This is a genomic window from Micromonospora pallida, from assembly GCF_900090325.1.
Taxonomy (GTDB): domain Bacteria; phylum Actinomycetota; class Actinomycetes; order Mycobacteriales; family Micromonosporaceae; genus Micromonospora; species Micromonospora pallida.
The window spans coordinates 6455625-6569572 of the sequence record NZ_FMHW01000002.1 but is presented as its reverse complement, the minus strand read 5'-3'; the positions used below and the strand labels follow the sequence as shown (position 1 = coordinate 6569572).

Here is a 113948-nt window from a genome sequence, read left to right as displayed (position 1 = left end):
AACCCATTGCCGCTGCGCAACGGACGGTGGACCGGCAACGGCGCGACCGTCCTGCTGGAGAAGCCCTGCGCGACCGGTGACCTGGACGGCGACGGCGCGGTCGACGCGGTCGGCTCCGTCGTGCTCGACTCGGGCGGCTCGGGGCGCTTCTGGAGCCTCGTGGTCTGGCGCAACGTCAACGGCGAACCGCACTACGTCACCGCCACCGACGTGGGCGACCGCACTCCGGTGCAGTCGATCCGCATCGCCGACCAGAAGGCCACCGTCGTCTACCTCACCCGCTCGCCGGGGGCGGCAATGGCCGAGTTGGACCTCCGCCGTACCGCCGTGCACCAGCTCTCCGGCACCCGATTTGCGGAGGTCAGTCACACCGATGTGCCGCACACCTCCTGACCAGCACGGGCCGACGCGGCCGGGCACCTTCTGACCAACGGGCCGACCGGGCTGGCCGACCCGGCCGGGCACCGCTGACGAGGTACCCGGCCGGTAACCGGACCGCCGACGAGAGATGCCCCGACGGAGTGCCCGGACGGCCGACGAACTGCCCGGCCGGTATCCGGACGGCCGACGAGGTGGCGGCCGGTGTGGCGGCCCGCCGGGCGGGAACGGGGGCGGGCCGCCGGCCCGGTCAGGCGGCCAGCCGCCGGGCGAGTTCGTCGGCGACCTGCTCGGCCAGTTCGGCGGGGATCGCGGCGGCGATGGCCTCCGGGGTGAGCGTGGCCAGTACGCCACTCACCACCTCCGCGCTGATGGTGCCGCTCTGGAGGTTCTGGACGCCCTCGTAGATCTGGTTCAGCACGTTCAGGGTGGACAGGCCAGTCGGGATGCCCCCACCGACGTACTGCCACGGCAGCGCGCGCATCAGCCTTGCCACGGCCGGATCCTGCAGGATGGCCAGGAACTGTGCAGGGGTCATGTCGTCCTCATTCTGGTCGATGGCCTGCTCGACCTTGGTCAGCAGTTGGTCCCAGGGGAAGTTGGCGCCGGGATCGGTGTGGGTGGTGCCACCCCAGGCCAACCGCATGTCGTTGTGCCCGTAGAAGGCCCGGACCTGGGGGTTGGCCTGCATCTCGGCGACGGTGGCCCGGCGGGGCGCGATGTCGTAGTACCGGCAGACCACCGCCAGCACCTCGGCAAGCCGGTCCCAGGCGACGTTGTCCAGCCACCACTGGCGGCTGCTGGTCGAGCGGCCGGTGATCTCGACCGAGATGCCGTTCTCGTTGCCGTTGGTCGATCCGGCGTGGCCGGCGCGGGAATCGGTGTCCAGCGACTGGACGATCGAGTCCGCGTCGACGTAGAAGTGCGAGCTGACCCCGTCGGTGCGTCTGGTGGCGTAGGACGCCTCCGCCTCGGCCGTGGCGGTGTTGTCGGTGGCGTGGATCGCGATGCCGAACTTCTGACCGTCGCGGTCGTCGTAGGCATTGCGCCCCTGAACGAAGGGAACTCCGGGGACTTTCACGATGACTCCGTCTCCGGTCGGGGAGAAACCGCCGGTCGGCATCGGTGGCGACCGAGCCGGTTGTCCCAGGGAACCATCTCCACCGTAACGAAGACATCAACACTGATTAATCAGTTGTGATTACCGGTTGACACCCGTCCGGCTCCATTGGGGGCATGAAAGCTCTCCGCGCCTCCGCGCTCGTCCTCACGGTCCTGGCGGGAATACTCGCCGTGCCGACCCCCGCAACGGCCGTGACGACCTCGGTCTTCCCCGCCACCCTGGACACGTACGTCAACGCAGCCTTCCCGGACACCAACTTCAACGACCAACAGCAGCTCGTGGTGGCTGGCGACCCCAACCGGGTCAGCTACCTCGCCTTCGCGGTCAGCGGCCTGACCGCGCCCGTCCTGCGCGCCTGGCTACGACTGCACACCCGGGACGTCTCGCACGCCGGCAGCCCCAACGGCGGACAGGTGTACCGGGTCGCTTCCACCTGGTCCGAGAGCACCATGACCTACACCAACCGCCCGGGAGCGACCGGGACCGAACTCGGCCGCTTCGGCCGGGTACGCGCCAACGGCGTCTACGAGGTCGACGTCACCGCCGCAGTGGCCGGAGACGGCGTGCTCAGTCTGGGGATCTACTCGATCAGCCCGGACGGCGCCTACTACGACAGCCGGGAGACCGGGGCCACGGGACCGCAGCTCGTCGTCTACACCGGCGTCCCCGGCACCGACGACACGGTGCTGCTCGCAGCCGGGGACATCGCCAGTTGCAGCACCGAACGGGACGAACAGACCGCCCGCATCCTCGACGTCGAGCTGGGGGTCGTCGCCCCCTCGGCGACGTGGTCTACGACAAGGGCACGCCCGAGGAGTTCGCCAACTGCTACCACCCGACCTGGGGCCGACACAAGGCGCGGACCCGGCCAGCGGTGGGCAACCACGAGTACCTCACCCCGGACGCGGCCGGCTACTACGCGTACTTCGGGGCGGCGGCGGGACCGGCCGGGCAGGGCTGGTACTCGTACGACCTGGCGGACGGCGGGTGGCACGTGGTGGTGCTCAACTCCAACTGCTCCCACATCGGTGGCTGCCACGCCGGCTCCGCCCAGGAGCAGTGGCTCCGCGCCGACCTCGCCGCCAACCAGGCCCGCTGCACGGTGGCGTACTGGCACCACCCGCTGTTCACCTCCGGCGGCCGGGCCCGGGAGGAGGTCCGGCCGTTGTTCCAGGCGCTCTACGACGGCGGCGCGGAGATCGTGCTGACCGGGCACAACCACCAGTACGAGCGGTTCGCCCCGCAGAGCCCGACCGGGGTGGCCGACCCGGCGCGGGGCATCCGGCAGTTCGTGGTCGGCACCGGCGGCCGGTCACTCCAGCCCGACTTCCCCGACGTCGTGCCGAACAGCGAGGTGCGCAACGGCAGCGTGCACGGCGTGCTCAAGCTGACCCTGCTCCCCGACCAGTATCGCTGGCGGTTCCTGCCCATCGCCGGCCAGACCTTCACCGAGGTCGGCACCGGCACCTGCCACTAACCGCTCCCCCACCCCCACCCCCACCCCCGCTCCCGCCCCCGCCCCCGCCCCCCGCTCCCGCTCCCGCTCCTGCTCCGTCGATCATGGAGTTGTGGCGCCTGATCAGTGACGAATGCGAGCTTTGGGCGGTGCCACAACTCCATGATCGACGGGGCCGTTCGGATCGACGGGGCCGTTCGGATCGACGCGGCCGTTCGGATCGACGCGGCCGTTCGGCGGGCGGCGGCGGAGGAGGGCTGTCAGGGCGTGGACGAGCAGGAGCAGGGCGGTGCCGATGCCGACCACCAGGGCCACCGACTCGGACGAGGCCAGCCCGACGACCAGGCCGGCGAGTGCGACGAGGCAGACCGCCAGCCCGAGCAGACGTAGCAGCGGATCGCCCAGCACCGGGGCCAGCGGCAGGAAGTGCAGTCCGACGACGGCGCTGACCAGGGCGGGGATGAACGCCGACCAGCCGACGAGCCCGAGCAGCGCCGCGCCCAGCCCGGCGGCGGCGAACTCGGCGACGACGATGAGCAGGTAGCGCCGGTCGGCGACCCGGTCGCGGGGCGGCGCGTCGCCGACCCGGGCCCGGGCGGTGACGACGCCGCCGGCGACCGCCGTCAGCAAGGCCACCACGCTCGCCACCACGAGCACCGTGTCCAGCGGCGGATCCGCCTTCGGCACGCTGAACCAGAGAGTCGCGAAGACCCCCAGGTAGAGCGCGGTCAGGCCGGCCTGCCGCCGGCTGGGTGTTCGTCCCGTCATCGCTGTCGTCACTTTCCGTCCGAGTGTTCGCGGTGATGCCCCGAGGGGCGGCCTGGCGATCCTACGGACGGCCGATCCGGTGACGCGGGGTCGGCTGGGTCAGCTCGTGACGTCCTTGCGGGTGAAGCGCCAGAAGGCGAGACCCCAGAAGATGGTGGCGTAGCTGATCGCCGAGACGCAGCCACGGACCACGTCGTCGGTCTGCACGGGCGTGGAGAGCAGGCCCAGCCAGGCGGTGCTGTAGTGGGTGGGCAGGAAGTCGCGCAGCACGCCGAGGGCGGTGATCTGGTCGAGGATGCTGGAGAGGATCCAGAGCAGCACCGCGCCGCCGACCGCGCCGAGCGCCGCGTCCGTGGTCACCGACAGCAGGAACGCCAGTCCGGCGACGACCAGCATGATCACCGCCAGGTAGCCGAGGACGGCCAGCAGCCGCAGCAGCCCCTCGCCCGGGGTCAGTTCGGCCGAGACCAGGCTGCGCAGCGGCGACCAGCCGTACCGGAGGGTCCCGGCGAGCAGGGCGGTGCCGGCGAGCAGGAGCAGGGCAATCGCCGAGTAGGTGAGCGCCACCAGCAGTTTCACCGCCAGCAGCCGGGCCCGGGGCACCGGGATGGCCAGCAGGTAGCGCAGACTTCCCCAGCTCGCCTCGCTGGCCACGGTGTCCCCGCAGAACAGCGCCACCACCACGACCAGCAGGAACGACGCCGACACGAAGATCGTGAAGAGGGTGAAGTTCAGCCCGCCGGTGGTGGCGAACTCGACCAGGCTGGCGAACTCGCCCCTGCCGTTGTCGTCGTCGCCACCCGAGTCGAACTGGAAGGCGATCAGGATGATCAACGGCAGCAGCACCATGAACCCCAGCGCGAGCTGGGTACGCCGCCGCGACGCCTGCCGGTGGAACTCGGCCCAGAACGGCAGGGTGGCCGACGGGCGGTAGCCGGGGGCCGCGCCCACCATGGCGGTCGTCTTCGTCATCAGCGATCCACGCTCCCCGGCAGAATCCGTCACCGGTCCCGGCTTTTCCGCAGCGTCCATCACCGGTCTCCGCTTCCCCGTGAGTTCTCGCCGACCAGGGCGAGGAAGGCGTCCTCCAGGCGGCGCCGGGGCACCACCCGGTCCACCCCGACCCCGGCCCGGACCAGCTCGGCCACCACCTCGCTGCGGGCCGTGCCGTTGGTGTCCACGACGAGCTGGCCGTCGGTGTCGGGCAGCACCCGTACGCCGTCCAGCCGGTCCAGCACGGTCCGCGCGGCGTCGGGGTCGGTGACCTCGAACAGCACACTCGGCGACTCGCCGACGATCTCCTCGACCGGCCCGGAGGCGACGATCCGTCCCTTGTTGACCACCACCGCGTGGGTGCAGGTCTGCTCCACCTCGGCGAGCAGGTGGCTGGAGACCAGCACCGCCCGTCCGTCGGTGGCGTACCGCTGGAGCACCCGGCGCATCTCGGCGATCTGCGGCGGGTCGAGGCCGTCGGTGGGCTCGTCGAGCACCAGCAGCTCGGGCAGGCCGAGCATGGCCTGGGCGATGGCGAGCCGCTGCCGCATGCCGTGGCTGTAGTTCCTGGTCCGGCGGTGCACCGACGCGCCGAGGCCGGCGATCTCCAGCGCCGCCTCGAAGTGCGCCTCCGCCGCCGGGCGTCCGGTGGCCCGCCAGTACGCCTTCAGGTTCTCCAGGCCGCTCAGGTGCGGCAGGAAGCCGGGCCCCTCGACCAGCGCGCCGATCCGGGAGAGCACCGGCGAGCCGGGCACCAGCCGGTGCCCGAAGACGTAGATCTCGCCAGCGGTGGGCTGGGTCAGCCCCATCAGCACCCGCAGGGTGGTGGTCTTGCCGGCGCCGTTCGGCCCGAGCAGCCCGACCACCTGGCCGGGGTGCACCTCGAAGTCGACGTTCGACACGGCGACGAAGCCGTCCGCGTACTCCTTGCGGAGCTGCCGGACGGCCAGCGGCGTGCCCGCGTACGCCGGGTGGACGGAGCTGTCCTGGCGGCGGTGCCGGCGGCGGACCACGGCGACGACCACGACGAGCCCGACCACGATGGTGGCGAGCAGCCCGGCGAGCACCCAGCGCCAGACCATCTCCGTGGTGGGGATCGCCTCCCCGGTCACCGTGGGCAGTACGACCGGCGCGTCCCCCATGGCAACGGTGTGGACGGTCGGTTCGGCCGGCGTGGCGTACGCCTGGTCGCTGGTGGCGACGACGACCCGCAGCCGGTGGCCGGACTCGATCCGCCGGACGATCGCCGGCAGGGTGACGGTGACCGGCTGGGCCTGCTCGATCCGCTCCGGCAGTCCGCTCAGCCGGACCGGGGCGACCAGCCCGTTCGGCAGGGTGGCGGTGCCGTCCGGTGCGACGTCGTAGAGCTTGACGAAGAGGACGGCCTCGCCGGTCGGCGAGGCGGCCCGGATGCTGACGGTGGGCGCGCCGACCACGTCGACCGCGCCGGTCAGCGGTGCGGACTCGAACCGGGCGTGCTGGCCGGGCAGGTCGCCGGCGACCCCGTCGAGCAGCGACGAGAACGACCCGGCGAGGGGCAGCGACGAGATCGCCGCCGGGTTGCCGCCGGGCGGGTTGGCGATCTGCTGCGCCGGGCCGGTCACCGGCACCTCGCGGCGCTCGTCGCCGCCGACGCCGGGGTAGTCGGTGGTGTGGTAGCCGGTGGCGACCAGGCCCCGGTCGAGGGCGTCGAACCCGGCGATCCTGGACCAGGTGAAGTCGTCGCCCGGGGCGGCACCGGTGCCGGCGACGTAGTGGTCGAGCCACTGCACGGTCAGGTACTTCACCCGGTCCGAGTCGGTCTGCGGGCCGTCGCCGCCGTCGTGTCCGCCGGTGAACCAGGCGACCCGGACCGGGGTGCCGGTGGCGGCGATGCCCCGGGCGTTGGCGTCGGCCTCGGCGATCGGGAAGAGGCTGTCCGCGGTGCCCTGCACCAGCAGGGTGGGGGCCTTGATCCGGTCCAGCACGGTGGCCGGGCTGGACCGGCGGAGCAGGTCGACGGCGGCCTGGTCGCCCCGGCCGGTGGCGGCGATGCGCAGGTACGCGGCACAGACGTCGGCGGCGAACCGGCCGCAGGCGGGGTCCCCGGCGCCCGGCGGCGGGGCGGACACGGTCGGAGTGTTCGCGGCCGGCTCGCCGGCCGGATCCTCCGCACTGCTGTCGCCGTCGGGGCGGCCGACGGGCCCGCTGGTGGCCGCGCCCGCCCCACCGAAGAAGATGCCCGCCCAGCCCTTCTTGAAGACCCCCTCGGCCGCCGGGCGGCCGGTGCTCTCCGGCAGGAACGCCCGGGGCAGGTCGTTCCAGGTGATCATGGGGACGATCGCGTCGACCCGCTGGTCCTGGGCGGCGAGGAGCAGCGCCAGGCCGCCGCCGTACGAGCCGCCGACCACGCCGACCCTGGGGTCACCGGCGGCGTCGGTACGCACCTGCGGGCGGGCGGCCAGCCAGTCCAGCAGCCGCTGCGCGTCGCGTACCTCATGGTCCGGGCTGTTCAGGTGGATCTGGCCGCCGCTGCGGCCGAAGCCACGCGCGGTCCAGGTCAGCACCGCGTAGCCACGGCCGGCGATCTCCTCGGCGTCGGCGCGGACCGTCTCCTTCGTGCCGCCGAAGCCGTGCGCCAGCAGCACCGCCGGCACCCGGTGGTCGGCCGAGGCCCCCTCGGGCAGGTAGAAGGTGGTGTCGAGGGCGACCAGCTCGTCCCCGGACGGCCCGGAACGGACGGTCAGCAGCGCGGAATCAGCCGTGTAGGCGGGTCGCTCCGGCCACACCGCCCAGCCGACGGCGGCGACGACCAGCGCGGTCGCCACCGAGGCGGCGACGAGACGGCGTCCGCGGGGGAGGGCACGCCGGAACCGCGCGACCGACAGGGTTGGCATGGGGGACACGGTACGGCGTCGTTCCTGGACGTTGGCTGAGATCCTCCGTACGGCCGTCTGGCTCGTCCGATCAGCCGGCGGCAATGGTCGACCGCGCACGCCTCGGCGAAATCCGGCGTATTGAATTCGCATCACGTGAATTCGGAATCTTCCCCTGAAACCCGTGAGACGTCGTCATGTCACCCCACGCTTCTGACGTTCCGCTCTTGCCTCGTCACAATGAGTCAATCGACCGGGTTGCCGGAGGGCGAACGGCCTGTTGGGGGCGGTGGCTCGGCCGACCCTGCGGGTAAATTTCCGGTACTGGTGCACCGGACCGGATCGGGCGCGTGCCCGACCCACCCGCCGTGCCTCCTCGGGCCGGTCGCCGGGTCGGTGGTCCGCACCACCACCGGCTCGGCGACCCCGAGCAACCCCGTCCCCGGCGACCGCGCCCCGCCGGACGGAGGGCGACCCGCTGGCACCGTGACCGGGACACCCGGCACCGTGACCGGGACACGCGGCACCGCCTGGACTGCCCCGACCTGGGCACCGGCGGCTACTCTCGGGCGGGTGGCGGAACCCGAACTCACCCTGATCGCCAGCCTGCGCCCGGCGGCCCTGGACGCCCGTCGGGGCGTCGTCCGGCTGCACCCGGAGGTGCTCACCGCGCTCGACCTGCGGCCCGGCGACCCGGTTCGGTTGACCGGTCGACGGCAGACCGCCGGAATCGTGGCGTTGGCCGAGGCGGGCTCCGGCACCGGCCTGCTCCACGCCGACGACCTCGTGCTCGGCAACCTCGGCATCCGGGACGGTGGGCAGGTCACGCTCAGCCCGATGCCGCTGACCGCAGCCCGCCGGGTCACGCTGCGCGGGCCGGTGGAGATCGTCGCCGCCGTCTCACCGGAGATGCTCCGGCTCGCCCTGCTGGGCAAGGTGGTCACCGCCGGGGACGACGTCTCGCTGCTGCCCCAGGACGTCCGACCGGACGCCCCGGTCCGCGCGCTGGTCGAGGCCGCCCGCCGCAGCCTCGCCAACACCGTCGGGTACGCCTGGACCAGCGCCCTGCTCACCGTGGTCGCCGTCGAGCCGGAGCCCGGGTCGCTGGTCACCATGGACACCCTCGTCGGTTGGGAGCACGGTCAGGTCACCCACGGCGCTCCGAACGGTTCCCGGGCTGCTGTCCCTGGCTCCCACCTCGCGGGTGGTCCCGGCTCCCATCCGGCGATTCGACGACCGGAACCGGGCCGCCACGACGACAGCACGGTCGGAGTCAGCGGCGAAGCCGACCCGGCGGAGGCGCCGGACATCGACGAGCTGCCCGGCCTGCGCGCCCAGGCCAAGCAGCTCACCGAACTGCTCGACCTCGGTTTCCACCACCGTGAGGTGCTCGGCAAACTGAACACCACGGTGTCCCTCGGGGTGCTGCTCAGCGGACCGGCCGGCTCCGGGAAGTCGGCGCTGGTCCGCGCGGTCGCCGCCGCCGTCCGGGCACGTGTGCACCCGGTCTGGGCGCCCGAGCTGGCGGCGCTGACCAACCAGGCCGCCGCCGAGCGGTTGCGCGCCGCGGCCAGCGCGGCCCGCGCCGAGGGGCCGGCGGTGCTCCTGGTCACCGACGTGGAGGCGCTCGCCCCGGCCGACCAGCCCGGACCGCTGGCCACCGTCTTCCGGCAGGTGGTCGCCGAGACCGTACGGGCCGGGGCCGCCGTGGTCTGCACCACGAGCCGTACGGAGGCGGTCGATCCGGCGCTGCGCGCCCCCGACCTGCTCTCCCTGCCGATCACCGTGCCGCTGCCCGACGCGGCGCTGCGCCGCGAACAGTTGACCGTGCTGACCCGACGGATGCCGCTCGCCGGGGACGTACGGCTGGACGAGGTCGCCGGTCGTACGCCGGGTTTCGTCGCCGCCGACCTGGCCGCGCTGGTCCGGGAGGCGGGGGTACGGGCCGCGCTGCGGCAGAAGACGACCGACACGCCAACCGTGGCGATGGCCGACTTCACCGCCGCGCTGGAGGTGGTCCGCCCCACCTCGATGGCTTCCGCCACGCTCGAACTGGCCAGTGTCACCCTGGAGGACGTCGGCGACCTGGTCGAGGTGAAGGAGACGTTGACCGAGTCGGTGCTCTGGCCGCTGACCTACCCGGACACCTTCGCCCGGCTCGGCGTACAGCCGCCCCGCGGGGTGCTGCTCTACGGGCCACCGGGCTGCGGCAAGACGTACCTGGTCACCGCGCTGGCCGGCTCGGGCCGGGCGAACGTGCTCTCGGTCAAGGGCGCCGAACTGCTCTCCAAGTGGGTCGGGGAGAGCGAACGCGCCGTCCGGGAACTGTTCCGCCGGGCCCGCGAGGCCGCCCCCACGCTGATCTTCCTGGACGAGGTGGACGCGCTCGCGCCCGTCCGCGGCCAGGCCACCGACGGCGGGACCACCGACCGGGTGGTCGCCGCGCTGCTGACCGAACTGGACGGGGTGGAGTCCCTGCGCAACGTGGTCGTGGTCGGCGCGACGAACCGTCCCGACCTGGTCGACCCGGCGCTGCTGCGGCCCGGACGGCTGGAGCGGCTGGTCTACGTCCCGCCACCGGACGCGGCGGCGCGGGTGGAGATCCTGAAGGCCTCCGCCCGGAACGTGCCGCTCGCCGACGACGTGGACCTCGGCCCGTTGGCCGAGTCGCTGGACGGCTTCTCGGCGGCGGACTGCGCCGCCCTGGTCCGGGAGGCGGCGCTCGCCGCGATGCGGGAGTCGCTGACCGCCTCCACGGTCACCGCCGCGCACGTCGACCGGGCCCGGACCCGGGTCCGGCCCTCCCTGGACCCGGCGCAGGTCGCCTGGCTCGCCGCGTACGCCGCCGAACGACAGGGCTGATCGGTCCGACCCCGGCCCCGGCCTCGCCCCCGAGTCAGGCCGGGCCGGAGTCAGGCCGACCCGGTGTCAGAGCGGGCCGGAGTCAGGCCGGGCCGAGGTCAGGCCGGGCCGAGGTCCTCGGTGGGCAGGAGTGGGCCAAGCGGCCCGAGGTCCAGGTTCAGGTCCTCGGGGGCCAGGCCGAAGTGCTCGCGCAGCCCGGTCATCTGCTCCTCCAGCGCCATCAGGGTCACCCCGATCCGCTCGACCTGCTCGTCGGTCAGGTCGCCCACCTCGACCCGCCGCAGCGCCTGCCGTTCCATGAGCTGACGCAGCAGCTCGATCACGGTCAGCACCAGGCTGGCGAGGCCCTTCTCCACCGAGTCCCGGTCCACCGCGAGTCGCCGGTCCAGGGGGGTCACCCGGGGGGCCTGCCACTGCGGCTCGCCGAGCGCGGCCGCCAGCGCGGCCGCCTCGTCCCGGGGCGCCGGCGCAGCGGCCTCGGTCGGCGCGGCGGTTTCATGCGTTGAGGTCGGCGCGGCGGCTTCGTGCCCTGCGGTCGGCGCGGCGGGTTGTGGCTGTGCGGTCGGCGCGGCGGCCTCCTCCCGTGGGGTCGGCACGGCGGCGTCGTCCTGCCCGGTCATCCGGCACCGCCGGGAGGCTCGGGCGGGGTGAGCGCGCCGACCGAGGAGATCAGCGCCCGCAGCGAGAGGTACACCAGGTCGACGTCGGCGATGGAGATGGTGATGTCACCGGTGACCACCACTCCGGTCCCGAGGACCCGGTCGAGCAGGTCCACCAGGGCGATCGGACGGTAGGCCAGTGGGTCGTCGGCGCTGCTCGGGACGAGCGAGGTGGTGGCCACGTCAGCTCCCCGGCTGGCCGGCGATGAAGGAGTACGGCGGCCAGGGGCCGGTCAGTTCCAGCCGCAGCGTCGGGTGCCGCGCGGCGAGCGCCGCGACCGTCGTACGGAATCCGGCGAGCCGGTCGAGCGGTACCAGGTACGCGCCGTTGAGCACCATCGGCCGGGAGTCGCCGGAGAGCCGCTGGTCCTGGGGCGCGTGCCGGCGGGCCTCGGCCGCGTGACCGGCCAGTTCCTCGTGCACCGCCGCCGCGCTCTGCGCCGCAACCTGCTGACCGGTCTCCCGGGCCTGCAACTGGGCCCGACGGCGGCGCAGGTACGCCGCTCCCGCCCCGGTCCCGCCGGCCGCCGACGGCGCGCCCCCGCCACCGGCCGGCCGTGCGGCGGCGTTCCCGGCACCGGCCGACGGTGGGGCGGCGTTCCCGTCCCCGACCAGCCCCGTACCGGCTGGCCGTGGCGTGCTGCTCCCGGCCTCGGCTGGCCGGGCGGTGGCATCCCCGGGGGCCGGCTCTGCGGCCGGAGCGGCGGGCACGAGGTACCCCTTGACCCCCCACTCCTGGTGACCGGCGAGGCGGGCGAGGGTGGCGACGAGGTCGGCCTGCCGCTCGTGCAGCAGCGCGGCCAGCCGGCGTTCGTCGGTGTGCACGGTCGCCAGCCGGGCCGGCACCACCGGACCGGTACGGGCCAGCGCGTCCACCACCCGGTGATGTGCCCGGGCGGTGCGCTCCAGCCACCCCAGGTCCTCCAGGTTCCGGCGCAGCGGCTGCTCGCCGTACTCGTCGAGCGGGACGGCACTGAACACGGCGGCCAGGCCGGCCCCGTGGACCGTCCGGACCGGGGTGTCCGTCAGGCCGGTGACCGCGGACAGCGTCCCGGCGACGGACGCCGGGACGATGCCGTGCAGCCAGGTGCCGGTGCCGACGGGTGTGGTCGGTACGACCGGATCAGCGCTCATCCCGCTCCTCCTGACGTTCGGCACGGGCGGCGATCCGGGGCCGTCGCTCGGCCTCGACCTCCTCCGGGTCACGCGGGCCCGGCTCGACCGGTGGGCGGGCCCGCGAACTCAGCCACGGATCGTGCTCCCACCAGTCGATGCCGATCTGCCGGGCGGTGTCGACCGAGGCGATCACCAGGCGCAGCTTCAAGGTCAGCAGCTCGATGTCGAGCAGGCTGACCCGGATGTCACCGGCGATCACGATGCCCCGGTCGAGCACCCGTTCCAGGATGTCGCCGAGGTTCGCCGGGTCGTGTCCGGCCGGCAGCACCTGGCCGGAGTTCTGCACCACCGGGGGCACCTGTCCCATGGTCATCTCAGCCCACCTCGCCCTTGCCACGCTGGTAGCGACGCAGCCGCCGGAACGAGAGCACCTCGCCGTCGGCGTCGAGGTCGACCTCGTAGAGGCCGAGCAGGTCGGTCGACGCCGGGATGCGGTGGTCCTCCACCAGCTCCACCCCGATCCGCCAGCCGTCCTCGGTGGGTTGCACCGAGGTCACCCCGGACGGGTCCCGACCGGTGAGCTGGGCGGCCTGCCGCAGCCCCATCTGGGCCGCCTGGCCGGCCGGGATCGGCTCGAACTCCTCGTCCTCGTACGACTCGTCGTCCTCGTCCGCGTACCGGTCCTCCGGTCCCTGTCGGGTCGGGTCCGCGCGGCGGCCCTCTGGTCGGTTCCGGTACGCCGTCACCTCGTTCGCCTCCCTTGCGGCCGGGGCCGGTTCCCGGCGCCCGTGCCCTCGCGTCGGCGGGCCACCGGTGCCTTCCGCCGGCGCCGGGGAGCTCCGGCACCGGCGGTCTCCGGCTGGTCGGGGCGGGGTTCGGGCACCGGGCCGCCCGGACTGACGAGCCGCGCCAGGACCTGCTGCTCCGCCGTGTCCCGCTCCTCGGCGGTCAGCTCGCCCGCCGCCGCGGCGGCCTCGATCTGCTCCAGTTCACGGCGGACGTGGACCGGGTCGCGCTGCCGGGCCTCCGCCTCCCGGGCCACCACCTTCAGCACCGCGGTCAGCCCGCGCACCGGCGCGTACGGGAGGGTCAGCAACGACCACAGGATCTCCACCGCTCACCCCGCCAGTTGGTGCGCGTCGACGAAGTCGTACGGTGCGACCGGGCCGAGCAGCTTCATCCCCATCAGCTCCCGGCGCTGGCAGGCGAACTCCTCCACCACCGCCCCGAACTCGTCCGCCCGGTCGACGTCGACCAGGAACGCCACATGCAGCGCGTCCAGCTCGTGTCCGGGCGGGCGGACCGTGCTACTCACCGCCACCGGGCCGAGCACGTCGAGCAGCTCCCGGGTCTCCGCCTCGCGACGCAGCTCCACGGCCTGGCTGATCATCTCGCCGAGTCGGATGCGCTGTTCCCGGCTGACCGCCTCCGGCTGCCCGCGTACCTGCTCGGCGAGTTGCGCCGCGTCCGGGTTCCCGGCCAGCAGCGCGCCGATCAGCTCCGGCTCGTGGAACCGGCCACGCACCATGTACTGCGCCCGGCCCTCGAACTCGTCGAGGGCGGCCCGGAACTGGTCCCGGTGGGCGTCCAGCAGGTCGTGCACCGCGTCGGTGCCGGTGACCACCGTGCCGAACCGCACCGGCACGACCGGGGCCACCGCCGCCGTCCCGTCCAGCAGTTCCTGGTACGCGGTAAGATCCGCGGGGAGGCCCACCGGCCGTTCCAGGTCCACCTCGCTGACCAGCGCGGCCAGCTCGTCGTGGACGACGACGGTCACCTCGCCCGGCGGGTCGCCGACGCCCAGCGCGTCCTCGGTCGGCTCCACGTCGGCCGGAACGATGCCGTAGACGAACATCCCGCTCTGCCCGGCCATCAGCGTTCCCCGTCCCGGCGGGCGGCCCGGCGGCCACCGGAGACCCGTTCCCGGTCCCGGCCCCGATCAGCGTCCGCCCGCTCGTCGTCGGCCTCGTAGTCGGCCTCGTCCTCGTCCTCGGCACCACCCAGTTCCCCGGCCGCTCCGCCGAGCCCTCCGGCGGCTCCGCCGAGTTCCTTGGCCGTGCCACCGAGTCCCCCGGTGATCCCGCCGACGGTTTCGCCGAGCCCGGACGTGACCCCCTTGGTGGCGTCGGTGACGTTCTCCACCAGTCCGCCGAGGCCGCCCTTCCCGCTGGGCGTGATGTCCAGGCGGTCGACCGCCTCGGCGAAGCGCAGGTACGTCTCGACGCTCGCCACCACCACGCGTGCGTTGATCTCCACCAGCGGGATGCCGATCACGCCGATGACGACCTGGGCGTCGATCACCACACCCTTGTCGAGAACCATCTCGACCACGTCCGCCAGGCTCGACGTGGTACCCCGATCAAGGACGGCGCCTCCGCCCGGTCCTGTACTCATTCGCTCTGCTCCTCACGTCGACGCCGGACCACGGGCCGGCGGGCTCCCTGCGCGGTACGCCGGACGGCCGGCCGGGGACGCCCCTCCGCACGGGGCTGACGTCCCTCCTCACGGGGTTCCTCGCGGGGCTGACGTCCGGCCTCGCGGGGCTGACGTCCTTCCTCGCGGGGCTGTGGACGCCCCGCCCGCTCCGGACGGCGGCGGCGCGGCGGTTCCTCCTCCTCCGGCTCCTCCTCCGGTTCCTCGTCGTACTCGTCGTACTCGTCCTCGTACTCCTCCTCGGCCGGGCGACGACGCGGCGCCGGACGCCGGACGCGGCCGGCGGGACGGCCCCGCCTCCGGGGGGCCTCCTCCGGCTCCTCGCCCTCCTCGGGCTCTTCCTCCGGCTCCTCGGGCTCCCGGCCCTGCGGTTCGGTCTCGGCCCGCTCCCGTTCCTCGTGTTCCTCCTGCTCCTCCCGCAGGGCGGTGTCGTGGTCCTTGACCACCTGCGAGTCGCGGATCTCGCCGCGCCAGCCCTCGACCTGGTCGGGGTCCAGGAGGGTCCGGGTCATCACGTGCCGGACGAAGTGCTTCAGTTCCAGGCGCACCCGGCGGCCCTGGGCACGCCAGAGGTTGCCGGTGTGTTCGAAGAGGCCCTGCGGGTGGTACTCGAGCACGACCAGGATCCGGGTGAGGTCCGGGGTCACCTCGTGGAAGCTGACCGTTCCGTCGACCGAGCCCTTCTCCCCCTTGGAGCGCCAGTGGATGTGCTGGTCCGGCACCTGCTGGACGATGGTCGACTCCCACGTCCGGTGCGACCAGAAGACCTGCGCCTTCCAGGTGAGCTTCTGCTCGGACCCCTGCTCGACGGTCTCGACCTTTTTCATGAAGCTCGGGAAGTCGGCGAACTGCGTCCACTGGTTGTAGGCGACCCGCACCGGGACGCCCACCTCGATCGTCTCGACGATGTTGGTGACCTTCAGCTTCTTCCGTCCGGCCTGGTTCTTCCCACCCCGGGCCCCGACCGCCGCCATCAACTTCTCCTTACCGCCGGCCAGCCCGGCACCGACCATCGCCCGGAGCGGCGACTTGCCCTCGGCGAGCGCCTGCGCGCCGGTCGCTGCCGCGACCAGCCCCGGTCCGCCCCCCTGTTTCGCGTACTCGCTGAGTCGGCCGGTCGCGCCGGTGATCCGCTCGGTCACCACGGCCACGGCCCGCTCACCGATCGCGCCGGCCAGGTCCCGGACGTCGTGGAGCAACTGGTCGCGCACTTTTCCGCGAAGGTTCAGGCCCGGGTTCGTGGGGATCGACACGCTCACCACCCCCGCTGCTCGGCCGGGCTGTCGTCGTCGGCCTGCGCGGCCAGGCTGTCGTCGTCGGCGCCCCGGCCGCCCTTCCGACCGGACCGTTCGCCGCCCTTCCCACCGGACCGTTCGCCGCCCTTCCGGCCGGACCGTTCACCGCTCTTCCCACTGGACCGGTCACCGCTCCTCCGGCTGGACCGTTCGTCGTCGGAGGCCTCGTCCTGCTGCTCCACGTCGTCGTCGCTCCCGCCCCTGGTCTTCCCGCGCAGCGCGTCGGCCCGGCTCCGGAGTCGATCGCTGACCGAGTCGATCCCGCTGCCCACGGCGGCGGCCGCCGCCGCCCGACCGGCACCGACCAGTGGCGCGCCAAGGCGGCTCAGGCTGTGCAAGTGCGGGGAGCCCGGCAGCAGTTCACCAAGCTTGCTCAGGCCGGCCGGGTCGCGGCTCATCCGGCCAGCCGCCACGGCGGCGGCCAGCGTGAGGGCGGTGCGCAACCGGCGACGCCGGCCGAGAACGTAGCCAAGACCGACCGCGAGCCCGATTCGTGTCCCGCTCTTCATGGTCCACTCCTTAACTCCCCGGTCTGCGGGAAAGCCCGATACGCGCGGTCGTGACAATTACCGGGGGTCCGAACACGACAAGGGCATTCACTCGGGCAGTCCGTTAATCGGACTGGTCCGCAGTACCCGGGCCCCTGTCGGCAAAACCTGGTGACACCATTACCGGGAGCAGATTCAGAAAGGGAGGCAGGTCCATCTCAGAGGGGCAAGAAATGGACATACGGCTGGCGCAGAAACGGACATGCGGGCAGCACGAGACAGATTCCAGACAGCCCGCGAAAAGGAGCGAATACGAATTACGGCGCGGGCGGTGCGGTGTCGAGACAGATTGCCGCGTGCACGGTGTGGCCGTCCTCACGCAGCTTCGCGCCGCAGCGGGCGAGTACGCCGATCGCCCCGGTGTTGTCGGGCGTCGTCTCGGCGACCACGGTCCGCATACCGTGTGCGGCGGCGACGTTGAGCAGTTCCCGCAGGGCTGCCGCGCCGACCCCTGGCCTCGGGCCGAGCGTCCCAGCCACAGGCCGGTCTCGACGGTGCCGGGCTCCGGTCGACGGGCCATCCGGATCATGCCGACGACCTCGCCACCGAGCAGGATCGCGTACATGACCGTCCCGGTCGGGCCGTCGAAGCCGCCGAAGTGGGCACGGTGGAACTCGCGGAAGGCGTCCCGGCGGGCCAGCGACCAGCCGGCCGGCGCCTCCACCGGCGGCATCACGTCACTCGGCTCCGCTTCGGCAGCGGCCACCGAAAGCAGCGGTTCCAGATTCCGCTCGTCCACCGGCTCCAGCCGTACCGCACCTGCCACGTGCCGCAGTCTGCCGGCCCCACCCGACCGGCGTCCACTCTTCCGCCGGGCACCACCGGTCCGGCGGGCCGGTACCAGCCGGTCGGCGGGGGTGACGTGTTCCTGCTCACGCTCCGGGGTCGGACCGTCCCGGAAACTCACACAGCACGACCGACGCGTCGTCGGAACGCTTGGTCCGCCGCAGCCGGTCGGGGTGCTCCCGCTCGGCCGTCCGGACCTGCTCGATCAGCGCCCCCGGCCCCTCGGTGGCGACCAGTTCCAGCAGGCCGTCCCAGCCGAACAGGTCGAACTGCTCGACCGCGCAGGACGCGCCGTCGCTGAGCAGCACCGCCCGGCGCAGCGCGCCCGGCCCGCGTAGCGGCACCGACCCGGTAACGGCGTGATAGGCCGCGTCCGGGTCGCTGGCGGCCACCCAGTAGCCATGCGTACGGTTCATCCGCTCCCGCTGCACGGTGACCGCCCGGCGGAATCGGGTGGCCGGATCGTCGACGCTGGTCGGGACGGTCTGCGCCACCGCGTGCAGGTCGGCCAGGGCGGAGTCCAGCCGGTCGTCGGAGACCACCGCGATCCGACCGCCGGTGTCGAGCAGCAGCGGGCTGTCGCAGAGCACCAGGTAGTCGGCCCGGTCCCCGCCGTCGCGGAGCAGGCAGACGGTGGCCGACGGGGTGCCGGGATGGTCGAGGTCGCACTGGCCGCCGTGGTCGGCGCGGACCGCCAGGATCGCCGCCGCCAGGTTGCTCATCAGGGTGGCGGCGGGCCGGGTCGCCTCGGCGAAGCCGATCCGGGCGGCGAGATGCCGGACGTACCAGGCCGGGTCGTGGACGCACCCGGTGTCGAAGCCGTCCGGTACGGTCGCGCCGTCGAGCACCCCGGCCAGGGGCCCGAACCGGAAGACCAGGTCCTCGTTCTCCAGCCGGCCGGGTGCTGCCGTGGAAGCGGAGTTGACCTGCATCATCGAACGTCCTCCCCGTCGCGGGCCGGGTCCTGGGCCGGTCATGGCGGCGTGCCGCCGGGGACGTCGGTCCCCCGGCGGGAGGTCGCCGGTGCGTACCGGGGCCGCCCGGTGTAGGGCTCCTCGTCGGTGTACGGCGCGTCGACCGCCGTCCCCTCGGACAATGGCACAGGCCCCGGCAGCGGGGAAGGCCCCCTCGTCGTCGCCGTCGGCCCGCTCGGCACCGCCGGCGACGGCCCGCTCGTGGCTGGGCGCCGGGACCGGGCGAGCCAGCCCGCCACCGCCCCGGCCAGCCCGGCGGCGGTCAACAGCAGCACCAGGCGGTGGGCGTACCAGCCGGCGGCCATGTGCGCTCCCCTCGTCGCCCCTGGTCCCATCCGGGTCTCCGGTTCGGATGGCTCCCGTACCGGTCGGCTCCCGTCCGGGTGGCTCCCGTAACCGGTCGGGAGCAGAGACCGCCTACCCGTCCCGTCCACCGGCATGCCTCGGCTGCCGAGGCGACGAACGCGGCAGCGTCCGCCCCGGTCCCGATCCCGGTCAGCGGCGGCGGTTGCGGGTCCGGGAGAAGCGCAGCCGGCGGAGCCGGCCGACCAGCAGCGGCTCGGCGGCGAGCGCGGCCGGATTGTCCAGCAGCGCGTTGAGGAGCTGGTAGTACCGGGTCGCGGAGAGGCCGAAGGTGTCCCGGATGGCCTGTTCCTTGGCTCCGGCGTGCCGCCACCAGTTGCGCTCGAAGGCGAGGATCTGCCGCTCGCGCTCGGTCAGCCCGTCCGCCCCGCCTGAAGCCTCCCCAGTTCCGGCGGCCTCCGCCGCCGACTCGGCCTCCGCGTCGGGCTCGGCCGGCACCTCGGGTTCGGCGGACGGCGGCATGGCGCTCCTCGGGCAGGCGGCCGGCCGGGCGGCGCCGTACCGGGAATTCCCAGGGTAGCCAGGCTGGGCCAGCCCCGCATCGTAGGTCCGGTCGGAGTGCCCCTCCCGGAATCCGGCGTCCGGAAGGGGCACACCGTCACGTCAGGCGATGTCGCGGCGACGCATGGCCCACAGGGCCGCACCGAGCGCGAGCACCAGCCCGACGGCGAGCAGCGCCGACGAGTGCTGCCACGTGATGGTGAGCGTGTCGGGCGCGCACTCCGACATCCCGGACATCCCGGAGTAGTTGCACGCCTCGAAGTTCCGTAGTTCTACTTCCTTGCCCATCCAGGCCAGCCCGTACGTGGGGAGCAGCCACGCCTCGGGGAACTTCACGTCGGCCAGGGCCAGCACCACGCCGAGGCCAAACTGGCCGACGACGGCGATCGCGAGCACCCCGCCGAGGGCGAAGGCGGTGTGCCGACCCAGCGACGCCAGCGCGAAGCCGACCACTGCCGCCACCACCACCAGGGCGAAGCCGCGCAGCCCGGTGAGGGCGAAGGACTGCCAGACGCCGCCGGTCATCCCAGCGGTGCTGCCCCGGTAGCTGCCGACCGCCCAGAACGCGGCCGTCCAGGCTGCCGCGCCGAGCAGGGTCACCACGGTCACCCCGGTGAGCAGCGCCGCCAGCTTGGTCAGCAGTACGTTGAGCCGCCTCGGCCGCCACAGCAGCAGGTTCATCATGCCGCCGGTGCTCCATTCGGCGCCGACGAAGGAGGCGCCGACCACGAAGGCGATCAGCGCCAGGATCGCCGCGTACGGGATCAGCGTCGCCCCGAAGCTCTCCCGGAAGTCGAAGGTCGACGGGAGGAACCAGCGGGCCTCGACGGCTTCCCGGGGTGGCGGGGTGATGGTCGAGCAGTCGTCGGGGAAACGGCCGTCGGCCGGCTCGCCGGCTGCCTTGAGCCGTTCGCACTCCGCCCGGTCCCGCTCCACGTAGCGGACCTGTTCCTCGTACTGCGCCTGGGCCTGACGCTCGGCGGAGGCCCGCTGTTCCGGCCCGATCTTCTGGTTGGTGAGGAACGTGCCGACCGCCACGGCGGCCAGCACCAGCAGACCGATCAGGGTCATGTACCGGGTGAAGCGGCGCTTGCCGAGGCGGCGCAGCTCGGTGACGTACAGGCTCATGCTCCCCAACCTCCGGTGCTGGTGCCGCCGACCTTGCGGGACTGGTCGACCTGGCGGTGCTGGCCGGGAACCGGCGCGGTGGCGGTCAGCTCCAGGAAGACGCTCTCCAGGTCGGCCGTGACCGGGGCCAACTCGCTGACGTAGAGGCCGTGCTCGGCGAGCAGCCGGGTCACCGTGGCCGGCTTGTCGACGCCGGCCAGCATCAGGTGGTCGTCGTGTCCGGTGACCCGGACACCGGACCGGCGCAGCGTCTCGGCGGCGAGCGGCAGGTCGGTGGCCGCCTCCAACCGGACCCGGACCGCACCGCCCGAGTAGCGGGCGAGCACCTCGTCGACCGGTCCAAAGGCGACCCGGCGGCCCAACGAGATGATGGTGACCGAGTCACAGATGAGCTGGATCTCGCCGAGGATGTGGCTGGAGAGCACCACGGTCATCCCGGAGGCGGCCAGGTCGCGCATGAGCGTGCGCATCTCCCGGATGCCGCCCGGGTCGAGGCCGTTGGCCGGCTCGTCGAGGATCAGCAGCTTCGGCTCCTTGAGCAGCGCGGACGCGACCGCGAGGCGCTGCTTCATGCCCAGCGAGTACGTCTTGACCCGCTCGCCGGCCCGGTCGCGGAGCCCGACCAGTTCCAGCACCTCGTCGACCCGGCCGCGCGGGACCGCCCCGGCCCCGGCGAGCAGCGAGAGGGTGTCCCGCGCGGAGAAGTGCGGGAAGAACTGCGGGCTCTCCACGATCGCGCCGACCTGGCCGGCCACCTCGGGCAACGCGGCCGGCACCTCCCGGCCCAGCAGCGCCATCCGGCCGGCGTTCGGCCGGATCAGGCCGAGCAGCGTACGGAGGGTGGTGGTCTTGCCGGATCCGTTCGGGCCGAGGAAGCCGTGCACCTGCCCGGCCTCGACCCGCATGTCGAAGCCGTCCAGCGCGTGCCGCTCGCCGCGCCGCCGGCTCTTGTACGTCTTACGTAGACCTTCGATCTCCAGGACGGCGGGCACGTCGACCTCCCCCGCTCGGTTTTATGACGGGAGAGACAATACTGTGCTATCCGCAGTAGTGGGGCCGGAATCGCCGATCCGAACGGACGAAGCCCGTTCCGCCGTTCAGGCACAGATGACGTTGACCCCGGCGGCCCGGAACTCCTCGACCACACCGGGATCCGCCCCGGAGTCGGTGACCAGCGTCTCCACCCGGTCCACCGGGCAGATCCGGGCGAAGGCGTGGCCGCCCAGCTTGGACGAGTCCGCGATGATCACGACCCGCCGCGCCCGGGCCACCATCAGGTTGTTCATCGCCGCCTCGCCCTCGTGGTGGGCGGCGGCCCCGAGCTGCGGGTCGATCGCGTCCACCCCGAGCAGGGCGACGTCCAGGGTGACCTCGCGCAGCAGCGCCCCGCCCAGCGGGCCGACCAGCTCGAACGACTTCGGGCGGACCACCCCGCCGGCCACCACGATCTTCATCCGGGACCGGACCAGCAGTTCGTTGGCGATGTTCAGGGCGTTGGTGACCACGGTGAGCTGGGCACCCTCGGCGTTGGTGTTCAGGTCGGGCCGGACGGCGAGGGCCCGGGCAACCTCGGTGCTGGTGGTGCCGCCGTTGAGGCCGACCACGGTGCCGGGCGAGACCAGCGCGGCGGCGGCCGCCCCGATCCGCTGCTTCTCGGCCGAGTGCTTGGCGGTCTTGTACCGCAGCGGCAGGTCGTACGAGACTCCGTTGGCGACCGCCCCGCCCCGGGTACGGGTGATCATCTGCTGCTGAGCGAGCTGGTCGAAGTCGCGGCGGATCGTGGCCTGGGAGACGTCCAGCCGTTCGGCCGCCTCCTCGACGCTGACTCGACCGTCGTCAGTCAACATCTCCAGCAGGGCGTTCCATCGGGCGTACCGGTCCACCGCGGGAACCTCCACTGACTGCACGGAACGTGATTGGTTTCGTGCACAGTAGTGCGCGAAACGCGGGTGCGCAAAGCAATGCGCTGCTCGATCGCGCAAGCGGTTGCCAGGACCGTTCGCGTTCGCGCAGAATGACGCTCGAAACATACCCGTAACGAGCCGTATTGCGCACAGTCTCCCCTGTGAGGAGTTCCCATGGCGTACGTGGACATGGAGATCGCCAGCCAGCCGGACTGCTGGCGGGAGGCGGCGGAGCTGGCCCCGACCGTCGCCGCCCGACTCCCCCGCCCCGGCGAGCGGGTGGCCGTCGTCGGCTGCGGCACCTCCTGGTTCATGGGCAGCGCCTACGCGGCCCGCCGCGAGGCCGCCGGGCTGGGCGAGACCGACGCCTTCCAGGCCTCCGAGTTCCCCACCGCCCGCCGCTACGACCGGCTCGTCGCGATCACCCGGTCCGGCACCACCACCGAGGTCACCGAGCTGCTCGCCGCGGTACGCGGCCACCTGCCGACCACGGTGATCGTCGGTGACCCGGACTCCCCCGCGACCGGCCTCGCCGACGCCGTGGTCAGCCTGCCCTTCGCCGACGAGCGCTCGGTGGTGCAGACCCGGTTCGCCACCACCGCCCTGGCCCTGCTCCGCGCCCACCTCGGCGACAACGTGGCCGCGCTGGTCGCCGACGCCGAGGTGGCCGTCCGGGCGCCCCTGCCGCTCGACCCGACCCGGATCGAGCAGGCCACCTTCCTCGGTCGGGGCTGGACGATCGGCCTGGCCCGGGAAGCCGCGCTGAAGTGCCGGGAGGCGGCCACCTTCTGGGCCGAGGCGTACCCGGCGATGGACTACCGGCACGGACCGATCTCGATCGCCGCCCCCGGCCGGCTGGTCTGGGCGTTCGGCGAGATCCCAGACGGGCTCGCCGAGGACGTCGCCGCCACCGGCGCGGCCTTCGTGCACAGCCGCACCAACGGCTGCCGGACCGTGCTCGGCCGGTGGGCCGCCGGACGCAACCCGGTGGACCCGATGGCCGACCTGATCCTGGCCCAGCGCTTCGCGGTCGCGCTCGCCACCTGCCGGGGTCTCGACCCCGACGCACCCCGGCACCTGTCCCGCTCCGTGGTGCTCGCGTGACCCCAGCACCGCCTGTCGCCGGCCGGACCGGCGATCCGGTGGTCGTCGCCCTCGACGTCGGCGGGACGGGGGCGAAGTGCGCCCTGGTCCGCCCGGACGGCACCGTCGTGCACGCCGAACGGCACCCGACCGGGGCCGAACGCGGCCCGGACGCGGTGGTCGGCACCATCCTGGACGTCGCCGAGGGACTCGCCGACCGGGCCCGCGCCGACGGGCTCACTCCCCGGGCACTCGGCGTCGTCGTACCCGGGGTCATCGACGAGGCCGCCGGGGTGGCGGTCTGGTCGGCGAACGTGGGCTTCCGGGACGTACCGCTGCGGAAGCTGGCGGTGGAGCGGCTCGGCCTGCCCACGGCGCTCGGCCACGACGTGCGCGCCGGAGGCCTGGCCGAGGCGCGGCTCGGCGCCGGACGCGGCACCCGGCACGTCCTCTTCGTCGCGGTCGGCACGGGTATCGCCGCCGCCCACGTGGTCGACGGTTCTGCCGCCGTCGGCGCGCACGGCGCCGCCGGGGAGATCGGCCACATCCTGGTACGCCCCTGCGGGCCGCGCTGCGGCTGCGGGCGGGTCGGTTGCCTGGAGGCGGTGGCCTCGGCCGCGGCGATCGGCCGTCGCTACGCGGAACTGTCCGGCACACCGGGAAGCACCGCCGCCGAGGTGGTCGAGCGGGCGGTGGCCGGCGAGGAGCTGGCCCGGGAGGTCTGGAGCAGCGCCGTCGAGGCCCTCGCCGACGGGCTCGCCACCGGCCAGGCGCTCTTCGACGTGCAGACCATCGTGCTCGGCGGCGGCCTGGTCCGGGCCGGCCGGCACCTGTTCGACCCGCTGCGTACCGCCCTGCGGGAGCGGATGACGTTCCACCGGGAACCGCGGCTGGTCGCCGCCACCCTCGGTGACGAGGCCGGCTGTCTCGGCGCGGCCCTACTCGCCCTCGACTCCGTGGAGGACCGATGACCCAACGGGTGACCGGCCAGGTCGTGACCCCGACCGGCGTGATCCGCCAGGGTTGCGTGGAGGTCGGCGACGGCCGGATCCGAGCGGTCGCCGAGTACCCGACGGTGCGCGACGGCCACTGGATCCTCCCCGGCTTCGTGGACATGCACACCCACGGCGGCGGCGGGCACACCTTCACCACCGGTGACCCGGACGCCGCCCGTCAGGCCGCCGCGTTCCACCTGCGGCACGGCACCACCACCCTGCTGGCCAGCCTGGTCAGCTCCCCGTTCGAGCTGATGCGTACGGCCACCACGGCGTTCGCCCCGCTGGTGCGGGAGGGGGTGCTCGCCGGAATCCACTTCGAGGGGCCGTACCTCTCCACGGCCCGGTGTGGGGCCCAGAACCCGGAGTTCCTCCGCGATCCCTCGGTCGAGGAGCTGACCGAGCTGATCCGGCTCGGCGAGGGCGCGGTCCGCATGGTCACCCTGGCCCCGGAACGCGACGGCGCGCTGGACGCGATCAGGCTGCTCACCGCCGAACGGGTGGTCGCGGCAGTCGGGCACACCGACGCCAGCCACGACCAGACCCGGGCGGCGATCGCCGCCGGAGCCAGCGTCGGCACCCACCTGTTCAACGGGATGCGCCCGGTGCACCACCGCGAGCCCGGCCCGGTGGTGGCCCTGCTCTCCGCGCCGAACGTGGTCTGCGAACTGGTCGCCGACGGGGTGCACCTGCACGACGGCATGCTCACCTTCGCCACCTCGGTCGCCGGCCCCGAGCGGACCGCCCTGATCACCGACGCGATGGCCGCCGCCGGAATGACCGACGGCGAGTACGAACTGGGCGGCCAGGCGGTCACCGTGACCGACGGGGTGGCCCGGCTGACCCGGGACGGCTCGATCGCCGGCAGCACCCTCACCATGGACGCGGCGCTGCGGCACGCGGTGGCCGCCGGCATCGCCATGTCCGACGCCACCCGGATGGTCGCCACCACCCCCGCCCGTGCGCTCGGCCTGGGCGACCGGCTCGGCGCGTTGCAGACCGGCCTACGCGCCGACCTGGTCGTCCTCGACGAGGACCTCACCGTGCTCCGGGTGATGCGCAACGGCGAGTGGCTCGACTGATCAGGTGGTAGCAGGGGTCCCCTGTTACCGCATTTTGATGAGGAGGGGACCCTTGCTACCACCCAAGCGCTGTGGGGCTACCCCGGCCGCACGGGTGGTGGGCCCGGAGGTCAGACGTCAGCGACGTCGACGCCGAGCACGGCCTGCTCGTCTGGGCGGTGCACCAGCACGTCGTTGAGGAACGACTGGACCGCCGGCCCCATGCCGACGTCCCGCCCGGCTCGCTCGGAGAGCAGCCACTTGTGCTCGATGATCTGGGCGAACAGCTCCTGCGGCTCCAGCTTGCGCCGCAGGTGGCCGGGGACCGCCCGGACGACCGGCTCGAACACCTCGGTCACCCAGCGGTGCGCGGCCTGCTGCTCGTCGATCAGGTCGCTCTCCGCCCGGTACGCGTCCAGGTCGTTGAGGAGCCGGCGGGCCTGGTTCTCCTCGGCGTCCAGGCCGGTCAGCCGGAGCAGCCGCCGGGTGTGGTAGCCGGCGTCGACCACCTTCGGACGGATCAGGTAGCGCCCGCCGTCGAGCGTGGACAGCGCCACCTCGGCGACGTCGAAGCCCAGCTCGTTGAGGCGGCGGATGCGCCGCTCGACGTCGTGCCGGGCGTCCCGCTCGACCTGCTGCTCGTAGGTGATCTCGTGCCAGAGGCGTTCGTACCGCTGCACGACCTCCTCGCAGACCATCTCCGGGTCGATCGACTCGTGCAGCAGGCCGGCGGCCTGGAGGTCCAGCGCCTCGCCGAAGATGTTCACCCGGGCGATCTCCAGGTCCTCGCCCCGCTGGCCGTTGGAGAGGGAACTGCGCAGGGCCCCGGTCTCGGCGTCGACGAGGTACGCGGCGAACGCGCCGGCGTCCCGCCGGAACAGCGTGTTCGACAGCGAGCAGTCGCCCCAGAAGAACCCGGTCAGGTGCATCCGGACGATCAGCGCGGCGAGCGCGTCGAGAAGCCGTTCCAGGGTCTCCGGACGGAGGGTGTTCGAGAACAGCGCCCGGTACGGCAGGGAGAACTGGAGGTGCCGGGTGATCAGCACCGGGTCGAGCGGCTCTCCGTCCGGGGTCTGCCGGTCGGCGACGATCGCCACCGCCTCCACCGCCGGGAAATCGATCCGCTCCAACGCCCGGAGCAGGTCGTACTCGCGTTCGGCGACCCGCTCACCGGTCTCCTTGACCGCGTAGACGTAGCCGCCCATCCGGACGAAACGGACAATGTGCCGGGAGATTCCCTGGGGGAGGGCCACCAGGTGCTCGGCAGGCCACTCCTCCAGCGGAGTCGACCAGGGCAGGTCGAGCAGCGCCGGGTCGACGAGAGCCGAAGTGATCCGCACGGACCAAGCATGCCGGGTCCGCCCGCACAGCGCCTCTCTTCGTGGCTGGGCCCACAGCCGCGGACGGGCCCACCGCCGCCGGCACCGGGTCCGCTGGCCCGCCGATCCACGGAGGCCCGCACCGGTCCGGGCCCCGGCCCACGGTGGCCCACGGTGGCCCACACCGGTCCGCGCCCCGCCCACGCCCGGCTCACACCGCCCCACGCCCGGCCCGCGCCGGTCCGGCGTCAACGGGGACCGGTAGCGTGGTCGCCGTGCGGGAGCAGACCACGACGGTACGGCGGATGCCGCAGCTCCGGCCGGTCCGCCCCGCTGGCTGGTGGTTCGACGTCCTGCTGCTGGCCGGGCTGGTGGCGATCACCGCCGCGCTCGCCGCCGGCCACCTCTTCGGCCTCGACCGGGCGGTCGCCGACTGGGCCGCCGCGCACCGGCCGCCGGTCGCGCACTGGACCGCGGTGGTCTTCAACTACCTCGGCCAGGGCTTGCCGTTGACACTGCTCACGGCCGGGATGGGTGTCCTGATCGCGGTCCGGCTCCGGTCGGTGCGCGCGGTGCTGCCGACCGTGCTGGCCTTCGGGCTGACGTACGTCACCATCGGCCCGCTGAAGGTGTGGACTGCCCGGCCCGCGCCGAGCGCCAGCGTCAAGGATCCGTTCCTGCCGCCCGAGCAGACGCTCCCCCTCTTCCAGGACGAACTGCTGCTGAAGTATGCCCAGTCGTACCCGTCGGGCCACGTGGCCAACGCGATCGTCTGGTACGGCGTACTGGCGTTGCTGCTCGCCCCGCTGCTGCGCAGCTTCGGCCGGAACGTGCCGCCCCGGGTGGTCACCGCGGTCCGGGTGGTACCGCCGGTCGTGGTCATTTTCACCACGACCTACCTGGGTTGGCACTGGTTGACGGATTCGGTGGCCGGGCTGCTGCTCGGGCTGCTGCTGGACCGCATCCTGCACCGGATCCCCTGGGACGACGTACCGCTGCCGAAACGCCTGCGGACCTGGGACCGTCCGTTCCTCCCGCACCCCCGGTAGGCACCTGCGAGCGCCGTCCGGTATCGGGCCGCCAGAATCCGCGAGATTCGGCGATTGGATCCGAGCCCGCCGGGAAGGCGTGGTCCGAACCGGCTGGAGCGCCACCACGTGAGTACCGCCTGGCGCCCGTTACGCGGTTCGGCAAGGAATGGAAGCTAGGGGAGGAGAAACGATGCCTGTCTCGACGACGGTGCAGATGGTGGATCCCACCAACGCGACCAACAAGGAAACCATCGAGTCGGCCGTGGTGGAGGGCCGCACGCTCGAACTCCGGTGCGGCTTCATCAACAACACGCAGTACTTCTGGGCGCGCCTGACCGACGCGCAGAACAATGACGAGATCTGGCTCAACATGACCACCGACGGCGGCCAGAGCTGGCAGAAGAACCTGGGTCGGCGCAAGATCCAGGCGGGGGGTCGCAACTACACCGACGCCCTGAAGACAGACTCGAGCGACCGGGTACTGATGCAGGCCTGGACACGGCTCGCGAACGGCCACGAGCACAACCTCCGCGCACGCTAGTCAGCTGACCAGTCGGACGCCCCGTCGCCAGCCGACGGGGCGTCCGGCCTGTCCGGACACTCGCGGACAGGTCGCCGCCGGGACGGTGTCGTCACGGCACTAGGGTCGTCCCCGTGGAGCGACTGGCGCGACGACTGGGCGTGGCCGACGCCGTGGTCATCGGTCTGGGGTCGATGCTCGGCGCAGGCGTCTTCGTCGTCTTCGCGCCAGCCGCAGCCGCAGCCGGTGGCGCGGGCCTGCTGCTCGCGGTGGCCCTGGCCGGCTTCGTCGCGTTCTGCAACGCGACCAGCTCGGCCCGGCTCGCCGCCCGCTACCCCGAATCCGGCGGCACCTACGTGTACGGGCGGGAACGGCTCGGACCGTACGCCGGGTTCCTCGCCGGCTGGGGGTTCGTGGTCGGCAAGACGGCAAGCTGCGCGGCGATGGCGCTGACCATCGGGGCGTACCTCTGGCCGGAGCAGGCGCGGCTCGTCGCGGTCGTCGCGGTCGTGGCGGTGACCGGGGTGAACCTGCGCGGCATCGGCAAGACCGCCACCGCGACGAAGATCCTGCTCGGTGTGGTGCTGGCGGTGCTGGCCCTGGTCGCGGCGACCGGCCTCGGCGCGGTCTCGCCACCCCGCCTGGACGGCCTGGACGGTTCGGCTCGGGGCGTACTCACCGCCGCCGGGCTGCTCTTCTTCGCGTTCGCCGGGTACGCCCGGATCGCCACCCTCGGTGAGGAGGTGCGCGACCCGGAGCGCACCATCCCCCGCGCGGTGCCGCTGGCGCTGGGCATCGTGCTGGCGATCTACCTGATCCTGGCGACGGTGACGCTCGGCGTGCTCGGGACCGAGGCGCTGGCCGGATCCGCCGCGCCACTGGTCGACGTGGTCACCGCCGCCGGGCTGCCCGGCCTGGCCTGGGTGGTCCGCGCCGGGGCGACCGTCGCGGTAACCGGGGTGCTGCTCTCCCTGGTGGCCGGGGTCGGCCGGACCACGCTGGCGATGGCCCGCCACCGCGACCTGCCCGCCGCGCTGGCCGCCGTACACCCCCGGTTCCGGGTGCCGCACCGCGCCGAGTTGGCCGTCGCCGCCGTGGTGATCCTGGTGGTGCTGCTCTTCGACGTACGGGGGGCGATCGGTTTCTCCTCCTGCACGGTGCTGGTCTACTACGCGATCACGAACGCCTCGGCGTTGACGTTGGGCCGCGAGCCCGGCCGCCGACTGCCGCTCCGGACGCTGGCGGTGGCGGGGCTGGCCGGTTGCCTGGTGCTCGCGGTCAACCTGCCGCTCTCCAGCGTGCTCGCCGGATTCGGCGTCCTTGCCCTCGGCACCCTCTGGTACGCCCTCCGCCCCCGCCGCCCCGCCTGACCGTCCCCACGCCTGACCGTCCCCACCGGCCCGACCGACTCCACGCCAGACCGTCCCCACCGGCCCGACCGCCCCCACGCCTGACCGTCCCCACGGGCCCGACCGACTCCGGCGCCGCCCCGTCCTGATCGCCTCCGCGCCCCCACCGGCTTGATCGACTCGACATGCGGCATGTCGGGCTCTCCACCCTGACGGACGCCCCCACATGCCGCATGTCGTGTTCGGCGACCGCTCGCCTCCAGTAATGTCGATCCCCGCCGATCCCTTGCCCGACCTCCGTAGCCGATATCGGGTATCTAGCACCTCGGGGCACCCCCGTATCGCCAAAATGGTGGCCGGTCAAGCAGATCGATCAGGCCGGAGGGCGGGCCGTTGACGGCTCCCCGCCCTCGTCCAGGTCCTTGTCGGCGACGGACCGGCGTGGTGGTGGAACAGCACCCGGAGCCGGCGGAATGGCCCGGTCGGCTGCGGGTGAACCCGACGGCGGGGTGGCAGCGGCCTGACCGGCGAGCTGGCCCGAGACCGGAGAGGTCGACGCGGTGGCCTCGCGGAGCAGGGCGTTCAGGCCGGCGCGGCGGGCGAGCACGGTCAACCGGTCCCCCGCCGTGATCACCATGCGCGGGTCGGGTGTCCACTCGGTACGCTGCCCGGCGCGGGCGTACGCGAGCAGCCGTACGCTGCCGGTGCGGCTGACCGCCGCGAGCGCGCGACCGTCCAGCGGCGACCCGGCGGCCACGGAGATCTCGGTGACCAGCAGCGCGTGCCGGCCGACCGGAATGGTGGCGATCATCGCGCGGTCCAGCAGCGCGGCGGTGAACGACGGCGCCGCCAGGTACGACACGCTGCGCGAGATGCCCATGCCGAAGGCGCGCTGGACGCGTTCGGCGAAGTCCCCGTCGAACAGGCGTAGCACCACCCGCAGTTCGTCGTTGAGCGCGCGGCCGTTCAACGCGGCCTGGAGGTTCGCGCCGTCGTCGGTGGAGACCACCACCAGCGCCTGGCAGGTGCCGACCGAGGCCGCCCGCAGCGTCTCCTCCAACGCCGCGTCGCCCACGATCAGCGGTACGCCGAACCGTCGGGCCAGTGCCGCGCCGCGCGGTTCCGGACGCTTGTCGATCGCCACCACCTCGATGCCGAAGTCGTGGAGTTGGGCCATCACCCGGGTGCCGAGGTTGCCGAGGCCGACGACCACCACATGCCCGGAGCGTTCGGGCTGGATGCGCCCGGAGTGCAGGGCCAGCCGGGCCTTGACGACCCCGTCGACCACCACGGCGGTGATCAGCGGGATCAGGGCCAGCCCCGCGACGCTCAGCACCACCTGCATGACCTGCTCGGCGAGCGGCTTGTTCGGGTCCGGATCCTGGCCGCTGAGCGTGGTGACCAGGGTCAGGTAGAGCGCGTCCGCCCAGTTGAGGTGGGCGGCCCGGGCGTTGAGCCAGCCGAGCACCCCGATCACCGCCAGCAGCACCAGCACCGCGACGCCGATCTTGCGGGTGGCGAAGCTGCGCAGCGCACGGAACAGCACCGCGACCGGCCGTCGGCGCTGGCGGTTACGCCGGGCGCGGGCCAGCCGGCGGGCGGCCAGCTCGGTGCCGGGCGGCCGGCCGGTCGCCTCGGCGAGCACGACGTCCGCCTCGGTCTCGTCGGCGGGGAGCACCCGCACCTCGCCCGGGTCGCGGGTGTCGGCCACCGCGCAGAAAACGTCCTCCGGGCGGACGTCGTCGCGACGCGCCAGGTAGAGGGTGCGGCCCTTGTGCCGAAAATGGGTGGGGGCGACCTCGCCCAACGCGGCGGCCACGAACGCCGGGGCGGCCATGGTGGCGTCGGAGAGGACCGCCGAGTCGGGGAAGATCTGCCGTACGCCGTTGGCCAGTCCGGTGTTGAACATCCGGACCACCAGGCGCAGCCTCGGCTCCACCTCCTGGGCGCAGAGCGCGGCGTGCATGTTGCCCACGTCGTCCTGGTGCAGCAGGGCGAGCCCGTCCGCCCCGGCCAGCCCGGCCCGGCGGAAGGCCGCCTCGTCGAGCCGGTCGGCCAGGACCACGTCGATGCCGTGGATGTCGCGGCCGTCCGGCCCGTCGGAACGACGACGCCGCTCGGGCACGATCAGGGTGACCCGGATCCGGCCGGTGGACACCTCCCCGGCCAGCAATGCGCGCACCACCCAGTAAGCCAGCGGGTCGTGCCCGCACACCACGTAGTGGGGGCGGGACCCCGCGTTGGCCCGTAACCGCCGGCTGGCTCGCCACGCACGGTCGAGGAGGGGCTCCGCCATGTGCGGCATGGTAGCCAGTGCCGGCGACACGACGGTGTCCGCAGGATCGTGGCGGGGTCCGCAGGATCGCGACGGTGTCCGCAGGATCGTGGCGGGGTACGCAGCATCGCGGCAGGGTACGCAGCATCGCGGCAGGGTACGCAGCATCGCGGCGGGGTCCGCAGCATCGTGAAGAGGCATGCGCCGCCCTGGGCCGGGTAGAGCGGGACCGTGCAGACCTTCCTGCCGTACCCGGACTTCGCGGCCAGCGCGCGGGTGCTCGACCAGCGGCGGCTGGGCAAGCAGCGGGTGGAGGCGATCCAGGTGTTGCGCGGGCTGACCTGGCCCGGGTACGGCTGGCGCAACCACCCGGCGGTACGGATGTGGGCCGGGTACGAGGAGGCGCTGGTCCGGTACGGGCTGGACGTCTGCGTGGTGTGGTGCGCGCCGGGACGGGCGGACACCTGCGCGGCCACGCTCACCGCGGACCTCGCCGCCGCCTGCGGCATCACCCAGGTTCGCGACCAGGACGAACTGGCCCGGGCCGGCGAACTGCCACCCTGGTTGGGCCGGACGGACCTGCACCGCAGCCACCGGTCCTCTCTCCTGCGCAAGGATCCCGACCACTATCGCCCGATCTTCGACGACGTCCCGCCGGACCTGGAGTACGTCTGGCCCGACTCCGACCGCCCACGTCGCTGCCTGCCACCCGCCTGAGGTGGTTGCAGGGGACCCCTGCTCGGCAAAAAGCGGTAGCAGGGGTCCCCTGCTACCACCCCAGCCGGCGCGACGCGCCCACGCCGGGCAACAGGTGACAGGCGGCGCGCAGCAGGCAGCAGGCAGCAGGCGACATGCTGGGGCAAACTGAGCATATGGCGCTGTCGCGGTGGGTCGGCCGGTTGATCGGCGTACGGGAGCACCTGGTCGACCCTGGCGGTGGCGGCGCGGCCCGCGTGCCGCACCCGGTCGACGTGGTGGTGGTCGGTGGTGGGATCGCCGGCGTGTCGGCGGCCGTGGTCCTCGCCGAACGGGGCGTCCGGGTGACGGTGCTGGAGGCTGCGCCCGTCCTGGGCGGACGGCTCGCCGCCTGGCCGGAAACCCTCAAAGACGGCAGCCGGCAGGTCGTCGGGCACGGCTTCCACGCGTTCTTTCGGCAGTACCACAACTGGCGGTCGGTGCTGCGCCGGGCCGATCCGACGCTGGCGTTCCTCCGGCCGGTCCCCGGTTATCCGGTCCTCAGTGCCCGGTGGCCGGCCGAGGAGTTCGGTAACCTGCCGGCCGCCCCGCCGGCGAACCTGCTCGCCCTGCTGCTGCGCAGTCCCAGCCTGCGCCTGCGTGACCTGCGCGGGATGAACCGGGCGGCGGCGCTCCCGCTGCTGGCGTACGACCCGGAGCGCACCTACGCCGAACTGGACGGTCGCACCGCCGAGGAACTACTCGACTCGCTGCGGCTGCCGGACCGGGCGCGGGCGATGCTCTTCGAGGTCTTCGCGCACTCGTTCTTCAACCACGAGGCGGAGATGTCCGCCGCCGAACTGGTCGCGCAGTTCCACTTCTATCTGCTCGGCAACGCCGAGGGGTTGGCGTTCGACGCCCCGGACGACGACCACGCGACGACGGTGTGGGAGCCGTTGGCCCGCCACCTGCGGCGGCACGGCGGTCGGGTGCTGACCGGGGTGACCGCCACGAGGCTGGACCGCGAGCCGGGCGGCTGGCGGGTGACGAGCGGGGACGGGACGACCTACCGGGGCGGGCACCTGGTGCTGGCCGTCGACCCGCCGGCGCTCGCCACGCTGGTCGGGAACTCACCCGGCCTGGTGGCGGCCGCTCCGCACCTGGTGGCGCGGGCGTCCGCGTTCGGCACGCCCGGCCCGCCGTACGCGGTCGCGCGGTACTGGCTGGACGGGGACGTGGCCGCTCGGCGGGCGGTGTTCAGCGGGGTGTCCGGGCAGCCGACCCTCGACTCGGTGACCCTCTACCACCGGCTGGAGCACGGCGCCCGCCGCTGGGCGGAGCACACCGGCGGTTCGGTGGTGGAGCTGCACGCGTACGCCTGCGCGCCGGGGGTGGCCGCCGACGTACTGGCCGAGCGGATGCGCGGCGAGCTGGTGACGCTCTGGCCGGAGGTGGCCGGGCTGCGGGTGCGCGACCTGCGCGCCCGGGTCGAGGCGCGGGCCCCGGCGTTCGCCCCGGGCGGGCAGGCGACCCGCCCGACGGTACGCACCGACGCGGCCGGGCTCTACCTGGCCGGCGACGGGATCCGGGTGGACTTCCCGTGTGCGTTGATGGAACGGGCGGCGGCCACCGGCATCATCGCCGCGAACCACGTGCTGCGGGCCGAGGGCGCGGCCGCCGAGCCGGTCCGGTCGGTCCGTCCCCGGGGTCTGCTGACGCGACGGCGCGGCGGACGCGGCCGTGTACCCGGGGAAAACAACCGTTTCACAAAACTAGAACAGACGTACGAATAGGCTGGGCGTCAGCACCGGGGCGAGGCGACCCCGGTGGCGACGAGCGTCAGCGGAGGGACACGGTGCAGCCACGACAGCAGCTCCAGACGGAGCCGGTCAGCCGGGTCGAGATGCCCGGACCCGGGGAGGGCTCACCCACCGACGAACGGGCGTGCGTGGTCACCGCGCTGCGGCTCGGCTGGTGGATGGCGGACGCATACCACCACGCCCGGACCGTCGAGCTGGGCGAGGACACCGCCGCCCGGCCGGTCGCGCCCCGATCCAAGCTGTCCAACCTGACCGAGATGTCGGGCCGGCAGCGGATGCGGATGTACCTCGACGGGGTGGAGGTGGCGCTCGACCGGATCGCCGCGCTGACCGGCCAGGACGGGACCGGCGCGCTGAGCCGCCAGGACGGGGCCGGTCGCCTGACCAGCCAGGACGGGAGCCGCCAGGACGGGGCCGGTCAGGATGAGACCGGCCCGCTGGCCCGCCGGGACGGGGCCGGCCCGTGCACTGCCGCCGTCCGGGCCCGGATCCGGGAGGTCGCGCCCGGCCGCCCCGCCGACGTCGACGCGCTGCTGGTCGCGCTCGACGAGTTGAACGTGGACGTGCTGCGCTGGGCGATGGCCCGCGACCACCGGATCGGTCTCGCGTACCGGCTCGGGCGTTCCCTCGCCGACACCGTCCGGCGGTGCGACGCCGAGCAGTTGGCGTACCGCTTCGGTGGCCGGCAGCACGAGCTGCGCCGCTGGCTGGACGAGCTGGCCGGCGTGCTGCCGCCGTACTCGGCTCCGGTGGTGCGCCACTCACTGGCCAGGTGGACGACCGCGGTCCGGGCGGCGACGGCCGGCGACCCGGCCGAGGCGGAGCTGGGCGATCTCGCCGAGGAACTGCGCGACCAGGGCGACGTGTGGCGCAGCGTGCTCACCGGCGGGCTGCACCCCCGGGACCTGCTCGACGAGGGGCACTACGCGGTCGTCGCCCGCAACCTGATCATCCGGGACCGGCGACTGGTGGTGCAGGCCGCGCGGGGGATCTGCGGCCCGGTGCTCGTACCGCTGCTGGTGATCCTGCTGGCGGTGGTCGGGGTGAGCGTCGCCGCGGCCGCCGGCTCTCCGGCCGCCCGGGTGGGGGTCGCCCTGCTCGGCCTCGGCGCGGGGCTCGCCGCCGGCTGGCGGGCGATCTCCGGTCCGGCGCTCCAGGTGGCCGGTGAGGTCAACCGGCCGCTGCTGCACAGCGAACTGGTCGTGCAGATGGCCGACTGCGTCAGCCGGCCGCTCGACGCGGCCCGCACCGCCAGCCACACCCGCCGCACCGGGGCCACGCTGCGGTAACGCACTACGGTGACACCCTGCGGGGACGGCGCCACCATCGGACGAAACAGGCCATTCCGGTCTGACTACCTGCCAGACTGGCCCGGTGACGGAGGACCGACCGACGGGCGGAGGTGACAGCGGGAAGGCCACCGGACACAAGCCGGTACGCGTGTACCTGCGCGACGCCGTGGGCAGCCTGTTCGGCAGACGGCCGGTACGCGAGGGCACCCGCACGGCCACCGAGGAACTCTTCTTCGACCTGGTCTTCGTGTTCGCCTTCGTCCAGCTCGGCACGCTGATCAAGAGCGACTACACCCTTCAGGGCGTGCTTCGCGGGATGCTCGTGCTGGCCCTGCTCTGGTGGTCCTGGGGCGCCTTCGCGTGGCTGACCAACAACCTCCAGGCCAGCTTCGGGGTGATGCGGTTCGGGTTGTTCGTGGTCACCGGGATCGCCTTCGTGATGGCGCTGTCGACCCTCGTCGCATTCGTCGACCGGCCCGGCGGGGTGTACGGCCCGCTCGTCTTCCCCACGTGCTACTTCCTCATCCGGTCGCTGCACCTGGTGCTCTACGCGTACGCGGTCTCGGCCCACGACCTGGTCCGGCACATCCTGGTGCCCGCGGTGCCGATGGTTGCCAGCGCCGCCCTGCTCGTCTGCGCCGCGCTCGTACCGCACCGGGTCCTCACCGACCAGCGACAGGTCGCCATCACCGTGACCCTCCTCTGGGCACTGGCCGTGCTCGTGGACTACCTGGGTAGTTTCACGCTTCCCGTCTGGGAGATCGGCATCTTCTCCGCCCGGCTCTGGTGCGACCGGTACGGGCTGATCCTGATCGTGGCCATCGGCGAGACGATCATCTCGATCGGCACGGCCAGCTCCGACGTGTCGATCAGTTGGCGGCTCCTGTTCGCCGTCCTGCTGGCCATGACCGTCACCGGAGCGCTGCTGTGGACCTACTTCGACGTGGTGGCGCTCGTCGGTGAGCAGGTCCTTGAACGCGCTGACCCGAAAACCAGATTCGCCCTGGCCCGGGACGCCTACAGCTACCTGCACCTCCCGATGGTCGCCGGCATCCTTCTGCCGGCCCTCGGGATACGCGAGCTGGTCAAGAACGTCGGCCATCTGGAGGGACGCTACCCGGGCGCATCACTGTCCGCCATCGGCCTCTTCGGCCTCTACGGAGGGATCATTCTCTTCCTCCTGGCCAACGTCGCCTATCAGCTGCGGATCGCCCGCACGATCAGGACGATCATCTGGACCCGGGTGGCCACCGTGCTGGTGCTGGTCGCTCTCGTCCCCGTCGCTCGACAGTTGTCGGCGATCGGCGCGCTGGGCCTGCTGGCGGCCGTCTCCTTCGTCCTGATCGTCGTGGAGGTCATCGTGGCCGACGGGCAGCGCCGTGAGCTGCGCGAGTCGGGCCTGGCCGCAAGGATGGAGATCTGAGGGCGGTGCCGAGCGCTGCCCGGCGGAACCGACACCGCACGACCAGAAATCATCCGTCCGACGAAGCCGTCCAGGTGAAACGCGGTGGACGGCGCTCGTGGAACGCGGCCACCCCCTCCCGGGCCTCGCCGCTGGCCCGGGACTGCCCGTGCCACCAGGCGGCCCGCGCCGCGTCGGCCCGACCGTCCACGATCTCCTTGGCCGCGATGACGCTGAGCTGGGAACGGGCGGCGATCGCGCCGGTCAGCTCGGCGATCCGGTCGGTGAACCGGTCGGCCGGCAGCACCTCGTCGACCAGACCGACCCGGGCCGCCCGGTCGGCGTCCACCAGCTCACCTGTGAAGATCAGGTACTTGGCGGTGGCCGGCCCGACCAGGGCCGCCAGCCGGCGGGTGGTCGGCGTCGGGTAGACCACCCCGAGCCGGGCCGGCGGGACACCGAACCGGGCGTCGGTGGCCGCGATCCGCAGGTCGCAGGCGACGGCGAGCTGACAGCCGCCACCCACACAGGCACCGCGTACGGCGGCGACGGTCGGTTTGGCGAACGCGGCCAGCCGTTCCTCGGCGGCCACTGCCACGCTGTGGTCCCCGGCCGCCAGCAGTTCGTCCACGTCCCCCAGGTCGGCTCCGGCGCAGAACGTCTCCCCCGCCCCGGTGAGCACCAGCACCCGGACCGCCGGATCCGCCTCCAACCTGTCGAGCAGTGGCGGAAGCTGCCGCCACATGTCCGGGGTCATCGCGTTCCGACGGGTCGGATTGCTGATCACCACGGTCGCCACCGGACCGGTCACCTCGGCCCGCAACCCCACCTCCGTCACGGGCCCACCCTACGGCGCGGTCAGAACATCTGGCCGATCCGGATCCGGTTACCGAACGGGTCGCGGATGCCGAAATCGATGCCGTACGGCCGCTCCTCCGGCTCGTCGGTGATGTCCACGCCCTTGGCCACCAGGTCCTCGTGCGTCTTGTACGCGTCGTCGGTGGTCATGAAGAGGTAACCGCCCAACGCCCCCTTGGTGAGCAACTCCCGCACCTGCTCGGCGGTGGCCGGGTCCAGGGCCGGCGGGCCGGGCTTCTCCAGCAGGATCTCCCGCTGGCGGTCCCCGGGGATGTTCACCGTGAGCCAGCGCATGAAGCCGAGGTCGGCGTCGGTGTGGATCTCCAGGCCGAGCTTGCCGACGTAGAAGTCGAGGGCCTCGTCCTGGTCGAGGACGTAGATCTGGGAGCGGCTGATCGCGTTCATCGTCATGCCGACCACGCTACGACCCGGCCCTGACCTGCTGCTTATCCAAAACTGCTGGGCCGGGTCCAGGCTTTGGTGAAGCAGCTCGGCACGGCCCCGGCCGGGCTCCGTCGCTTCCGGAAGGCGGTCGGCGACTCACCGACGATCTCCCGGAAGGTACGGCTGAAGGTGCCCAGGCTGCTGAAGCCGACCGCGAAGCAGATCTCGGTGACGTCCCGTTCCGACTCGAGCAGCAGGGACATCGCCCGCTCGACCCGACGGCGCTGGAGGTAGCGGTGCGGGGTCTCCCCGAAGGTCGCCCGGAAGGTGCGGATGAAGTGCGCCTCGGAGACGTGCGCGATCTTCGCCAGGGTGGGGATGTCCAGCGGTTCGGCGTACGCCCGGTCCATCGCGTCCCGGGCCCGCAGCATCGCCCGGTTGGACTGCTCGACCGCGCGGCTCACCCGTCCACCCTAAGGAGTCGGGACGCCGACGACGGTGGCACCCTGGACGGCAAGCCGATGATCCGGGCCTGCGGAAGAATGCCGCCATGGAATTCCAGGTCGACGTCACTCCCTCGTACCGGCTCTGGGCGCGGGCCGTCGGGCCGGCGGACGCGCCGCCCCTGCTCCTGGTCATGGGCGCCAACGCCAGCGGCATCACCTGGCCGGCCGCCCTGGTCGACCGGCTCGCCGACCGGCACCGGGTGATCATCTACGACCACCGGGACACCGGACGCTCTACCTGGGCGTTCGACGAGCATCCGTACCGGGTGGCTGACCTGGCCGGGGACGCCGTCGCCGTGCTCGACGCGGCCGGGGTGGACCAGGCCCACGTCGTCGGCATGTCGATGGGTGGCGTGCTGGTGCAACTCCTCGCCCTCGACCACGCCGACCGCCTGCTGTCGGCCACCGCCTTCTGCACCTCGGCGCTGGGCGCCGGACTGGCCGGCGGGGACGAGGCACCACCGCTGCCGGACCCGGATCCGCGTCTGCTGCGGCTCTGGGAACACTTCACCGACGAACGGGACCACGAGGCCGAGCTGGACTGGCGGGTGGAACACTGGCGGATCCTCAACGGCGACGTGGTCCCCTTCGACGCGGCGGAGTTCCGGGCGATGGAGGAGGCCTGCATGGACCACGCCGGCACCCACCGCAACCCGGCCGCGCACGCCCGCGCCGGGCAGGACGGACTGGACCGGGGCGCGGAACTGGCCGGGGTGCGGACGCCGTTCCTGGTGGTGGAGGCACCGGAGGACCCGATCAATCCGCCGCCGCACGCCGCCCACCTGGTCGGGCTGATCCCGACTGCCACGCTGGTCACCGTGCCCGGTATGGGCCACGCCCTACCTTCCGCCGTCCTCACCCCCCTGGCCACCACCCTCCTGGCCCACACCACCCGCTGACCACTCGTTGATCAGGAGTTCGCGTCAGGGATCCGCCGCCCCGCTGAGGCCAACTTCTTGATCAGTGACGGCAGGCGGGGGCAGGGGGGCGGGGTGCCTGCCGTCCGGGCCCGTTCCGTGTGGAACGGGCCCGGAACCGACGGGAATTGGAGCCCCCGGCCGGGATCGAACCGGCGACATCTCGCTTACAAGGCGAGTGCTCTGGCCAGCTGAGCTACAGGGGCGCGGGCGTCCATGGTCAGCATAGCGACTGACGTCCGGTTTTCCTCGCTCACCAGGCCCCCCAGCACCGGAAACGTGATCTGAAGCCATCCATCCGGTCGGGTTGTGATCCTACGGTGCACGCAACGCAATCAATGTCCCGGCGATTGATGGTCGTGCGTGCCTGAGTGACCGGTATGCGAATGTCGTCGGTCCCATCCAATGATCCCCCGTCTTGGCAGGCGGCCAAATCCCGTTTACCGTGCAGTGACGCGGACGACATTCCGGCACCTGCCAGGGCTGGAATTCGCCCGACGGGCCGGCGCGGCTGCGCGCCGGTCGCTCCTTCACTCGGATCGTCCGGCACGTTCCTGCCGGTGAAAGGAAGCACCCCTCACATGGCTACGGTTACCTACGCCAAGGCGTCCCGCATCTACGCGGGCACCGAGCGGCCCGCCGTCAACCAGCTCGACCTGGAGATCGGCGACGGCGAGTTCCTCGTCCTGGTCGGCCCCTCCGGTTGCGGCAAGTCCACCAGCCTGCGCATGCTCGCCGGCCTGGAGGACGTCGACCAGGGCAGCATCTACATCGACCAGCGCGACGTCACCCACCTGCCGCCGAAGGCCCGCGACATCGCGATGGTCTTCCAGAACTACGCCCTCTACCCGCACATGTCGGTGTACGAGAACATGGCGTTCGCGCTGAAGCTGCGCAAGACCTCGAAGTCCGAGATCGACCGGCGGGTCAAGGAGGCGGCCGGCCTCCTCCAGCTCGAGGAGTTCCTCGGCCGTAAGCCCAAGGCGCTCTCCGGCGGTCAGCGCCAGCGGGTCGCGATGGGCCGGGCCATCGTCCGCGAGCCGCAGGTCTTCCTCATGGACGAGCCGCTGTCGAACCTCGACGCCAAGCTCCGGGTGCAGACCCGTACCCAGATCGCGTCGCTCCAGGCCAAGCTCGGTGTCACCACCGTCTACGTCACCCACGACCAGGTCGAGGCGATGACGATGGGTCACCGGGTGGCCGTCATGCTCGACGGCGTCCTCCAGCAGGTGGACACCCCCCGGGCGCTCTACGACACCCCGGCGAACGTCTTCGTTGCCGGCTTCATGGGCTCCCCGGCCATGAACATCAAGACCGTGCCGCTGGGCGAGAACGGCGCGTCCTTCGCCGAGATGAACATCCCGCTCACCCGGGAGCAGGTCGAGGCGGCCCGCGCCGAGGGCGGCAACGGCAAGGTGACCGTGGGCTTCCGGCCCGAGGACTGCGACATGGTCAGCCCGACCGAGGGCGGCATGCCGGTCGTCGTCGAGCTGGTCGAGGACCTCGGCTCGGACGCCAACGTCTACGGCCACGCCGCGCTGGAGGGCGCGAACGAGCGGTTCGTGGTCCGTACCGACCGCCGGGCCATGCCGAACATGGGTGACACCGTGTTCGTCAAGCCGCGTACCGGCCGGACCCACGTGTTCAACGCCGCCACGGGCAACCGGATCTGACGTACCCGCGAAAAGGGGCGGCCCGCTTCGGCGGACCGCCCCTTTTCGGTATCTACGCGTAGGTCGACTCAGGCGGCGCTGCGCCGCCGGGCGACCTCGGCAAGGGTGACCGCGGCGGCGACGCTGGCGTTCAGCGACTCGACGTCGGAGACCATCGGGATGCTGACCGTCAGGTCGCAGGTCTCGCCGACCAGGCGGGACAGTCCACGCCCCTCCGAACCGACCACCACGACCAGCGGGCCGACCGCGACCTCCAGGTCGTACAGGTCGGTCTGGCCGTCGGCGTCCAGCCCGACCACCATGAATCCGGCGTCCTGGCAGGCCTTCAGCGAACGGGTCAGGTTGGTCACCTGCGCCACCGGCACCCGCGCCGCCGCGCCCGCACTGGTCCGCCAGGCGGTCGCGGTGATCCCGGCGGCCCGCCGCTCCGGTACGAAGACACCCTGCGCGCCGAACGCGGCGGCCGACCGGATCACCGCGCCAAGGTTGCGCGGGTCGGTGACCCCGTCCAGCGCCACCAGCAGCGGGGCGGTCTGCTCCAGCGCCGCCGCGACCAGGTCCTCGAACGCCTCGTACGCGAACGGCGGCACCTGAAGGCCGACGCCCTGGTGCAGCACGCCCCCGGTCATCCGGTCCAGCTCGGCCCGGCTGACCTCCAGAATGGCGATGCCCCGGTCGGCGGCCGTCCGGACGATCTCCTTGACCCGGTCGTCGGTCTCGATGCCCTGGGCCGTGTAGAGCGCGGTCGCCGGCACGTTCGCGCGCAGCGACTCCAGCACCGGGTTCCGTCCGACCAGCAGCTCCGGCCCGTCCTTCGACGGGTTCGACTTACGGCCCGGGGCGACCCGGGGGCCGCTACGCCCGGCCGGCTTGCCGCCGCGTCCCTTCGCGGGCGGGACGCCCCGGCCGCCGCCCTTACCCCAGGTGGTGTCCTTGGTGCCGGGCTGCCCGATCTTGGGAGCCCGCCCCTCCTCGGCGGCGGCCCGCCGCTCCTTGTCCTGCTTCCAGGCGGTGCGCTGGGGCAGCTTCTCGGTGCCCGAGTACGCCTTGTGCCAGGGACGCTCGTCGGCGGGGAGGGTCTTCCCCCGCCCGGCGAGGGCGTCCCGGTTCTTGCCGCCGGACCCCTTCGGGGCGCCCTGCTTCGGGGCCAGTCGCCGGCCACGGCGCTGCGAGTTGCCGGGCATCAGTCCTGCTCTCCAATAGTCCAACGGGGGCCCTGGGGGGTGTCCTCAACCACCACGCCAGCCTGCTTGAGCTGGTCGCGTACCGCGTCGGCGGCGGCCCAGTCCTTGCGGCTGCGGGCCTGGGCGCGCTGCTCCAGGGCCAACGCGATCAGGGCATCCACCACGCCACGCAGGTCGTCATCGCGACCGCCGTCCGTCCAGGCGTCGTCCAGGGGGTCAACGCCGAGGATATCCAGCATCGCGCGTACGGCGGCGAGCGTGGTGCGGACCGTCACATCGTCCCCGCCGGCCAGCGCGGTGTTCCCGTCCCGGAGGACGTCGTGCAGCACGGCCAGCGCGGCGGACGTGTTCAGGTCGTCGTCCATCGCGGCGGTGAACGCCGCCGGCAGCTCGCCGGACACGCCCGCGCCGACCCGCTCGGCGGCCCGCTGCACGAAGCCCTCGATCCGCCGGTACGCGGTCGCCGACTCACGCAGCGCGTCCTCGGTGTAGTCGATGCGGGAACGGTAGTGCGCCGAGGCGAAGTAGTAGCGCAGCTCGACCGGACGCACCCCGAGCGACTCCACGTACGCCAGGTCGAGGGCGTTGCCGAGCGACTTGCCCATCTTCGCCCCGCCGAGGCTGAGCAGGCCGTGGTGCACCCAGAAGCGGGCGAACGGCAGGCCGGCGGCCTTCGACTGGGCGATCTCGTTCTCGTGGTGCGGGAAGGTCAGGTCGAGACCGCCGCCGTGGATGTCGAACTCGGCACCGAGGTAACGCCAGCACATCGCCGAGCACTCGATGTGCCAGCCGGGGCGGCCCCGCCCCCACGGCGACGGCCAGTAGGCGTCCGCCGGCTCGTCGGGCTTGGCGCCCTTCCAGAGCGCGAAGTCGCGCGGGTCGCGCTTGCCCCGGTCCGGGGCGTCCCCGGCGGACTGCATGTCGTCCGGCGACTGGCCGGAGAGCTCACCGTACGTCGGCCAGGATGCCACGTCGAAGTAGACGTCCCCGGAGCCGTCGGGGGCCGGGTAGGCGTGCCCCTTCTCGATCAGCGTGGCGATCAGCTCGTGCATTTCCGGGACGTGCCCGGTGGCGCGCGGCTCGTACGTCGGTGGCAGCACGTTGAGCGTCCGGTACGCGGCGGCCAGGACGACCTCGTTCTCGTACGCGATCGACCAGAACGGGCGGTCCTGCTCGCACGACTTGACCAGCAGCTTGTCGTCGATGTCGGTCAGGTTGCGGATGAAGGTGACCTCGAAGCCCTTCGCCAGCAGCCAGCGACGCAACACGTCGTAGTTGACGCCGGAGCGAAGATGACCGATATGCGGAGGTGCCTGGAGGGTGAGACCACACAGGTAGACCCCGACCTTGCCGGCTTCCCGGGGGACGAAGTCCCGGACCGTTCGGGTGGCGGTGTCATACAGGCGTAGCGTCACCGTACAAGGGTAACGGTCCCCACATTTCCGGGCTGCCCGGTGCCGGGCCGTACGCTGCCTGCTGTGGAGACGGCGGCACGCCCCGGAGACGGGTCCGCGGAGCCGGTCGGCAGCGGTACACCCGGCCGACCCGCCAACGGACCCGCGCAGCCCGTCGCGGCCACCACACCCGACCGCCCCGGCAACGAAACCACGCAGCCCGCCTGGGCCATCGCACCCGACCGCCCCGGCAGCGGACCCACGCAGCCCGTCGCGGCCACCACACCCGGTCGGCGGTTCACCGAACCGGCCGGCAGCGGCGGAGCCGGTCGTCCTGGGGAAACGTCGCAGACCCTCGACCGGGGGCTACGCCTGCTGCACCTGGTCGCCGACGCGGCGGGCGGACTGACCGTCACCGAGGCCGCGCACCGGCTGGGCATCGGCCGGGCAGCCGTATACCGGCTGGTCAGCGCACTGACCGAGCATGGCATGCTGCGCCGCGACAGCGCCGGCCGGCTGCGCCTCGGTGCCGGGGTGCTGCACCTGGCCCGCCGCGCCCAGCCGCTGCTCGCCGAGGGTGCGATGCCCGCGCTGCGCCGGCTGGCCGAGCAGGCCGGGGCGACCGCACACCTGACCGTGGTGGAGGGAGACGAGGGCGTCGCTCTGGCCGTGGTCGAGCCGAGTTGGACGGCGTTCCACGTGGCGTACCGGACGGGTTCCCGGCACCCGCTGGAGCGCGGCGCCGCAGGGCGGGCCATCCTCGCCGGCCGGGCCGGGTCCGCCGGCCCGGTGACCACCGAGGGCGAGCTGCAACCCGGCGCGTACGGGGTGGCTGCGCCGGTGCTCGGCGTACCCGGACTGGAGGCGAGCGTCGGCGTGGTGGCGCTGGCCCCACTGGAGACCGCCACGGTCGGCGGGCAGGTCCTCGCCGCTGCCACCACCATCGCCCGCGCCCTCTCCTGACCGCCCTCCGACCCCCAGCCCCGACCCGGCCCAACTTGATCAACTCCGTTTCGCCAATACGGCGGTCCCCAGTCCAGCGGTCACCCCCACATCGCCAATATGGAGATTGGTCCTGGCCCGGCGCCGGTCTCCTACCACACCGAGCGGGGGCACGGAGTGCTGTCCACAGGGGGAGGTTGATCAAGGTGCGGCGGTTGTCCACAGGGGGTTACCGGGGTCGGACATCAGGAGCACGCTGCCGGTGTGTCGCCCTCACCGCACCGACCCGAAGCTCTCGCCTGGCAGATCTTCCGCGGTTCGGACACCGTCCGCCGAGGTCTGCTCACCCGGCACCAGCTCCGCAGTCGAGCGTGGATGCGGCTGGGTCACGACGTCTACGCCGACGCCAGGTTGCCGCGGGATCACGGTCTGACCTGCCGGGCCGCTGCGCTGTTTCTGCCGGCAGGAGCGATGATCGCCGGGCCGTCCGCCGCCTACCTGCACGGTGTCGAGCACGCGGCGACCTTCGAGAGCGACGTGCACGTGCTGACCCTGCATCCAACGCGCATGGAGTCGAGGAAGGGCATCCAGGTGCATACGACCGGCCTGGCAACGGAGCTGACGGGGACGGGATCCACCGACGGGCGGGGAGCGAAAGCGGCAGCGGGGACGGGATCGGCCGACGAGCGGTTCAGAGCGCCGGTGGCAGCGGGGATCGGGGTGGTGCCAAGGAGCCGGCCGGAGTGGGCGGCGTGGGAGACGGCGGCGTGGCTCGACCTCGTCCGCGCGGTCGGGATCGTGGACACGATGCTGGCACTGGGTCTGATCACGCGGGCGGCGCTCGTCGACCTTGCCGGGCGGCTCCGCTGTCGCCCGGGCGGCAGACGGGCGACGCACGTATTCGACCTGGTCGATCCGGGGGCGCAGTCGCCGCCCGAGTCGCACCTGCGGGTCCGGCTGGTGCTGGCCGGGCTGCCCCGCCCGGTGACCCAGCATCCGGTCCGGGTGTCCTCCGGGCTGGTCCTGCATCCGGATCTGGCCTGGCCGGAGTTCCGGGTCGCGGTCGAGTACGACGGCCAGTGGCACGCCGACCCGGAGCAGTTGCACCGCGATCGTCGCCGGCTCAACCAGCTCGTCAACGCTGGCTGGCTGGTGTTGCACGTGACCGGTCGGCGGCTACGCCACGATTTTCCGGCGGTGCTACGGGAGATCCGCACCGCGCTGGCCGCCCGTGGCTGGCGGGGGTGAGCCAGGAAAGGGGACGAACTCCACGGCAGGGGATGAGTGCCAGGAGAACGAGCGAGCGCCATGACAGGGAGCGAGCGCCATGGGAGGGATGAGCCCCACGGCAGGGGTGAGCTCACAACAGGGGGCGAGCCCGACGGGAGGATGCGAGCCCAGAGCGGCGAAGCTGCGGCATCCGGGTGAGCCGGATGCCGCAGCTTCGACCAATAGCGAGCTGAGCAGAAGGCCGGTCAGCTAGCCGATCGGGGATGGGTCCTACGGACGGGCGTTCGACTTGAGCGGGGTCTTCACGGCGGCGTAGGCGTCGACAATGCCGTAGCCATAGAAGCCGTTGAAGTTGGTCCCACCGGCGCAGTACGCGTCGTAGGTCGCGTCCCGGCCCTCGTTGCGGTACTGCTGGAGCCGCGGCTCCGGGCAGGCCCGCTCGGCGGCCGTACGGTAGAGGTGCTGCTCGACCAGGGCCGGGTCCAGGCCGAAGCCGCCGTGACGGTCCTGCTTGCCGAACTTGCTGACGATCAGCGCGGTGACCCCGGCGGCGTGCGGCGCGGCCATCGAGGTGCCCTGGAGGTAGGTGTAGTAGCCGCACTCACCGTTGGTCTTGCACTCCTTGAAGACGAAGGTCTCGGCACCGGGGACGATGTTGCCGTCCGCGTCGACAGAGCCCTCCTCCTGGAGCACGTGCTTCGGGTACGCCGACAGGATCATGTTGGCGTCGGTACGGAACGAGTCCGTACCGAAGCCGTCCCGGAACCAGCCACCCGGCGCGGCGACGGAGATCTGCTCGGTGCCCCAGTTCGAGAAGTCCGACTTCTTGTACGACGGGCCGAGCGACGACACACCGATCACGTGCGGGCCCTCGGCCGGCAGGTCCCAGCAGCTCCCGTTGTCGATCGGCCGCGGGTACGGCGCGACCGGACCGTAGTTCGGGCTGCCCACGTCGGTGCGCGGAGCGCCGAGGTCCTCGTTGTTGTTGCCGAGCGCACCGACCAGGGTGACGCCCTTGCGGTGCGCGTAGGTCAGGGTCCGCTGCATCGCCGCGATGGTGGCCCGCTGCTCGGCCTGCGCCTCCGGCGAGTCGGCCGGGTTGGCGGTGCAGTTGTAGAGCCACGGGTCGACGTAGAACGACATGTTGACCACGTCGAGACCGTTGTCCGCCGCGTGCATCAGCGAGTTGACCACCGGCCCGAGGAAGAAGTACCCCGAGTCCTGACCACCCTTGAGCTCCACCAGGGTCACGTTCGGGGCGACGCCGGAGACGCCGAAGCCGTTGGCCGCCGCGCCGATCGTGCCGGCGACGTGGGTGCCGTGCCCGTTGTCGTCGGTTCCCACCGGGTCGAGGCAGCTCGCCACCTCGCACGGGCCGTCGACGTCCACCAGGTCAGGGGCGAAGTTGCGCGACAGCGACCAGTCGAAGTTGGGCGCGATGTCGGGGTTGCTGGCATCGACACCGGTGTCCAGGACACCGACCTTCACCCGCCGGTCACCGGGCTCGAACATCCGGGACTTGTCGGCCCGGATCATCTCCAGGCCCCAGAGCTTGTCGTCGAGCGGGTCCATCCCGGTCCCGGGCTTCTTCTTCGCGGTGCCCTTCGCCGCCTTCTTCGCCGCGGCCAGCAGGTGCTCCTGCTCGACCCGGTCCAGCTTGGGCTTGCGGCCGATGGCCTTCTGCTGCGCCACACCGAGCAGGGCACCGGCGGCGGTGGCCCGGGAGGCGAAGTCGGCCCGGTCGCTGGTGACCTGGAAGATACCGACCGCGTCGGTACGGGAGACCACCGTGCCACCGGCAGCCCGGATGGCGGCGACCGCGGCGTCGGCAGAGACACCCTCCTCCGCGACGACGGTGAACGTACTGGCGACGGTCTGCTCGGCGCTGGCCGGGCTGACCGCGCCGGTCACCGTGAGTGCCAGCGCCGTTGCGGTAGCGACGGCACCGGCGGTGAAGCGCTTGCTCACCACATCAGATCCTCTCGTTGAGGGACGTGGCAGACATCAGACCGCATCGTCGCCGGTTTCGCCAGAGCAAACAGCAGTTGACGGGCGATCACAGGGGTTGTCGCACCGACCGGTCGATGACGCCGAGCAGTTCGGCCAAAGTGGATACCTCGGCGTCCGGTTGCACATCGGCCCGGCACTGTGCTCCAGTCCGGTTCACCCAGACCGTACGCAGGCCCGCCGCCTGCGCCGCCACCACGTCGTGGTCGAGGTTGTCCCCGACGTAGAGCACCTCCGAGGCGGGAACGCCGGCCGCCGCCACCACCACCGCATAGAACTCGGGTGCGGGTTTCTTCGGCAGCCCGTTCTCGTGGGCGTACAACTCGAAGGTGAACTCCCCGGCGAGGCCGCAGCGTTCGGTCCGGCTGTTGCCGTTTGTGGCGTAGCCGAGCACGAAGTGCCGGCGCAGGTCGGCCAGCGCCGGGAGCACGTCCGGGAACGGCCTGGTCAGGGCGAACCGGTGGGCGAAGAACAGGTCGAGGACGCGGTCGATCTCGGCGTCCAGACCGACCCGCGCCAGCGACCGGACCAACCCGAGCCGGCGGATCACCTCCACCGGCAGGGTGCAGTCCGCGGCCCAGACCGCCGCGCAGTCCGCCTCCAGGTCCGCGAGCGAAAGCGCGGCCGCCGCCGGGCTCAGCCGCCGCATCTCCGCCAGTACGGCCAACAGACTGCTGGTCACCGCCGGCCGCAGATTTAGCAGCGTCTCGTCCGCGTCGAACACGACCACACTCACCATGGAAGGAGCCCCCCGCTGTCGATCCTTTTCGGACAGAACACCTTCCTAACACTCGGAGCGGAGAATCTCGTACTCGACCTCTCCGTGCTTGGAGCCCGGAATGGGGTCGTCCCAGGTGAGGTGGAAAGTGCGGACGTACCGTAGGCCCGCTTTTTCCATGACCCGCCGGGACCGCAGGTTGACGGCCATGGTCTGCGCCCAGACCCGCCGGAGCCCAAGATGTCTGAAGGCATAGTGGACGAGAGCTCGGGATCCCTCGGTGGCAAGCCCCCGGCCCCACACCGAACGCCGGAGCCGGTAGCCCAGTTCGGCCTGCGTGAGGTGGCGGCCCAGCTCGGTCTGCGGGCGGCCGGCGGCCGGATCGGCGGGTGGGTCGGGGGCCGGATCCGTAGATGGGTCGGTGGCCGAATCGGCGGCTGGGTCGGCTGCCGGCTCCGGGGATGGGTCGGCGGGTGGGTCGAGGGCGAACCAGCCGAGGAAGGTGCCGTCGGTGCGGTCGGTCGCCGCCCAACGACCGAGGCCGGGCCAGCGGTCGTACTCGCCGAGCAGCCGGGGCAGCACCTGGTCGCGCACCACCGGCAGCGGGGTGGGCCGGCCGCCGGTGAGGTAACGCATCACCTCCGGGTCGCTGTCCAGCGCGACGAGGTGATCAAGGTCGGCCAAGGTGAACCGGCGCAGCCGGAGACGCTCGGTCTCCAGCAATGTCCCGCCCGGCTCCGGGTCGTCGGTCATGCCCGGCATCGTGCCGGGTCGCCAGCCGACCGGCCACACGTTTCCGAGGCTCCGCACCGCCGAGGCCCCGCGTCGCCGCCCACTGGGCCGCCGGACTGCCGGGGCCGCTGTCCGGCCGTCCGGCGCGTGCCGGGTCGGTCAGTCGACCGAACCGGCGAGGAGCCAGCGGGTGACGGTGACCTGGAGCAGGACATTGCCGCCCTCGGGCCCGTCCGAGCCGGTGACGTCCCAGCCGTACTTCGCCCGGAAGGCCGCCACCACCTCGGCGGGGAAGGACTCGCGGTGGATCGCCACCGTGCCCTCGGCGACCACCGGGGCCCGCCCGTCCTCCAATGCCAGTGAGACCCGGGGGTCGGCCGCCACGTTGCGGACCTTGCGGTTACGGGCGGCGGTGCAGATCCACCACCGGCCGTCGAGGTAGACGAACCACACCGGCGTCACGTGCGGCGGGCCGTCGGGACGAAGGGTGCAGAACCAGACGTTGCGCTCCCGGTCGAGCCGGGTCAGCACCTCGCCGTCGGGAACCACCGACACGTCAGCGCGGCAGCGTCGCGAGGAAGACCCGCCAGGCGTACGGGTCGAAGGTGAGCGCCGGGCCGGCCGGGTCCTTGCTGTCGCGCACCCCGACCAGGCCGGGCAGGTTCGTCGCCACCTCGACGCACATGTCGTTCTGCCCGCTGCGGCTGCTCTTGCGCCAGTGGGCGCCGGTCAGGTCCATGACTCCGCCACTTCCCTCATCAGCTCGATGGACTCCTGCGGGGGCAACGCCTCGCCGAGGGTAGCCTCCCAGATCCGTTGCAGCAGCGACAGATCCGCCGGCCGATCCGGACGACGGCCCCGATCCGGCGGCGATCTTCGCCCGGTTCCTCGGCTGGGCGCGGATCAGGGATGGGTCATCCTGAGCACGTCCAACGCCTCGTCGAGCTGGTCGGCGTTGAGCTTGCCGCTGTCCACGTGGCCCCGGGCGAGCACCACCTCACGGATGGAGATCTCCTTGGCCAGCGCCTCCTTGGCGATCGAGGCGGCCTCGTCGTAGCCGAGGTAGCGGTTGAGCGGGGTGACGATCGACGGCGAGCCCTCCGCGTACGCCAGACAGACGTCGGCGTTCGCGGCGAGGCCGGCCACACAGCGGTCGGCGAAGAGGCGGCTCGACGCGGCCAGCAGCCGGATCGACTCCAGCAGGTTGCGGGCCATCACCGGGAGCATCACGTTCAGCTCGAAGTCGCCCTGGGAGCCAGCGAAGGCGACCGTGGCGTCGTTGCCGATCACCTGGGCACAGACCTGCCGGACCGCCTCGGCGACCACCGGGTTCACCTTGCCGGGCATGATCGACGAGCCGGGCTGGAGGTCGGGGATGCGCAGCTCACGCAGGCCGGCGCGGGGACCGGAGCCCATCCACCGTACGTCGTTCGCGATCTTGTAGAAGCCGACCGCGACGGTACGGAGCTGACCGGACGTCTCCACCAGCGCGTCCCGCGCACCCTGCGCCTCGAAGTGGTTGCGGGCCTCGGTCACCGGCAGGCCGGTCGACTCGCGCAGCTTCTCGATCACCCGGCCGGCGAAGCCGAGCGGGGTGTTGATGCCGGTGCCCACGGCGGTGCCACCCAGCGGCAGTTCGGCCAGCCGAGGCAGGGCCGCCTCCAACCGCTCGACGCCGTACCGGATCTGCGCGGCGTACCCGCCGAACTCCTGGCCCAGGGTGACCGGCGTGGCATCCATCAGGTGGGTCCGTCCGGCCTTGACCACGGTCTCGAACTCGGCGGCCTTGGCCTCCAGCGCCTCGGCCAGATGGATCAGCGCGGGCAGCAGGTCGTGCGCGACCGCCTGGGTGGCGGCCAGGTGGATCGAGGACGGGAAGACGTCGTTGCTGGACTGCGAGGCGTTGACGTCGTCGTTCGGGTGCACGCCCCGGCCCAGCTCACGGCCGGCCAGGGTGGCGATCACCTCGTTGGTGTTCATGTTGGACGACGTGCCCGAGCCGGTCTGGAAAACGTCGACCGGGAACTGGTCGTCGTAACCGCCGTCGGCAACGTGCGCGGCAGCGGTCGCGATCGCGGCGGCCACCTCGGGATCGAGCACACCCAACTCGGCGTTGACCTGGGCCGCCGCGCCCTTGATCTGGGCCAACGCGCGAATCTGGGCGGACTCGATGCCCCGACCCGAGATCGGGAAGTTCTGCACGGCACGCTGGGTCTGCGCCCGCCACAGCGCGTCGGCGGGCACCTCCACCTCACCCATCGAGTCGCGTTCAATCCGGTAGCCCGCTGTCTCTGGATTCGTCACGCGTTCCATCCTGCCGCGCCCGCCCCCGGCCCGCAGATGATCGCAGGTCATCGAGGGTGGGTGCCGGACCAGCCGCGCCAGTCGGTCAACGCGGCGGCCGGGGCACACATGAATGGGTCTTGGAAATATCCATTGCCAGCGGTGCACGCCCGCCCTTACCTTTAATGAGCAAGGCAAGACCGGCCCAAACCCAAGGAGCTCCCCGTGTTGCAGTACGCCTCCACCGAAACCACGCGGTGTATGCCGCGCGGCGGTGTCGTGCTGCCCTCGATCGGGCGAGCCCATGACCTGCCGGCGAGCGAATGGAACTGGAAGCCGGGGTGGCGGCGCGAGTAGCGCCAGCGCAAGCTGCGAAGCCGCCCACCCCAGCCAGGGGAACGGGCGGCTTTTTCGTTACCCGGCAACAATTTCACAGGGGCGTAGCTCAACGGGTAGAGCACCGGTCTCCAAAACCGAAGGTTGCAGGTTCGAGTCCTGTCGCCCCTGCTTTTCGCCACGGCTTCGGCCGGCGGCGTCGCTAATTCTCAACTCCACAGTGGATGGCATTTATCCGTACCCCGGCCGGCGCCGTCACGGGCCGGCCGGGGGCAACACCTACCGGGGCGAGGGAGACGGTAAACCGCCTGCTTTGGGAGCAGGAGACACGGGGTTCGACACCCCGGTCCCGGACCATGGGGATGTAGCTCAGTTGGCAGAGCACCGCCTCGGCAGGGCGGGGGCCAGGGGTTCGAGTCCCCTCTTCTCCACGTACGGGCCGGCCTTCCGCCGGCTCCCTGGGCCGTTGGAGCAAGCTGGCAGCTCGCCTGGTTCTCAGCCAGGAGGTTTACGGGTTCGAGCCCCGTACGGCCTACGCAACCACACGCGGTACTAGCTCAACGGGAGAGCTGCTGCCTTCCAAGCAGTAGGTCGGGGTTCGATTCCCCGGTACCGCTCTTGTCCTTGCCGAGGTAGCCCAACAGGCACGAGGCGCGGAGCTCAAACCTCCGTCGTTGCGGGTTCGAGTCCCGCCCTCGGCACCCCGCCGTCGTAGACGGCCCCCTTGCGGACGTGGCGCAGCCGGTAGCGCGCGACGTTGCCAACGTCGAGGTCACGGGTTCGAACCCCGTCGTCCGCTCTCACCACCAAGTCGTCTCTCACCACCAACCGTCAAGAAGAAGGGAGGGCCCGGTGAACGCCGTGCTCGTGCTCAACGCCGACCTGGGACCACTGCACCGGGTCCCCGTCCAACACGCGATCCGGATGCTGATGCGCCGGGTCGCCGAGATCCACGAAGCCGAGCCGGACCGGCACCTCGGCGTCTTCCCGATGCCGCGCGTCCTGCGCCTGGTCCGGTACGTCGTCACCAGGTGGCGGTACCGCAGCGGTCCCGGCTGGTCCAAGTCCGGCGTGCTGCGCCGCGACGGCTACCGGTGCGCGTACTGCCCGTCGACGGCCACCACCGTCGACCACATCCTGCCCCGCTCGCGGGGCGGCCGGAACAGCTGGAAGAACACGATCGGCGCGTGCTACGCCTGCAACCAGCGCAAGGGTGACCTGACCCCCGCCGAGGCGGGGATGGAACTGCGGTTCCCGCCGTCGGTGCCCACCTGGTCGGGCATGGTGCAGCGCTGATCACCGGCCGGCGGGCCTCTGCCCGCCGGCCGCCGATGCGGGCTGGTGCAACTGGCAGCACGTCCGGCTCTGATCCGGAAGGTTGGAGGTTCGAGTCCTCCGCCCGCAGCGCACGCCCTCGTGGCCCAACTGGGAGAGGCGCCAGGCCGAGATCCTGGTCAACGTGCACGTTCGAGTCGTGCCGAGGGCACCAAGCCGGTGGAGCTCACGATGGTCGAGCACCGCACCTGTAATGCGGCGGACGCAGGTTCGATTCCTGTCATCGGCTCCAACCACGCCGACGTAGCTCAACGGCAGAGCATCCGGCTCATAACCGGAAGGCACCCGGATCGACACCGGGCGTCGGCACCACGGCTTCGGGGCGAAGGGCACACCTTCGCCCCCGGGTCGAGGAAACTTGTCCGGGTAGCCCAAATGGCAGGAGGCAACGCGTTCAGGACGCGTTCAGTGGGGGTTCGAGTCCCTCTCCGGGCACGGCAGGTCGTAGGCGGAACGGGACCGCTGCCCCCGGGCAGCCGGGAGAAGCCGGTTCGATTCCGGCCAACCGAGCCATGGGTCGAGTGCTGGTGCACAGCGTCGCTTTGCAAGCCTCGCGTGCGGGGTTCGACTCCCCGTCGATCCACCATGCCGACGTAGCTCAGTGGTAGAGCATCCGACTGTCGATCGGAGGGCCGCGGGTTCGATTCCCGTCGTTGGCGCGCATGAAGGGTTGGCCGAGTCTGGTCGATGGCACCGCGTTGCTAGCGCGGAGCGGGTCCGCCCGCCGGGGGTTCAAATCCCTCACCCTTCGCCGAGCCGTCGTAGCTCAGCGGTCAGAGCACCGCCCTGATAAGGCGGGAGTCGGAGGTTCGATTCCTCTCGTCGGCACGCAGCAACGCCTTGCCCCTGTAGCTCAGTGGATAGAGCGCCTGGCTACGAACCAGGAGGCCGCAGGTTCGAATCCTGCCAGGGGCACGCATCGGGTAGTGGCGCAGTTTGGTGGCGCGTCCGGTTTGGGACCGGAAGGACGCAGGTTCAAATCCTGTCTACCCGACTCGCGGAAGGTAGTGCGGAACAGGTCCGCAGCCGGTCTCGAAAACCGGTACCGGGTGAGAGCCCGAGGGTTCGACTCCTTTACCTTCCGCCAAGCCTCCGTAGCTCAGAGGAAGAGCAACCGACTCTTAATCGGTGAGACGGGATATCGTAATTCCCCGGGGGCACTTCGCGGTACGTGCGCTGGATGCGCTCTGCGGCCTTCTAAGCCGTGTGCGCCGGGTTCGATTCCCGGGTGCCGCACTTGCGGGGTAGAGGAGTTAGGTCGTCCTCGCCGGCCTCATAAGCCGGAGATCGCGGGTTCAAATCCCGCCCCCGCTACCAGGTCCGGATAGCTCAGTCGGTAGAGCGCTGCCACGACATGGCAGAGGCCAGCGGTTCGACTCCGCTTCCGGGCACCGTGGAGCCGTAGACGAAGTGGCAAAGTCGCCGGACTTTCAATCCGGACATGTGCGGGTTCGAGTCCCGTCGGCTCTACTCATTCCGGTGTCGCCCAACTGGCAGGGCAGCGGATTGTTAATCCGTACATGTGCAGGTTCGAGTCCTGCCGCCGGAGCGTTCCCCCGGGGCATTGCCCCGTTTCCGCCCGTGTAGCTCAGTGGTAGAGCACCGGTCCCACACACCGGGTTGCCCTGGTTCGAATCCAGGTGCGGGCACTGTGGCTGTAGCTCAGCGGTAGAGCGCCCGGTTGTGGCCCGGGAGGTTCGCGGGTTCGAGTCCCGCCAGTCACCCCATGGAAGTGCGCCACCGATGGTGAGGTGGGCCCGGCTGTAAACCGGGTGCGTCAGCGCTCTGGGAGTTCGAATCTCTCCACTTCCACCAAGCCCCCGTAGCGCAGTGGATAGCGCGTCGGATTCCGGATCCGAAGGTCGCAGGTTCGAACCCTGCCGGGGGCACGTGTCGCCTTGGTCGTGTGCCCGAGTGGTCAGGGAGCGGTCTGCAAAACCGCGCACCGGGGTTCGATTCCCCGCACGGCCTCGATGCCATCCACTGTGGGGTTGAGGCGCAGGCGTACGTGCGGTGGATCAGCCTCGACAGCGCACTAGACAAAACGCCCATCAGCGGCATGCCGGTCGATGCTCAATCTTCTGACAAAGTTCGCGCCAAGCGCCGTCCACATCGGTCGCAATGGCTGCGGACATCAGCCAAAAAACCGGGGGTACGGCCAGCCAGGGACAGTTACGATCATAAAAATCCCACCCTCACCTCGGAGGATCCCATCTTGCTGCGTTCACACGGGGGCACCACCGGCGCAATGATCGGCACAAGTCGATCAATATTGCGGCGTTTCCTGGGTGGCGGACTGGCCGCCCTCCTCGCCGCTGGCGGCGCACTGCTCGCCACTGGGCAGCCAGCCTCGGCGGCCCTGACCCGCTATGTCACGCCGACCAGCGCCACCTTCACCGACTCGGCCCGGCCGACCACCGCGTTCCCGGTCACCGACGGCAACGTGCCGGTCGGCACCTGGGAGGACGCCGACGGGAGGCACACCTCGCGGGCGTACTTCACCTTCGACCTGACCCCGTACCGAAACAAGCAGATCATCCGGGCGATGGGAATGAGTGGTGAGACGGCCGCCAACGACTGCGACAGGCCCCGCGTCCTCGAACTCTGGCGGACCGACACCCCCGCCGCCGCCCCGACCTGGCAGAACGCGCCGACGGTACGGGAGAAGATCGGCGACGTCGCGCCGAACGCCCCCTGCCGTGGCCACCTGGAGATCCTGCTCACCGAGGCGGTGCAGCAGGCCGTCGACGCCGAGCTGGACACGGTCACCTACCTGGCCCGGATCGGCGGCGAGGACCTGGAGGAGAACAAGCACTACGGGCGGCGGATCAAGACCCTCGGCATCTCGATCGAGGCGAACGGCGCTCCCGACGTGCCGACCAACCTGCGGGTGGACGGCCGGGCCTGCGCGGACGGCCTGCTGGTCCCCACCACCGCGCCGGTGCTGGCGGCCAGCGTCACCGATCCGGACCGGATGGAGTCGTACGCCGGAGACCCGGTGTCGGCGACGTTCGCCTGGTGGCCGGTGGACCGGCCAACCGAACGCACCGAGTGGACGGTCTCCCCGATGTCGGCACCCGCCACCCAGGTGTACCGGATGCCCGACGGCCACCTGGCCCACGGTGGCACGTACGCCTTCCAGGTGCGGGCCAGCGACCAGCACGCCAACTCGGGCTGGTCGGCGGAGTGCCGGTTCACCGTCGACACGGTCCGGCCACCGACCCCCACCGTCTCCTCAACCGACTACCCGTCCGGTGGGGATTACCCCGGGCACGGCGGTGCCGGCCTGCCCGGCACGTTCACCTTCGGCCCGAACGGGGCGGACGACGTGGCCGGCTACCAGTGGGGCACCGCGGGTCCGAGCAACCACGTCACCGCCGACGCGACCGGCGCGGCGACGATCAGCCACGCCCCGCAGCGGCACGGCCCGAACCGGATCTACGTGCGCAGCGTTGACCGGGCCGGTCTTCCGTCGGACCTGGTCGTCTACGAGTTCATCGTCCGGGACACCACGCCCCGGGTCACCGACAACGACCCGAACGCCCGACTGGGCGCGCCGCGCGGCTTCGTCTTCGCTCCCGGCATGGACGACGTGGTGTCGTACACCTACCGGCTGAACGACGAGCCCGAGCAGACCGTCGCGGCCGGTGCCGACGGCTCCGCCACGGTGACCGTGGTGCCCACCCGGACGGAGAACACGCTGTACGTGACCAGCCGGACCCGGGACAGCCTGGTCTCCGGCCGGGCTGCCTACCCCTTCCGGGTCCGGACCGAGCCGGTGGTCTCGTCCGCGCAGTGGCCGGAGTGGGAGGACGGAGCACCGGTCGGCACGGCCGGCAGCTTCCGCTTCCAGCCGGCGATGGACGACGTCACCGAGTACGTCTACTCGTTCAACTACGGGGAGCAGCGGACGGTGGCGGCCGGGCCGGACGGCACCACCACCATCGACTACACCCCAGCCGCCGCCCACGGTCACACCCTGGAGGTGTTCAGCCGGACCAGCACGGGCGTCGTGTCCGAGACCGTCACCTACCAGTTCTACGTGACGTCGGTCGCCCCCACGGTGGCCTCCGAGGTCTATCGGCGGAACCTCACCGGGGGCGGGCCGGGGGTGACCGGGTCGTTCACGTTCCGGCCGCACGCCCAGGTCACCGGGGTCACCTCGTATGTCTACACGTTCCGGGGTGAGGCGGAGAAGACGGTGACCGCAAACGCCGACGGCAGCGCCACCGTCGAGTGGACGCCCCAGGCGTACGACGAACAGAACTACGGCTGGGTGGAGCTGCGGGTCCGGGCCCGCACGGCGAGCGGCACGACCACCGACGCGGCGTTCTACTCGTTCCGGGTGGAGCCGTACACCCCGACGATCATCTCGGAGGTCTTCGGCTGGCAGGGCGGCCCCGTGGGCACCACCGGCGACTTCGTGTTCACCACCGGCCTGCCCGGTGCAACGGAGTTCGTCTACGTCTTCGACGGCGGGAGCGAGCAGACCGTGCCGGTCGGTCCGGACGGCACGGCGACGCTGACGTGGACCGCCGAGTCGGCGTACGTCCACGAGCTGACCGTACGCGCCCGGACGGCCACGGGCGTGCTCTCCGGTTCCAACTACTACAGCTTCTGGATCGACGGGTAACGACGACGGGGCGTTCGGCTGCGGCCGGGCGCCCCGTCGGCGTGCTGGTCAGCGGGAGCTGGCGGTTCAGTCCCGGCCCCGCAGAACACTGGCGACAGGGAGTCGCTGGATAGTTACGATCATCGAATTGATCGCCCCACCTCGGAGGTTTTCCATCTTGTCGTATCCACACGGGGGTCTGACCGGTCCCGCCGTCGGCCTACGCCGATCGTCTCGCCGGGTCGTCGTCACGGGCCTCGCCGCCCTCCTCGCCGTCCCGGCCGTTCTGGTCGGTGGTGGCGAGCCCGCCAGCGCGGGCTTCTACACCTACGTCGACGCGACCAGCGCCACCGTCGTCAACGCCGGCCAACCCACCACCGCCCTCCCGCTCACCGGCAGCGCACCGGTCGGCAGTGGGGAGGACGGGAACGGTGGCGAACCGTCCCGGGTCTACTTCACCTTTGACCTGACGCCGTACCACGGCAAGCAGGTCATCTCGGCGGGGGCCATCACCGGGGAGACGTCCGTCAACGACTGCGACAAGCCCCGCGCGCTGGAACTCTGGCGCACCGACACCCCGGTCACCCCGCCGACCTGGCGAGACGCCCCCACCGTACGGGAGAAGGTCGCGGACCTCGCACCGGACGTTCCCTGCGGCGCGACCTCCTTCCAGACGGTGATCACCCCGGCGCTTCAGCAGGCGGTCACGGCCGGCTGGGACTCGGTCACCTACCTGGTCCGGGTCGCCGGCGATCTGGAGGACGACGCGCAGTACGGCCGCCACATCAAGCCGCTCGGTCTCTCGTTGCACGTCAACGGCGCACCGAACGCGCCTGGCGCGTTGAGCGTCCTCGGCAAGCCCTGCACGACGGACATGTTCGTCCCGGAGGCGACCCCGTATCTCACCACCGTGCTGACCGACCCGGACCACGCCTCGGCCCACGCCGAGCAACTGACCGCGACGTTCGCCTGGTGGCCAGCCGACCGGCCGGCGGAGCGGACCGAGCGGACGACCGGATGGATGTCGTCGGGCTTGCCCTTCCGCTACGACGTGCCGGCCGGGCTCCTGGCCGACGGGGAAACCTACGTCTTCGTGGTCCGGGCGACCGACCCGAACGGTGCCGTCTCGGCCTGGTCGTCGGAGTGCCGGTTCACGGTCGACACCACCTCTCCGGCCCCGCCGACGGTCAGCTCGACCGACTACCCGGACGACGACGCCTCGTACGGCGGTCCGGGTATCCCGGGCGAGTTCACCTTCGGCGCGAACGGCAGCACCGACACGGTGCGCTATCGCTATTCGTTGCCAGGCGGGTCGCCCGTCGAGGTGGCGGCCGACGCACCGGGTGGTTCGGTCACCGTGCCCATCGCGCCGCAATCTGAGGGGCCGGCGTCCCTCTCCGTCCACGCCGTGGATCGGGCCGGCAGGATGTCGACGGTCACGACCTACCGCTTCCGGGTACGGACCACCAGCCCGACGATCGTCGACGGCAACCCGACCGCCGGCTTCGGCGAGGCTCGTACGTTGACCTTCCAGCCTGGGATGGAGAACGTCGTCGAGTACACCTACCGCCTGAACGACGGGCCGGAGCAGACGGTGGCCGCCGGGGCCGACGGCACCGCCACGGTCACGGTCGTCCCGGCGAAGCCGGGCGGGAACAACGTCTACGTGCGGAGCCGTACCGTCGACGACCTGCCGTCCGGGGAGGGTAGGTACTACATCTACCTGGCGACCAAGCCGACCGTCAGCTCCGTCGAGTACCCGATCAACAAGATGACGGGGGCACCCGCCGGGACACCGGGCACGTTCGTCTTCCAGCCGGGCATGCCCGGGGTGACGGAGTACGTCTACTCGATCGCCTTCGGCCCTGCGCAGACGGTCGCGGCCGGACCCGACGGCTCGGCGTCGATGAGCTACACGCCGGCGACTTCCAAGATCTACCGGATCACCGTCTACGGTCGCACCGCCGACGGGGTCGTCTCGGAGACCTTCACCGGAACGTTCTACGCCAGCAAGGCGAGCTGACGCGCGACATCCACCAGGGGCGTCCGGCTGCGGCCGGGCGCCCCGTCGGCGTAACGGTCGGCGGAAGCCGGGGGTCAGCGGCGGCCGACGGTGAGGACGGGCTTGGTGACCTCGGCGAAGAAGTCGTTGCCCTTGTCGTCGACCACGATGAAGGCCGGGAAGTCCTCCACCTCGATCTTCCAGACCGCCTCCATGCCCAGCTCCTGGTACTCCAGGACCTCGACGTGCTTGATGCAGTCCTGGGCGAGCCGGGCGGCCGGGCCGCCGATCGAGCCGAGGTAGAAGCCGCCGTGCTGGTCGCAGGAGCGGGTGACCTGGGCGGAGCGGTTGCCCTTGGCCAGCATCACCAGCGATCCGCCGGCCGCCTGGAACTTCTCCACGTAGGCGTCCATCCGGCCGGCGGTGGTGGGGCCGAACGAGCCGGAGGCGTACCCCTCGGGGGTCTTGGCCGGGCCGGCGTAGTAGACGGCGTGGTCGCGCAGGTACTGCGGCATCGGCTCGCCCGCGTCCAGCCGCTCGGCGATCTTGGCGTGGGCGATGTCCCGGGCAACCACCAGGGGGCCGGTCAGCGAGAGCCGGGTCTTCACCGGGTACTTCGACAGCTCGGCGCGGATCTCGTCCATCGGCCGGTTCAGGTCGACCCGGACGACCTCCTCGGTCTCCAGGGTCTCGTCGGTGACGTCGGGCAGGAAGCGGGCCGGGTCGGTTTCGAGGCGCTCCAGCCACACGCCCGACGGGGTGATCTTGGCGACCGCCTGCCGGTCGGCCGAGCAGGAGACCGCGATGGCGACCGGGCAGGACGCCCCGTGCCGGGGCAGCCGGACCACCCGTACGTCGTGGCAGAAGTACCGCCCGCCGAACTGTGCGCCGATGCCGAAGTTGCGGGTCAGCTCCAGCACCTGCGCCTCCAGCTCCAGGTCCCGGAAGCCGTGCGCGGTCATCGAGCCCTCGGTGGGCAGCGCGTCGAGGTACTTGGCGGAGGCGTACTTGGCGGTCTTCAGCGCGTACTCGGCGGAGGTGCCGCCGATGACGATGGCCAGGTGGTACGGCGGGCAGGCCGAGGTGCCGATGAGCCGCAGCTTCTCCTCCAGGAACTGCATCATCCGCGTCGGGTTCAGCAGCGCCTTGGTTTCCTGGTAGAGGTACGACTTGTTGGCCGAGCCGCCGCCCTTGGCCATGAAGAGGAACTTGTACGCGTCCGGGTGGCCGTCCGGGTCCTCGGCGTAGATCTCCACCTGTGCCGGGAGGTTGCTGCCGGTGTTCCGCTCATCCCACATGGTCAGCGGGGCGAGCTGGGAGTAGCGCAGGTTGAGCTTCGTGTACGCCTGGTAGACGCCCCGGGAGATCGCCTCCGCGTCGGTGCCGTCGGTGAGCACGTGCCGGCCGCGCTTGCCCATCACGATGGCGGTGCCGGTGTCCTGGCACATCGGCAGCACGCCGCCGGCCGCGATGTTCGCGTTGCGCAGCAGGTCCAGCGCGACGAAGCGGTCGTTCGGCGACGCCGCCGGATCGTCGATGATCGACTGGAGCTGGGCCAGGTGGGCCGGGCGCAGGAAGTGCGCGATGTCGTGCATCGCCTCGGCGGTCAGCGCGGTGAGCGCGGCCGGGTCCACGGTGAGGAACCGGCGGCCACCCGGACCGTTGACGACGTCGACGCCCTCGTCGGTGATCAGGCGGTACTCGGTCTGGTCGGGGCCGGTCGGCAGCAAGGGGGCGTAGGTGAACGCGGCGGCACTGCTCATGAGCGGAAAGCCTAGGGCAGTCGGGCCGGGTCGTCGTACCCGCCGGGTGAGTCGTGCGACACCGCTCTCATCCGTCCCGGTCGTCGCCGCCCGTCCGGGCGGTCATCCCCCTTCACCCGTCCTTACCCCCGTCGGATTCCGGGCAGCTCTCACCCTTCGGACCGCAGCTCGCGTTCGGGTCCGGGCCGCGTTCCGGGGCGTCTCCGGGGTTCCCGCCGGCCCCCTCGTCGCCGGCCGGTGGCGCACCGCCGGTGGCACCGGCGAACCGGACGTATCCGATCTCCCGTCCCTCGCCGATCACCATGCCGGCGGGTCCGACCGCCAGCACGTTCGCCGAGGTACGCAGGTTCGCCAGTTCCCGCCCGGTGCGGGGGTCGAGGGCGACCACCCGGGAGGGTTTGTCCTCGGTGAGCACCGCCGCGTACGGCGTGAGCGCCCCGGCCGTCTTCTCCGCCGACCGGCGGGTCCAGCGCGGGCGGTCCACGCCGAACTCCCGGCCGGCGATCGAGCGCTTGTCCGCCGAGCGGACCAGCAGGCGGCGGTCGTCCACGGCGACCAGTTTCTCCCCGTCCGCGCCGACCCAGAGCAGCCGCCCGTCGTACGCGTCGACGACCGTCTCCCGGGCGTCCGGGGCCACCCCGACCACCACGTTCCGCGCGCCCTGCGGGTCCTCCCGCTGCACGCACCCGGCGCTGTCGGCGGTCCGCAGGTTGATCCCGGCCCGTCGCCACACCTCCCGCCCGGTGGTCGCGTCCCGGCCGGAGAGGGTGAAGTAGCAGCCGCCGTCCTCCGATTTCGCCTCGATCCGCAGCAGCCGCCCGCCCACGGTGACCAGCCGTTCCTCCCGGCCGGGCTCGACGTCGCGCACCACCCGGCCGGTCGCCGTGTCCAGCACGTGCACCCGGCCGTCGATCGGGAAGCCGAGCAGCGCGGGCATCGCCTCCGGGCCGGCCACGTCGGGGTCGATCCGGAGGCCGGTCAGCCGCCGGGTGCCCAGCAGTTCCGGGTTGTCGGCGAAGAAGCCGCTCTCCACACCGGGCAGGAAGGCCGTCCAGAGCGGACGGCTGCCGCGCACGTCCCAGGCGCTGACCGTGCAGTCGGTGGCCTGCGCGCAGCGGGCGTCCAGCACCATGTTCCGGTACGTCCACACGGCCACCGCCTCGTTGTCCCGGCGACGGACCGCACCGGTCGCCGGGTCGAGCAGTTCGTACCCCTTGACCAGCAGCTTGCCGACCGCGACGACCGCGTCGCGGCCGTCCCCGGCGACCGCGGCCCAGTCCGCCTTGCGCTCCCACAGCGGCGCGCCGGTGGCGAGGCTGAGCCCCTCCACCCGGGTCCGCTGCTCCACCACCACGGCGTCCCCGGCGACGGTGACGCTCTGCGGGGTGCCGCCGATACGACGCTGCCAGGTCACGTCGGGCTCGGAGATGGGTTGGCTACGGTTGACCGCGTCCCACACCCCCGGCCACGGGTTCCACACGCCGGTCACGGTCAGCACCAGGACCGCGATCAACGCGAGGATCACGTAGCAAATGACGCACCGGCCGCCCTGCTGAGCCACAACGGACACCGTAGCCAGGTCGGCAAGGCCCTGGTGCCCTCCGGGGGGCCGTGTCGGTGGACTAATCCGGCCGATCGTCGTCCCCGACGAGGTCAGGCGGGTTCGGTCGGGCCGGTCGATCGGTCCCGGGTTCCGGGGTGAGGACCCGCCACAGGGCCCCGGTGGCGACGAGCGAGGCGAGCCCGGCGAGGGTCATCGCCGCCGCCGGACCGGTCACCTCGCTCAGTGCCCCGGCCGCCGCCGCGGCGAGCCCCTGGGCGGTCATCATCCCCGTGCCGGTCAGCCCGAACGCCTGGCCGCGCCGGGCCGCCGGCAGCGCGTCGAGGAACCGCCGCGCCAGCCCGAGCTGGTAGGCGAAGCCGGCGGCGGACACCGCGAAGAGCAGCGCGGCGACCACCAGGCCGGGTCGGAGCGGAAAGACCAGCATCGGTACGCCGAGCAGCAGCGCGAACCACCGGCTGAGCCGTTCCCGGGCGGCGGGTGCCACGAACCGCCCCACCACCAGGTCCCCGAGGAGCATCCCGAACGCGCCGGCCATCAGCAGTACGCCGGCGCTCGCCCCGGGGCCGAGTTCGGCCGCGTACGGCACCGCGACCGCCTCGGCCCCGACCAGCATCGACCCGGGCAGCCACTGGGCCAGCAGCAGGCCCCGGATCCGCCGGTCGGCGAGGAGTTCCCGGTTGCCGCGCCAGGTCTCCCGCACCGCCCCGGTCCGTCTCGGGCTGGTCGGACTGCTCCCGTCGGTCCCGGTCGGGCCGGTTCCGTCGGTCCCGGTCGGGCCGGTTCCGTGGTTCCCGGTGGGGCCGGTCTCGTGGGTCCGGGTCGGACCGCTCCCGTGGGTTTCGGCCGGGCCGGTCGGGTCGTTCCGGTGCCGGCCGGGGCGGGCCCGCAGGCCGGTCCGGACCAGCAGTGCGGCGAGCGCGCAGGTGGCGGCGGTCAGCCAGAGCGCCCCGTACGGCCCGACCACGCCGAGCAGAAGGCCACCGACGGCGAACCCGACGACCTGGGTGCCGCCGGACGCCACGGTGAGCAGGGACCGGCCCAGCACGTACGCGTCGCCGTGCAGGATCTCCGGCAGCAGCGCGGTCCGGGCGGCGCTGCTGACCGGGCCGAACAGGCCGACGACGAAGACCAGCCCGAGCATGCCGGCCGGGGAGAGCACCCCGACGGCGAGCACCGCCACCAGGGCCAGCCGGACCAGTTCGTAGCCGACGATCACGGCGCGGGGCGGCCACCGGTCGGCGAGGGCGAGCAGGAACACCCCGCCGAACGCGTGCGGCAGGAATCCGGTGACGTACGCCAGGGCGGCGATCAGGCCGGAGCCGGTGCGTTCGTAGACGAGCACGGAGAGGGCGAGCATCTTGACCGTCTCGCCGATCAGGAAGACGCCGTAGCTGGCGAAGAGGACCCGGAACTCGGCGACGGCGAAGACGTCCCGGAAGGTGGCCGGGCGGTCCGGCGCGACAGGCGGCGCGGTGGTGCGGGTGACGTTCACGGCGGCATCCTGTCCGGGCTCCGCCGGCCGCTCTATCCTTTCGCTCTGAAGCGAAAGGTAGGCCGGTACGTGCGGATCCAGGTGACCCCGGCCGACATCGCGGCGAGCCGGTACGCCATCTCGCCACTGGGCGAGGCGGTGTCGGCGCTGCGGCTCTGCGCCGGCCAGCACAGCGCGCCCGGCCTCGCCCCGTGGGTGGCCCGGGTACGGCCGGTGTACGAACGACTGCGCCGCGAGCTGCCGGAGGTGGGGGCGCTGCTGGCCCTGCTGCGTCGGGGCGGCTACAACGCGGACTTCATCCAGCCGCCGCCGAACGGCACCGGCCGCAGCTTCGCCGACGAACTGGCGGTGGTCCGGGCGACCCCGTTGGCGCAGGCCCGCGAGGAGTTGGCCCGTAACCTCGCCGGGCTCCGCACCCCGCCGGCGTACGCGATGCGGATCTACCGCTCGCCGGGCGTGGTGGACCGGCTGGCGGACGCGGTCGAGGCGGTCTGGACGGCCCTGGTCGAGCCGGACTGGCCCCGGCTGCGGACCATCCTGGAACGGGACGTGGTCCAGCGGGCCGGGCGGCTGGTCACCTACGGCTGGGGGGCCGCCGTGGCCGGTCTCGACCCCCGGCTGAGCTGGGAGCCCGGTGGTGCCATCGTGGTGGCCGACCGGCAGCCGGACGTCTACTCGCTGGGTGGTAAGGGGCTGCTCTTCGTACCGACCGTCTTCGGGATGATGATCAACTACGTCGAGCCGCCGTGGCCGTTCGCGCTGGTCTACCGGGCCTCCGGCGTGGTCGACCTGCTCGGCCCGCCCGACCCGGACCGACCGCCGGACGCCCTGGACCGGCTGCTCGGGCGCACCCGGGCGGCGGTGCTGCGGGCGCTGGCCGTACCCGCCACCACCAGCCAACTCGTCCAGCAGCTCGAGCTGACCCTGGGCGGGGCCGGCGGGCACCTGGCGGTACTGCGGGACGCCGGACTGGTCACCCGGACCCGCACCGGGCGGGCGGTCCGGTACGCGCGCACCCCGCTCGGCGACGCCCTGGCCCGGGACACGCCCGCCGGTCCGACGGGGTAGCGGAACGGGTCAGGGGCGGCTGGTGACGGCGGAGCGGACCAGGGGCAGCACGCGGTACGGGATCTGCTCGGCCAGCGCGATGATCGTCGAGGCGCGGCGGATGCCCTCGTACGACACGATCTGGTCGATGACCCGCTGGAGGTCGGTGTTCGAGCGGGCGACGATCCGGCAGAGCAGGTCACTGGAGCCGGTGATGGTGTGCGCCTCCAGCACCTCCGGGATCTCGGCGAGGTGCGCGGTGACCGGATCGTGCCCCTGCCGCTGGCTGATCTCCAGGGTGACGAAGGAGGTCACCCCGAACCCGATGGCCGCCGGGGAGACGTCCGGCCCGAAGCCGGTCACCACGCCCCGGTCGACCAGCTTGTCGAGACGGGCCTGGACGGTCCCCCGGGCCACGCCCAGCCGGCGGGAGCACTCCAGCACCCCGATCCGCGGCTCGGCGGCGAGCAACTCGACGAGTCTCGCGTCGAGTTCGTCGAGCTGGACAAACTGACTAGTGGTCACGGGTGAGGACCCTACCGAATGCGCAACCTGACCAGCGGATGTGCTGACTGTTGCCCACCGGAGGTACGGCCGCGATCCTCACCTCAGGGGCAGGTCGCGGTGTGACGTCACACCGCGACCGAGAACGCCCGACCCGAGCGGCACCGTACGGAGGGAGTCCCGATGACCCAGGCGATCGATCGACCCACGTCGACCGAAGAGGTCGACGTCGACGCGCTCGTCGGCGCCGTCGACCACGACATCAGCCACGACCCGTTCCCGGTGCGCGGGCTCGACCACCTCACCTTCCTGGTCGGCAACGCCAAGCAGGCTGCCCACTACTACTCCACCGCGTTCGGCATGACCTGCGTGGCGTACCGGGGGCCGGAGCAGGGCTATCGGGACTACGCCGAGTACGTGCTGACCAGTGGTTCGGCGCGGTTCGTCCTGCGCGGCGCGGTCCGCCCGGACGCCCCGGACGCCGCTCTGGTCGCCAAGCACAGCGACGGCGTCACCGACATCGCCCTCGAGGTCCCGGACGTCGACGCGGGGTACGCGTACGCCACCGGCCAGGGCGCGACCGGCCTGCTGGAACCGCACGACGTCACCGACGAGCACGGCACCGTCCGGATCGCTGCGATCGCCACCTACGGCGACACCCGGCACACCCTGGTCGACCGGTCCCGCTACTCCGGCCCGTTCCTGCCCGGCTTCGTCGCCCGGCGGCCGATCGTCGACCGGCAGCCCATGATCGACGCCGGGGTCCAGCCGAAGCGGTTCTTCCAGGCGGTCGACCACGTGGTCGGCAACGTCGAGCTGGGCCGGATGGACGAGTGGGTCGAGTTCTACCGGCGGGTGATGGGCTTCACCAACATGGCGGAGTTCGTCGGCGACGACATCGCCACCGACTACTCGGCGCTGATGAGCAAGGTGGTCGCCAACGGCACCCGGAAGGTCAAGTTCCCGCTCAACGAGCCGGCCGTCGCCCGGAAGAAGTCGCAGATCGACGAGTACCTGGAGTTCTACCAGGGGGCGGGCGCCCAGCACATCGCGGTGGCCACCAACGACATCCTGGCCAGCGTCGACGCGATGCGGGCCGCGGGCGTCGAGTTCCTGGACACCCCGGACTCGTACTACGACGACCCGGAGCTGCGCGCCCGGATCGGCCAGGTGCGGGTGCCGATCGAGGAGCTGAAGGCCCGCAAGATCCTCGTCGACCGGGACGAGGACGGTTACCTGCTCCAGATCTTCACCAAGCCGGTGCAGGACCGGCCGACGGTCTTCTTCGAGCTGATCGAGCGGCACGGCTCGCTCGGCTTCGGCAAGGGCAACTTCAAGGCGCTGTTCGAGGCGATCGAGCGCGAGCAGGACAAGCGCGGCAACCTCTGAACCGGTGACCGGCACCCGGTCGCCGTCCACCCGCTGGACGGCGACCGGTCCAATCCGCCCGGCAGGTGGGCCAACCGCCAGCGAAGGCGTCGTTAAGGTAGCTGCGTGAGTGTGCAACCCGGCTGGTACGTCGACCCCGCCGACCCCGAGACCCAGCGCTACTGGGATGGCGAGGGGTGGCTCGGTGCGCCGATATCCGCCGAGGCCACCCCACCCGAGGGCCCACCGCCGGCCGAGCCGGCCACACCGGTGACCCCGGCGGCGCCGACCTCCGCTCCGACCGGCCCGGTCGCCGGCACCCCGGGGTCCGGCCCGGCCGGGCAGCCGGCGTCGCCCGCGTACCCGCCCGGCGGGCAGTTCCCCCCACAAGCGATGCCTCCGGGCCACGCTCCCCCGCCGCCCGGGTACGCTCCCCCGCCACCGCACGGGTACGGGCCACCGCACGGCCACCATCCCCCGCCGCCGCCCGGCCACATGCCACCGCCCGGCTACGCTCCCCCGCCCGGCTACGTGCCGCCGCCCGGCTGGCCGTACCCCGGGTACCCGGCACAGCCCCCGGAGCCGCGTCCGCACGGCCTGGCGCTGGCCGGATACGGCGCCCGCTTCCTCGCCCGCCTGATCGACTTCGGCATCGTCCTCGCCCTGAACGTGGTGGTGAACGGCTGGTTCGTCTGGCGGTACGTACAGGAGATGACGCCGGTCTGGCGGGAGTTCGGGGCCCGGGTGTCGAGCGGCTCGACCTCCACCGACCCGTTCCCCCCGCCGGGCGAGCAGGCCGGTGGTCTCCAGGTGGCGATCCTGCTGATCGCGACCGCCCTCTGGTTCGCCTACGAGGTCCCGTCGATGGCCAGCGGCGGACAGACCTTCGGCAAGCGGGTGATGGGCATCCGCGCGGTGCCCCTCGCCGGGGACCAGCCGCTCGGCTTCGGGCGGTCGTTCCGGCGCTGGAACACCCTGGGTCTGCCCACCCTGCTCTGGTTCTGCTGCGGGCTGGGTCTGCTGCTCCAACTCCTCGACGCCCTGTCCCCCCTGTTCGATCATCCGCTGCGCCAGGCGCTGCACGACAAGCGCGCGCAGACCGTGGTGGTCCAGGTCCCCCGCACCACCTCCACCCCTGCCGAAGCGCACGACCGCCCAGAGGGAGACGCCAAGTGACCGACACCGCCCGCCCCGGGTCCCCGATCCGGCTCACCCGCGCCGACCTCGACGCGCTGCCCAACTACGTCCCCGGTCGCAGTCCGGCGGATCTGGCCCGTGAGCTGGGCATCCCGGAGGCCATCAAGCTGGCGAGCAACGAGGTGCCCTACGGTCCGCTGCCCGGTGTGGTGGAGGCGATCACCGAGGCCGCCGCCGGAGCGCACCGCTACCCGGACATGGGCGTGGTGGCGTTGCACGCCGCGCTGGCCGAGCGGTACGGCGTGGCGCCGGAGAGCGTCGTCACCGGCTGCGGTTCGGTGGCGCTCGCCGAGCACCTGGTCCGGGCTACCTGCCTCCCCGGTGACGAGGTCGTCTACTCGTGGCGCTCCTTCGAGGCGTACCCGATCGTCGTGGCGACCAGCGGGGCGACCAGCGTGCAGGTGCCCAACACGCCGGAGCACGGCCACGACCTGGCCGCGATGGCGGCGGCGGTGACCGACCGGACCCGGATGGTGGTGGTCTGCAACCCGAACAACCCCACCGGCACCTTCCTGCGCCGGCCGGAGCTGGAGCGCTTCCTCGACGCCGTGCCGGACGACGTGCTGGTGGTGCTCGACGAGGCGTACCGGGAGTTCGTCACCGACCCGGAGGTGCCGGACGGGCTCGACTACGTCCACCGGCCCAATGTGGCGGTGCTGCGTACCCTCTCCAAGGCATGGGGTCTGGCCGGGATGCGGGTGGGTTTCATGGTCGCCCAGCCGGCCCTGGTCGCCGCCGTGCGCAAGGTGGTCACCCCGTTCTCCATCAGCCTGCCCGCCCAGGCCGCCGCTCTGGCCGCGCTGGCCCAGGCCGACGAGGTCGAGCGGCGGTGCGCCCTGGTGGTCGCCGAGCGGGAGCGGGTGACCGAGGCGCTGCGCGCGCTCGTGCCGGACGTCCCGACCAGCCAGGGCAACTTCGTCTGGTTGCCGCTGGGCAACCGGTCGGTCGAGTTCGGCCGGGCCTGCGAGGCGCGCGGCGTGATCGTCCGGCCGTTCCCCGGCGACGGCGTCCGGATAACCATCGGCACCCCGGCGGAGAACGACGCCTTCCTGGCCGTGGCCCGGACCGAGCTGGCCTGAGAGCCCCGACCGACGGGCGGCGGGTCGCCGCCCGTCGGCTCAGCCGGCCCGCAGGGGCGGCCGCATCGCCCGGTTGCGACGACGGTGGACCAGGCCGAGGAAGGTCGCCAGCACCAGCGCGGAGACGAGCAGTCCACCGGTGAGCACGGCGACCGTGCGGTCCCGCTCCCCGCTGGCGGGTGCGGTGGCAGCCTTCCCGGAGAACGTGACCGTGCTGGAGACCGTGCGCTTGGTCCAGCCGCTGGCCAACGCCAGCGTGGCTGCCCAGGGGCCGTCCGGGAGGCGCTTGTCCAGCGGGATCCGCACGGTGGCGGTCCCACCCAGACCGAGGGTGACGGTCTCCGTCTTGACCGGACCGGCCGAGAGACCACCGGGACCGTCGGCGAGGGAGAGTTCCCCCGCCAGGTCGAGGGCGCGCTGCCCGGTGTTGCGTACCTCGGCGGTGACGGTGGGCCGGCCGTCGGCGTCCCGCCCGCCGACGAGGGGTGCCACCTCGAAGGCCGAGGGAGGCTCCCCACCCTGACCCACCGAGAGGTAGATCCGGATGCCGGCCCGGCCGACGTTGCGCACCATGTTGGTGCCGGTGCCGGGCACCTCGGCCCAGACGACCCCGTACCGCTCCCCGGCGGACGCCTTGCGCGGCACGGCGATGGTGACCCAGAGGGTCTTCTCCTCGTCCGGGTTCAGGGGGACCTCGCCGCGTTCGACGGAGATCCAACTGGTCAGCTCGTTCGGGGTCCGGCCGGGAGCGAAGACGAACCCGTCCGGGCCGACCTCGGCGGCGGCCGGGTAGACCGCCACCGGCCGGCGCATCTCGGCCTTGTTCTCCACCACGATGCGCCGCTTGATCGTCGTGCCGGGTGCCACGTGGTCGACGATGTACCGGTGCGCCCGGCTGTCCTCGCGGCGGTTGGCCGGTGCGTCCAGCAGACGGATGCCGACCCCCGTCTTCACCTCCGGAGCGGGCTGGGGGCTGGGGCTCCGGGTGGGGGAGCCCCGGTCCGCCGCCGCCGGCGTACCGGCGGCGGCGACCAGCGTCAGCACCAGGGCGGCCACCCTGGCCGGGTCACGCCACCGAATGGGTCACCGTCGCGGAGTAGGTGCCGGCCACCACGGTCGCCGGCACGTTGACCCGGATCGTCGGGTTCCAGGTGGCCGAGTTGTTGCCGCTGCCCGAGGTCTTCGAGAAGGCGGTCCTTGGGACGCTGAGCGTGACCGCGTCCGCCTGGGTGGGCTGGCCCGGCACGAAGGTCCCGCTGCCGGTGCTGCTGACCAGCGGTCCCGACCAGTACTCGATCAGGGCAGGCGGGATGGTCTCGGCGGCCGATCCGGTGCCGGTGGAGAACTCGGTGCTGCTCACCGTCGCGACCCAGGTCGCGGTCAGAGCGGCCCGCGCGTCGACGACCTGGACCGGGCCGATAGCCCCCTGGATGGGGGTGCCGGCGAAGGTCGAGCCGAGGTTCACCGAGTGCGGCGCGAAGATCTCCAGGTTGGCGGTGCCGATCGCGAAGGTGACGACGGTGCTGTCGGTGGGCGCGGCGGCGGCGGGCGCGGCGGCGGTGACGACGACGCCGGCCAGCACGGACAGGGCAAGAAGTGGCTTCCTCATGCCCGGCAGTACATCACGACAAAGGCCCCATACTGGAAAAAATAAGACATAACGGTCAGGCGATGGAATGCGTGACCGTGCCGTAGTAGGTGCCGGCCACCACCCCCGCCGGCACCGTGACGCGCAACGTCGGCGACCAGTACACGGTGTTGTTGCCGTTGCCGGCGGTCTTCCGGAAGGCGACCCGGGTCGCGCCGAGGGTCACCGCCTGCGCGGCGGTCAACTGGCCGGGCACCAGGATGCCGCCGCCGGTGCTCCGGGTCGCCGGCCCGGACCAGTACGCCACCTGCGAGGCGGCGATGGTCCGGCCACTGCCGCCCGCCCCGGTGACGAAGACCGTCGCGGAGACGGTCACCGTCCAGAGGTTCGGGTTCAACGAACCCCGGTGGTCCTCGACCACCACCGTGCCCAGCGAGCCCGTGATCGTACCGCCGGCGGTGGTGGAACCGATGCTGACCGACTCCGGCACCGTGATGTCGAGGTTCACGGCCTGCGGAATCGGCACGGTGGCCGGGGCCGCCCGCCCCCACGCCGGCTCGCCGAGAAACGGAACCCCGCCGACACCGAGCAGCAACCCCACAAGGAACGGTGATATGCGCACGTAACCACTATAGGGGGAGATTTGTCCTTTTCAACCCTCGGCTCCTCGACCCACCGCCGCGAGGACCACCGGCTCGGCCATTGCGAAGTAGCGCTGGTCGTCCCCCGCCGGGTCGACGGGCGTACGGAGACGTTCCAGCCCCACGTACCCGTCGGCCGCGTACCCGAGTCCCGGCGCCCAGTCCGTCCCGTCCCGGCCGACCGTGAACCGGAAGCGGGACCGTTCGACGCCGCTCACCGGGTCGAGGGTGACCAGGTCCCTCTCCCCGGTCAGCAGGTGCACGGCACCGGGCTGCGCGGCGAGCACGACGCTCCCCGGCCCCAGGTCGGCGCGGCGCCACACCTCGTCACCGGTCCGCGCGGACCGGGCGACCACCACACCGTCCTCGGCCGTGACGCCGACCTCCCCGGCGAGCACCGTGCCGGCCCGGTCGAGGCCCAGGGCGGCCACCGGTGTCCCCTTGTCCACCAGCCAGCCCCGGCCGCCCTGCCGGGCCGCGACGGCGCTTCCCGAGTCGGCGGTCCCGGTCTCGGCGATGTGCAGACCGCCGCAGTTCGAGCGGGCGGTGGCGCACCCGGTCGGGGTCACCGTCACCTCCGCGCCGGCTCCCGGCGGGCTCCAGCGTTCGGTCACCGCGCCGGTGGCGACGTCGCGGAACTCGACGACCGGGTCGCCGGTACACCGGTCCAGGGTGGCGAGGCGGCCGGCGACGGTGGTCCCGACAGCGGTACGGCAACCGGGTTCGACGTCGACCCGCCAGAGCCGCCGCCCGCTGGCCAGGTCGGTGCCCTGCACCTGCCGGTCGCCGACGGCCACCACCATGGTCCCGCCGTCCGGGGCGGTGGCGGTGTGCAGGCCGTCCGGGTGCCAGACGGTCCCCGCCCCGGTACGCCGCCCGGTGTAACCCTCCGGCGCGGTCGGGGCGTCCGCCTGCCAGGTGACCCGGCCGGTGTCGGCGTCGAGTGCCACGAGCCGACCGTCCGACCAGCGGCTCACCACCGTGGTCCCGGCGGCCACCACCCCGCTGAGCTGGGCCGGCCACCGTCGGTACGACCAGTACGGGGTGTTGCGCTGCCGGTCGTCGACCGGTCCGTCGGCCCAGACCTGTCGGGTGGTGGCGTACACCCGCACCCGGCCGTCCACGATCAGCGGGGCGGTGGCGAACCGACCGATCGGGCCGACCTCCGGGTCGACGGCCGGCGGCCGTTCCCCGCGCGCGACGGTGACCACCTCGGCCGGGGCGAGCACCCGGTACACCGTGACGGCGCTCAGCCCGGCGACGAGCAGCCCCGCGACCGTACCGACGATCCACCGCCGGCCCTTCGGGATCCCCATGCCGCACCTCCGCCCGGCACCCTACCCAGCCACGCCACCCACCCCCACCCCCGTCCCGCTCCACCCGCCCCAGTCCCAGTCCCGCCACCATCCCCGCGCCGGTCCCGCTCCCACCCCGCGACGATCAAGAGGTTCACGTCACGATCCGGACGGAAGGTGACGCGAACCTCTTGATCTGTGAGTGGCGGTGTCAGGGGTGGAGCTGGTCGTGGTGGAGGGCGGCCAGGAACGCCGTCCAGGCCGGTGGGGTGATGGCAAGGGTGGGGCCGGTCAGATCCTTGGAGTCACGGACCCCGACCACGCCGCGCGTACCGACGAGGTTGTCCGCCACCTCCACGCACAGACCCTGGTCGTTGGAGCGGCTACTCTTGCGCCAGACGGCGCCGACGAAATCGTTCATTTCTCGCTTACCTCCGTGTCCGGTGGGACGTCCCACGAATGCCGTACGCGCCGCCCAACCGGGCGGCGCGATCCGGGACGATCAACGGAGGAGGCGGAGAGCCTGGTCGGACCGGGTGTGCGACCAGGCTGGCCGGAGGAGGGACGCGGCGTCCCACCGCCGAGCAGCGGCCAGGACGGCCACGGCAGGCGACCGGCCGGCGGGCGGGCGGCGGGCCAGCGGGCGGGCGGCGGGCCAGCGGGCGGGCAGGCAACCGGTTCCAGCGGCCGGCGACCGGGTCAGCGGGCGGGGAGGATGGTGCCGGTCACCTCGCCGAGGGCGACCACGGTGCCGTCCGGGCCAGGGGCGGTGGCGGTGAGGGTGACGGTGTCCCCGTCCGCCAGGAATGTGCGGGTGCCGCCGCCGACCTGGACCGGTTCGGCACCGCCCCAGGTCAGCTCCAGGAACGAGCCGGCCTGGCCGCGTTCCGGCCCGGAGACCGTGCCCGACGCGTAGAGGTCGCCGGTACGCAGCGACGCTCCGTTGACGGTCAGGTGGGCGAGCTGCTGGGCCGGCGTCCAGTACATGCCGGCGAAGGGTGGCTCGCTGACCCGCTCGCCGTTCCACTCCACGGCCAGCCGCAGGTCCAGCCCCTGGTGCGGGACGTCCCGCAGGTAATCGAGCACGGCCGGGTCCTGCTCGGGAGCCGGCACGAAGGCGTCGGCGAGCGCGTCCAGCGGGGTCACCCAGGCCGAGATCGAGGTGGCGAAGGACTTGCCGAGGAACGGACCGAGGGGCTGGTACTCCCACGCCTGGATGTCCCGCGCCGACCAGTCGTTGACCAGCACCACGCCGAAGACATGGTCGGCGAAGTCGGCGACGGAGACCCGGTGGCCCAGCGGCGACCCGACACCCACCACGAAGCCCACCTCCGCCTCGATGTCGAGGCGAACCGACGGGCCGAAGACCGGACCGTCCCCGCTGGCTCGCTGCCCCTGCGGACGGACCACCGGCGTACCGGAGACCACCACCGTGCCGGCCCGGCCGTGGTATCCGACCGGCAGGTGCTTCCAGTTCGGCAGCAGCGGTGGCTGGCCGGGCCGGAAGATCTGCCCGACGTTCGACGCATGGTGCTCGGACGAGTAGAAGTCGACGTAGTCGGCAACCTCGAACGGCAGCGCCAGTTCCACCTCGGCCAGCGGCACCAGCAGGGGTTCCACCGCCAACCGGTGTTCCGAATCGGTGAGCAGTTCGACCAGGCGCTGCCGGACGGCCGTCCACTGCGGACGACCGAGCGCCATGAAATCGTTCAGCGTGGGCCGACCGAACGCCCCGGCGGCCAGCACCAGGCCAGCCGCCTCGGCGCCGGCCAGGTCGAGCACGAGGTCGGCGACGCGTACGCCGATCCGGGGCTCCCGCCCATCGTGCCGGAACACCCCGTACGGCAGATTCGTCACCCCGTACGGCGACCCCACAGCACCCGGCACCCAGCTCATTCCGTCCAGCCTCCATCCACCAGCCCCAGCCGGACCAGGTCGGCCAGGGGTTCCTGCACGCTGCACGAGCCGAAGCCCACCCAGAGCGGGCGTGGCTCGTCCCGTCCACACTCCACCTGCTGGAGCAGCGGACGCGGATCGGTCCTGCCGAGCGCCTCCGCGACCTCCTTCACCTCGGCGCCGTCGGCCGCCGCCCGAGCGGCGGCCAGCACGTTGACGAAGCCGTGGTGGGTGAACCCGGTCTCCGGGTCGAGGTTGCGGGTCGCGTGGTGCAGCCCGGCGGTGAGCTTGAAGGGCAGTTCCCGGTCGCGGCAGGCGCAGATCACGGTGGCCAGTTCCCCGGGGGTGGGGAAGAGTTCGGCGGCCAGGCCACCGGTGCGGAACTTGGCCGCGATCCGGGTGCCGGCAGCCCGCTGTTCGGCGAGCACGTCGAGGGCGTTCGACAGGCCCCAAGCCAGCGGAATCTCGGCGTACACGTCGAGGTCGGGATGCCCGGCGGCGAGGGTGACCAGGTCGGCGAGGCCGGGCAGTGGGTCCTCGCCGCGCCGGGCGACCGCCGCCTCCACCTGCCGGACCCGCAGCCGGGGGTCGGCCGCCGCGCAAGCCGCACCGAGCTGGTCGAGCGGGACGTCCCCGATCACGCCGATCTCGAGCCGGCCGGCGGTCGCCGTGACGGCCGCCCGGCCGCCGTTGTCGGAGGTCGCCGGAGCGTCGTTGCCGGCGGCCGGCAGGGCGTCGTTGCCGGCGGTCAGCAGGACGCCGCTGTCGGCGGCCGGCAGGGCGTCGAGGAGCCGGGCCAGCTCGGGCAGGGCCGAGGCCGGTACGAGCAGCGGACCGACCAGGTCGGCGTACCAGGAGGCGCGATGCCGGCGGTGGGCGGCGAGGGCGTCGGGCAGGGACGCGCTGCCGGGCGGGAAGACCGCGGCGTCGTCGACGAGTCCGGCGAGGAGCCGGGGCACCTGCGTTGACACGAGAGAAGAATCTACGGGACGCTACGAGTAACGGACAACAGCGTCCGACTATCGGACACACTCGGCCGGTACCTGGAACTGATCAGGAGGCGAGATGCCGTACTACCGCAGCGTCGGAGACATCCCCCGTAAGCGCCACACCCAGTTCCGCCAGCCCGACGGCAGCCTGTACGCCGAAGAACTCATGGGCCAGGAGGGCTTCTCCTCCGACTCCTCCCTGCTCTACCACCGGTACCCGCCCACCGCGATCGTCGCCGCCGAGGAGTTCACCCCGCCGGCCATGACCCGGGTGCCGAACCTGCCACTCAAGCCCCGCCACCTGCGCACCCACAAGCTCGACGCCGGGCCCGCCGACCCGGTGCTGGGCCGGCGGTACCTGCTCGCCAACGACGACGTACGGATCGCGTACGTGCTCGCCGACCGGCCGTCCCCGCTGTTCCGGGACGCCACCGGCGACCACTGTCTCTACGTCGAGTCCGGCACGCTGCGGGTGGAGTCGACGTTCGGCGTGCTCGACGTGACCGCCGGGGACTACGTGGTCATCCCCACCTCGACCATCCACCGCCTGGTGCCCACCGGCGACGAGCCGGTCCGGCTGCTGGCCATCGAGGCGGCCGGGCACGTCGGCCCGCCCAAGCGCTACCTCTCGGTCCGGGGCCAGTTCCTGGAGCACGCGCCGTACTGCGAGCGGGACGTCCGGGGACCGGACGCGCCGCTGCTGGTCGACGGCGAGGACGTGGAGGTGCTGGTCCGGCATCGTTCCCGGGCCGCAGGCCCGAACGGCAGCGGCACGGCTTGGACGCGTCATGTATACGCCCACCACCCGTTCGACGTGGTCGGCTGGGACGGGCACCTCTACCCGTGGGCGTTCTCCATCCACGACTTCGAGCCGATCACCGGCCGGATCCACCAGCCGCCGCCGGTGCACCAGACCTTCCAGGGACCGAACTTCGTGATCTGCTCGTTCGTGCCGCGCAAGGTCGACTACCACCCGGACGCGATCCCGGTGCCGTACAACCACCACAACGTCGACTCCGACGAGATGCTCTTCTACACCGGCGGCAACTACGAGGCCCGGCGCGGCTCCGGCATCGAGCAGGGGTCGATCTCACTGCACCCGTCCGGCTTCACGCACGGCCCCCAGCCGGGCGCGGCGGAACGTTCGATCGGCGCCGACTTCTTCGACGAACTCGCCGTCATGGTCGACACCTTCCGCCCGCTGGACCTCTGCGACGCGGCGGTCGAGTGCGAGGACCCAGGGTACGCCTGGACCTGGGCCCGCCGCCCCTGAACCAGCACCGCCGCTCACCCGGTGAGGTGGTAGCTCGCCCGCGGGTTCCGGGCCTGCGACCACCTCAGCGCACGGGGCGGGAGAACGCCGCGAGTTCGGCGACCGCCGTGGCGACGATCGCGAGCACCAGCGGCCAGGGGGTGCCGACCAGGGCGTAGAGCAGGATCAGGGCGGGCGCGGCGGCCACCGCGTAGACGGCCAGCGCCAGTGTCCGGTCGGTGCGCATCAGCCCGGGCAGGATGCTGCTGGTCAGGTTCGGCACCTTCGCCGCGTACCGCCAGACCACCAGCGCCCCGCCGAGCGCGGCGACGGCCGCGAAGGCCCGGGACAACCCGCCGCTGCCCGCCGCCAGGCAGGCGACCAGCACCGTGGCCACCAGGGACCAGCCGGCGCCGTAGAGCACCAGTTGACGCAGTCCGGCGGAGATGGTGTGCCCCGAGTCGATCCGGCCGGGGCTGGTCGCGGCGGCGCTGGCGAGGTGCTCCAACGCCTCGGCGTAGCGCCGCTGCTCCAACCGGATGACGCCGATGTCGTGCTGGGCCTCGCCCAGTTCCGGATCGAGCCGCAGCGCCTCGGTGTAGGCCCGCTCGGCCAGGTCGAACAGTTCCATCCGGGCGGCGACCAGGCCGAGCACCAGGTGCGCCTGCGGCTCCTCCGGGGCCAGCTCCACCCCCCGCCAGGCCGCGTTCAGCGCCGGCTGCCCGTTGCGCGCGCCGGCCAGGATCGCCGCCGCGCTGCGCTGGGCGTACGCGTCGTCCGGGCCGAGCGCCAGGATCTCGTCGGCGGTACGGGCGGCCTCGGCGTACCGCTGGAGGTCGGTCAGCGCGAGGCCCCGCGCGACCAGGGGCTCGACCTCGCCCGGGGCGATGGCGGCCGCCGACTCGGCCGCGGTGAGCGCCTCGGCGGCCCGGTCGGCGGCCAGGTGTACCCGGGCCAGCATGGTCAGCGCCGGAGCGTGCGCTGGATCCCGACCGAGGACGTGGGCGAGTTCACCGGCCGCCTCGTCGTAGCGGCCCAGCTCGGCGAGGAGCTGGGCGCGCTGGAGGTAGCTGTCCGAGGACTCCGGTTCCTCGGTCATGCCGGCCCACCGCCGTCGTGGCCGGGCAGCGGCGTCACGGCCGCATGTTCCGGGTCGGCCGGGGAGCCCGGGTCGGCCGCACGGGCCGAGGTCGCCGGGGCGGCGGTCGGGTCGAGCGGGACCACCAGGGCCACCGCGACGCCGGCCAGGCCCTCTCCCCGGCCGGTGAAACCGAGCCCGTCGGTGGTCGCGGCGGAGAGCGACACCGGGGCGCCGACCGCCGTGGTCAGCACCTGCTGCGCCTCGTCCCGCCGAGGGCCGATCTTCGGGCGGTTGCCGATCACCTGCACCGAGACGTTGCCGATTTCGAACCCGGCGGCGCGGACCCGCCGGGCGGTCTCGGTGAGCAGCGCGATCCCGGCGGCACCCGCCCACTCCGGTTCCGCGACACCGTAGTTGGATCCCAGGTCACCGAGGCCGGCGGCGGAGAGGAGCGCGTTGCAGGCCGCGTGCGCGACCACGTCGGCGTCGGAGTGACCGGCCAACCCGACCTCGCCGGGCCAGTGCAGTCCGGCCAGCCAGCAGGGGCGATCGGGCGCGAAGGCGTGGATGTCGGTGCCGACGGCCACCCGGGGAACGATCATGGAGCCAGGGTACGCGTCAGGGTCGTACGGTCAGCAGGTGCTCGGCCAGCGCCAGGTCGAACGGTCGGGTGATCTTCAGGGCGTACTCGGAGCCGGGCACGCAGACCACCGGGACGCCCTGCTTCTCGACCAGCCCCGCGTCGTCGGTCAGCGGGTCGACGGCGGCGGCGTGCGCGGCGGCCAGCACCGACCGACGGAAGCCCTGCGGCGTCTGGACGGCCCGCAGGACGGACCGGTCGACCGTGCCCCGGACCACCTCGTCGGCGCAGACCTCCTTGACGGTGTCCACCACTGGAAGGACCGGGATGACCGCGTCGTGCCCGGAGCGGACCGCTGCGGCGACCGACTCGACGAGTTCGGCGGGGACGAGGGCCCGGGCCGCGTCGTGCACCAGGACGATTTCGGGCCCGGCCGGTACGGCGGCCAGCGCGGCGGCCACCGAGTCCTGCCGGTGCGCCCCACCGGGCACGACGGTGACCGGGGCGACCGGGGCGAGCAGCTCCTGGACAGCGGGAACGTCGGCGACCGGGGCGGCCACCACGATCGTGTGCACCGACCGGGCGCCGGCGATTCGGCGTACGGCATGCACGAGCAGGGGTTCTCCGGCCAGCGGCCGGAGCGCCTTCGGAGCGCCGGGGCCGAGCCGGATGCCGGCACCGGCCGCAGGCACGAGGACCGCGACGTCACCGCGCGGATTGAGCTGCGCGGTCACGTCGCGGTCCTCGTTTTTCTTCGCTACGGGGTGGGTACGACGATGCGGTGGGAACTAGGCCTCGGTCAGGACCTTGTCGAGCAGCGTCTCCGCCTCGTCCTTGGTGCTCTTCTCGGCCAGCGCGACCTCGCCGACGAGAATGTCCCGGGCCTTGGCCAGCATCCGCTTCTCGCCAGCGGAGAGGCCCCGCTCCCGCTCCCGCCGCCACAGGTCACGGACGACCTCGGCCACCTTCAGCGGGTTACCGGAGGCCAGCTTCTCCAGATTCGCCTTGTAACGCCGCGACCAGTTGGTCGGCTCCTCGGTGTGCGGAGCGCGGAGGACATCGAAGACCTTGCCCAGGCCCTCTTCGCCGACCACTTCGCGCACACCCACGATCTCGGCGTTCTCAGCGGGCACCCGGACCGTGAGGTCACCCTGCGCAACCCTCAGGACGAGGTACTGCTTAGGCTCTCCCTTGATGACCCGAGTCTCGATTGCCTCGATGAGTGCGGCCCCGTGGTGGGGGTAAACAACGGTCTCGCCGACACTGAAAACCATAGGTTCGAAACCCCTTTCGCTGTGTCTAGGGTAACACGCTCAGGCACCGATGTCTCACCGCAGTCCTGACCGTAAGCGCAGCTCAGGGGCCATGTGAGAGGCATTTCTTCAGCTTGACACGCAGTCAAATCGATGATTTGAACACGCTCCGTGACAACTGGAACACGCCCCGGTGCGGGTGTCCGGGCCGTCCGCCGGAGCGGTGTCCCGCCGAGGGCGGGGTCCAAGGAATGCACTCGTTCGATGGTACCGGCCGGCGCCAGGGCCCGCCCAGGTGTAGCGCTGGACGGCCCGGGTGGAGGACATTGGACACACCCACTCCGTCCCCACCACCACCATGGCTCCCGGAGGTCTCATGGGCATGCCTGACCCCAATGGCCACTGGTCCACCGACGGCCTGCCCGACCTACCTCCCGAGTGGGGCCGGGTGGTCGTCCCGAACGACGCGTCGGCGCTGGCCCAGGAGGCCGCGCAGGTCCGCCGCGAGCTGCACGAGGCCCACCGGGCCGCCCGGCTGCGGTCGTTCCGGTCCGTGCTGACCGGGCCGCTGCTGATCCTGGTGGTGGCGGTCCTCACCACTCTCGCTGGGCTGCTCACCGTCACCTGGCCCCGGGACGAGCGCCCGACGGCCCGGTCGTCCGCCCCGGCGCAAGCCTCGACAGCCGATCCGGTCGGACGCCCACTGCCCGCCCTCGACCTGGTCGACGAGGCCCAGGCGCCGGTCCCGCTGCGCAGTCTCCTGCCAGCGGTGATCCTGCTGGTCGACGCCTGCCCCTGTCCCGAACGGGTGACCGAGGCGGCGGGCGCCGCCCCGCCGGGGGTACAGGTGGTCGCCGTGGTCGGCGGACGCACCGTCCCCTCCCCCACGGCCGCCGCCCCGCCCGGCGTACGCCGCCTCGCCGACCCGGCCGGCGGACTACGCGCCCTGCTGCACGCCGCCCCCACCCCCGGTACGGTCGGCGTCCTCCTGGTGGACCGCACCGGCACCGTCGTCCGGGTCGTCCCGGCGGTCAACTCGGTCGAGGACTACCGGAGGGAACTGGTCGGCCTCACGGGCTGAGCACACCGCCCGACGCGGATCAGTCGAGGGCGGATCAGTCAAGGGCGGATCAGTCAAGGGCGGATCAGTCAAGGGCGACCAGCATGGCGGTGAGTTCCACCGCGCCCACCTGCGGGTGCGTGATCCGCACCGAGATCGGACCTGCGCTGGTCGCGGTGACCCCGATCAGGTGCAGCGTCCCGTCACACACGCTGACCTGCCGGCTGTTCCGGAGCCGTCCACTGCCCGCCCGGACCAGCAGGCCGCCGTCGCCGGCACAGCTGATCAGGAGCTGGTACCGGGTGCCCGGCTCACCGGCGGACTCCCGGCGCAACTCCCGGACGTTGTCGGTCAGCAGCCGGGTCTCCCGCCACACCACGGTGCCCACCCGGGACGCGCCGGCTGCGGGACCGGCCGGGATCACCCCGAGCACCCGGCCCGACAGGGGGTCGACGGTGACCCGGCTCCCCGAAGGCTGCACGATCTGGCCGGTCGTGGGGTCGACCATCGGCATCCCGTCGTCGGTCCGGGGTGACTCGGGTTGGGCCACGACGGCGCGGGAGGCGGCGGTGGCCCGCATGACCGCGTCGGCCCGGGGCGCCGTCGCCGCGCCCGGCGTGGTTTCCGGTTCGGCGGTGGTCCACCACCCGGCACCGGCGAGCAGCACGAGCACGGTCAGCCCGGCCAGCCACCCGGTGCCGGACCGTCCTTCCGCGTGGGAGTCCACCAATCGAGCCTAACCACCGGCCGGTCAGTCCTGGCGCTCGAGCAGGGCGGCATAGAGCGTCAGGCCGGGACCGAAGGCGAGCATGACCACCCGCCCCGGTGGTACGGGCTGCCGGAGCAGCCGGTCGAGGATCAGCAGCACCGTCGGCGAGGAACAGTTTCCGTGCTCGGCCAGGGTCGCCCGGGACGCGGCCAGGGCCCGCTCCGGCAGCGCCAGTTCCCGCTCCACCACGTTCAGGATGCGTGGGCCGCCCGGGTGCACCGCCCAGCCGTCCACCCCGGACCGGTCCGTGCCGTGCCGGGCCAGCAGGCCGTCCGCCAGCCCCCGGACGTGCGTCGAGAGCACCTGCGGGACCTTCGGGGAGAGGCCCATCCGGAAGCCGGTGTCGGTGACCTCCCAGGTCATGTGGTCGGCGGTGGAGCTGTCGGTCAGGGCGGTCACCTCGCGCAGCGCGTACCCCGGGCCGCCGGGCACGAGCACGGCGGCGACCGCGGCGTCCGAGAAGAGCGCGTGGGAGACGATCTGCTGGGTGTCCACCCGGGCCGTGGCGGGCTGGATGTGCAGGCTGGTCAGTTCCGCGCAGAGCAGCAGCGCCGGTCGGCCTCGCGCGGCGACGAAGTCACCCGCCGCGCCGAGTCCGGGCAGCGCCGCGTAGCAGCCCATGTGCCCGACGAAGACGCGCTGGGTGTCCGGCGCCATGCCCAGGTCCCGGGCGAGGATGATGTCCAGCCCCGGGGTCGCGTACCCGGTGCAGGAGCAGACGACGAAGAGTCCGATGTCGCCGGCGGCGAGCCCGGCCGAGGTGAGCGCCCGCTCGACCGCCTCCTTGCCGAGCGGTAGCGCCTCGATCTGGTACCGGCGCATCCGTCGCTCGGTCGGCCACTCCGAGACGTCCTCCAGCAGCGGATTGACCGCCGCCTGCCGGCGGCTGACGCCGGAGTTGGCGAAGATCCGCTGGGCCAGCGCCCGGGTGGCGCCGGCGTAGTGGCCGGCGAAGAAGCCGGTCCAGAGCTCGTCCTGGGCGGCGGACGACGGTTGCGCCGTACCGAGACCCGCGATCACCGGCACGGCCATGTTCCCACCTCTCGTCGCGCACCAACTGCCTGGAGGACCAACGAGGGAGCCGGTCGTCCCGGTCCGCCTGCCCGGCGTCCCCGCTACTCCCGGCCCGCGTCGGCCACCCCGCTACGGACCCCGCGCCCCTGGTAGAGCACGGCGGTGGACCGGGTGGGGACGATCCGGGGCGGACGGCCGGCGTCGGACATGCGCCCGGCCAGCCCCGGCACGGCCCGGCGGAGCAGCCAGGCGACCAGCCCGCCGACCTCGGGACGGACCCCGCGTACCCGGAGCGCGACCCCGTGCCGGGCGCACTCGCGCACCAGTTCCCGGTCGTCGACGAAGAGCCGGGGATCGTGGATGCCGCGCGGCACCGTCGGCAGCCGCTCGCCGATCCGGACCGCGACCAGGCGACTGAGTGCCGTGTCGTTGAGGGTGTCCAGCACGAGCAGCCCGCCGGGGCGGAGCAGTCGGCACGCCTCGGCCACCGCCCGCCGCCAGTCGGGCACGTGTTCCAGCACCTCACCGGCGGCCACCACGTCCGCGCAGCCGTCCGCCAGCGGTACCGCCGTGGCGTCCGCGTTGACCACCGTGACGCCGTGGGCGGCGGCCTGCTCCAGCGCGGAGCGGGTCAGGTCCACCCCCACGTGGCGGTAGCCCTTGCCGGCCAGGTGGGGCGCGAGCAGCCCGGCACCGCAGCCCAGGTCGACCAGGAGGGCGCCGGGCCGCCGGGCCGGCGGCACCAGCGCCGCCCGGGCCGCCGCGAGCCAGTGCAGCATCGCGAACACCCCGTCCGGCCGCCACCACTCGCCGGCCAGGTCGTCGTACTGCCGGGGGTCGTTCGGCGGCAGCGTACGCGGGCGGGTGGACAGCGGTGCCGGACCGTCTCGCATGGAACGAGCGTGGCACGACCGGCCGGTAACGACCAGACTTCCCTTATGTGGCGAACGGTGTTAGGGCTGGTCAGAGCGTGTCATCCGGAACCGGCCGCGGTAGTGACGGCAGTGGCCGGACTGCTCGCCTGGGGCGTCGGGCACACCCCCGCCGGGATCGCCTCGGTGGTGGCCACCGTGCTCGCCAGCCAACTCGCGGTCGGCTGGTCCAACGACCGGTTCGACGCCGACCGGGACGAGCAGGTCGGCCGGGCCGACAAGCCGATCGTCACCGGCACGGTCAGCCGCCGGACGCTCGGCACCGGCGCGGTGCTGGCCGCGCTGGCCGCCCCGCTGCTGGCACTGACCACCAACCCGACGGCGGCGCTCTGCGCGACGGTCGGCCTGATCTCCGCCCTGCTCTACAACCGTCCGCTGAAGTCCACTCCGGTCTCCGTGCTGCCGTACGCGGTCTCCTTCGGCGCGCTGCCGGCGTTCGTGGTGCTGGCCCTGCCGGAGGCGCCGGTCCCACCGGCCTGGCTGGTCGCCGCCGGGGCGCTGCTCGGGGCCGGCGCGCACTTCGCCAACGTCCTGCCCGACCTGGCCGACGACGCCCGCACCGGGGTGCGGGGCCTGCCGCACCGGCTCGGGACCACCGGCAGTGCGGTGGCCGCCGCCGGGCTGCTGCTCGCCGCCACCGTCACCCTGGTCCTGGGGCCGGCCGGCCCGCCGTCCTGGGCGGGCCTGTCGGCGGTCGCGACCGCCGCCGTGGTCCCGCCGGTCAGCTGGTACGGCGGACGTCGGGCGGCCCGGGCCGGGACCCGGCCGGTCGGCGCGTTCCGGGCGGTGATCCTGGTCGCGTTGATCGACGTGGCGCTGCTGGTGGCGAGCGGCCGGGTGCTCTGATCCGTGGTCGGGGACCGGGCATTGCCGGGTCGCGTGCACGGCTCGATCAGGTCCAACTACGCTGGAGCGCGGTCTGCGCGGGTATGGCCACCGCGCCCGGTACGCCCCGGGTGGGGATCGCAACGAGGAGGACGCGACGTGACGCGCTCGATCAGGGGCTCCCGACGGGCGGCCGTGCTGCTGGCCGGTGCGGCGGCGACGGGCCTGCTGGTGTCCGGCTGTGGTACCGGGCAGATCGCCGAGACCGCCGTCAAGCAACCGTCGGTCCAGGGCATCAACACCGGCACTGCGGACGGCAAGTACCTCGTCCGCGGCCTGGTGGTCGACTTCCCGGGCGGCGAGGGCTATCCGGCCGGCGGCAACGCGCCGCTGAGCGTGGTGCTCTACAACGACACGGCGGAGCCGGTGACGGTCACCGTCAGCACCGACAGCGCACGGGAGATCGTGTTGGCCGGGGCCGGCGCATCCCCGTCCGCGAGCCCGAGCGCGCCGGCCATGCCCAGCCCGTCCGCCCCGGCCAGCCCCACGGTTTCGGCCAGCCCCACGGGTGAGGCGAGCCCGTCGCCGAGCGAGGCCAGCCCCGCGCCGACCGAGCCGGCCCCGGCCGGCGCGCCGGCCACCGTCGACATCCCGCCGCACGGGTACGCCCAGCTCAACCAGCAGGGCGGTCGGTTCTTCCAGCTCATCGGCCTGAACGAGGAGCTGCGTCCGGGCCAGCAGGTCAACGTGGTCTTCGACTTCGGCAACGGCAAGCAGGTCAGCACGCTGGCGCCGGTCGGCGTACCGCTGTCGCCGCAGGCCCCGCCGTCGCCGATCATCGAGCGGCACGGCGGCGGCGAGGAGGAGGGCGGCCACTGAGCCCCTCCCCCCTGATCACCGAACACCGTCGGCGTGGCGTGGCCCATGCCGGCGGTGTTCTCGTCGTACGGGTTGGCTAACGTCCTGGTGTGACGACCTCCCGAGCGACCCCGCGCGGCGCGACCGGTTCCGCCCGCTCCCGGGCGGCCCGCGAGCCCCGCCCCGCGTACGAGTGCGACGCCTGCGGCCACCAGCCGCCGAAGTGGGTCGGGCGCTGCCCGGAGTGCGGCGAGTGGGGTTCGGTGGTCGAGTGCACGCTCACCGGCCCGACGGTTTCCGGTCGGGTGGTCAGTTCCCGGATGCCCGCCGAGCCGGCCCGGCCGATCGCCACCATCAGCGCCGCCCCCGCCAAGGCCCGTCCGACCGGTGTGGCCGAGTTGGACCGGGTGCTCGGCGGTGGTCTGGTGCCCGGTGCGGTGGTGCTGCTCGCCGGCGAGCCCGGGGTCGGCAAGTCCACCCTGCTGCTCGACGTGGCCCAGCAGTGGGCCGCCGGTGCCGGCAGCCCCTCGCTGGTGGTCAGCGGCGAGGAGTCGGTCAGCCAGGTGCGGCTGCGGGCCGAACGGATGGACGCCCTGCACGACCAGCTCTACCTTGCCGCCGAGAGCGACCTCGGCGCGGTGCTCGGGCACCTGGACGCGGTCAAGCCCGGGTTGCTGGTGCTCGACTCGGTGCAGACCATCTCCACCCCGGGTACCGACGGCGTCCCCGGTGGGGTGACCCAGGTGCGCGCGGTCACCGCCGCGCTGGTCGCGGTGGCCAAGGAGCGCGGCATCGCCACCGTCCTGGTCGGCCACGTCACCAAGGACGGCCAGGTCGCCGGCCCCCGGGTGCTGGAGCACCTGGTCGACGTGGTGCTGCACTTCGAGGGCGACAAGCACTCCTCGCTGCGACTGGTCCGGGGCGTGAAGAACCGCTTCGGCGCGGCCGACGAGGTCGGCTGCTTCGAGATGCACGAGCGGGGCATCAGCAGCCTCGCCGACCCGTCCGGGCTGTTCCTGACCCGCTACGCCGAACCCGTGCCAGGCACCTGCGTGACGGTGGCGATGGAAGGGCGGCGCGCGCTGGTCACCGAGGTCCAGGCGCTGATCGGGGCCACGGTGGCCGGCTCGCCCCGGCGTACCGTCTCCGGGTTGGACGGCGCCCGGCTGGCCATGGTGCTCGCCGTGCTCCAGCGGCGCACCGAGCGGCTGACCCTGCACGACCGGGAGGTCTTCGCGGCGACGGTCGGCGGCATCCGGGTGGTCGAGCCGGCCGCCGACCTGGCGGTGGCGCTCGCGGTCGCCTCGGGCGGGCTCAACCTGGCCATCGCCCCGCACCTGGTGGCGATCGGCGAGGTGGGCCTGACCGGCGAGGTACGCCGGGTCGGCGCGGTCCCGCGCCGGCTGGCCGAGGCGGCCCGACTCGGGTTCCGGCTGGCCCTGGTGCCCACCGGCTGTGGGCCGGGCGCCTCGGGCGTCAGCGGACCGGAGAACATGCAGGTAATCGAGGTGGCCGACGTACGGTCGGCGTTGCAGTGCGCCGCCCGGGCCTCGGCGGAATGATGGTCGGCCTCCCGGGGTACGACCGCGCTGTCGCAGGTGAGGGGAGTCGGGCACGTGGCACATCACAGTAACCGCCGCAGCACCCAACGCACGGCAGTCCGTAGACTGTCCGCGTGCCGATCGACCGCGATGCCAGCAAGCCAGCCGGCGCGACTCTCCACGTCCGCAGCGGCCCCGTGGGTTCGCCGGCACGACCGATCAGCGTCAGCGTGACCGGCGTCCCGAGCACCGTCGGCGCCGGGGGTGATCCGCTCCGGGCGAACCTCGCCCTGATGGCACCCGGCACCGCGCTCCGCGACGGTCTGGAGCGCATCCTGCGCGGCCGTACCGGCGCGCTGATCGTCCTGGGGTACGACAAGACCGTCGAGACGCTCTGCACCGGCGGTTTCCCGCTGGACGTCGAGTTCTCCGCCACCCGCATCCGGGAACTCTGCAAGATGGACGGCGCGGTGGTGCTCTCCAGCGACGGCACCCGGATCGTCCGGGCAGCCGTGCACCTGATGCCCGATCCGTCCATCCCGACCGAGGAGTCGGGCACCCGGCACCGCACCGCCGAGCGGGTGGCCCGGCAGACCGGGTACCCGGTCATCTCGGTCAGCCAGTCGATGCGGATCATCAGCCTCTACGTCAACGGCCAGCGGCACGTGCTGGACGACTCGGCGGCCATCCTGTCCCGGGCCAACCAGGCACTGGCCACGCTGGAGCGCTACAAGCTGCGGCTGGACGAGGTCTCCGGCACCCTCTCCGCGCTGGAGATCGAGGACCTGGTCACCGTCCGGGACGCGGTGGCGGTGGTGCAGCGGCTGGAGATGGTCCGCCGGATCGCCGACGAGATCGCCGGTTACGTGGTCGAACTGGGCACCGACGGCCGACTGCTCGCGCTCCAGCTCGACGAGCTGATGGCCGGGGTGGACGCCGACCGCACCCTGGTCATCCGGGACTACCTCCCCAGCGGGCGCAAGTCCCGCACCCTGGACGAGGCCCTGGTCGAGCTGGACCTGCTCGGGGCGACCGAACTCATCGACCTGGTCGCGGTCGCCAAGGCGATCGGCTACCCGGGCGCCTCCGACGCGCTGGAAGCGGCGGTCAGCCCGCGCGGCTTCCGGCTGCTGGCCAAGGTGCCCCGCCTGCCGGTGTCCATCGTCGACCGGCTGGTGCTGCACTTCGGCAGCCTCCAGCGGCTACTCGGGGCGACCGTGGAGGACCTCCAGGCCGTCGAGGGGGTCGGCGACGCCCGGGCCCGGGGCGTACGGGAAGGACTCTCCCGACTGGCCGAGGCCTCGATCCTGGAACGCTACGTCTGACCCGCTCCACCCCGTCAGGTGGTAGCAGGGGACCCCTGTTACTCATTTCTGGCGTGCAGGGGTCCCCTGCTACCACCCGAGGGCACGTTCCTCCCCAGCAGGGAGGGGTCGTCCCGGGGGATCAGTTGGTGATGGTGAGCTTCACCGGGCTGCTGAGCTTGGTGTCGAGCCGACCGAAGACCTGGTACGTCCCGGCCGGTGCCGGCTTTCCGTTAGCCACCCCGTTGGCGCACTGGCTGACGTCCTGCCCGTTCCAGGTCACCTGGTACGACCGTTCGAAGTTGGGGGTGAAGGACTGCACGTCCGAGCCCTTCGCGGTGCCGCAGGTGTCGGAGGACCACACCTTCTCCGCACCGGACTTGACGAAGAGTTCCTGGAGGTCCGCGCCGACGTCCCGGCGGCACGTCCGGTCCGAGATGTTCTTGATCCTGAGTTGCAGGTCTACCGAGCCGCCGGAGCGGACCGAGCTCGGCGCCACCACCGGGGTCACCGAGATCTCGGCGTCGGTGCAACCGGCACCGTCGCCGGCCGGCACGACGGGTGCATCGGAGTCCGGCGCGTCACTGGGCGTCGGGTCGCCGCCGCCCCCCGGACCGCCCCCGGCCGGACCATCGCCAGGGTCGGGTTCGGCGGACGCCGGCGGCTCGCCTGACTGGGGGGTCAGCACCGAACCGCTCGGGGCCGGCTCACCCGCCGGCGCTGTCGGTGAGGGTTACCGCTCCGGGCTCGCGGTCTTGTCGCTCGACACGGTGCACGAGTAGAGCACGACAACCAGGAACAGAAATCCCGCTCCGAGTACGACGGCACGACGCCGCCAGTACACGGCGGGCGGCAGGGGGCCAACCGTCAGACGCATGATGCCCCCACGGTAGCGGCGCAGCGGTCACCGACCGGGCACGACGCGCCGGAGCGGGAACGGCTCACCGCGCCAACCTCTCCGGCGTTCAGAGGTAGACCTTGCGTTGGTAGATCGCGTGCGCGCCGGCCACCCGGTCGAGGAAGAGCAGACCGGCACAGTGGTCAATCTCGTGTTGCAGGGCGCGGGCCTCGAAGCCGTCGGTGGCGAGCCGCACCGTACGGTCGGTGCCGGGGAGCGTCCCCTCCACCACCAGCCGGCCGGCCCGCTTGACGTCACCGGTGAGGTCGGGCACCGACATGCACCCCTCCCGGCCGGCCTTCCACCGGCTGGCCTCGACCACCCGGGCGTTGCAGAGCACGAACGTGCCGTGCACGGTCACCGACTTCGGATGACCGGTCACGTCGACCGCGAAGACCTGGGCATTCACCCCGATCTGTGGCGCGGCCAGCCCGACACAGCCCGGGGAGACCCGCATCGTGGCGATCAGGTCGGCGGCGAGGCGTACCACCTCGTCGGAGGTCGGGTCGACCTCGGCACCGGCCCGGCTGAGCACCGCGTGCGGCGCGGTCACCACCGGCCGCTCCGCACCCGGTACGGCCAATTCCTCCGGTGTCCAGCCGTCCAGGCCGGTGACCTGCGTGGTCACAGCAGATCCGGGTCGGCCGGGCGGAGTGTCACTTCGACGCCAAGGTCGGCGGCCGTCCGGGCGAGCCGCTCCCGCAGCCGGTCGGCCGCGCCGGGCGGCAGGTCTACCTCGGCGACCACCACGTAGAGGTCCCCGGTCAGCCGGGTGGTCAGGTCGGTGACGTTGCCGCCGACGTCGGCCAGCGCCCGGGTCGTCGCCGCCACGATGCCGAGCCGGTCCGCGCCGTGCACCGCCATCACGTACGGCTCGCCGGGCTGGGCCGTGGTGCCGTCCGGGGTGACCGCCCGTACGCTCGCCAGGAGCTGCCCACCGGCGACGAGCGGGGTGAGCGCGGCCTCGACCTCGGCGGCGGTCGGGCCGACGCAGACCAGGGTCATCGCGAAGTGGCCGCGCAGCCGGGTCATCGTCGAGTCGGTCAGGTTCGCGCCGAGCCCGGAGAGCACCTCCGCGACGTCGGCCACGATGCCCGGCCGGTCCCGGCCGATGACGGTGATCGCGAGCTCGTTCATTCCGGCATTCTCCCTGATCGGGGCGGGTACGGCGGAGACCGCCCCGGACCGCCCACGCTGCGGGACGCACCGGACGTGACATCATCGGCGGCGCGATGACAGAACAGAGTTTCGCCGACCGGGTCAGCCGGTGGTACGAGCAGAACGCCCGCGACCTGCCGTGGCGCGGCCCCGACGTGAGCCCCTGGGCGATCCTGGTCAGCGAGGTCATGTTGCAGCAGACCCCGGTGGTGCGGGTGCTGCCGGCCTGGGAGGCGTGGCTGGCCCGGTGGCCGGTGCCGGCCGCCCTGGCCGCCGAGAGCCCCGCCGACGCGATCCGGATGTGGGGACGGCTCGGCTATCCCCGTCGGGCGGTACGCCTGCACGAGTGCGCGGTGGCCCTGGTGGAACGGCACGGCGGCGCGGTGCCGGACCGGCTGGACCAGTTGCTCGCCCTGCCCGGCGTCGGGACGTACACCGGGCGGGCCGTGGCGGCCTTCGCGTTCGGGCAGCGGCACCCGGTGGTGGACACCAACGTCCGGCGGGTGGTGGCGCGGGCGGTGGCCGGGGAGCCGGACGCCGGCCCGACCACCCGCCCGGCCGACCTGGTGGCGACCGAGGAACTGCTACCGGTCGAGCCGGCCGCCGCCGCGTTGGCGAGCGCGGCCTTCATGGAGTTGGGCGCGGTGGTCTGCACCGCCCGGTCGCCACGCTGCGCGGTCTGCCCGGTGGCGTCGGTCTGCGCCTGGCGGGCCTCCGGACAGGAGGCGCCGACCGGACCGACCCGTCGTCCCCAGCGGTACGCCGGCACCGACCGGCAGGTACGCGGACTGCTGCTCGCGGTGTTGCGGGAGGCCATCGGCCCGGTGCCCCGCGTCCGGCTGGACCAGGTCTGGTCCGACGACGTGCAGCGCTCCCGCGCCCTGGCCGCCCTGGTCACCGACGGTCTGGTCGAACCGGCCGGCGAAGCCACCTACCGCCTGGCCGGCGATACCCCCGCACCGGTCGGCCAGAACCTCGCCTGAGGCGGTTGCCGGGGGCGTAACCACTACCAGAAGCGTGGTTACGCTGCCGCTGGGTGGTTGCAGGGGTCCCCTGCTACTCAAAAAGCGGTAACAGGGGACCCCTGCTACCACGTGGCGCAGCCTCGGGCGGATGCGAGCAGCCTCCGGCGGATGCGAGCAGCCTCCGGCGGATGCGAGCAGCCTCCGGCGGATGCGAGCAGCCTCCGGCGGATGCGAGCAGCCTCCGGCGGATGCGAAAAGAGCGAGGGCCCGGCGGCTTGCGCCGCCGGGCCCTCGCTCCGGTTGATCGTCGTTCCGCAGGTGGTGAGACCTGTCGGGGTCCGACCGTTACGCCGCCTCGTCCGCGCCCGTGGCGGCGGTGCCGCCGAGGTCGGCGGGAACGGCGTCCGGCACGGTGGCCGGCCGGTCCGCGCCCCGGAAGACGAGCTTGGACTTGTCGATGTTCTCCGGGTCGCCCTCGCAGTCCACCACCACGATCTGACCGGGGGTCAGCTCGTTGAAGAGGATCCGCTCGGAGAGGTTGTCCTCGATGTCGCGCTGGATCGTGCGACGCAGCGGACGCGCCCCGAGCACCGGGTCGAAGCCCTTGACGGCCAGGTACTTCTTGGCGTTGTCGGTCAGCTCCAGACCCATGTCCTTGTTCCGCAGCTGGGTCTCGATCCGGGCGATCATGATGTCCACGATCGAGAGGATCTCCTGCTGACGCAGCTGGTGGAAGACGATGGTGTCGTCGATCCGGTTGAGGAACTCGGGCCGGAAGTGCTGCTTCAGCTCGTCGTTGACCTTCTGCTTCATCCGGTCGTAGTTGGACTCGGAGTCCTCCGACGCCTGGAAGCCGAGCGACACCGCCTTGGCCACGTCCCGGGTACCGAGGTTGGTGGTCAGGATGATGACCGTGTTCTTGAAGTCCACGATCCGACCCTGACCGTCGGTGAGCCGACCGTCCTCCAGGATCTGGAGCAGCGTGTTGAACACGTCCGGGTGGGCCTTCTCGATCTCGTCGAAGAGGACCACCGAGAACGGCCGACGCCGCACCTTCTCGGTGAGCTGCCCGCCCTCGTCGTAGCCGACGTAGCCGGGAGGGGCACCGACCAGCCGCGACACGGTGTACCGGTCGTGGAACTCGGACATGTCGAGCTGGATCAGCGCGTCCTCGCTGCCGAAGAGGAACTCGGCGAGCGCCTTGGACAGCTCGGTCTTACCCACACCGGACGGGCCGGCGAAGATGAACGAGCCGGACGGCCGCTTCGGGTCCTTCAGGCCGGCCCGGGTACGCCGGATCGCCTTCGAGACCGCCTTGACCGCGTCCTCCTGGCCGATGACGCGCTTGTGCAGCTCGTCCTCCATGCGCAGCAGGCGGGAGGTCTCCTCCTCGGTCAGCTTGTAGACCGGGATGCCGGTCCAGTTGCCGAGAACCTCGGCGATCTGCTCGTCGTCGACCTCGCTGACGACGTCCAGGTCGCCCGCCTTCCACTCCTTCTCCCGCTGGGCCTTCTGGCCGAGGAGCTGCTTCTCCTTGTCGCGGAGCTGGGCGGCGCGCTCGAAGTCCTGCGCGTCGATCGCGGACTCCTTGTCCCGACGGACCTGGGCGATCCGCTCGTCGAAGTCGCGCAGGTCTGGCGGCGCGGTCATCCGACGGATCCGCATCCGGGCGCCGGCCTCGTCGATCAGGTCGATCGCCTTGTCCGGCAGGAAGCGGTCGGAGATGTACCGGTCGGCCAGGGTGGCGGCGGCGACCAGCGCGGCGTCGGTGATGCTCACCCGGTGGTGTGCCTCGTACCGGTCGCGCAGGCCCTTGAGGATCTCGATGGTGTGGGCCAGCGAGGGCTCACCCACCTGGATCGGCTGGAACCGCCGCTCGAGGGCGGCGTCCTTCTCCAGGTGCTTGCGGTACTCGTCGAGGGTGGTGGCACCGATGGTCTGGAGCTCACCCCGGGCCAGCATCGGCTTGAGGATGCTGGCGGCGTCGATCGCCCCCTCGGCGGCACCCGCACCCACCAGGGTGTGGATCTCGTCGATGAAGAGGATGATGTCGCCGCGGGTGCGGATCTCCTTGAGCACCTTCTTGAGGCGCTCCTCGAAGTCACCGCGGTAGCGGGAACCGGCCACCAGGGCACCGAGGTCGAGGGTGTAGAGCTGCTTGTCCTTCAGCGTCTCGGGCACCTCGCCCTTGATGATCTTCTGGGACAGCCCCTCCACCACGGCGGTCTTGCCGACGCCGGGCTCACCGATCAGGACCGGGTTGTTCTTGGTACGGCGGGACAGCACCTGCATGACCCGCTCGATCTCCTTCTCGCGCCCGATCACCGGGTCGAGCTTGCCCTCACGGGCGGCCTGGGTCAGGTTGCGGCCGAACTGGTCCAGCACCAGGCTGGTCGACGGCGCGGCCTCACCGGTCGCGGTGCCGGCGGCGGCGGGCTCCTTGCCCTGGTAGCCGGAGAGGAGCTGGATCACCTGCTGGCGGACCCGGTTGAGGTCGGCGCCGAGCTTGACCAGCACCTGGGCGGCGACGCCCTCGCCCTCACGGATCAGGCCGAGCAGGATGTGCTCGGTGCCGATGTAGTTGTGGCCGAGCTGGAGCGCTTCGCGCAGCGACAGCTCCAGCACCTTCTTGGCCCGGGGCGTGAACGGGATGTGCCCGCTCGGCGCCTGCTGGCCTTGGCCGATGATCTCCTCGACCTGCTGGCGGACGCCCTCGAGGGAGATGCCGAGGCTCTCCAGGGCCTTTGCCGCGACGCCCTCACCCTCGTGGATCAGGCCCAGCAGGATGTGTTCCGTACCGATGTAGTTGTGGTTGAGCATCCGGGCCTCTTCCTGGGCCAGGACGACAACCCGTCGCGCTCGGTCGGTGAACCGCTCGAACATGCCCTCGTGCTCCTCACGTGCCGTGCGCCTTGATAGCCAAGATCTTGGCGGGGCCGGTGCGCGGACGACCGGGGTGGACGCCCGTGCCTCATTACTCTATCGCCGCGAGCCGACTCCGCTGAGGTCGTGTGTCTCCGGTCGGAGCCCGGTACGCGTCGTTTTACCCAACCGTCCGCGCTCAGGAGGTGTTCCGGGCACCCGTCCTGTACGCGCAGAGCGAAATTCGATGGGCCGGTGGGCGGGCCTCTGCGGCCCCGAACGGCTCTCCACAGCCTGTGGACAACGCCTCCACCGGTTGTGGACAACGCCCGCCCCGCCGGATTCCTTCCCGCCGGCGGAGACGCTCCCGGGCGCCGAGCAGGGCAACGGACACCGGAGGCCGGGCGGCAGACGACCGGCGACGGCACGGACGGCGGCACGGACGGCGGCACGGACGGCGGCACGGACGGCGGCACGGACGGCGGCACGGACGACGGCACGGACGACGGCACGACCGGCGGCGGCACGGACGACGGCACGATCGGCGGCACGGGCGGGCGCCGGCACCGTCAATCACCCCAGTTGAGGGCTAGGTGGGACGAATTTCGCGAATGACCCCTTCCACGCGCCCGCACCCGGGGACACCAGCGGAACGACGCCGGCCCGGAGCATCTGCTCCGGGCCGGCGTCGGTGTTGCTCGGTCGAGGGTCGGCGTCAGTGGCCGGCCTTCGCGTGGAACTCGTCGACGATCTCCTGCGGGATCCGCCCCCGGTCGGAGATCTCCCGCCCTTCCCGCTTCGCCCAGTCCCGGATCGCCTTGTTCTGCGCCCGGTCCGCGGTCGCGCCACCCCGGCCGCGCGCGGCCCGACCGCCGACCACCACGCCGCCTCGACCGACCTTCGAGCCGGCCGCGACGTACGGGCTGAATAGCTCCCGCAATTTGTCGGCGTTCTTGTTGGAGAGGTCGATCTCGTACTGAACGCCGTCGAGCGCGAACTTGACGGTCTCGTCGGCGTCTCCGCCGTCCAGGTCATCGACCAGCTTGTGAATGATCTGCTTGGCCACGTGCCATTCCTTTCGAGCAGGTTCTCCTGCTAACAAGAGCACAATAGCGGGCACGATGCTGACCCCGTCAATAGGACGGCCGATTCCACCCGATGAGTAGGCTCGCTACTCGGGGCGCACCAAGGGGAAGAGGATAGTCTCCCGAATTCCCAGGCCGGTCAGGGCCATCAACAGCCGGTCGATTCCCATTCCCATACCCCCGGCCGGCGGCATTCCGTACTCCATGGCCCGCAGGAAGTCCTCGTCGAGCCGCATGGCCTCGTCGTCGCCCCGGGCCGCCAACGACGCCTGCGCCACCAACCGTTCCCGCTGGACAACCGGGTCGACCAGCTCGGAGTACGCCGTGGCCAGCTCGAAGCCGAGCACGTACAGGTCCCACTTCTCGGCCAGGCCCGGCTCGGTGCGGTGCGCCCGGGTGAGCGGGCTGGTCTCCTCCGGGTAGTCCCGCACGAAGGTGGGTTCCTGGAGACCGGGCACCACCAGTTCCTCGAAGAGTTCCTCGGCCAGCTTGCCCGGACCCCACTTCGGGTCGACCGACAGGCCGACCTTCTCCGCGTACTGCACCAGCTGGGCCCGGTCGGTGCGGACGGTCACCTCTTCGCCGAGCGCCTCGGAAAGCACACCGAAGAGGGACACCGAGCGCCACTCGCCGCCGAGGTCGAACTCCCGGCCGTCGGCGTGGGTCACCGTGGTCGAGCCGGCGACCGCCACCGCCGCCTGCTGCACCAGATTCCGGGTGAGCGCGGCCATCGTGTCGTAGTCGCCGTACGCCTCGTAGGTCTCGAGCATCGCGAACTCCGGCGAGTGCGAAGAGTCGATGCCCTCATTACGGAAGTTGCGGTTGATCTCGAAGACCCGGTCGACGCCGCCGACCACGGCCCGCTTGAGAAACAGTTCCGGGGCGATTCGCAGATAGAGATCCGTACCCAACGCATTGCTGTGCGTCACGAATGGGCGGGCGGCGGCCCCACCGTGCAGTAGCTGGAGCATCGGGGTCTCGACCTCGATGAATCCCTGTCCGTGCAACGAGTCGCGCAGGCTGCGGACCGCCGACGCCCGGGTCCGCACCATCTGCCGGGCCTGCGGACGGACGACCAGGTCGACGTAGCGCTGCCGGACCCGGGCCTCCTCGCTGAGCGGCTTGTGCGCCACCGGCAGCGGACGCAGCGCCTTGGCGGTCACCGCCCAGGTGGAGACGAGCACCGACAGCTCGCCCCGCCGGCTGGTGATCACCTCACCGGTGACCCCCACGTGGTCGCCCAGGTCGACCTGACGCTTCCAGTCCTCCAGCCGTTCGGGGCCGACCCGGTCCAGGGAGAACATCGCCTGCAACTCGGTGCCGTCGCCGTCCCGGAGGGTGGCGAAGCAGAGCTTGCCGGTGTTCCGTACGAAGATCACCCGGCCGGTGAGCGAGACGGTGTCCCCGGTCGCGGTATCGGTGGGCAGGTCGGCGTACTTCTCCCGAACCGCGGCCAGGGTGCTGGTCCGGGGGTAGCCGACCGGGTACGGCTCGACGCCGTCGGCGAGCATCCGGTCACGCTTCTCCCGGCGGACCTTCATCTGCTCCGGAAGGTCGTCGGCGGGGTCGATCGGAACGGCGTTCTGCTCGGTCACGGCATGCTTCCTCAGCGGGAGAAATCGGGTGGGTTCAAGGCACGAGCGTACTCAAGCCGTCCGCCGGCCCGAACTCGATAACCTCCTGGCATGGTGAACCCCACGCAGGCCCTGTCGTTCGGCCCCGCCGCCGCCGAGTACGACCGGTACCGCCCCCGTTATCCGGAGCGGGCGCTGCGCTGGGCGCTGGCCGACCTGACCGTCCCGGCCCGGGTGGTCGACCTCGGCGCCGGCACCGGCATCCTCACCCGCGGGGTACGGGCGCTCGGCCACCAGGTGACCCCGGTGGAACCCGACCCGGGCATGCGGGCGACCCTGGCCGACGTCACCCCGGGCGTGACCGCGTTGTCCGGCAGCGCCGAGGCGGTACCGCTGCCGGACGGGACGGCGGACGCGGTGCTGGTGGGTCAGGCGTACCACTGGTTCGACCGGGACCGGGCGCACGCCGAGATCGCGCGGGTGCTCCGGCCGGGCGGGACGTTCGCCCCAATCTGGAACAGCCGGGACGAGAGCGTCGACTGGGTGGCCGAACTGGGACGGATCGCCGGCTGGCACGACATTGCCGGTGACCTGGTCGAGGAGATCACCGACTTCGGCCCGGCCTTCGGGCCGGTGGAGCTGTTCGAGGTCGCGCACCGGATCACGCGCACCCTGGACGAGGTGGTCGGGATGCTGCGTACCCGGTCGTCGTACCTGACCGCCGGGGCGGCCGAGCGGGCGCGGGTCGACCGGGAGCTGCGCGCCCTCTTCGCCGAGCACCCGGACCTGGCCGGCCGGACCACCCTCGACCTGCCCTACCGCACCCTCACCTTCCGCGCCCACCGCTCCTGACCCCGCCCCCTCGCGGGCCCGCGTAGCAGGGAGCGGGGTCAGACGTTCCGCTCGTAGACGAGGCGGAGGCCGATGAGGGTGATCATCGGCTCGTGGTGGGTGATGGTGCGGCACTCGTTGATCACCAGCGGAGCCAACCCGCCGGTGGCGATCACCGCCTTGACCTCGCCCAACTCCTCGGTCATCCGGTCGACGATCCGGTCCACCTGCCCGGCGAAGCCGAAGTAGAGGCCGGACTGGAGGCACTCCACGGTGTTCTTGCCGATCACCGACCGGGGCTTCGTCGCCTCGACCTTGCGGAGCTGGGCGGCGCGGGCGGCGAGCGCGTCGAAGGAGATCTCGATCCCGGGGGCGAACGCCCCGCCCAGGAACTCGCCCCGCCCGCTGATCACGTCGAAGTTGGTGGTGGTGCCGAAGTCCACCACGATCGACGGGCCGCCGTAGAGGGTGTACGCGGCGAGCGTGTTGACCACCCGGTCGGAGCCGACCTCCTTGGGGTTGTCGATGGCGAGCTGCACCCCGGTCCGCACCCCTGGCTCGACGACCACGCTGGGCAGGTCGCCGTAGTAGCGGGCCAGCATGGTCCGCAGCGAGCGGAGCGCAGCCGGCACGGTGGAACAGGCGGCCACCCCGGTGATCTCCACCGCGTCCCCGGCGAGCAGGCCCCGGAACATCAGGCCCAGCTCGTCGGCGGTCGAGCGGGCGTCGGTCTTGACCCGCCAGGAGTGCACCAGCCGGTCGCCGTCGAAGGTGGCCAGCACGGTGTTGGTGTTTCCGATGTCGATGCAGAGCAGCACGCACGAAGCCTAGACAACGCCGGTACGACTCACGCCGTCCGCAGGTCCAGCGCGATGTCCAGGATCGGCGAGGAGTGGGTCAGCGCGCCCACCGAGAGGTAGTCGACGCCGGTGGCGGCGTACTCGGCGGCGACGTCGAGGGTCAGCCCGCCGGTCGCCTCCAGTTCCGCCCGGTCGCCAACCGCGGCGACCACCTCGACCAGGGTCGCCGGGGACATGTTGTCCAGCAGCAGGAAGTCCGCGCCGGCCTCGACCGCCTCCAGCGCCTCGGCCGGGGTGTCCACCTCCACCTGCACCGCCACCCCGGGGAACGCCTCCCGGACCCGCCGGTACGCGGCGGCGATGCCCCCGGCCGCGAACTTGTGGTTGTCCTTGATCATCGCGACGTCGTACAGGCCCATCCGCTTGTTCGTGCCGCCCCCGGCGCGGACCGCGTACTTCTCCAGCAAGCGCAGCCCCGGGGTGGTCTTCCGGGTGTCCAGCACCATCGCCTTCGTTCCGCCCAGCGCGTCCGCCCAGGCCCGGGTGTGGGTGGCCACCCCGGACATCCGGCAGAGCAGGTTGAGCGCCGTCCGCTCGGCGGTCAGCAGCAGCCGGGTCGGGCCGGTCACCGTCGCCAGCACGTCGCCGCGCGCCACCCGCGCGCCGTCGGCGGCCACCAGGGACACCCCGACCGTACGGCTCTCGCCGGTCAGCGGCCCGACCAGCTCGAACACGGCCGCGGCCACGGCCAGCCCGGCGACCACCCCGTCCGCCCGGGCCACCAGGTCGGCGGTGTCGGTCTGCTCGGCCGGAATGGTGGCGACACTGGTCACGTCCCGGAACTCCGGGCCGAGGTCCTCACGCAGCGCGGACTCGACGATCCGCCGGACCTCCGCCGGATCGAGCCCGCCCTCCCGCAGCGCCTGCTGGGTCGACTCCCTCATCCGTGTCTCCTTAGTTCGCGACTGCGGGCTCGCAGAACCGGTTAGCTCGCGACTGAGGGCTCGCAGAACCGGCTCACTCCTCGCACTCATGCAGGTCCCTGCCACCGCTGGGTCAGCCGGCCGTCCGCCCCGATCGACCCGACCAGGTGGCCACGCCACGTCTCGTCGGCGGTCGGGAAGTCCTCCCGCCAGTGGCAGCCCCGGGTCTCCCGGCGGGCGTAGGCGGCGGCGACCAGCGTCGACGCCACTGTCACCAGGTTCGTCGCCTCCCAACTCGCCGTCCGGGGCGCGCTCCGTCCCGTGCCGAGTTCGGTCAGCGTCGCCGCCGTCGCGGCCAGCGTCTCCGCCGAGCGGAGCACCCCGGCTCCCCGGGTCATCGCCCGTTGCAGCACCGGCGTCACCTCCGGCGGCACGACCCAGCCGCCCCCGCCGCACCACGCGCCGGTCGGCGCGGGCTGCGCCTGTTCCGGCAGGCTGCGGGCGATGTCCTCGGCGATCCGGCGGGAGAAGACCAGCCCCTCCAGCAGCGAGTTGCTGGCCAGCCGGTTGGCGCCGTGCACCCCGGTGCAGGCCACCTCGCCGCAGGCGTACAGGCCGGGGATGGAGGTGTGGCCGTGCAGGTCCGTACGGACGCCGCCCGACGCGTAGTGGGCGGCCGGGGCGACCGGGATCAGATCGGTCGCCGGGTCCACCCCGATGGCCAGACAGGAGGCCACGATGGTCGGAAAGCGGCGGGCCAGGTGGGCGCCGCCGAGGTGCCGGGCGTCGAGGTAGACCTGGTCCGTGCCGGTGGCCAGCAGCACCCGGTGGATGCCCTTGGCCACCACGTCCCGGGGGGCCAGCTCGGCCAGCTCGTGCTGCCCCACCATGAACCGCTTGCCGTCGGCGTCGACCAGGTACGCGCCCTCGCCGCGCAGCGCCTCGGAGACCAACGGCTGCTGGGCGTGCCCGGCCCCGGGCACCCGGGCGTGTTCCGGGACGATCAGCGCGGTCGGGTGGAACTGGACGAACTCCACGTCGGTGACGTCCGCTCCGGCCCGCATGGCCAGCGCGACGCCGTCCCCGGTCGACACGGCCGGGTTGGTGGTCGCGGCGAAGATCTGGCCCATGCCGCCGGTGGCCAGGACGACCGCGCGGGCCAGGATCGCGCCGACGCCGTCCTCGCTCCCCTCGCCGAGCACGTGCAGGGTGATCCCGCAGGCCCGGCCGAGCCCGCCAGGGCCGGCCCCGGGGGCACGGAGAAGGTCCAGCACCAGGGCGTGCTCGACCAGTCGGATCCACGGGTCACGGCGGACCGCGGCGTGCAGGGCCCGCTGGACCTCCGCACCGGTGGCGTCCCCGCCGGCGTGCACGATCCGGTCGGCCCGGTGCCCGCCCTCCCGGGTCAGCATCAGCGAGCCGTCCGGGTGCCGGTCGAACTCGGCCCCGATCCGCATCAGCTCCCGCAGCCGGGCCGGCCCCTCCTCCACCAGCACCCGCACCGCCGCCGGGTCGCAGAGCCCCACCCCGGCGACCTCGGTGTCGTACGCGTGCGCGGCCGGGGTGTCCGCCGGGTCGAGCACCGCGGCGATGCCACCCTGCGCCCAGCGGGTCGAGCCCTCGTCGATGCTGACCTTGGTGACGACGGTGACGTGCAGCCCCGCCTCCCGCAGGTGCAGCGCGGCAGTCAGCCCGGCGACCCCGGACCCGACCACGATCACGTCCGTGGTCTCCACCCATCCGGGCGCGGGCGCGGCCAGCAGGTCGGGAACGCGGGGCAGCGCGACGGTCGACAGCTCCATGGGCACAGTCAACCGCGCCGGGACCGCCCGCGCAGCGGCGGGGCCACATCGAGTGGCGCGGCCGACCTTCCTCCCCCGCCACCACATCTACGCCGGTCGCGGGGCCGCTCCCGGGCAGGGCGTGGCGGCGACACCGGTCGTGGCGGCGACACCGGGCCGGGCGGTGGCAGGGGGTCAGCGGGTGCGGATCGGCAGGGCTGTGGGGCCGGCGCCCTTGAGCGAGCGGGTCACCGTGCGGTCGCTGAGCCAGAGGTAGCAGCGGACGCCCCGGTCGCCGGCCTTCCACCGGCCCGCCCCGGGTGGGCGTACCACCACGTCGACGCGGAACCGAAGGTAGTCGTCGGCCGGCAGGCCGGCGTACCGGGCGAGGACGGACCGGCAGCCGGCGTAGAGCGGAGCCCAGTCAGCGGGCTTCACCGGGAACGGGGTGTCGGGGGCCTTCCACACCCCGGCGAACTCGGCGTTGTGCGCCTTGGCGCAGTCGGCCGGGGTGACCGCCTGCACGCCCAACTCCGGCCCGGTACGCGCACTCTGACAGCCCAGCCGGAGCGGCGAGGGTCCCTTCAGGGCGTCCCGCAGGCTGCCGGAGCGCAGCACCGTCCGGCCGTCACGTTCCACGGTGTCGACCTCGGTCAGGTCGCAGCGGTACCAGCGGGCACCGGACGTCCAGCCGACCTTGGACGGCAGGGCCACCCCGAGCCGTAGCCGCCCGGCCCGCCACTCGTCCCCCACGTACGCCGAGGCGCGGGTGTCGCAGTCGGCGAAGGCGCCCCGCATCGGCGGCGAGTCGACGGCCGGGACGGCAGTGACGGCGGGCGGGAAGGTGCCCACGTGCGCGGTCTCCACCCGGTGTGGGACGCCGCAGTCCACCGGCGTGAAGGTGGCGAGCGGGACCACGTCCGCGAAGTCGGCCACCTGGCAGACCCCGGCCGGCGGCACGAACGGTCCGGGCGCGGCCAGGGCGGCCCAGTCGTCGACCAGGTCACCGTCCAGCCCGTCGGAGCTGGCGCAGCCGGCCAGCAGGGTGGCCGCCAGCACCGCTGCGGCCAGGCTCCTCCCCGCCCGACGCCCGCGCCGGGAACAGCGGAAAATCCCGCTCATCGCGGCCTCCCCCAGCCAGCGGCCGTCGCCCGACGGCGCGCGGTGAGGGTAACAACAAATGACCCTCCGGTAACAGACCGCACGTGCGGGCCGGAACCGGACACCGGCGACAAGGACCGGGCCGGCCGGCAGCCGGAACGGGCACGGCGGTCAGCGGACGGCGAGCACGTCTCCGCGTACCGGGTCACCGACCATGCCCGGGGCCACCCCGGCCGGGTCGACACCCAGCTCGATCACCCGGTTGTCGGCGTCGACGTGCACCACCCGGGGCTGGTACGTCCGCGCCTCGGCGTCGTCCATCTGCCCGTACGAGATGAGGATGACCAGGTCACCGGGGTGCACCAGGTGCGCGGCGGCCCCGTTGATGCCGATCACGCCGCTGCCCCGCTCGCCGGGGATGACGTAGGTCTCCAACCGCGCGCCGTTGGTGATGTCCACGATCGCCACCTGCTCACCGGGGAGCAGGTCGGCGGCGTCGAGGAGATCCTGGTCCACGGTCACCGAGCCGACGTAGTGCAGGTCGGCCTGGGTCACCGTGGCCCGGTGGATCTTCGACTTCAGCATGGTGCGGTACATCGGGTTTGCCTCTCGCGGTCGTACCCCGGACCGGTCCGGCCCGGGTCGGATGGTCAGCGGGGATCGAGCCGGATCGCCATGTTGTCGATGAGCCGGGTGGTGCCGACCCGGGCCGCGATCAGCAGCCGGGCCGGGCCGGTGAGCGGACCGGGTTCCAGGTCGGGGTCGGTGAGCACCAGATAGTCCAGTTCCGCGCCGGAGCCGCCGACCTTGTCGAAGGCGGCGTGGGCGGCGGCCAGCGCGTCGGCGGCGGTCGCACCGTCCGAGGCGGCCAGCGAGCCGGCGTGCAGTGCGGCGGAGAGGCTCCGCGCGGTGACCCGCTCGGCCGGGGACAGGTAGCGGTTGCGGCTGGACAGGGCCAGCCCGTCCGGCTCGCGCACCGTCGGTACGCCGACGACCCGGACCGGCACCTCGAGGTCGCGGACCATCCGCCGGACCAGGGTGAGCTGCTGGTAGTCCTTCTCCCCGAAGAAGGTGAGGTCGGCCCGGGTGAGCTGGAGCAGCTTCAGGACCACGGTGAGCACCCCGTGGAAGAAGCCGGGCCGGCTCTCCCCCTCCAACTCGCCGCCGAGGTGCCCCGGCTCGAGCCGTACGTGGGGTGGCCCGTCCGGGTACATGTCCGCGACCGAGGGGGCGAAGACCAGGTCCGCCCCGGCCCGCCGGCACACCTCGAGGTCCGCGTCGAGGGTGCGCGGGTACCGGTCGAAGTCCTCGTTCGGGCCGAACTGCAACGGGTTGACGAAGATCGTCACCAGGACGTGGTCGGCCTGCTCCCGGGCGGCCCTGAGCAGCGACTCGTGCCCGGAGTGCAGCGCGCCCATGGTCATCACCACCCCGACCGTGCCGGTCAGCGCGCCCCGCGCCCGGGCCAGGTCCGCCCGGGTGTGCACCACCTCGGTCATGCCACTGCCTCCCGGTTCGTCGCGCCGCCCAGCACCCCGAGCAGCGACTCCGCGTCGACCGGCCGGAGCCGGCCGGCGGCGATCGCCCGGTCGGCGGTACGCCGGGCCAGAGCCAGGTACGCCCCGACCGAGTCCGGCGCGGTCGCCGTCAACCGCTCGAGGTGCCGCTGGACCGTGCCGGCGTCCCCGCGTGACACCGGACCGGTCAACGCGTCGTCCCCGAGCCGCAGGGCGTTCTCCAGCGCCGCCCGCAGCAACGGGGCGAGCACCCGGGCCGGCTCGTCCACCCCGGCGTCGCGCAGCCGGTCGGCCGCCTCGTTGACCAGGGTGACCAGGTGGTTGGCGCCGTGCGCCAGGGCCGCGTGGTAGAGCGACCGGTCCGCCTCGTCGATCCACTCCGGCACACCGTCGAGGTCGGCGACCAGACGGGTGGCCAGTGTCCGCAGCTCCGGCGGGGCGGTCACCCCATACGAGACGCCGGGCAGGCGGTCGAGGTCGTCGGGCGTACCGGTGAAGGTCATCGCGGGGTGCAGCGCCAGCGGCCGGGCCCCCACCTCGACGGCCGGGGCGAGCACGCCCAACCCGTACGCGCCGGAGGTGTGCGCGACCACCTGGCCGGCGCGCAGGACGCCGCTCTCGGCGAGACCGGTCACCACGGCGGTGAGCGCGTCGTCCGGGACCGCCACCAGCAGCAGGTCGGTGGCGGCGCGAGCGACCGCCAGCACCGACCGGCGTCGGGCGTCGGGCAACAACCGGGCGATCCGGGCGGTGGAGGCGGCGGAGACACCGGCGGCGGCGACCACCCGGTGACCGGCGGCGGTGAGCGCCGCACCCAGCACCGCACCGACCCGGCCGGCACCGATCACGCCGACGGTGAGATGGCGGGGAAGAACGGGGAGGTGGCCCGGCGGTTCGACGGCGCTGCCGGTGGGCGCGCCGGGGCGCGGGCGCAGTGATGCGCTCATGGCGATGATCCAGTCCTCGAAGGTGGTACCGGTCAAGCGCAAGTATGCGCCGTGGGCACCGGCACGCACAGACAGGTGTGAAAACCTTCACCAGCACCGGTGGGGTCGCGGACGGGGCCCTGCGGTGGCCGGTTCGACCGCACCCGAGCGGCCCCTACGGTGACCGGTTCGACCGGGCCCGAGCGGCCGTCCCGGGATGGACGGGCCGTAGGGTCGACACGGTGACCCCCACCTCGACGAGGGACGGACTGATGGGCACCGGTTGGCGGGCGGCGATGACCACGGCGCTCTACGGCCCCGACGGTTTCTTCGTGGCCGGCGCCGGTCCGGCGGCGCACTTCCGGACCAGCGTGCACGCGTCCCCGGTGTTCGGCGCGGCGCTGCTGCGGCTGGTCGAGCGGGTCGACGCGGCGCTCGGGCGTCCCGCCCGGCTCGACGTGGTGGACGTCGGCGCGGGACGGGGTGAACTGCTCACCACCCTCGCCCGGCTCGCCGCCGACCGCACGGCGGGTGGGGCCGGTGGCCGGCAGTCGCCGACCACCGGTGCGGCCACCAGCGGCGACCAGCCGACGGACGGGAACGGCGTGGACCAGCCGACGGAGGATGCCGGTGGGTCGGGGCAGCCGTTGGCCGATCGGCTCCGACTCACCGCAGTCGAGGTGGCGTCCCGGCCGCCCGGGCTCACCGCCGCCGTCGACTGGCGGGATCGCGCGCCGGCGGGCGTCACCGGGTTGCTGCTGGCCACCGAGTGGCTGGACAACGTGCCGCTGGACGTGGCGGTGGCCACCGACGACGGCTGGCGCACCGTGCTGGTCGACGCGGCCGGCGTCGAGTCCGTCGGCGGGCCGGTCGACCCGGCCGACGCCGAGTGGCTGGCGACCTGGTGGCCGGACCCGGCCCCAGGGAGCCGGGCCGAGATCGGGCGGACCCGGGACGTGGCCTGGGCGGAGGCGGTAGGCGCCGTCGACCGGGGACTCGCCCTGGCCGTCGACTACGGCCACCTGCGCGCCGACCGTCCGATCGCCGGGACGCTGACCGGATACCGGGCCGGTCGACAGGTGCCGCCGGTGCCGGACGGCTCCTGCGACCTCACCGCACACGTCGCCGTGGACGCGGCCGGCGACGCCGGCTCGGCGGTGGCCGGTACGCCGTACGCGCTGCTCGGTCAGCGGGAGGCACTGCGGTCGCTCGGGGCCGACGGTGGTCGCCCACCCCTGGCCCTGGCCGCCACCGATCCGGCCGGGTACGTCCGCGCGCTCGCCGCCGCGTCGGCCGTCGCCGAGCTGACCGAGCCGGCCGGGCTGGGCGGACACTGGTGGCTGTTGCAGCCGGTGGGCATCCCCGCGCCGTTGGCGGGGTCCGGGCCACCACCGCCACCCCGGTCCTGAGCCGTGGCACGATGTCGGGCATGACCACCGACGCCGGGAGCCTGCGTGAGTTGACCGTCGGCACCGGGACGGGTCTGGACACCGCCGACATGGTGCTGAACATCGGCCCGCAGCACCCCTCCACCCACGGAGTGCTCCGGTTGAAACTGGTGCTCGACGGCGAACGGGTGGTCGCCTGCGAGCCGATCATCGGGTACATGCACCGGGGCGCCGAGAAGCTCTTCGAGGTCCGCGACTACCGGCAGATCATCGTGCTGGCCAACCGGCACGACTGGCTGTCGGCCTTCTCCAACGAGCTGGGCGTGGTACTCGCCGTCGAACGGCTGATGGGGCTGGAGGTGCCGGAGCGGGCGGTCTGGCTGCGGACCGCGCTCGCCGAGCTGAACCGGGTGCTCAACCACCTGATGTTCCTCGGGTCCTACCCGCTGGAGATCGGCGCGATCACGCCGATGTTCTACGCCTTCCGGGAACGGGAGACGCTCCAGGCGGTCATGGAAGAGGTCTCCGGCGGCCGGATCCACTACATGTTCAACCGGGTCGGCGGGCTCAAAGAGGAGGTGCCGGCCGGCTGGACGCGCCGCGCCCGCGCGGCCATCGACGAGGTACGCCGCCGCCTGCCCGACCTGGACAACCTGATCCGGCGCAACGAGATCTTCCTGGCCCGTACGGTCGGGGTCGGGGTGCTGTCCGCCGCCGACGCCGCCGCGTTCGGCGCGTCCGGCCCGGTCGCCCGCGCCTCCGGGCTCGACCTCGACCTGCGCCGGGACGAGCCGTACCTCGCCTACGGCGAACTGGACGTCCCGGTGGTCACCCGCACCACCGGGGACTGCCACGCCCGCTTCGAGGTGCTGCTCGACCAGGTGTACGTCTCACTCGATCTCGCCCAGCGGTGTCTGGACCGGGTGGACCAACTGACCGGACCGGTCAACACCCGGCTGCCGAAGGTGGTCAAGGCACCGGAGGGGCACACCTACGCCTGGACCGAGAACCCACTCGGCATCAACGGCTACTACCTGGTCTCCCGGGGCGAGAAGACGCCGTGGCGGCTGAAGCTGCGCACGGCGTCGTACGCCAACGTGCAGGCGCTGGCCACCCTGATCCCCGGCTGCCTGGTCCCCGATCTCGTCGCGATCCTCGGCTCGATGTTCTTCGTCGTCGGCGACGTCGACAAGTAGCTACAGGTCGACGGCCCCGACAGGTGGCGTTTGGTCGCCGCCCCGACAAGTAGCTACAGGTCGACGGCCCCGACAGGTGGCCGCCGGGGACGGGGTCAGCGCCAGTGCCCCGGGGAGTCGTCGCCGCGTCGCTCGGGCTCCCCGTACGACCGGCCGTACCGGTCCGAGCCGGGCTCGCGCCGGCGGGCCGGATCCGGCCAGTCGTCGGCCGGCCGCTGTCCGCGCGACGCCGACCGCCCGTGTGACGGCTCGGGCTCATGCGACCCCGACCAGCCGTGCGCCGACTCGGGCCCGTGCGGCGACGTCGACCAGCCGGGCGCGGGTTCGGGTTCGTCGGGCGTCGACCAGCCGTGCGTCGGACGGTCGCCCCGCGCGGGCCGCCACTGCTCCGGCACCGGCACCCCGCCCGGCGGCAGCGCCCGGTTCAGGTCGGGGCGGTGATCGCCCCGGTCGTTTCCGCGCGGGTACGCCGACCGGGAACCGCGGCCCGGCTCGTCGCGGTCGTACCCGTCGTCGGGTTGCCCGCGCCGGGGCCGCCGGACGGCCGCCCAATGGTCCTCCACCCGCAGTTCGGTGCCGCTGTCGTCGGCGTGCACCGCCGCCCGCCGCTCACCCATCCGCAGTTCCCGACCGTGTCCGTCGTCCCGGACGGTCGCCCACCGGCCGCCGGCCTGGACCTCGGACCAGTCGTCGGCCCCGGCCCCGGCCTCCGTCGACGGGTACGTCCGGCCCGACCGCTCCGCCGCGCTCCGCCGGGACCGCCCGTCGTCTCCGCCCGGCGGTCCGTACCGGTCGTCGGCCCCGTACCAGCCCCGGTCACCGGCCGGCGTGCGCCGGTCCGTTCCGCCCTGGTTCGGTGCGCGGTGGCCGGACCAGTCGGGGGAACCGTCCGACCCGGACCGGTCCGCCGGGCCGGACCAGGACCGCGCCTCGGCCGGACCGGACCCGGCCGGCGGGGCGTCCCAGGAGCGGTCGGGGTGTCCGGACGGCGGTGCCGGCCGCGCCGACCCACGCGGGCGGCCCGGTCGGGCATGGTCCTCCGACGGCGGGTAGCCGTCCCACCGGTCGTCTCGCTCCGGGGCGTGCCCCGTCCACGGCTGCTCCTCAGCCGGCGTCCACCGGCCGTAGCCGCTGCCCGGACCCGGGTCCGCGCCGGTGCCGTCGACGATGGTGTGCCGGGTGGTCACGTGCACGGTCTCGGTGTGCCGCACCATGCCGACCGGGCGGGATGGTACCTCCGGGCCGGGCGTGGCCCCGGCTCGGCCGTCGGACCGGTCGGAGCGGGGCGGCGCGCCGTACACCCCGCCCGCCGACCGCTCGGCGTACCGGGGGGTGGCCCGCGACCGGGCGGCCGGCTCCTCGTCGGCGTACCAGTCTCCGGCCGACCGGTGGTCGCCGAACGACTCCTCGTCCGGCTCGGGTGCCCGCCGACGCCCGGTGCCGTGCTCCGCCGACCCGTCGTGTTCGTCCGCGCGGCGCCGGCCACCGGCCCCGGCCCGGCGGTGGTCGTCCTCCGCCCGGTGAGCGTCGTCCCGGTCCTCGACCCGGCGGCGGCCCTCACCCGGTTCTCCGGTCCGCCGGCCCGCTCCGTGTTCGTCGGTACGCCGGTGGTCCTCGGCACGGCGGCCCGCTGCGTGTTCCTCTGCGCGACGGGGTCCCTCGGGGTGGCGGGGTCCCTCGGGGTGACGGTGTTCCTCGGGGTGACGGTGCTCCTCGGGGTGACGGCCGTACGCGGGCTCGGCCCGCCAGTGGTCGGTCTCGGCGACCCGACGCGGACGGTGGTCCGGCATCGCCTCCTCCGGCTCCGGTTCGTCGGCGCCCCGCCGGAGCGGATCCACCCCGGCCACGTCGGCCGGCGCCACCCGCGCCCGCCCGGCCCGGGGTGGCTCGCCGGCCGGTTCGGTCGACACCTCACCGACCCGGGCCGTCGCCACGTCACCGACCCGGGCCCGAGCCGCCGCCGGCTCCGGCGACCACCGGTCGGGGGCGGCGGCCTGTCGGGCGGAGTGGGCGACAGCGGTGAGTTCGGCGCGCAACTCGTCGATCTCGTCGGCGAGCTGCCGCACCTCGCCGACGGCGTCCGGACGGAGGGTGATCGACAGGCCGATCATGACCACCGAGGCGATCGCGAGCACGGCGGCGACGCGCAGCACACCGTTGCCGTCGGCGACCAGCAGCAGCAACGCCGCGAGCGCGGCGACCGCCAGACCAGCCCGGAAGAGAAGGGTCGACCGCGAGGCGGCGCGCTTGTCGTCGGAAGCGGGCATGGGTGTGCAGCCTACCGAGCGTTCCTGGGACGAAAAAGCCGACGGTGCCCGATTTCGGGCACCGTCGGCGGAACGACATGCTCCACGCGTCGGGCGGCCGGCGCGCGGACGGACTCAGCTGACCGCGAGCGCCCCGTCCGAGGAGAGGACCAGGCCCACGCTGGCGGCACCGGTCTTCAGGGCGTTCTTGGTCTGCGGTCCGGCGGCGTCCAGCGAGCTGAACGAGCCGGCCTTGAAGTCGTAGACCTGGACCAGGCCGGCCTGGCACTTCGTTCGCTCCGGGCACTCCGGCGGGCCGGCGAGCACGGTGTCGGCACCGGAGCACTTCTCAGCGAGCTGGGTGAGGGTTGTCACACCGTACTTGTCGGAGAACGCCTTGGTGACCGCGAAGGCGTTCTGGTCCTGGGCGGCCGAGGGCGCACCGAAGGTCAGACCGGCCTTCTCGCCAGCCGTCTTGAGGGCGGCGACGGTCTTGTCCAGGTCGGGCGAGGAGACCTCTGGGGCGTCCTTGCCGTTGGCCTTCTTGTTGAGGAACTCGGCCAGGGTCGCCGCATACTCCGGGAACACCTGGATATCGCCCTTCTCCAGGGCCGGCTCGTACAGCTCACGGTTGCCGACCTGCTGCACCTTGACCTGGTATCCGGCAGCGGTGAGCGCGATCCGGTACAGCTCGGCGAGGGTCTGGCTCTCGCTGAAGTTGGCCGCCCCGACCACGATCGGGCCACCCGGTCCCTTGGCGATGCCGTCGGTCAGGTTGTTCGCCGTGGCGAACTCCTCGGCCGCCGCCTCGGGCGTCTTGCGGTCCACGTCGACGGCCTTGTTGAGCGCGACCAGCTTCGGCGTGTCCAGCACCGCCGAAACCTTGTCGAGGGCGGCGATGAGCTGCGGGTTCGCCGCTTTGGCGTTGATCGCCGGAATGACGTTGTCGGTGTTCTGGAGCTTCTTGTCGTCCTCGAGGACGACCAACTGGTCGCCGGCGACCGGGGCGCAGCCCGCACCGGAGGCCGCTGCCTCCGGCGCCTCGGTGCCAGAGGAGCCCGCGTCGCCGCAGGCGGTGAGGAATCCCGCTGCGGCAAGGGCGCCCACCGCGCCGATGGCCAGTCGAGTACGCGCGCGCATCATCAGCCCGCCTCCTGTGTCCCGGCGCGACCCGTCCGGGCCGGCCGCGTGTCCGACGGGCGATCGTCCTGCCGCCCGTGTGTCTCCCCGAGTCGATTCCCGTGGGATCCCACGAGACATCCTCGCGGAATCACGCGAGACGCGCTCGCAGAAGTTCCACGAAACACTTTCGGGGGCGGCCCGACAAGTCCGCATGGCGGGTTTGTCACCGGATCGTCACCCATGCGTCACCCCAGGGTGACCCGGCTCCGGCTCCCTCGGGCCCGGCAACCGGCGAGCACATCGGCGGCTTCACCCCCACCGGCGACTCAGCCGCCGGCCACGGCTGACCTCAGTGCTCGACCCCCGCCAGCGGCTCAGCCGCCGGCCACGGCACCCGCCGCGCGGCGGCTGGCCCGGCGGCGGACCCGCCGCAGCGGGCGCGGGGTGACCAGCCGCTCGACCAGGGCCAGGAGCAACTCGACCAGGATCGCCAGCCCGGCCACCAGCACCCCGCCCGCGAGGATCTGCCCACCGCCGGCCGCGATGTCCAGGCCGAAGCCGGCCCGGATGATCTGGCCCAGCCCGCCCCCGTTGACGAAGGAGGCCAGCGCGGCGGTGGCGACCACCTGGACGGTGGCGGTCCGGAACCCGGCCGCCAGGTACGGCACCGCCAGCGGCAACTCCACCCGGCGCAGCACCTGCCAACCGGAGAAGCCCATGCCCCGGGCCGCGTCGCGGGCCTCCGGATCCGCCTGCCGGATCCCGGTGTACGCGTTCGCCAGCAGCGGCGGCACGGCGAAGACGGCCAGCGCGACCACCACCGCCGGCTGCCCGAACCCGAGGAAGGTCAACGGCAGGATGGTCAGCAGGGCGAGGGTCGGCACGGCGAGGGTCACGTTGGAGACGAGCACCACCAGGCCACCGCCCCGGCCGGTGTGCCCGAGCCAGAACCCGACCGGCCAGGCCACCAGACAGCCGAGGGCGACCGCCGCCGCCGACATGGTCAGGTGTTCCGTGAGCCGTTCCAGGATGCCGCCCGGGTTGGTCCAGTTCAGCGGGTCGTTGAGCCAGAGCACCGCCTGCTCGATCGCGCTCATGGGGTGGTCCTCCGCAACCAGGGGGTGAGCAGCCGGCCGACCCCGGCCAGCACCAGGTCGAGCAGCAGCGCCAGCAGCACGCAGAGCAGGGTGCCGGTCATGATCTGCGCCTTGTAGAAGTTGTTCTGGAAGCCGGCGAAGATGAGCTGGCCGAGTCCGCCCCGGCCGACCACCACGCCCACCGTCACCAGCGCGACCGTGGAGACGGTGGCGAGCCGCAGCCCGGTGAGGATGCCGGGCAGCGCCAGCGGCAGCTCCACCCGGAACAGCCGGCCCCAGCGGCCGTACCCCATGCCCTGGGCGGCCTCCCGCACCTCGGGCGGCACCTGGTTGAGCCCGGCCAGCACGTTGCGCACGATGACCAGCAGCGCGTAGAGCACCACCACGCTGAGTACGGTCACCGCCCCGATTCCGAGGTACGGCGCCAGGAAGGCGAACAGCGCCAGGGACGGGATCGTGTAGAGCACACCCGTCAGTGCGAGAATCGGGCCGGTGAGTGGCCGGAACCAGTACGCCGCCACCGCCAGTGGCAGGGCCACCAACGCGGCGATCACCACCGCGCGGGCGGTCAGCGAGGCGTGCTCCCCCAGCGCGGCGACGATGCTGTCGGAGTTGTCCCGAACGTACTGCCAGGAGAACCACGGGTTACCCGGATCGGCCCGGTAGCTCAGGCGGAAGGACATGCGTGGACGTTACCCCGGACCCCGATCTTGTCGCCGACCGCGCGACCGCGTCGACGGGCACCGCCGCGTCGATCACCCTGGACGGGATCGGCAAGCGCTACCCCGACGGCACCGAGGCGGTGCGTGACCTGAGCCTCCAGGTACGGGCCGGCGAACTCGTGGTGCTGATCGGCCCGTCGGGCTGCGGGAAGTCGACCGTGCTCCGGATGATCAACCGCCTGATCGAGCCAACCTCCGGCCGGGTCCTGCTCGGCGACGACGACGTCACCCGGGTCGACCCGGTGACACTGCGCCGCCGGATCGGCTACGTCATCCAGAACGTCGGCCTCTTCCCGCACCAGACCGTACGCGCCAACGTCGCCACCGTGCCCCGGCTGCTCGGCTGGTCGAAGGAGCGCAGCCGCCACCGGGTCGACGAGTTGCTCGAGCTGGTCGGGCTCGACCCGGCGCAGTTCGGTCGCCGGTACCCGCACGAACTCTCCGGCGGGCAACGGCAACGGGTCGGCGTGGCCCGAGCGCTGGCCGCCGACCCGGTGGTGCTGCTCATGGACGAACCGTTCTCCGCCGTGGACCCGATCGTGCGGACCCGGTTGCAGGAGGAGTTCCTCCGGCTACAGGCCGAGGTACGCAAGACCATCGTGCTGGTCACCCACGACCTGGACGAGGCGGTCCGGCTCGGCGACCGGATCGCGGTGCTCTCCGAGGGCGGCCGGCTGGAACAGTTCGACACGCCGGCCGCGGTGCTCGGCGAGCCGGCGTCGGAGTTCGTCCGCGACTTCGTCGGGGCCGACCGGGGCATCCGCCGGCTGGCGGTCACCCCGGTCAC

At 72.6% G+C, this 113948-nt stretch carries 102 protein-coding genes, 31 tRNA genes and 5 pseudogenes (2 of these 138 cut by a window edge); 67 read left to right on the top strand and 71 right to left on the bottom strand.

All coding sequences use genetic code 11. From position 1 onward, the window contains the following. Positions 1–393 carry the 3' portion of a hypothetical protein gene (locus GA0074692_RS27950; RefSeq protein ID WP_091649538.1) on the top strand. Its footprint begins 279 nt before the window's first position, so 393 of the gene's 672 nt are visible here — the last part of the coding sequence; the start codon falls outside the window, past its left edge; its stop codon occupies positions 391–393. A gap of 235 nt (positions 394–628) precedes the next feature. Here GA0074692_RS27950 and GA0074692_RS27945 read toward each other — a convergent pair whose 3' ends face one another. Next, positions 629–1459 (bottom strand): peptidoglycan recognition protein family protein, encoded by an 831-nt coding sequence (locus GA0074692_RS27945; RefSeq protein ID WP_176738611.1) that lies wholly within the window; start codon positions 1457–1459, stop codon positions 629–631. Between the two features lie 155 nt (positions 1460–1614). Here GA0074692_RS27945 and GA0074692_RS37050 point away from each other — a divergent pair. Further along, positions 1615–2097, top strand: a pseudogene (locus GA0074692_RS37050) (CBM96 family carbohydrate-binding protein); the annotation flags it as partial. A gap of 191 nt (positions 2098–2288) precedes the next feature. After that, positions 2289–2978 carry a metallophosphoesterase family protein gene (locus tag GA0074692_RS35060; RefSeq protein ID WP_176738610.1) on the top strand — a complete coding sequence of 230 codons (690 nt, stop codon included), beginning with the start codon at positions 2289–2291 and terminating at the stop codon, positions 2976–2978. Between the two features lie 102 nt (positions 2979–3080). Here the strand turns inward: GA0074692_RS35060 and GA0074692_RS27935 are convergent, their stop codons facing one another. The 3 genes from GA0074692_RS27935 to GA0074692_RS27925 form a co-directional block, all read right to left on the bottom strand. Beyond that, positions 3081–3725: a hypothetical protein gene (locus GA0074692_RS27935; protein ID WP_091649527.1), complete on the bottom strand. Its 645-nt coding sequence runs from the start codon at positions 3723–3725 to the stop codon at positions 3081–3083. 99 nt (positions 3726–3824) lie between these two features. Then, positions 3825–4697: an ABC transporter permease gene (locus GA0074692_RS27930; protein WP_091649524.1), complete on the bottom strand. Its 873-nt coding sequence runs from the start codon at positions 4695–4697 to the stop codon at positions 3825–3827. 59 nt (positions 4698–4756) lie between these two features. Further along, positions 4757–7594 carry an alpha/beta fold hydrolase gene (locus tag GA0074692_RS27925; protein ID WP_091649521.1) on the bottom strand — a complete coding sequence of 946 codons (2838 nt, stop codon included), beginning with the start codon at positions 7592–7594 and terminating at the stop codon, positions 4757–4759. 552 nt (positions 7595–8146) lie between these two features. Between GA0074692_RS27925 and GA0074692_RS27920 the strand changes: the two genes are divergently transcribed. Beyond that, complete coding sequence (locus GA0074692_RS27920) at positions 8147–10435, top strand: AAA family ATPase (protein ID WP_091654200.1); 2289 nt, start codon at positions 8147–8149, stop codon at positions 10433–10435. A 98-nt stretch (positions 10436–10533) separates the two neighbouring features. Here GA0074692_RS27920 and GA0074692_RS27915 read toward each other — a convergent pair whose 3' ends face one another. The 17 genes and pseudogenes from GA0074692_RS27915 to GA0074692_RS27835 form a co-directional block, all read right to left on the bottom strand. Continuing rightward, a complete protein-coding gene (locus GA0074692_RS27915) occupies positions 10534–11055 on the bottom strand; it encodes a gas vesicle protein K (protein ID WP_218106720.1) in 522 nt (173 codons plus the stop codon). Continuing rightward, positions 11052–11276, bottom strand: coding sequence for a gas vesicle protein (locus GA0074692_RS27910; RefSeq protein WP_091649518.1), 225 nt, complete (start codon positions 11274–11276; stop codon positions 11052–11054). The genes GA0074692_RS27915 and GA0074692_RS27910 overlap by 4 nt, the downstream gene beginning before the upstream one ends. A gap of 1 nt (position 11277) precedes the next feature. Beyond that, a complete protein-coding gene (locus tag GA0074692_RS27905; protein WP_091649513.1) occupies positions 11278–12228 on the bottom strand; it encodes a GvpL/GvpF family gas vesicle protein in 951 nt (316 codons plus the stop codon). Beyond that, positions 12218–12583, bottom strand: a complete 366-nt coding sequence (locus GA0074692_RS27900) for a gas vesicle protein (protein WP_091649509.1) — start codon at positions 12581–12583, stop codon at positions 12218–12220. Before GA0074692_RS27900 ends, GA0074692_RS27905 begins: the two co-directional genes overlap by 11 nt. Before the next feature lies 1 nt (position 12584). Then, a complete protein-coding gene (locus GA0074692_RS27895) occupies positions 12585–12956 on the bottom strand; it encodes a gas vesicle protein GvpO (RefSeq protein ID WP_218106719.1) in 372 nt (123 codons plus the stop codon). After that, on the bottom strand, positions 12953–13324 hold the full coding sequence (locus GA0074692_RS27890) for a gas vesicle protein GvpG (RefSeq protein WP_091649507.1): 372 nt from the start codon (positions 13322–13324) through the stop codon (positions 12953–12955). The genes GA0074692_RS27895 and GA0074692_RS27890 overlap by 4 nt, the downstream gene beginning before the upstream one ends. Positions 13325–13327: 3 nt before the next feature. Further along, a complete protein-coding gene (locus GA0074692_RS27885) occupies positions 13328–14083 on the bottom strand; it encodes a GvpL/GvpF family gas vesicle protein (RefSeq protein WP_091649501.1) in 756 nt (251 codons plus the stop codon). Beyond that, positions 14083–14541 carry a gas vesicle protein GvpJ gene (gene gvpJ, locus GA0074692_RS37045; RefSeq protein WP_218106718.1) on the bottom strand — a complete coding sequence of 153 codons (459 nt, stop codon included), beginning with the start codon at positions 14539–14541 and terminating at the stop codon, positions 14083–14085. The genes GA0074692_RS27885 and gvpJ overlap by 1 nt, the downstream gene beginning before the upstream one ends. Before the next feature lie 59 nt (positions 14542–14600). Further along, positions 14601–15896 carry an SRPBCC family protein gene (locus tag GA0074692_RS27875; protein ID WP_245730486.1) on the bottom strand — a complete coding sequence of 432 codons (1296 nt, stop codon included), beginning with the start codon at positions 15894–15896 and terminating at the stop codon, positions 14601–14603. 2 nt (positions 15897–15898) lie between these two features. Then, positions 15899–16447: a hypothetical protein gene (locus tag GA0074692_RS27870; RefSeq protein ID WP_091649497.1), complete on the bottom strand. Its 549-nt coding sequence runs from the start codon at positions 16445–16447 to the stop codon at positions 15899–15901. A gap of 296 nt (positions 16448–16743) precedes the next feature. After that, positions 16744–17252: pseudogene (locus GA0074692_RS27865) on the bottom strand (GNAT family N-acetyltransferase). 106 nt (positions 17253–17358) lie between these two features. Further along, a complete protein-coding gene (locus GA0074692_RS27860; protein WP_245730485.1) occupies positions 17359–18207 on the bottom strand; it encodes a hypothetical protein in 849 nt (282 codons plus the stop codon). A 38-nt stretch (positions 18208–18245) separates the two neighbouring features. Beyond that, entirely contained in the window at positions 18246–18551 is a 306-nt protein-coding gene (locus GA0074692_RS27855; RefSeq protein ID WP_091649486.1) for a hypothetical protein, read from the bottom strand. Positions 18552–18741: 190 nt separating this feature from the next. Beyond that, positions 18742–19143 carry a DUF3263 domain-containing protein gene (locus tag GA0074692_RS27850; RefSeq protein ID WP_425413404.1) on the bottom strand — a complete coding sequence of 134 codons (402 nt, stop codon included), beginning with the start codon at positions 19141–19143 and terminating at the stop codon, positions 18742–18744. 69 nt (positions 19144–19212) lie between these two features. Further along, complete coding sequence (locus GA0074692_RS27845) at positions 19213–20238, bottom strand: ABC transporter permease subunit (RefSeq protein WP_091649478.1); 1026 nt, start codon at positions 20236–20238, stop codon at positions 19213–19215. After that, positions 20235–21230, bottom strand: a complete 996-nt coding sequence (locus GA0074692_RS27840; protein ID WP_091649474.1) for an ABC transporter ATP-binding protein — start codon at positions 21228–21230, stop codon at positions 20235–20237. Before GA0074692_RS27840 ends, GA0074692_RS27845 begins: the two co-directional genes overlap by 4 nt. 105 nt (positions 21231–21335) lie before the next feature. Continuing rightward, positions 21336–22121, bottom strand: a complete 786-nt coding sequence (locus tag GA0074692_RS27835; RefSeq protein ID WP_091649471.1) for a DeoR/GlpR family DNA-binding transcription regulator — start codon at positions 22119–22121, stop codon at positions 21336–21338. A gap of 195 nt (positions 22122–22316) precedes the next feature. Between GA0074692_RS27835 and GA0074692_RS27830 the strand changes: the two genes are divergently transcribed. From GA0074692_RS27830 to nagA, 3 genes are read left to right on the top strand one after another with little or no spacing between them, the layout of a single operon-like run. Then, positions 22317–23246: an SIS domain-containing protein gene (locus GA0074692_RS27830; protein ID WP_091649467.1), complete on the top strand. Its 930-nt coding sequence runs from the start codon at positions 22317–22319 to the stop codon at positions 23244–23246. Then, positions 23243–24196 (top strand): ROK family protein, encoded by a 954-nt coding sequence (locus tag GA0074692_RS27825; RefSeq protein WP_091649463.1) that lies wholly within the window; start codon positions 23243–23245, stop codon positions 24194–24196. Before GA0074692_RS27830 ends, GA0074692_RS27825 begins: the two co-directional genes overlap by 4 nt. Beyond that, positions 24193–25302, top strand: coding sequence for an N-acetylglucosamine-6-phosphate deacetylase (gene nagA / locus GA0074692_RS27820; protein WP_091649459.1), 1110 nt, complete (start codon positions 24193–24195; stop codon positions 25300–25302). Before GA0074692_RS27825 ends, nagA begins: the two co-directional genes overlap by 4 nt. Before the next feature lie 110 nt (positions 25303–25412). On the opposite strand, the gene GA0074692_RS27815 is transcribed toward nagA, so the two are convergent. Then, on the bottom strand, positions 25413–26621 hold the full coding sequence (locus GA0074692_RS27815; RefSeq protein WP_091649456.1) for a DUF4032 domain-containing protein: 1209 nt from the start codon (positions 26619–26621) through the stop codon (positions 25413–25415). A 284-nt stretch (positions 26622–26905) separates the two neighbouring features. On the opposite strand from GA0074692_RS27815, the gene GA0074692_RS27810 reads away from it, so the two are divergent. The 3 genes from GA0074692_RS27810 (at position 26906) to GA0074692_RS27800 (ending at position 29521) form a co-directional block, all read left to right on the top strand. Next, entirely contained in the window at positions 26906–27649 is a 744-nt protein-coding gene (locus GA0074692_RS27810; RefSeq protein ID WP_091654192.1) for a phosphatase PAP2 family protein, read from the top strand. A 172-nt stretch (positions 27650–27821) separates the two neighbouring features. After that, complete coding sequence (locus GA0074692_RS27805; RefSeq protein WP_091649452.1) at positions 27822–28172, top strand: hypothetical protein; 351 nt, start codon at positions 27822–27824, stop codon at positions 28170–28172. 113 nt (positions 28173–28285) lie between these two features. Beyond that, positions 28286–29521 (top strand): APC family permease, encoded by a 1236-nt coding sequence (locus tag GA0074692_RS27800; protein WP_091649449.1) that lies wholly within the window; start codon positions 28286–28288, stop codon positions 29519–29521. A 352-nt stretch (positions 29522–29873) separates the two neighbouring features. Here the strand turns inward: GA0074692_RS27800 and GA0074692_RS27795 are convergent, their stop codons facing one another. Beyond that, entirely contained in the window at positions 29874–31796 is a 1923-nt protein-coding gene (locus GA0074692_RS27795) for a potassium channel family protein (RefSeq protein ID WP_091654190.1), read from the bottom strand. A gap of 210 nt (positions 31797–32006) precedes the next feature. On the opposite strand from GA0074692_RS27795, the gene GA0074692_RS27790 reads away from it, so the two are divergent. The 4 genes from GA0074692_RS27790 to GA0074692_RS27775 all read left to right on the top strand — a co-directional run bounded on the left by GA0074692_RS27790 (position 32007) and on the right by GA0074692_RS27775 (position 36985). Continuing rightward, complete coding sequence (locus GA0074692_RS27790; protein WP_091649445.1) at positions 32007–32492, top strand: MSMEG_6728 family protein; 486 nt, start codon at positions 32007–32009, stop codon at positions 32490–32492. Between the two features lie 155 nt (positions 32493–32647). Continuing rightward, positions 32648–34243 carry an FAD-dependent oxidoreductase gene (locus GA0074692_RS27785; protein WP_091649441.1) on the top strand — a complete coding sequence of 532 codons (1596 nt, stop codon included), beginning with the start codon at positions 32648–32650 and terminating at the stop codon, positions 34241–34243. 62 nt (positions 34244–34305) lie between these two features. Further along, positions 34306–35559: a hypothetical protein gene (locus tag GA0074692_RS36260; protein ID WP_245730484.1), complete on the top strand. Its 1254-nt coding sequence runs from the start codon at positions 34306–34308 to the stop codon at positions 35557–35559. 85 nt (positions 35560–35644) lie between these two features. Beyond that, positions 35645–36985 (top strand): low temperature requirement protein A, encoded by a 1341-nt coding sequence (locus tag GA0074692_RS27775; protein WP_176738607.1) that lies wholly within the window; start codon positions 35645–35647, stop codon positions 36983–36985. Positions 36986–37034: 49 nt separating this feature from the next. On the opposite strand, the gene GA0074692_RS27770 is transcribed toward GA0074692_RS27775, so the two are convergent. Genes GA0074692_RS27770 through GA0074692_RS27760 form a run of 3 tightly spaced genes read right to left on the bottom strand, consistent with a single transcriptional unit; the run spans position 37035 to position 38670 of the window. Continuing rightward, a complete protein-coding gene (locus GA0074692_RS27770) occupies positions 37035–37802 on the bottom strand; it encodes an enoyl-CoA hydratase/isomerase family protein (protein ID WP_091649434.1) in 768 nt (255 codons plus the stop codon). Positions 37803–37822: 20 nt separating this feature from the next. Next, a complete protein-coding gene (locus GA0074692_RS27765; RefSeq protein WP_091654187.1) occupies positions 37823–38233 on the bottom strand; it encodes a VOC family protein in 411 nt (136 codons plus the stop codon). A 35-nt stretch (positions 38234–38268) separates the two neighbouring features. Continuing rightward, entirely contained in the window at positions 38269–38670 is a 402-nt protein-coding gene (locus GA0074692_RS27760; RefSeq protein ID WP_091649429.1) for a helix-turn-helix domain-containing protein, read from the bottom strand. An 86-nt stretch (positions 38671–38756) separates the two neighbouring features. Here GA0074692_RS27760 and GA0074692_RS27755 point away from each other — a divergent pair, with 86 nt between their 5' ends. Continuing rightward, positions 38757–39611, top strand: coding sequence for an alpha/beta fold hydrolase (locus GA0074692_RS27755; RefSeq protein ID WP_091649426.1), 855 nt, complete (start codon positions 38757–38759; stop codon positions 39609–39611). 147 nt (positions 39612–39758) lie between these two features. Here GA0074692_RS27755 and GA0074692_RS27750 read toward each other — a convergent pair. Then, positions 39759–39835, bottom strand: a tRNA-Thr gene (locus GA0074692_RS27750). 375 nt (positions 39836–40210) lie between these two features. On the opposite strand from GA0074692_RS27750, the gene GA0074692_RS27745 reads away from it, so the two are divergent. Next, positions 40211–41302 (top strand): ABC transporter ATP-binding protein, encoded by a 1092-nt coding sequence (locus GA0074692_RS27745; RefSeq protein ID WP_091649422.1) that lies wholly within the window; start codon positions 40211–40213, stop codon positions 41300–41302. A 68-nt stretch (positions 41303–41370) separates the two neighbouring features. On the opposite strand, the gene rlmB is transcribed toward GA0074692_RS27745, so the two are convergent. Both rlmB and cysS read right to left on the bottom strand, forming a co-directional pair. Beyond that, positions 41371–42486, bottom strand: coding sequence for a 23S rRNA (guanosine(2251)-2'-O)-methyltransferase RlmB (rlmB, locus tag GA0074692_RS27740; protein ID WP_091649418.1), 1116 nt, complete (start codon positions 42484–42486; stop codon positions 41371–41373). Continuing rightward, a complete protein-coding gene (gene cysS / locus GA0074692_RS27735) occupies positions 42486–43901 on the bottom strand; it encodes a cysteine--tRNA ligase (RefSeq protein ID WP_091649414.1) in 1416 nt (471 codons plus the stop codon). The genes rlmB and cysS overlap by 1 nt, the downstream gene beginning before the upstream one ends. A 210-nt stretch (positions 43902–44111) precedes the next feature. Here cysS and GA0074692_RS27730 point away from each other — a divergent pair, with 210 nt between their 5' ends. Next, positions 44112–44843 (top strand): IclR family transcriptional regulator, encoded by a 732-nt coding sequence (locus tag GA0074692_RS27730; RefSeq protein ID WP_091654185.1) that lies wholly within the window; start codon positions 44112–44114, stop codon positions 44841–44843. Between the two features lie 243 nt (positions 44844–45086). Further along, positions 45087–46070, top strand: coding sequence for a DUF559 domain-containing protein (locus GA0074692_RS27725; protein WP_091649411.1), 984 nt, complete (start codon positions 45087–45089; stop codon positions 46068–46070). A 252-nt stretch (positions 46071–46322) separates the two neighbouring features. On the opposite strand, the gene GA0074692_RS27720 is transcribed toward GA0074692_RS27725, so the two are convergent. The 7 genes and pseudogenes from GA0074692_RS27720 to GA0074692_RS27695 all read right to left on the bottom strand — a co-directional run bounded on the left by GA0074692_RS27720 (position 46323) and on the right by GA0074692_RS27695 (position 51813). Then, positions 46323–48020, bottom strand: a complete 1698-nt coding sequence (locus GA0074692_RS27720; RefSeq protein WP_091654183.1) for a S8 family serine peptidase — start codon at positions 48018–48020, stop codon at positions 46323–46325. Positions 48021–48108: 88 nt separating this feature from the next. Next, positions 48109–48798: an HAD family hydrolase gene (locus GA0074692_RS27715; protein WP_091649408.1), complete on the bottom strand. Its 690-nt coding sequence runs from the start codon at positions 48796–48798 to the stop codon at positions 48109–48111. A gap of 45 nt (positions 48799–48843) precedes the next feature. Continuing rightward, on the bottom strand, positions 48844–49530 hold the full coding sequence (locus tag GA0074692_RS27710; RefSeq protein ID WP_091654181.1) for a GNAT family N-acetyltransferase: 687 nt from the start codon (positions 49528–49530) through the stop codon (positions 48844–48846). Between the two features lie 138 nt (positions 49531–49668). Next, positions 49669–50064, bottom strand: a complete 396-nt coding sequence (locus tag GA0074692_RS27705; RefSeq protein ID WP_091649406.1) for a pyridoxamine 5'-phosphate oxidase family protein — start codon at positions 50062–50064, stop codon at positions 49669–49671. 1 nt (position 50065) lies between these two features. Beyond that, positions 50066–50248, bottom strand: a complete 183-nt coding sequence (locus GA0074692_RS27700) for a DUF397 domain-containing protein (RefSeq protein ID WP_091649403.1) — start codon at positions 50246–50248, stop codon at positions 50066–50068. Then, positions 50239–50355, bottom strand: a pseudogene (locus GA0074692_RS36255) (transcriptional regulator); the annotation flags it as partial. The gene GA0074692_RS27700 and the pseudogene GA0074692_RS36255, both read right to left, overlap by 10 nt. A 57-nt stretch (positions 50356–50412) precedes the next feature. After that, positions 50413–51813: a class II fumarate hydratase gene (locus GA0074692_RS27695; RefSeq protein ID WP_091649399.1), complete on the bottom strand. Its 1401-nt coding sequence runs from the start codon at positions 51811–51813 to the stop codon at positions 50413–50415. A 204-nt stretch (positions 51814–52017) separates the two neighbouring features. Between GA0074692_RS27695 and GA0074692_RS36600 the strand changes: the two genes are divergently transcribed. The 34 genes from GA0074692_RS36600 to GA0074692_RS27550 all read left to right on the top strand — a co-directional run bounded on the left by GA0074692_RS36600 (position 52018) and on the right by GA0074692_RS27550 (position 60098). Further along, positions 52018–52149 carry a hypothetical protein gene (locus GA0074692_RS36600; RefSeq protein ID WP_281199035.1) on the top strand — a complete coding sequence of 44 codons (132 nt, stop codon included), beginning with the start codon at positions 52018–52020 and terminating at the stop codon, positions 52147–52149. 77 nt (positions 52150–52226) lie between these two features. Next, positions 52227–52299 (top strand) — tRNA-Trp (locus tag GA0074692_RS27690). Between the two features lie 111 nt (positions 52300–52410). Beyond that, positions 52411–52485: transfer RNA gene (locus GA0074692_RS35050), tRNA-Pro, on the top strand. Between the two features lies 1 nt (position 52486). Then, positions 52487–52559: transfer RNA gene (locus GA0074692_RS27685), tRNA-Ala, on the top strand. Between the two features lie 29 nt (positions 52560–52588). Then, positions 52589–52663: transfer RNA gene (locus tag GA0074692_RS27680), tRNA-Glu, on the top strand. 11 nt (positions 52664–52674) lie between these two features. Then, positions 52675–52745 (top strand) — tRNA-Gly (locus tag GA0074692_RS27675). A 9-nt stretch (positions 52746–52754) separates the two neighbouring features. Continuing rightward, positions 52755–52829: transfer RNA gene (locus GA0074692_RS27670), tRNA-Leu, on the top strand. Positions 52830–52854: 25 nt separating this feature from the next. After that, positions 52855–52927 (top strand) — tRNA-Gly (locus tag GA0074692_RS27665). Between the two features lie 53 nt (positions 52928–52980). Beyond that, positions 52981–53424: an HNH endonuclease gene (locus GA0074692_RS27660; RefSeq protein WP_091649395.1), complete on the top strand. Its 444-nt coding sequence runs from the start codon at positions 52981–52983 to the stop codon at positions 53422–53424. 36 nt (positions 53425–53460) lie between these two features. Next, positions 53461–53533 (top strand) — tRNA-Gln (locus GA0074692_RS27655). 5 nt (positions 53534–53538) lie between these two features. Continuing rightward, positions 53539–53617: transfer RNA gene (locus GA0074692_RS27650), tRNA-Leu, on the top strand. A gap of 1 nt (position 53618) precedes the next feature. After that, a tRNA-Thr gene (locus GA0074692_RS27645) sits at positions 53619–53695 on the top strand. 5 nt (positions 53696–53700) lie between these two features. After that, a tRNA-Met gene (locus GA0074692_RS27640) sits at positions 53701–53775 on the top strand. A gap of 48 nt (positions 53776–53823) precedes the next feature. After that, positions 53824–53898, top strand: a tRNA-Leu gene (locus GA0074692_RS27635). A 79-nt stretch (positions 53899–53977) separates the two neighbouring features. Continuing rightward, positions 53978–54049: transfer RNA gene (locus GA0074692_RS35045), tRNA-Ala, on the top strand. Position 54050: 1 nt separating this feature from the next. Next, positions 54051–54122: transfer RNA gene (locus tag GA0074692_RS27630), tRNA-Asp, on the top strand. Positions 54123–54127: 5 nt separating this feature from the next. Further along, positions 54128–54214: transfer RNA gene (locus GA0074692_RS27625), tRNA-Ser, on the top strand. 4 nt (positions 54215–54218) lie between these two features. After that, a tRNA-Ile gene (locus GA0074692_RS27620) sits at positions 54219–54291 on the top strand. A 14-nt stretch (positions 54292–54305) separates the two neighbouring features. Continuing rightward, positions 54306–54378 (top strand) — tRNA-Arg (locus GA0074692_RS27615). Between the two features lie 5 nt (positions 54379–54383). Next, a tRNA-Pro gene (locus tag GA0074692_RS27610) sits at positions 54384–54457 on the top strand. 5 nt (positions 54458–54462) lie between these two features. Continuing rightward, positions 54463–54550 (top strand) — tRNA-OTHER (locus GA0074692_RS35040). Position 54551: 1 nt separating this feature from the next. Then, a tRNA-Lys gene (locus GA0074692_RS27605) sits at positions 54552–54623 on the top strand. Positions 54624–54627: 4 nt separating this feature from the next. Beyond that, positions 54628–54699: transfer RNA gene (locus tag GA0074692_RS35035), tRNA-Arg, on the top strand. 2 nt (positions 54700–54701) lie between these two features. Next, a tRNA-Met gene (locus GA0074692_RS27600) sits at positions 54702–54780 on the top strand. Between the two features lies 1 nt (position 54781). Then, positions 54782–54854, top strand: a tRNA-Val gene (locus GA0074692_RS27595). 4 nt (positions 54855–54858) lie between these two features. Beyond that, positions 54859–54933: transfer RNA gene (locus tag GA0074692_RS27590), tRNA-Glu, on the top strand. Between the two features lie 5 nt (positions 54934–54938). Then, a tRNA-Asn gene (locus tag GA0074692_RS27585) sits at positions 54939–55012 on the top strand. Between the two features lie 28 nt (positions 55013–55040). Then, positions 55041–55112 (top strand) — tRNA-Val (locus GA0074692_RS27580). 2 nt (positions 55113–55114) lie between these two features. Further along, positions 55115–55190, top strand: a tRNA-His gene (locus GA0074692_RS27575). Position 55191: 1 nt separating this feature from the next. After that, positions 55192–55278: transfer RNA gene (locus GA0074692_RS27570), tRNA-Tyr, on the top strand. Between the two features lies 1 nt (position 55279). Beyond that, a tRNA-Arg gene (locus tag GA0074692_RS27565) sits at positions 55280–55352 on the top strand. Positions 55353–55363: 11 nt separating this feature from the next. Further along, positions 55364–55434, top strand: a tRNA-Cys gene (locus GA0074692_RS27560). Positions 55435–55735: 301 nt separating this feature from the next. Then, positions 55736–58096 (top strand): hypothetical protein, encoded by a 2361-nt coding sequence (locus tag GA0074692_RS27555; RefSeq protein ID WP_091649392.1) that lies wholly within the window; start codon positions 55736–55738, stop codon positions 58094–58096. 157 nt (positions 58097–58253) lie between these two features. Then, entirely contained in the window at positions 58254–60098 is a 1845-nt protein-coding gene (locus GA0074692_RS27550) for a hypothetical protein (protein ID WP_091649390.1), read from the top strand. A gap of 74 nt (positions 60099–60172) precedes the next feature. Here the strand turns inward: GA0074692_RS27550 and GA0074692_RS27545 are convergent, their stop codons facing one another. The 3 genes from GA0074692_RS27545 to GA0074692_RS27535 all read right to left on the bottom strand — a co-directional run bounded on the left by GA0074692_RS27545 (position 60173) and on the right by GA0074692_RS27535 (position 64896). Continuing rightward, on the bottom strand, positions 60173–61840 hold the full coding sequence (locus GA0074692_RS27545; RefSeq protein ID WP_091649386.1) for a fumarate hydratase: 1668 nt from the start codon (positions 61838–61840) through the stop codon (positions 60173–60175). A 112-nt stretch (positions 61841–61952) separates the two neighbouring features. Continuing rightward, positions 61953–63350, bottom strand: a complete 1398-nt coding sequence (locus tag GA0074692_RS27540) for an outer membrane protein assembly factor BamB family protein (protein ID WP_091654179.1) — start codon at positions 63348–63350, stop codon at positions 61953–61955. Positions 63351–63462: 112 nt separating this feature from the next. Then, positions 63463–64896, bottom strand: a complete 1434-nt coding sequence (locus GA0074692_RS27535; protein WP_091649382.1) for an MFS transporter — start codon at positions 64894–64896, stop codon at positions 63463–63465. Positions 64897–64965: 69 nt separating this feature from the next. Between GA0074692_RS27535 and GA0074692_RS27530 the strand changes: the two genes are divergently transcribed. Beyond that, a complete protein-coding gene (locus GA0074692_RS27530) occupies positions 64966–65964 on the top strand; it encodes an ArsR/SmtB family transcription factor (protein WP_091649379.1) in 999 nt (332 codons plus the stop codon). Positions 65965–65973: 9 nt separating this feature from the next. Here GA0074692_RS27530 and GA0074692_RS27525 read toward each other — a convergent pair whose 3' ends face one another. After that, entirely contained in the window at positions 65974–66468 is a 495-nt protein-coding gene (locus GA0074692_RS27525; RefSeq protein WP_091649375.1) for an Lrp/AsnC family transcriptional regulator, read from the bottom strand. A 162-nt stretch (positions 66469–66630) separates the two neighbouring features. On the opposite strand from GA0074692_RS27525, the gene hppD reads away from it, so the two are divergent. From hppD to hisC, 3 genes are all read left to right on the top strand, one after another. Continuing rightward, complete coding sequence (hppD, locus tag GA0074692_RS27520; protein ID WP_091649372.1) at positions 66631–67836, top strand: 4-hydroxyphenylpyruvate dioxygenase; 1206 nt, start codon at positions 66631–66633, stop codon at positions 67834–67836. Positions 67837–67941: 105 nt separating this feature from the next. Beyond that, positions 67942–68991, top strand: coding sequence for an RDD family protein (locus GA0074692_RS27515; RefSeq protein ID WP_091649369.1), 1050 nt, complete (start codon positions 67942–67944; stop codon positions 68989–68991). Then, the gene (gene hisC, locus GA0074692_RS27510) at positions 68988–70091 is read left to right on the top strand and encodes a histidinol-phosphate transaminase (RefSeq protein WP_091649365.1); all 1104 of its coding nucleotides are present in this window, start codon (positions 68988–68990) and stop codon (positions 70089–70091) included. The genes GA0074692_RS27515 and hisC overlap by 4 nt, the downstream gene beginning before the upstream one ends. A gap of 39 nt (positions 70092–70130) precedes the next feature. On the opposite strand, the gene GA0074692_RS27505 is transcribed toward hisC, so the two are convergent. The 7 genes from GA0074692_RS27505 to GA0074692_RS27475 all read right to left on the bottom strand — a co-directional run bounded on the left by GA0074692_RS27505 (position 70131) and on the right by GA0074692_RS27475 (position 76482). Beyond that, positions 70131–71147, bottom strand: coding sequence for a hypothetical protein (locus GA0074692_RS27505; RefSeq protein ID WP_176738605.1), 1017 nt, complete (start codon positions 71145–71147; stop codon positions 70131–70133). Between the two features lie 10 nt (positions 71148–71157). Then, complete coding sequence (locus GA0074692_RS27500; RefSeq protein ID WP_091649363.1) at positions 71158–71700, bottom strand: hypothetical protein; 543 nt, start codon at positions 71698–71700, stop codon at positions 71158–71160. A 55-nt stretch (positions 71701–71755) separates the two neighbouring features. Then, positions 71756–72301 carry a hypothetical protein gene (locus tag GA0074692_RS27495; protein ID WP_141725427.1) on the bottom strand — a complete coding sequence of 182 codons (546 nt, stop codon included), beginning with the start codon at positions 72299–72301 and terminating at the stop codon, positions 71756–71758. 30 nt (positions 72302–72331) lie between these two features. After that, complete coding sequence (locus tag GA0074692_RS27490; protein WP_091649355.1) at positions 72332–73636, bottom strand: outer membrane protein assembly factor BamB family protein; 1305 nt, start codon at positions 73634–73636, stop codon at positions 72332–72334. 190 nt (positions 73637–73826) lie between these two features. Then, positions 73827–74036 (bottom strand): DUF397 domain-containing protein, encoded by a 210-nt coding sequence (locus GA0074692_RS27485; RefSeq protein ID WP_091649352.1) that lies wholly within the window; start codon positions 74034–74036, stop codon positions 73827–73829. Between the two features lie 278 nt (positions 74037–74314). Beyond that, complete coding sequence (fahA, locus tag GA0074692_RS27480) at positions 74315–75511, bottom strand: fumarylacetoacetase (RefSeq protein WP_091649349.1); 1197 nt, start codon at positions 75509–75511, stop codon at positions 74315–74317. Then, entirely contained in the window at positions 75508–76482 is a 975-nt protein-coding gene (locus GA0074692_RS27475; protein WP_245730483.1) for a hypothetical protein, read from the bottom strand. The genes fahA and GA0074692_RS27475 overlap by 4 nt, the downstream gene beginning before the upstream one ends. Positions 76483–76576: 94 nt before the next feature. Here GA0074692_RS27475 and GA0074692_RS27470 point away from each other — a divergent pair, with 94 nt between their 5' ends. Then, the gene (locus tag GA0074692_RS27470; RefSeq protein ID WP_091649343.1) at positions 76577–77773 is read left to right on the top strand and encodes a homogentisate 1,2-dioxygenase; all 1197 of its coding nucleotides are present in this window, start codon (positions 76577–76579) and stop codon (positions 77771–77773) included. Between the two features lie 64 nt (positions 77774–77837). On the opposite strand, the gene GA0074692_RS27465 is transcribed toward GA0074692_RS27470, so the two are convergent. The 4 genes and pseudogenes from GA0074692_RS27465 to GA0074692_RS27450 form a co-directional block, all read right to left on the bottom strand. Next, the gene (locus tag GA0074692_RS27465) at positions 77838–78851 is read right to left on the bottom strand and encodes a tetratricopeptide repeat protein (RefSeq protein ID WP_091649338.1); all 1014 of its coding nucleotides are present in this window, start codon (positions 78849–78851) and stop codon (positions 77838–77840) included. A gap of 122 nt (positions 78852–78973) precedes the next feature. After that, positions 78974–79435, bottom strand: a pseudogene (gene ispF, locus GA0074692_RS27460) (2-C-methyl-D-erythritol 2,4-cyclodiphosphate synthase); the annotation flags it as partial. A gap of 16 nt (positions 79436–79451) precedes the next feature. Then, positions 79452–80147 (bottom strand): 2-C-methyl-D-erythritol 4-phosphate cytidylyltransferase, encoded by a 696-nt coding sequence (gene ispD, locus GA0074692_RS27455; RefSeq protein ID WP_091649328.1) that lies wholly within the window; start codon positions 80145–80147, stop codon positions 79452–79454. A 54-nt stretch (positions 80148–80201) separates the two neighbouring features. Continuing rightward, a complete protein-coding gene (locus GA0074692_RS27450) occupies positions 80202–80687 on the bottom strand; it encodes a CarD family transcriptional regulator (RefSeq protein ID WP_007073334.1) in 486 nt (161 codons plus the stop codon). A gap of 355 nt (positions 80688–81042) precedes the next feature. Between GA0074692_RS27450 and GA0074692_RS27445 the strand changes: the two genes are divergently transcribed. Beyond that, positions 81043–81747 carry a hypothetical protein gene (locus tag GA0074692_RS27445; RefSeq protein ID WP_091649323.1) on the top strand — a complete coding sequence of 235 codons (705 nt, stop codon included), beginning with the start codon at positions 81043–81045 and terminating at the stop codon, positions 81745–81747. Positions 81748–81811: 64 nt separating this feature from the next. On the opposite strand, the gene GA0074692_RS27440 is transcribed toward GA0074692_RS27445, so the two are convergent. The 3 genes from GA0074692_RS27440 to GA0074692_RS27430 form a co-directional block, all read right to left on the bottom strand. Then, positions 81812–82453, bottom strand: coding sequence for a hypothetical protein (locus GA0074692_RS27440; protein ID WP_091649320.1), 642 nt, complete (start codon positions 82451–82453; stop codon positions 81812–81814). Positions 82454–82477: 24 nt separating this feature from the next. Further along, on the bottom strand, positions 82478–83527 hold the full coding sequence (locus tag GA0074692_RS27435) for a type III polyketide synthase (protein ID WP_091649314.1): 1050 nt from the start codon (positions 83525–83527) through the stop codon (positions 82478–82480). A gap of 83 nt (positions 83528–83610) precedes the next feature. Beyond that, positions 83611–84402, bottom strand: a complete 792-nt coding sequence (locus tag GA0074692_RS27430; RefSeq protein WP_091649311.1) for a methyltransferase domain-containing protein — start codon at positions 84400–84402, stop codon at positions 83611–83613. Positions 84403–84447: 45 nt separating this feature from the next. Here GA0074692_RS27430 and GA0074692_RS27425 point away from each other — a divergent pair, with 45 nt between their 5' ends. From GA0074692_RS27425 to disA, 4 genes are all read left to right on the top strand, one after another. Continuing rightward, a complete protein-coding gene (locus GA0074692_RS27425; RefSeq protein WP_091649309.1) occupies positions 84448–85287 on the top strand; it encodes a UbiA family prenyltransferase in 840 nt (279 codons plus the stop codon). A gap of 138 nt (positions 85288–85425) precedes the next feature. Continuing rightward, a complete protein-coding gene (locus GA0074692_RS27420; protein WP_091649306.1) occupies positions 85426–86145 on the top strand; it encodes a hypothetical protein in 720 nt (239 codons plus the stop codon). An 89-nt stretch (positions 86146–86234) separates the two neighbouring features. Further along, positions 86235–87686, top strand: a complete 1452-nt coding sequence (gene radA, locus GA0074692_RS27415) for a DNA repair protein RadA (protein ID WP_091649303.1) — start codon at positions 86235–86237, stop codon at positions 87684–87686. A 113-nt stretch (positions 87687–87799) separates the two neighbouring features. Beyond that, on the top strand, positions 87800–88990 hold the full coding sequence (disA, locus tag GA0074692_RS27410) for a DNA integrity scanning diadenylate cyclase DisA (protein ID WP_091649300.1): 1191 nt from the start codon (positions 87800–87802) through the stop codon (positions 88988–88990). 121 nt (positions 88991–89111) lie between these two features. On the opposite strand, the pseudogene GA0074692_RS27405 reads toward disA, so the two are convergent. The 3 genes and pseudogenes from GA0074692_RS27405 to GA0074692_RS27395 all read right to left on the bottom strand — a co-directional run bounded on the left by GA0074692_RS27405 (position 89112) and on the right by GA0074692_RS27395 (position 91004). Then, positions 89112–89846 (bottom strand): annotated as a pseudogene (locus tag GA0074692_RS27405) (hypothetical protein). 88 nt (positions 89847–89934) lie between these two features. Continuing rightward, on the bottom strand, positions 89935–90495 hold the full coding sequence (locus GA0074692_RS27400) for a peptide deformylase (protein WP_091649297.1): 561 nt from the start codon (positions 90493–90495) through the stop codon (positions 89935–89937). Further along, positions 90492–91004 carry a glycine cleavage system transcriptional repressor gene (locus tag GA0074692_RS27395; protein WP_091649294.1) on the bottom strand — a complete coding sequence of 171 codons (513 nt, stop codon included), beginning with the start codon at positions 91002–91004 and terminating at the stop codon, positions 90492–90494. Before GA0074692_RS27395 ends, GA0074692_RS27400 begins: the two co-directional genes overlap by 4 nt. Before the next feature lie 95 nt (positions 91005–91099). Here GA0074692_RS27395 and GA0074692_RS27390 point away from each other — a divergent pair, with 95 nt between their 5' ends. Beyond that, entirely contained in the window at positions 91100–92008 is a 909-nt protein-coding gene (locus GA0074692_RS27390; RefSeq protein ID WP_091649293.1) for an HhH-GPD family protein, read from the top strand. Positions 92009–92335: 327 nt separating this feature from the next. Here GA0074692_RS27390 and GA0074692_RS27385 read toward each other — a convergent pair whose 3' ends face one another. From GA0074692_RS27385 to lysS, 3 genes are all read right to left on the bottom strand, one after another. Continuing rightward, complete coding sequence (locus GA0074692_RS27385; protein WP_091649290.1) at positions 92336–94873, bottom strand: ATP-dependent Clp protease ATP-binding subunit; 2538 nt, start codon at positions 94871–94873, stop codon at positions 92336–92338. Positions 94874–95567: 694 nt separating this feature from the next. Further along, positions 95568–95918, bottom strand: coding sequence for a histone-like nucleoid-structuring protein Lsr2 (locus tag GA0074692_RS27375; protein ID WP_091649284.1), 351 nt, complete (start codon positions 95916–95918; stop codon positions 95568–95570). A gap of 105 nt (positions 95919–96023) precedes the next feature. Then, positions 96024–97532: a lysine--tRNA ligase gene (gene lysS / locus GA0074692_RS27370; RefSeq protein WP_091649280.1), complete on the bottom strand. Its 1509-nt coding sequence runs from the start codon at positions 97530–97532 to the stop codon at positions 96024–96026. 90 nt (positions 97533–97622) lie between these two features. On the opposite strand from lysS, the gene GA0074692_RS27365 reads away from it, so the two are divergent. Then, complete coding sequence (locus tag GA0074692_RS27365) at positions 97623–98363, top strand: class I SAM-dependent methyltransferase (protein WP_091649277.1); 741 nt, start codon at positions 97623–97625, stop codon at positions 98361–98363. 38 nt (positions 98364–98401) lie between these two features. Here GA0074692_RS27365 and GA0074692_RS27360 read toward each other — a convergent pair whose 3' ends face one another. From GA0074692_RS27360 to GA0074692_RS27330, 7 genes are all read right to left on the bottom strand, one after another. Further along, on the bottom strand, positions 98402–99160 hold the full coding sequence (locus GA0074692_RS27360; protein ID WP_091649274.1) for a type III pantothenate kinase: 759 nt from the start codon (positions 99158–99160) through the stop codon (positions 98402–98404). Between the two features lie 29 nt (positions 99161–99189). Further along, positions 99190–100086, bottom strand: a complete 897-nt coding sequence (nadC, locus tag GA0074692_RS27355; RefSeq protein WP_091649272.1) for a carboxylating nicotinate-nucleotide diphosphorylase — start codon at positions 100084–100086, stop codon at positions 99190–99192. 86 nt (positions 100087–100172) lie between these two features. Then, a complete protein-coding gene (locus GA0074692_RS27350; protein WP_091649269.1) occupies positions 100173–101867 on the bottom strand; it encodes an L-aspartate oxidase in 1695 nt (564 codons plus the stop codon). A gap of 174 nt (positions 101868–102041) precedes the next feature. Beyond that, a complete protein-coding gene (locus tag GA0074692_RS27345) occupies positions 102042–102968 on the bottom strand; it encodes a septum formation family protein (RefSeq protein WP_091649266.1) in 927 nt (308 codons plus the stop codon). Positions 102969–103118: 150 nt separating this feature from the next. Continuing rightward, positions 103119–103544: an aspartate 1-decarboxylase gene (gene panD / locus GA0074692_RS27340; RefSeq protein ID WP_091649263.1), complete on the bottom strand. Its 426-nt coding sequence runs from the start codon at positions 103542–103544 to the stop codon at positions 103119–103121. Positions 103545–103597: 53 nt separating this feature from the next. Continuing rightward, positions 103598–104446, bottom strand: a complete 849-nt coding sequence (panC, locus tag GA0074692_RS27335) for a pantoate--beta-alanine ligase (protein ID WP_091649260.1) — start codon at positions 104444–104446, stop codon at positions 103598–103600. Further along, a complete protein-coding gene (locus GA0074692_RS27330) occupies positions 104443–105411 on the bottom strand; it encodes a Rossmann-like and DUF2520 domain-containing protein (protein WP_091654177.1) in 969 nt (322 codons plus the stop codon). The genes panC and GA0074692_RS27330 overlap by 4 nt, the downstream gene beginning before the upstream one ends. 251 nt (positions 105412–105662) lie before the next feature. On the opposite strand from GA0074692_RS27330, the gene GA0074692_RS27325 reads away from it, so the two are divergent. Together GA0074692_RS27325 and GA0074692_RS27320 are read left to right on the top strand one after the other, a co-directional pair. Further along, the gene (locus GA0074692_RS27325; RefSeq protein ID WP_091654175.1) at positions 105663–106799 is read left to right on the top strand and encodes an SAM-dependent methyltransferase; all 1137 of its coding nucleotides are present in this window, start codon (positions 105663–105665) and stop codon (positions 106797–106799) included. A gap of 11 nt (positions 106800–106810) precedes the next feature. Beyond that, positions 106811–107974: an NADH-quinone oxidoreductase subunit D gene (locus tag GA0074692_RS27320; RefSeq protein WP_176738746.1), complete on the top strand. Its 1164-nt coding sequence runs from the start codon at positions 106811–106813 to the stop codon at positions 107972–107974. A 95-nt stretch (positions 107975–108069) separates the two neighbouring features. Here the strand turns inward: GA0074692_RS27320 and GA0074692_RS35030 are convergent, their stop codons facing one another. The 4 genes from GA0074692_RS35030 to GA0074692_RS27300 all read right to left on the bottom strand — a co-directional run bounded on the left by GA0074692_RS35030 (position 108070) and on the right by GA0074692_RS27300 (position 113122). Next, complete coding sequence (locus GA0074692_RS35030) at positions 108070–110241, bottom strand: hypothetical protein (RefSeq protein ID WP_091649257.1); 2172 nt, start codon at positions 110239–110241, stop codon at positions 108070–108072. A gap of 114 nt (positions 110242–110355) precedes the next feature. Then, a complete protein-coding gene (locus tag GA0074692_RS27310) occupies positions 110356–111363 on the bottom strand; it encodes a glycine betaine ABC transporter substrate-binding protein (RefSeq protein WP_245730482.1) in 1008 nt (335 codons plus the stop codon). 353 nt (positions 111364–111716) lie between these two features. Further along, positions 111717–112439 (bottom strand): ABC transporter permease, encoded by a 723-nt coding sequence (locus GA0074692_RS27305; RefSeq protein ID WP_091649255.1) that lies wholly within the window; start codon positions 112437–112439, stop codon positions 111717–111719. Beyond that, complete coding sequence (locus tag GA0074692_RS27300) at positions 112436–113122, bottom strand: ABC transporter permease (protein WP_091649251.1); 687 nt, start codon at positions 113120–113122, stop codon at positions 112436–112438. The genes GA0074692_RS27305 and GA0074692_RS27300 overlap by 4 nt, the downstream gene beginning before the upstream one ends. Positions 113123–113124: 2 nt before the next feature. On the opposite strand from GA0074692_RS27300, the gene GA0074692_RS27295 reads away from it, so the two are divergent. Further along, positions 113125–113948, top strand: the 5' portion of a protein-coding gene (locus tag GA0074692_RS27295) for an ABC transporter ATP-binding protein (RefSeq protein WP_091649246.1). The gene runs 196 nt beyond the window's last position; the window shows 824 of its 1020 coding nt (coding positions 1–824); the start codon lies at positions 113125–113127; its stop codon lies beyond the right edge, outside the window.

Bases quoted from the DNA above. Each gene is read 5' to 3' on its own strand.
- GA0074692_RS35030 (WP_091649257.1), bottom strand. From the start codon at position 110,241: ATGCCCGCTTCCGACGACAAGCGCGCCGCCTCGCGGTCGACCCTTCTC.
- nadC (WP_091649272.1), bottom strand. From the start codon at position 100,086: ATGAGGGAGTCGACCCAGCAGGCGCTGCGGGAGGGCGGGCTCGATCCG.
- GA0074692_RS27715 (WP_091649408.1), bottom strand. From the start codon at position 48,798: ATGGTGAGTGTGGTCGTGTTCGACGCGGACGAGACGCTGCTAAATCTG.
- GA0074692_RS27430 (WP_091649311.1), bottom strand. From the start codon at position 84,402: ATGCGAGACGGTCCGGCACCGCTGTCCACCCGCCCGCGTACGCTGCCG.
- GA0074692_RS27385 (WP_091649290.1), bottom strand. From the start codon at position 94,873: ATGTTCGAGCGGTTCACCGACCGAGCGCGACGGGTTGTCGTCCTGGCC.
- GA0074692_RS27785 (WP_091649441.1), top strand. From the start codon at position 32,648: ATGGCGCTGTCGCGGTGGGTCGGCCGGTTGATCGGCGTACGGGAGCAC.
- GA0074692_RS27365 (WP_091649277.1), top strand. From the start codon at position 97,623: ATGGTGAACCCCACGCAGGCCCTGTCGTTCGGCCCCGCCGCCGCCGAG.
- GA0074692_RS27810 (WP_091654192.1), top strand. From the start codon at position 26,906: ATGCCGCAGCTCCGGCCGGTCCGCCCCGCTGGCTGGTGGTTCGACGTC.
- GA0074692_RS27345 (WP_091649266.1), bottom strand. From the start codon at position 102,968: ATGAGCGGGATTTTCCGCTGTTCCCGGCGCGGGCGTCGGGCGGGGAGG.
- GA0074692_RS27470 (WP_091649343.1), top strand. From the start codon at position 76,577: ATGCCGTACTACCGCAGCGTCGGAGACATCCCCCGTAAGCGCCACACC.
- GA0074692_RS27425 (WP_091649309.1), top strand. From the start codon at position 84,448: ATGTGGCGAACGGTGTTAGGGCTGGTCAGAGCGTGTCATCCGGAACCG.
- panD (WP_091649263.1), bottom strand. From the start codon at position 103,544: ATGTACCGCACCATGCTGAAGTCGAAGATCCACCGGGCCACGGTGACC.
- GA0074692_RS27445 (WP_091649323.1), top strand. From the start codon at position 81,043: ATGGGCATGCCTGACCCCAATGGCCACTGGTCCACCGACGGCCTGCCC.
- GA0074692_RS27755 (WP_091649426.1), top strand. From the start codon at position 38,757: ATGGAATTCCAGGTCGACGTCACTCCCTCGTACCGGCTCTGGGCGCGG.
- GA0074692_RS27395 (WP_091649294.1), bottom strand. From the start codon at position 91,004: ATGAACGAGCTCGCGATCACCGTCATCGGCCGGGACCGGCCGGGCATC.
- GA0074692_RS27860 (WP_245730485.1), bottom strand. From the start codon at position 18,207: ATGATGCAGGTCAACTCCGCTTCCACGGCAGCACCCGGCCGGCTGGAG.
- GA0074692_RS27915 (WP_218106720.1), bottom strand. From the start codon at position 11,055: ATGACCGGGCAGGACGACGCCGCCGTGCCGACCCCACGGGAGGAGGCC.
- panC (WP_091649260.1), bottom strand. From the start codon at position 104,446: ATGACCGAGGTGGTGCACACCCGGGCGGACCTGGCCCGGGCGCGGGGC.
- GA0074692_RS27845 (WP_091649478.1), bottom strand. From the start codon at position 20,238: ATGAGCCTGTACGTCACCGAGCTGCGCCGCCTCGGCAAGCGCCGCTTC.
- GA0074692_RS27925 (WP_091649521.1), bottom strand. From the start codon at position 7,594: ATGCCAACCCTGTCGGTCGCGCGGTTCCGGCGTGCCCTCCCCCGCGGA.
- hppD (WP_091649372.1), top strand. From the start codon at position 66,631: ATGACCCAGGCGATCGATCGACCCACGTCGACCGAAGAGGTCGACGTC.
- GA0074692_RS27795 (WP_091654190.1), bottom strand. From the start codon at position 31,796: ATGGCGGAGCCCCTCCTCGACCGTGCGTGGCGAGCCAGCCGGCGGTTA.
- GA0074692_RS27485 (WP_091649352.1), bottom strand. From the start codon at position 74,036: ATGAACGATTTCGTCGGCGCCGTCTGGCGCAAGAGTAGCCGCTCCAAC.
- GA0074692_RS27805 (WP_091649452.1), top strand. From the start codon at position 27,822: ATGCCTGTCTCGACGACGGTGCAGATGGTGGATCCCACCAACGCGACC.
- GA0074692_RS27305 (WP_091649255.1), bottom strand. From the start codon at position 112,439: ATGAGCGCGATCGAGCAGGCGGTGCTCTGGCTCAACGACCCGCTGAAC.
- GA0074692_RS27320 (WP_176738746.1), top strand. From the start codon at position 106,811: ATGTCGGGCATGACCACCGACGCCGGGAGCCTGCGTGAGTTGACCGTC.
- GA0074692_RS27325 (WP_091654175.1), top strand. From the start codon at position 105,663: ATGGGCACCGGTTGGCGGGCGGCGATGACCACGGCGCTCTACGGCCCC.
- GA0074692_RS27465 (WP_091649338.1), bottom strand. From the start codon at position 78,851: ATGACCGAGGAACCGGAGTCCTCGGACAGCTACCTCCAGCGCGCCCAG.
- GA0074692_RS27450 (WP_007073334.1), bottom strand. From the start codon at position 80,687: ATGGTTTTCAGTGTCGGCGAGACCGTTGTTTACCCCCACCACGGGGCC.
- GA0074692_RS27330 (WP_091654177.1), bottom strand. From the start codon at position 105,411: ATGAGCGCATCACTGCGCCCGCGCCCCGGCGCGCCCACCGGCAGCGCC.
- GA0074692_RS27710 (WP_091654181.1), bottom strand. From the start codon at position 49,530: ATGACCGACGACCCGGAGCCGGGCGGGACATTGCTGGAGACCGAGCGT.
- GA0074692_RS27745 (WP_091649422.1), top strand. From the start codon at position 40,211: ATGGCTACGGTTACCTACGCCAAGGCGTCCCGCATCTACGCGGGCACC.
- GA0074692_RS27935 (WP_091649527.1), bottom strand. From the start codon at position 3,725: ATGACGGGACGAACACCCAGCCGGCGGCAGGCCGGCCTGACCGCGCTC.
- GA0074692_RS27490 (WP_091649355.1), bottom strand. From the start codon at position 73,636: ATGGGGATCCCGAAGGGCCGGCGGTGGATCGTCGGTACGGTCGCGGGG.
- GA0074692_RS27765 (WP_091654187.1), bottom strand. From the start codon at position 38,233: ATGACGATGAACGCGATCAGCCGCTCCCAGATCTACGTCCTCGACCAG.
- GA0074692_RS27870 (WP_091649497.1), bottom strand. From the start codon at position 16,447: ATGAAGAGCGGGACACGAATCGGGCTCGCGGTCGGTCTTGGCTACGTT.
- GA0074692_RS27830 (WP_091649467.1), top strand. From the start codon at position 22,317: ATGGCGTACGTGGACATGGAGATCGCCAGCCAGCCGGACTGCTGGCGG.
- GA0074692_RS27855 (WP_091649486.1), bottom strand. From the start codon at position 18,551: ATGGCCGCCGGCTGGTACGCCCACCGCCTGGTGCTGCTGTTGACCGCC.
- GA0074692_RS27545 (WP_091649386.1), bottom strand. From the start codon at position 61,840: ATGAGCAGTGCCGCCGCGTTCACCTACGCCCCCTTGCTGCCGACCGGC.
- GA0074692_RS27390 (WP_091649293.1), top strand. From the start codon at position 91,100: ATGACAGAACAGAGTTTCGCCGACCGGGTCAGCCGGTGGTACGAGCAG.
- GA0074692_RS27885 (WP_091649501.1), bottom strand. From the start codon at position 14,083: ATGGCCGGGCAGAGCGGGATGTTCGTCTACGGCATCGTTCCGGCCGAC.
- GA0074692_RS27900 (WP_091649509.1), bottom strand. From the start codon at position 12,583: ATGACCATGGGACAGGTGCCCCCGGTGGTGCAGAACTCCGGCCAGGTG.
- rlmB (WP_091649418.1), bottom strand. From the start codon at position 42,486: ATGCCCGGCAACTCGCAGCGCCGTGGCCGGCGACTGGCCCCGAAGCAG.
- GA0074692_RS27700 (WP_091649403.1), bottom strand. From the start codon at position 50,248: ATGGACCTGACCGGCGCCCACTGGCGCAAGAGCAGCCGCAGCGGGCAG.
- nagA (WP_091649459.1), top strand. From the start codon at position 24,193: ATGACCCAACGGGTGACCGGCCAGGTCGTGACCCCGACCGGCGTGATC.
- GA0074692_RS27350 (WP_091649269.1), bottom strand. From the start codon at position 101,867: ATGGAGCTGTCGACCGTCGCGCTGCCCCGCGTTCCCGACCTGCTGGCC.
- fahA (WP_091649349.1), bottom strand. From the start codon at position 75,511: ATGAGCTGGGTGCCGGGTGCTGTGGGGTCGCCGTACGGGGTGACGAAT.
- GA0074692_RS27435 (WP_091649314.1), bottom strand. From the start codon at position 83,527: ATGGCCGTGCCGGTGATCGCGGGTCTCGGTACGGCGCAACCGTCGTCC.
- GA0074692_RS27500 (WP_091649363.1), bottom strand. From the start codon at position 71,700: ATGAGGAAGCCACTTCTTGCCCTGTCCGTGCTGGCCGGCGTCGTCGTC.
- GA0074692_RS27300 (WP_091649251.1), bottom strand. From the start codon at position 113,122: ATGTCCTTCCGCCTGAGCTACCGGGCCGATCCGGGTAACCCGTGGTTC.
- GA0074692_RS27905 (WP_091649513.1), bottom strand. From the start codon at position 12,228: ATGAGCGCTGATCCGGTCGTACCGACCACACCCGTCGGCACCGGCACC.
- GA0074692_RS27310 (WP_245730482.1), bottom strand. From the start codon at position 111,363: ATGATGCGCGCGCGTACTCGACTGGCCATCGGCGCGGTGGGCGCCCTT.
- GA0074692_RS27930 (WP_091649524.1), bottom strand. From the start codon at position 4,697: ATGACGAAGACGACCGCCATGGTGGGCGCGGCCCCCGGCTACCGCCCG.